Genomic DNA, 115,343 nt, shown 5'->3' with positions numbered 1-115,343 from the left:
CAGGATCTGGTAGCTGCCTGCCAGCAGGGTGAACCCCATGAAGGGGCGCTGGCGCACTATCTCCCCCCATTGGCGCAAGATGGCGCCACGGGGGCTCTGGTTGCTCACCGGGCGTTTGGGCAGCACCCGGTATTGCAGCACTCCGAGCAGGGCGAAGAGGCTCGCCGCCAGGATCCCCGTCAGCGTATAGCTCTGTTGGGTCAAGGTGAGGCCGACCAGGGGGCCGAGCAGCATGCCCGCCTCGCTGGCCAGATTGTGCAGGGCGAAGGCGCGCTGACGCTGGCTCGGGTTGTGGCATTCGCTGGCAAGGTAGGCCTGAGCGCAGGGGGTGAAAAGAGCCCCCGCAAAGCCGGTGAGGGCGGCGGCCAGCAGCAGGATGGGCAGGGACTCGGCCCAGCCCAGCAGCACGAAGCCCAAGGATCGTACCAGGCAGCCCCAGACGATGGCGGGATGGTAGCCGATGCGATCTCCAAGGGTACCGCCCAACAGGAAGAGCCCCTGCTGGCTGAAGACCCGCATCCCCATGACGAGGCCACAGGCCCAGCCGGCCAGGCCCAGCCCGCTGCCCATGTGCTGGGCGAGGAAGGGCATCATCATGTAGAAGCCGAGGTTGAAGGCGAGCCCATTGGTGATGAGCAGGCGGGCGGCCGGGCTCATGCCCTGCCAGTCCCGCCAGTAGGAGGCGCCGTTCATGGTCGCCTCCCGCCAGCGCGTGGGGAGGTGGTCGCCGGGGTGGCGCAGCACTGTGTCATGATGTCTTTCGCAGGGTTCTGAGGAAGGGGATGCCGTGCTGATCGTGGCTTATCTCCACCGGCACCTGGTAGAGGCGCTCGATGAGGGCCGCGTCGAGCACCCGGGCGGGGGGGCCGAAGGCCTGCAGATCTCCCCCTGCCAGCACGATCAGCTGATCGGCAAACTGGGCGGCCAGGTTGAGATCGTGCAGCACCACCAGGGTGATCCACTGCTGCTCCCGGGTCTGCTGGCACAGGTGCTCCATCAGTTGCATCTGGTGGTGCAGGTCCAGGGCGCTGACCGGCTCGTCCAGCATCATGATGCGGGGGTCGCGCAGCAGCACCTGGGCGAAGAGCACCATCTGACGCTGGCCGCCGCTCAGGGAGTAGAGGGGGCGATCCGCCAGATGGGCGATGCCGAGCGCCTGCAGGGCGCGGCCGGCAGCCAGGATGTCCTCGTCCGCGAGGCGCATGGAGAGGCTGTCGAGGCGCCCCAGCACCACCACTTCGATGACGCTGAGATCCAGCTCCAGCTGGATGTTCTGGGGCATGTAGCCAAACTGCTGGCGCCACCTGGCCTGCGACATCTGGCGGGCACTCTGGTCCCCGAGACGAATGTCGCCACTGTCCGGGGTCAGTTCACCAAAGAGGGTGCGCATCAAGGAGGTCTTGCCGGTCCCGTTCGGGCCGATGATCACATGGACCTGACCCGGATGCAGAGTGAGGCTGAGATCCCGCAGCAAGGTCTGCTGCCCGAGGGAGAGGGAGAGTCGGGATATTTCAAGCACGTTTACGCCCCCTGCCGAGGATCAACCAGATGAAGAAGGGCACGCCAATGAGCGCGGTGACGATGCCGATGGGGAACAGGGCCCCCGGAATGATGGACTTGGAGAGCACCGAGGCCGCCGAGAGCATGCAGGCGCCGCACAGGGCGGAGAGGGGGATCAAAAAGCGCTGATCTTCCCCCACCAGCATGCGGGCGATATGGGGGGCCACCAGGCCGACGAAGCCGATGACGCCGACGAAGCTGGTGGCGGTGGCGGTGAGCAGGGCGACCAGCACCAGGGTCTTCATGCGCAGTCTGTCGACGTTGACCCCGAGGCTGCGGGCGCGGGCTTCCCCGAGGCGCAGGCTGGTGAGGGCCCAGGCGTCACGGTAGATGAGCAGGGTGCAGATCAGGGTGACGACGGCGGTGATGATCAGGGAGTCCCAGGTGGTACGCATCAGGCTGCCAAACAGCCAGAACAGGATCTGCTGGTTGAGCTCGGGGGAGGAGAGGAACTGCAGCAGGGAGAGCAGGGACTGGAACAGGAACAGCAGGGCGATGCCCGCCAGGATCAGGGTCTGGCTGCTGACATGGCGCATCATGGCCAGACCAAACAGCAGGCAGGCGGCAAACATGCACACAATGAAGGCACCGGCAGGGATGGCCACCAGGGGAGGAAGCCCGAGGCCGCCGGTGTAGAGGGCCAGCGCCGCGCCCAGGCCCGCCGCCGCCGCGAGCCCGAGGGTATAGGGACTGGCGAGGGGGTTGTCCAGCAGGGTCTGCATCTGCACACCGCCAAGACCGAGGGAGGCACCGACCACCAGGGCCATGAGGGCGATGGGCAGGCGCATGTCGTGGACGATGGTGCGGGTCATGGGATCGGCCTGGGCGGGGGCGATCAAGGTATCGATCACGTCGTGCAGGGCCAGCAGGGAGGGGCCGGTGGCGATGTCGAGCACCAGGGTAATGCACAGGACCAGGGCGAGCAGCAGGAGCCAGTGCCAGCGACGGCGCTCCCGTTGCCGCTGCCGGGCGAGGGTCTGCTGCAGGGCAGCCAAATCATTCATGGTGACAATCCTGAAACGGGCGCCACAAGAGGCGCCCACGAAGGTTGAAGGTTAAAGAGCGATAGCGAAGGTGCCGTCTGCCTTGACCGGCAGATAGCGCCGATAGAAGTCGAGGTAGTTGGCAAGCGGATCCATCTCCTTGAACAGGCTCGGATAGAGCGCCTTGGCCATGAACTGGACCATGGTGTAATCGAGCAGCGTGCGGGAGGCGCCCTGGTAAATCCCATAGATGCGCTTTTCCTTCACCGCTGGCAGGTTCGCCCAACCTTTACGCTCGGTAAAGGCCTGGAGCCGTGCCCGAGCGAGCGCGGGATTGACTCCCTGGCCCAGCAGCACGGCGGTGGGGTTCTGGGTGGATTCAGTGCCGGTGAGGAAGATGACCTCGGGTTTGGAGACCAGAACCTGCTCGGGGTTCATGGGGCCGTACCATTCTACAAAGGGGGCGGCGATGTTGTCGCCGCCAGCCAGGTGGCCGAGCGGACCCCACATGCCCTTGCCGTAGCTGAAGCCATATTCGTCAGGCCCCTTGTTGCCAAACTCCACGTAGAAACGGGGCTTGGGCAGATTGGCGGCGGCGATCCGGCCATGTACTTCGTCGATGGCATGCTGGTACTCGTCTGCGAGCTGGCGAGCGCGAGGCTCGGTGCCCGCAATCTTGCCGAGCAGCAAGGTGCTGGCCTTGTGATTGGCGGGGAGTTCCATGTTGTAGTCCACGACCACCACGGGCAGACCGGCCTGTTCGAGACGGGCCACGTCCTGGCCAAGGCCTTTATATTGCCAGTCGGCCAGGACGACGACGTCGGGTTTGAGGGCGAGCACTTTTTCCACCGAGAAGGTCTGCACTTCTACCTCGCCTACGTCGGCTATCTCCTTGAGGGACGGGCGATGGGCGGTAAAGAGGGACCAGTTGGCAGGACGCCAGCCTTCCCAGGCCTCGCGGGAGATGCCGACGACCCGATCGAAGGCCTGTTCGCCACCGACGGCCATGTAGTCTTCAAAGTAAAATGCGAGCACTACCCGCTTGGCGGGGAGATCGACCTGGACTTCCCGTCCCAGCACATCTGTCAGGGTTTCAACTTTCGCCTGTGCGGTGCCAAACAAGCAGCAAAGGCTTGCCAGCACCAGGCTGGCATAGCGGGAGAAAAGTGTCATCTGCGTGTGAACTCCATCTTGTCTTGTGGTTTTTTATCGTTTTTGTCACCGGCAACCTGAGGTCGCCGGTGGGTTCTCCACCGAGTGGGGGAGGGAATGAGCCGGAGAGACCCCGGCCGACACTCAGTGCGCGTTGTGCTGATGAATGCCCAGCATGAAGGTGCCCTGGGGACGGATGGGCAGGTAGTGCTGGTAGAACGCCTGATAGGTGGCCAGGGGGTCGAGATCCTGGAAGAGGTCCGGATAGAGGGCCTTGGCCATGAACTCGATGAGGGCAGCATCCATGATGCTGCGGGTGGCGCCGTGATAGACCGCGTAGAGGCGACCCTGCTTCACCGCAGGCAGCTCGCTCCAGCCCGGACGGGCGGCAAAGCCTTGCAGACGCTGACGCACGGTCTCTGCCGACACATCCTGGCCCACCTGCATGGCGACGGCACTGCTCACGCTCTCGTAGCCCGCCATCAGGATCACCTCGGGCTTGCTCGCCAGCAGTTGTTCCGGGTGGATGGGGCCCCAGCGATCGACGAAGGGGGCGGCCACGTTGTTGCCACCGGCCAGCAGGGCCATGGCGCCCCACATGTCCTTGCCATAGGTGTAGCTGTACTCGGCCGGGCCCTTGTCACCCAGCTCGATGTAGACCCGGGGCTGCGTGCGCTTCGCGGCGGCGATGCGGGAGGTGATGGTGTCAATCTTGGCCTTGTACTCGTCGGCCATCTTCCGGGCACGGGCCTCCTGGCCGGTCAGCTTGCCAAGCAGCAGGGTGCTCGCCATGTGCTGTGCCAGGGTCTGGGCGTTGTAGTCGATGACCACCACCGGGATCCCCGCCTGCTCAAGGCGTGGCAGGTCGGCGCTCAGGGCCTCATATTGCCACTTCGCCAGGATCACCAGGTCGGGCTTGACCGCCAGGGTCTTCTCGATGGAGAAGCTCTGATCCTGCACGTTGCCAAGGTCCGGCACGTTGGCCAGTTGTGGCTGGCTGGCCACGTAGAGAGACCAGATGGCGGGACGAGACTTCATGAACCAGCCCAGGGACATGCCCACCAGGCGTTCGGCCCCGCCTTCACCGGCCACCGCCAGGTAATCTTCGGGATAGAAACCGAGCACGATGCGGCTTGCCGGAAGGCTGAGGGAGACCTTGCGGCCCATCACATCTTCCACTTCAACGGGGGGAGCGGCCTGCGCCATCCAGCTCACCAGGACGAGCTGGCCGAGCAGCAGCAACTTTGCCAGGGGGTGACGAAACATCTTGTAGCACCTCGAGAATAGAGACGGTCAAAAAAGAAAGTGAGAACTATTGCCATTCGCGAGCGCAAAAGCAACAAACGTTTGTGTCATCCCCTCTCTTGTTATTTCTGTCATTACTGGAACCGGTTCCACAAGAGCACCAGGGGAGCGTTCCACCCCCGGTTTTCTGCCTTCTCGGGCCACGAAGGGGGTGGCGTCCGGTATGGCGCCCATGGATTTGCCCATGATCCGGAGTCTGTGAGTGGGGTTGTTCACGAGATGGTAGCGGGCAGAGGGCCGCCGTTGTGCTCCCCCTGTCTGCCCCGGCGCCGATGTCGCTCCCTGACAGAGGCCGCCAGCAGGGGCAGGGGGCGACAACATCCTGCGCAGCGATGGCAGACACTGCCCATTCGGGTATTGCCCGTCACCTTGGCGCAACATTTTGTTGTCATTGTTAGCCAGCTCGCAGCAGCCCCGGCGCCGACGGGGCAGAGTGGGCGCGCAGTTTCGGCCGGGGGCTGACATGCCTCCCGTTGATGGCTGCATCCAAGGTGCTGCGGCCCGCCTTGTGCGGGGCGCCAATAACATGATCTGCAAATAAAAAAGGAAACTGACCATGTCAGGAAGACACTCTCTGGTGGCGCTGGCCGTCGGGCTGGCGCTCGCTGGACAGGCACAGGCGCAACTGCTTATCACCGAATACCTGGAAGGGTCCGGCAACAACAAGGCGGTGGAGCTGAGCAACCTCGGCTCGGACCCCGTCGATCTCTCCCAATACCGGCTGGCCCTCTACGCCAACGGCAAACCCATCAGCGAATCCCCCACCAACAACCTGGCGCTGCAAGGCACCCTCGCCCCTGGGGCCAGTCTGGTGCTAGCCAACCCCTCCGCCAGCAGCGAGATCCTGGCCAAGGCCAATCAGACCAGCGGCAACCTGGTGTTCAACGGTGACGACGCCCTGGTGCTCTATCGCGGCAGCGAGATAGTGGACAGCTTCGGCCAGGTGGGGGTGGATCCGGGCACGGCCTGGGTGTCGGGCAACGTCTCGACCCTGGACATGACCCTGCGCCGCAAGGCCACCGTCACCACCGGCCGGACTGATGCAACCGCCCCCTTCGATCCGGCGCTCGAATACGTGGCCGCCCCGAAAGATGACGCCAGTGGACTGGGTTGCAGCGGCGATGGCCCCTGCGATGGCACCCAGCCGCCCGCCTTCGTCTGCCCGATGGACAGCCTGGTACCGGTGCCCGCTATTCAGGGCCCGGGCAGCAGCAGCCCGCTGGTGCCGGCTGGCAAGTTCGAATCGGAACAGGCCTACGCCACCCGCGGCGTGGTGACCCAGGTAGTGAGCGGCCTCTACAAGGGCTTCTTCATTCAGGATGAGCAGGGGGACGGCGATCCGGCCACCTCCGACGGCCTCTTCGTTTACACCACCAAAGCCAACGCTGCCGTCGTGCCGGGGGCCGAGGTGTGCGTCTCGGGCAAGGTGAAGGAGTATTTCAACCAGACCCAGATCAACGCCGATGAGCTGGTGGTGACTCGGCCCGCTGGGGCAGTGCCGGCGGCAGTGGATCTGGTGCCGGTGGCGGGGGAGAGCCTGACCGAGCTGCTGGAGCGTCACGAGGGGATGCAGGTACGGCTAGTGCCGGGCTCCAGCCTGGTGGTGACCCGCAACTTCAGCTTCGATTACGACGGCAAGCGCAACAACCTGGTGCTCTCTTATGGTGCGCCGCTCATCAAGTCGACCCAGAAATTTGCCGCCATGAGCCAGGAGGCGAGCGACTGGGCCCTTCGCAACCAACAGAACCAGCTGGTGGTGGAGACCGACGCCAAGGCGCCGGACGGTGTGCTGCCCTGGTTCCCCGGCTTCAACGCCGAGGACGGTTACCTTCGCATCGGCGACAAGCTCAACGGGCTGGAGGGGGCGCTTGGTTACTCCTACAACCTGTTCAGGCTGGTGGCCAGCAACCGCATTGACGCTAGCCAGATTGATCACAGCGGCTGGGATCGGGTGGAAACCCCCGAACTTGCCGAGGCGGGGGATCTGCGGGTCGCGAGCTTCAACGTGCTCAACTTCTTCACCACGGTGGTGGGGGGCGATGCCAACCCCACCGGCAGCAACCGGGGCGCCTTGACGGTGGCGGAGTTCGAGTTGCAGCGCACCAAGATCGTCAGCGCCATCACCCGCCTCAATGCCGACGTGGTGGGGCTGATGGAGATAGAGAACAACGGCTACGGTGACAACTCCGCCATCGCCAACCTGGTGGCGGCCTTGAACGCAGCCCTGCCGGATGAGGCGGATCACTACCGCTGGATTGCCTCGCCGGACGGCAAGCCCATTGGCACCGACGCCATCACGGTGGGGCTCATCTACCGGCCCGCCAGCGTGACTCCGCAAGGGGCCGCCAGCCTTATCGCGCTGCCGGTGCAGCAGGCCGAGGCGGTGGATGCCAGCGGCAAGCCGGTGACCATCAATCAGGGGATGCGCGAGTCACTGGTGCAGCGCTTCAGCTCGCCCAAGGGGGATGCGCCCCTGACCCTGGTGGTCAACCACCTCAAGTCCAAGGGCTCCGCCTGCTTCGAGGATTACCCCGACTACGCCAGCGCCGATCCGCTGGATGGCCAGGGCCACTGCAACGCGCTGCGGGTCTCTGCCGCCAAGGTGCTGGGAGAACAGCTCAAAGATTTGGCTGGGGATCTGCTGCTTATCGGCGACATGAACGCCTACGGCATGGAGGATCCCATCCGGGTGCTGACCAACTATGATCCGGCCGCCCAATCGCGCCAGATCATGAGCGCCTCCTTCACCACCCTGGCGGGCCAGCCCTTCGAGGAGAGCGGCAGCGCCCTGGGCAAGGGGTATGGTCTGGTGAACCTCAACACCCGCTTCCACGGCACCGACACCTACTCCTACAGCTATGAAGGGGAGCTCGGCAACCTGGATCACGCCCTGGCAAACCCGAGTCTCGCGGCCAAGGTGATCGGCATCGAGGATTGGCACATCAACTCCGCCGAGAGCAACTTCTTCGAGTACGGCAGCAAGTACAGCGGCCAGCTGGCGAAATCCGAGGGCCCCTTCAGCGCCTCGGATCACGATCCCGTGCTGGTAGCCATCCAGTATCCGCTGCCACCCGCCGGGGTATTGAGCCTCGAGAGCGCCGCTGCGAACGTGGAGGAGGGCAACACTCTGGTCTTGAGCGTGGCGCGCCGCGATGGCAGCCATGGGGAGGCGAGCGTGAGTTATCGCATCGTCCATGGCAGCGCGGACGCAAGCGACGTGGCGCCCCTCACCGGCACCCTGCACTGGGCGGACGGGCAGAGCGAGCCCCAGACCATCAGCATTCCGGTGAAGAGCGACACCCTGCATGAGGGGGATGAGACCTTTACCCTGGAGCTGTTTGATGCGAGCGGCGCGACCCTGGGGGATCAGCACCAGACCCTGGTGACCATCAAGGACAAGCTGGCACCGTCCACCATCTCGCTGGCTCAGGCCAGTATCACGGTGAACGAGGGGCAGTGGTTTGCCGAGATCCCCCTGGTGCGCAGCGGCGATCTGAGCAAGCCGGCCCGTGCCCGGGTGGCCCTTGACGGGGTCACGGCGCGCTGGGGACTGGATTTCCTGCCCTGGTTCGGGCAGACCGTGAGCTGGGCTGCGGGCGAGGGGGGCAGCAAGTCGGTCAAGGTGCTGATCATCGATGACTGGTTTGTGGAGCCCACCGAGCAGTTCAGGGTGAGCCTCGATCGGGTGGAAGGGGGCCAGCCCGGCGCCCTGCAGCAGACCCGGGTCGACATCCAGGACAACGACAAGTCCTGGTGGCCCTTCGGTCGCCACTGAGGATGATTGAGCAACAAGTAAGGGGCCTGCGGGCCCCTTTGTGTTGGGAAGACGTGTTGTTGCAGACAGGTTGGGTTGCGAAGATGAAAAAGGCCCACCGTCGTGGTGGGCCTTCCTCATGGCAGGGCGCTCCTAACGGAGTATCAACCCTGCGCGTTGCTCAGTACCAGCTTGCCATCCTTGATTGGAATGGTGGGGCCGGGTTGCTTCTCCATGCGTACCACCCCTTCCTGGCCGGCGAGGCGGTAGGTGACGTCATAGCCGATGGTGCGGGTGCTGCTCTCCTGCACCGTCTTGCAGCGCTGCTCCGTGGTGGTGTAGGTATCACCCGCCTGCATGTTGCCCTGCACCTGATTCCCGGCATAACCCCCCGCCACGGCACCGGCGGCGGTGGCCACCTTCTTGCCGCTGCCACCGCCAAACTGGTGGCCGACCACGCCGCCCAGGGCTGCGCCAACCACGGTACCCAGGATCTTGTGCTCGTCCTGCACCGGCTTGCGGTGGGTCAGGGTGACGTTGCGGCACTCCTGACGTGGCGTCTTGATGGTCTCGGTCACCGGCTTGCTGGCCAGCACCTCGGCAAACTGGGGCTCTGATGAAAACAGGGATCCGCTGGCGACCGCCGACAATGCCAGCGCAGAGGCCACACCGATCCCGACACCTGCCAACATGGATTTGTTCATCACTCTTCTCCTCGTACTCATACCCGTTGAGGGCTTGGGATCATTCTTGGCATTTTGCGCCGCAGGCTCAAGGCAAGGGCCACGGGATCGCGACAGGGGCTGACTGCGCAAAAAGTGACCGCGCAAAAATAGCGTCGGCGATTGGCGACAGGGGGAGCAGGGCTGAGGGCCCCTAAGACGTTTCGCTAATACCTGGGATCTGGCCCCCTTGATACCCTTTCATCCGGTTCCAGCCGGCGTCCTGGTCTCGCATCAGGGCGCAATGCCGGTCGTGGTGAACCGCGAGAGCCACCCCGTTTTGTGCCCCTGTGAGGAAGGATCCGATGACAGAGCAGAACATGTACGACGCCGGCCTTGGCAAGACGCCCGCCAATTTCGAGGCGCTGACCCCCTTGAGCTTTCTGGGGCGGGCCGCCCGGGTCTATCCCGACTATCCGGCGCTGATCCACGGCCCCCTGCGCCAGAGCTGGGCCCAGACCGAGCGGCGCTGCCGCCAGCTCGCCTCGGCCCTGCGCCGTCGCGGCATTGGCGAGGGGGACACCGTCTCCATCGTCGCCCCCAATGTGCCGGCCATGTTCGAGGCGCACTTCGGGGTACCCATGAGCGGCGCTGTGCTCAACACCATCAACACCCGGCTCGATGCGGACGCCATGGCCTTCATCTTCCAGCACGCCCAGAGCAAGGTGGTGCTGGTGGACCGGGAGTTCGGCGCCCTGGTGCGAAAGGCGCTCTCTCTCATTGACAGCCAGCCCCTAGTGATCGCCATCGACGATCCCCTCTACCGGGAAGGGGAGCTGGTCGGCGAGCTCGACTACGAGGGGTTCATCGCCCTGGGGGACGGGGACGAACCCGGCTGGCTGCCGGCGGACGAGTGGCAGGCCATTTCCCTCAACTACACCTCCGGCACCACGGGGAACCCCAAGGGGGTGGTCTATCACCATCGCGGCGCCCACCTCAATGCGGTCAACAATGCCCTATCCTGGGAGCTGCCCAAGCACCCCGTCTACCTCTGGACCCTGCCGATGTTTCACTGCAACGGCTGGTGCTTCCCCTGGACCCTGGCGGCCACCGCCGGGGTGAGCGTCTGTCTGCGCCACGTGCAGGCGGCGGCCATCTACGGGGCGCTGCGCGAACACAAGGTGAGCCATTTCTGCGCCGCCCCCATCGTGCTCAATATGCTCAACAATGCCGATCCGGCCCTCAAGCAGGGGCTCGACCACCCCGTCAAGGCGATGACGGCGGGGGCAGCGCCACCCGCCACCGTGATCGCCGGCATGGAGGCGATGGGGATCGCCGTGACCCATGTCTATGGCCTCACCGAAACCTATGGCCCCTGCGTGGTGTGCGAGCCGCAAAGACGCTGGCAGGGGCAGGATGCCACCACCCTCTCCCGTCTCAAGGCGCGCCAGGGGGTAGCCTCCCCCCTGCAAGGGGAGATGCGGGTCATCAACCCCGTCAGCGGCGAGCCGGTCCCCATGGATGGCAAAACCCTAGGAGAGATAGTGCTGCGGGGCAACATCGTCATGAAGGGCTACCTCAAGAACTCGGCGGCGAGCGAAGAGGCGATGGCACAGGGATGGTTTAGAAGCGGGGATCTCGCGGTCTGGCACCCGGACGGCTATGTGGAGATCAAGGACAGATCCAAGGACATCATCATTTCCGGCGGGGAGAACATCTCCAGCCTGGAGGTGGAGGACGTGCTCTATCGCCACCCCGATGTGGAAGAAGCCGCGGTGATCGCCATGCCGGACGAGACCTGGGGGGAGGTGCCCTGCGCCTTCGTCAAGCTCAAGGAGGGGCGCGAGCTCACCCAGGCCGAGCTCATTGCGTTTTGCCGCGAGCAGATGGCCCACTTCAAGGCCCCCAAGCGCATCATCTTCACCCCGTTGCCCAAGACCTCCACCGGCAAGGTGCAAAAATTCATGCTGCGTAAGCAGTTGGCGTGACGACAAAGGCGCCGCGCCATCAACGGGCCTGCGGGCCCGTTTTGTGTTGCGTGATGCAAAGAAGCAGGGCCTCGCCGGTAGCGGTCGCCAGCCAACAAGACGTGCCTTTCGAGCCCGTCCCGGCTTACCATGGCCGCCATGTCCCGCCAGCCTGAGGATGCCTGTGAGAAAATCGGACCGACTGTTTCAACTGACCAACCTGCTGCGGGCGCATCAACCCCTGACCGCCCGGGAGCTGGCGACGCGCCTGTGCGTGTCGGAGCGCACCATCTACCGCTATATCGACGATCTCTCTTTGGCGGGCATTCCGGTTTACGGGGAAGCCGGGCTGGGCTATCGGCTGAGCGAGGGGTTCGAAATGGCCCCGTTGCAACTGAGTGCGGCCGAGCTGGAGGCCCTCATCACCGGGGTGAACCTGGTGGCGGTGCTGACGGGCAAGGGGATGGCTGATCCGGCCCACGCCCTGCTCGCCAAGATTGAGGCGGCCCTGCCCGCCAAGGAGGCTCGGGCACCTCGCGTCCCCGTGGTACGGGTACCGGACTATTCCACGGCGCAGCCTGCATACGCTCGCTGGGACAGGTTGCACGACGCCATCACGGCCGGTTACTGGCTGCACATTGGCTACCGGGATGCCAGCGCCAGCAGGACGGAACGCCAGCTCTTTCCCCTCGGGCTCTTCTACTGGGGCGGATGCTGGACGCTCGGCGCCTGGTGTGCGCTGCGCCGGGCCTACCGGGATTTCAGGGTGGATCGCATCGACACCCTGGCGCCGTGCCGACCGGGAGAAGGGGCACCACCTGGCGCGACCCTGGCCGATTACCTTGCCCTGCGCCAGTCGGACGCGTTCCCCCCTGGGCGCAGTGGCGCCGAAAAGGTCATTCAGGACTGACACAAGGCTGTCAGTAGCCCTTCGTTATGCTGGGTTCTCCAGACCATCCACAACGGAGAAAACGAGATGATCATCAAGGGTGACATGCAAGAGGCAGGGGGCGTCGAGTTTGCCACTTTCAGGCTCAGGGAAGGGGTGACGGAGGCTGATTTGCTCGCCCTGTCACGGCGGGTCGAGTCCGAGTTTCTTGTCCAGCAATCCGGGCTCATCATGCACTGCCTGCTGCGCGGCGCCGACGGCCTCTATGCGGACGTGGTTATGGCCCCCAGCCAGTCGCTGGTGGAAGCCTACTGCCAGCAGTGGCTGCACAACGACGTGGCAGGGGAGTACCTGACCCTGCTTGACCATCACTCGGTCAACATGAGCTTCTGGACCCGTATCGGCTGAGGGCGGAGCGGGGCCTGCCATCCCCCGGTGAGATGGCAATCATGAAATGAAACGGGCCCATAGGGCCCGTTTTGTTGAACAGAATTCAATAATTACTTCGTGTGGCGCTCATGCAGGCGCTGCACCACATCCTTCAAACCCAAGCCTTCGTTTTGCAGCAAGACGGTCAGGTGGTAGAGCAGGTCAGCGGATTCGTTGATGAGCTCTTCTCTGTCTTTCGCCATGGCGGCCAGGGCCACTTCCACCCCCTCTTCACCCACCTTCTGGGCGATGCGCTTGGTGCCTTTGCCATAGAGGCTGGCGGTGTAGCTGGTGGCGGGATCTGCCCCTTTGCGTGATGCCAGGATCTGTTCGAGCTCGGCCAGGAAGCCGAGCGGCGGCACGGGGTGGCCGTCGAAGCAGGAGGGGTTGCCCAGATGGCAGGTGGGGCCGACCGGATCGGCCGCAATGAGCAGGGAGTCCTGATCACAGTCGGTGGTGATGGCGACGAGCTTGAGCACATGGCCCGAGCTCTCGCCCTTGGTCCACAGGCGCTGCTTGCTGCGGCTGAAGAAGGTGACCTGGCCGGTGGTCTGGGTCTTTTCCAGCGCCTCGCGGGTCATGAAGCCCTGCATCAGCACTTCGCCGCTGAGGGAATGCTGGACGATGGCGGGGATCATGCCCTCACACTTGGCCCAGTCCAGGCGCTCGGCCAGCGGCAATGCATTGTCTACTGCTTGATTATTCACGGATGGCGACTCCTTCGTTTTTCAGCCAGCGTTTCAATTCGGGAATGGGAATGAGGCCCTTGTGGAACACGGAGGCGGCCAGCGCCCCGTCCACGTCGGCCAGGGTAAAGGCATCGCGAAAGTGCTCCATGGCCCCGGCGCCGCCGGAGGCGATGAGGGGCACCTTGCACACGGCGCGCACCAGCTTGAGCTGCTCAAGGTCGTATCCCTGACGCATACCGTCCTGGTTCATCACGTTGAGCACTATCTCCCCGGCGCCCCGGCGCTGCACTTCCTGTACCCACTCCAGGGTGGTCCAGGTGGTGGTGCGGGTGCGGCTCTCGTCGCCGGTAAACTGTTTGACCTGATATTGACCGAGGGCGGCATCGAAGTAGGAGTCGATACCCACCACCACGCACTGCACGCCGAAGCGCTCGGCGAGCCGGGTGATCAGGGTGGGATCGGCCAGGGCGGGGGAGTTGATGGAGACCTTGTCGGCACCGAATTCCAGGATCTGGCGGGCATCCTCCACGCTTTTGATGCCGCCGGCGACGCAGAAGGGGATGTCGATGACTTCCGCCACCCGGCTTACCCAGCTCTTGTCCACTACCCGTTCGTCGCTCGAGGCGGTGATGTCATAGAAGACCAGCTCATCGGCGCCCTCGGCGGCGTAGCGGCGGGCGAGGTCGACAATGCCGCCCATCACCTCGTGGTTGCGAAACTGCACGCCCTTGACCACCACGCCATCTTTGACGTCGAGACAGGGGATAATACGCTTTGACAACATGCTCATTGCTCCATGTAAAGCACAGTTAAAGAAACGTCGTTCTGCCGCCGGCGTTGGCCCGGGCGGCGGACGGGAACAGGATTGGCATGCCTTGAACGGGGGCCCATGAAGGGAGAAACGACAGGCCCGGCAGGCCGTCTCGTCGCCTCTGGGCACCCCACTATATGCATGACTTCATTCAGTGATTCAACCCTTTGTCGCCCTTCACCTGCCCCGGATGGCAGGCTGGCGCCTCGGGGAGGGGAGCCCGATCGTCCGGGTGGGTCTCGTCCGTTGCCATATGCTGGCGCAGGGTGAGCAGGGCGGCATCAAAATCAAACGCCTTCAGTTGCCTGGTCAGGGTGTCGCTGCGAGACCCCAGCATGAGGCGAAGGGGACCGGCATACTGCTCGTAGAGGGGGATCACGGCGGTGTCGCTTTGCACCAGCAGGGCTTCCATCTGGCCCAGCAGTTGCTGGCGCCACTGATCCCCCAGAGGCACCAGATCGGTGGTAGGGGCGGCGAGATCGTCCCCGAGCAGAGCGCAAAGGGTGGCAATCTCCTCATCGATGGATGACATGAGTCCGGTGGGCTCAGTGTCGCCGCCCGCGATGGCCTGCTCCAGGGCGAGGCAGTGGCGCGACAGCTCACGCGCCCCCAGGGTGCTCGCCACGCCGCGCAGGCTGTGGGCCATGCGGGTTGCATCGCTGTGCTCCCCGGCCTGCAAGTGGTGGTGCAGCCGCGCCATGTCCTGGCCATGCTCATGGATGAAGTAGCGAAGCAGGGCCTGGTATTTCTCCTGATTGCCGTTGAGGGTCGCCAGCCCCTGGTCGAGATCCAGGCCCGGGTGTGCCTGCAGGCGGGCAAGGGGGCCTGTCACGGGATGGCGAGTGCTGTCATCCGGGGCAAGCTCGGGGACCTTGCCCTGGGGCAACCAGCGCTGCAGGGCTTCAAACAGCTTGGCGGGGGTGACGGGCTTGGCAATGAAATCGTTCATGCCGGCCGATGCGCTCGCCTTTCTGTCCTCCTCGAAGGCGCTGGCGGTGAGCGCCAGGATGGGCAGCCTGTCCATGCCGGGCAGGGCCCGGATGGCGCGGGTGGCGCTGTAGCCATCCATCACCGGCATCTGTATGTCCATCAGGATGAGGTCGAAGGGGTGCTGGCTGACGAGGGCCAGGGCCTCCTGACCGTTGACGGCCGTCTCGATGACGAGGCCGCTGTGGCACAGGAGCTCGAGCACCACTTCCCGGTTGATGGCGTTGTCTTCCACCAGCAGGATCCGGGCGTGGCGAGGGAAGTTGAAGGCCTGTTGGTTCCCCTGCTCGGACGGGGGCCGGGAAGGGGCGTCCTCCTTTGCCTTGAACAGCCTGGCGGTAAACCAGAAGCAGCTTCCCTGGCCTGGCTCGCTGGTGACCCCGACTTCGCCCCCCATCAGGGCGGCGATCCGGCTGGTGATCGCAAGGCCAAGGCCAGTGCCGCCATATCTGCGGGTGGTGGAGACATCCGCCTGCTCGAACGCCTGGAACAGCTTCTCGCGCTGCGCAGGGGTGATGCCGATGCCGGTGTCTTCCACCTCGAAGCGCAGCAGGTAGCCGGTGGTGAGGGGGCGGGCCAGCCTGACGCGCAGGGTGACGGTTCCCTGCTCGGTGAACTTGATGGCGTTGGTCGCATAGTTGAGCAGGGCCTGGCGCAGGCGGGTGATGTCGCCGTGCACCCAGGCGGGGGTATCGCCGATGTCCGTCACTATGGTGAGCCCCTTGGCCCTGGCCTGGTCGCTCATCAGGGTGCGGACGTTGTCCAGCATGGCGGTGAGGGAGAAATCGGTCAGATCCAGCGTCATCTTGCCCGCATCGATCTTGGAGAGATCCAGGATGTCGTTGAGGATGCTGAGCAGGTGCTGGGCGGCAGTGTCTATCTTGGTCAGCCGTTCGAGGTCGGTGGGATCCCGGGTGTCGCGCTTGAGCAGATAGGTGAGCCCCAGGATGGCGTTCATGGGGGTGCGGATCTCGTGGCTCATGTTGGCAAGGAAGGCGCTCTTGGCGTGGTTGGCGCTTTCGGCCCGCTGGTGGGCCTGGGCCAGCTGCCGGGTGCGCTCGTTGACCATCTCCTCCAGGTGGTAGCGATACTGGTCCAGCTCCTCGCCGAGCTGTTTCTTCTCGGTGATGTCGGCCTGGACCGTGACGTAGTGGGTGATTTCGCCGCTCTCCTGGCGGATCGGCGACACCGTGGCCAGCACCTGGTAGTGGGAGCCATCCTTGCGCTGGTTGATGAATTCGCCATGCCAGCGCTGGCCGTGGTTGATGGCATCCCACAGGGCGACATAGCTGGCATCCGGGGTGAGGCCAGAGCGCAGCAGGGACGGGGTCCGGCCTATCACCTCGTGCTGCTGGTAACCGCTGGCGGCGAGGAAGGCGGGGTTGACGTATTCGATGCGCGCCCGGGTGTCGGTGATGAAGACGCCGTCAGGGCTCTGTTCGAGGGCCAGGGACAACTGGCGCAACTGCTGCTCGGCCAGCTTGCTCTGGGTGATGTCCAGATGGATGCCAAGGAGGCGCACGGGCCGCTGCTGGGCGTCCCGGTAGACGCTCCCTTTGCTCACCAGCCAGCGGATGCCGCCATCTGGCAGCAGGATCCTGAACTCCAGCTCGACGGGGGCGCCGCTGACTGCCCGCTCCGCCAGCAACTGCTCGATGCGGGGCCTGTCATCCGGATGCAGGCAGGCCTGCCAGGCTGCCAGCTCGCCGAGCACCTCGGCACTGCGGCCATAGAGGCGGGCGCATTCCGGCGAGAAGAAGAGACGGTTGCTGACCATGTCCCATTCCCAGATGCCGACATGGGCCCCTTCCTGGGCCATCAGCAGGCGCTGCTCGCTCTCGCGCAGGGCGCTGCTGACGGTTTCGGCGCGCACCCGTGCACTGATGGCGTCGTCCATCAGGTTCAGGGCTGCGAGGCGAGCACGACGCTGGGTATCGAGCGCCATCTGCTGATTGTGTTGCAGGCGCTGCTCCGCGAGCTTGCGCTCCGTGATGTCCTGCACGGTGCCGTAGAGCTCGAGTATGGTGCCATCCCTGTCCCTGAGCGCCGCCCCGCGGGCAATGACCCAGGCGGTCTCCCCCTGCTCCGTGATCACTTCGGCATCGCACTCGTAGGGCTGCCCGTCCAGCCTGCAGCGCTCGACGGCCTGGGCCACCGTGTGCCACCCCTCCTGGGTGAAGTATTTTCTGACCTCGGGATAGACGGCGGGGGGGAGGGCCGGATCCCGGCCATAGATGCGATAGATCTCCGGTGACCAGAAGTGGCTGTCATCGGCCACGCGCCAGCGCCAGTTCCCTATCTTGGCGAGACGCTGGGACTCACGCAGTATGGCTTCGTTGCGGCGCAGCGCCTCCTCGGTCTCCTTGTTCTGCCGGTTGTCCTCGATGATGGAGATGAAGTAGTCGGGATTGCCTTCGGCGTCGCGCACCAGGGCCACCGTCAGGGTGGTCCAGATAATCTCTCCCCCCTTGTGCAGGTAGCGCTTTTCCAGGGTGTAGTGGGGGATAGTTCCCGCCAGCACCCGGGCCACATGGGCCTCATCGAGGTAGAGATCGTCCGGGTGGGTCAACTGCTGGAACGTCATCCCGGTGAGCTCGTCGGCCCGGTAGCCCAGGATGTGGCACAGTCGCTGATTGACACGCAGCCAGTGTCCATCGGGGGAGACCAGGGCGATGCCGACCGCCGCCTGTTCGAAGGTGACCTGGAAGCGGTTCTCGCTCTGCTGCAACTGGTTCTGGGTGTTCATCAGCTCCTGCCAGCGCAGGACCTCTCTGGCCCGGGCGCGATGAAAAGCGGCGCTGAGCACGCTGATGAGCAGACCGTTGGCGATGAGCAGGCACCATTGCACCAGATCCTGGCCAGCCTCGACACTCAGTGAATAGATGGGGGGGAGCATGAAATAGCTGGTGACCAGGGCGGTGATCAGAGTGCAGAGCAGACCTGGCAACAAGCCCCCCAACAGGGCGCAAACGATGATGGGCAGCATGAAGAGAACCAGCAGCGGTCGCTCGCCAAAGGCGATGGGCAGCTGGACCCGGATTTGCAACATCAGAACGGGCAGCAGCACGGCCAGCAGGGAGATCCCCCAGCGCTGGGTGGAGGGGCGCACATGCCACAGGGGTGACCAGCTCATCATGGGAGATCCTCCGGTGGCATGGGGGCCTGGGGATAGGGGGGCGGCACTCCGAGCTGACGGGAGAGCCCGTTGATCTGGTGCTTGAGGGCCAGCATGGCGAGTTCCCTGTCCACCATCACCTTGTTGAACCGCTCCAGCTCATGGTTCTGCTGGCGCAGCTCGCTGGCCTGGCGGGTCAGGGCCTGTTCAACCTGCTCCCGTTCGGTGACATCGAGCAGAATGCCGATGATGGCGGGCTGACCGAGGTAGTCGACGCGCCGCCCGTACAGCTCGACCTCCAGGGATTCCCCGTGCTGATGCAGGGCACTGAAGCGGGTGTGGATATCGCGCGCGTCCTGCTCGCACGCGTGCACCAGCTCTGCGACCCTGGTGCTGTCCTTGGGAGCGGCAAGGGCGTGTAACTGGCCAACGGCGATCAGCGCCCCCGGGGTGTCATAGCCAAACAGTCGGGCAAAACAGGGGTTGATGTAGCAGAGCCGACCCTGCTGGATGATGTAGATCCCGGCAAGGGATTGCTCCACCAGTGCACGGAACAGTCCCTCCCGCTCTCGCAAGTCGGCCTCGGCCCGTTTGAAGTCCGTGATGTCCCGAGAGATGCCGAAGATCCCGATCACCTGCCCCTCGCTGTCTTGCAAGGGGCCTTTGGTTGCGAGAAACACATGCTCGCCATCGGGCAGGGTCAGGTACTCCTCCTCGGTCTGCACCCGATTGCGCTCTATGACCTGGCGCCCGGATGCCATCAGCATCTGCGCCTGCTGCGGCGGGAAGAGCGTCAGATCATCCTGGCCCAGCACCTCGTCAACCGGCTTGCCGACAAACTGGCTGGCGGCCCGGTTGAAGAGGATGTATCTGCCCTCCTTGTTCTTGGCGAAGATGGCGTCTTCCGAGCTGTCGGCGATGGCGGAGAGCAGTTGCAACGCCTCCAGCCGCTGGGACTGGGAGTGCTGAAGCTGCTCGGCCATCTGCAGCCGGGTGTGCTGGCGCAGCAGGATGATGCCGGCGTTGGTGACAAAGAGCACCAGCAGGCCGATGAGACCGATCCAGACGCTCTCCTTGAAGGTGGCCTGGTAGAGTTCCGCCTTGTCGATCTTGGCCAGCAGGTACCAGTCCGTGTTCATGACCGGATAGACAACCCCGAAGACCTCGCTGCCCCGGTAATCCTGGCCATAAAGCACCTGGGGCGTGCCGCGTTCGGCGAGCCGCAAATACTGGGCAGCCAGCAGGGTGGGGTGGGTGACGGGATAGTGCAGGGTGAGAGCCGGTTCCGGGCGATAGCGCAGGCTACTCAGATAGTGGACCTGATCCCCCTGCTGGCGAAACAGAATGGCTTCTCCGCTGCTGTCTGGGACGGGCCAGGACCCCAGGATCTGATCGAGCCAGCGATTTGCGCTTATCTGCATCACCAGCACGGGGGCAGGTCCTGCAGCGACCTCCAGATTGACCAGAAAGTCCAGCCTGGCGTGGCCGCGATCATCGAGATAGGGACCAAGACGCATGACGTTGCCCTGCTCGAGCCGTGTCAGGGCGTCACGCAACGTGGCATTCATGGTGTCGCCACCCGGGGTATGCCACAGGGGATGTCCGGCAGGATTGAACACGGCCGCACCGTGAAATCCGCGTACCGAGATGAATTCGAGCAGCCTTGCCAGTGGTGGCGTGATCGCTTCGGGTGAGGATGGTCCTTGTCCGGGACGATAGAAATCAGTACTGCCCAGACCCTTTATGAGCTGGTGAATATCCTCCTCGTGGGTACCGAGCCACTCGGTGACGCGCTGGCTCTTGAGATCGGCGATGGCTTCGAGACGAGCCACCTCCTTGTTGCGTGCCAGTTCGATGTTGCGGGCGATGGCCATGGCGGTCAGGGCCAGAATGAGCCCGTTGAGCAACAGGAAGGGGATCCATTGACGCCGTGTAAAGACAGGTGTGCTGCCGGTGGTGTCAATGCGACGACGCAGCATGGCATAGAGCATGAGGGCCGTGATGAGGATGAAGAGCCAGCCCTTGATGGTGCTTGCCATGGCGAACTGGGCAGGGGTGCTGAACAGCCACTCCACCGCCTTGTCGGAGAGCAGGATCCACAGGCTTGCCACGGCGGCATAGGTGAGCACGACGTTGAGCACATGTGCCCGGGTCAGGGGAGCCTCAGCCATCCACGGCCTCGCTGCCATCCTGGTAGCGTTCGGCAATGGTGACGAACGCGTCGAAATGGCGATCGAAGGCGGTCACGACATCGGGATCGAAATGGTGGCCACTGCCGGAGAGGATGAGGGCGCGCGCCTCGTCGTAGCTCATGGCCGGCTTGTAGACCCTGGCGCAGATGAGGGCGTCAAACACGTCTGCCAGCGCCATCAGGCGGGCCGAGAGGGGTATGGCGTCCCCTTGCAAGCCATCCGGGTAGCCGCTGCCATCCCACTTCTCGTGGTGCCAGTGGGCGATCTCCTTGGCCAGGGTGAGGAAGGCCAGGGGCTGCTCCATGTCCTGTTCGGCCTCCTCGATGGCATCGCTGCCGAGCTTGGCGTGGGTGCGCATGATCTGCCATTCCTCCGGGGTCAGCTTGCCCGGCTTGAGCAGGATGTGGTCGGGAATGCCCACCTTGCCGATATCATGAAGCGGTGCGGAGCGGCTCAGCAGATCGATGTAACCCGGGGTCAGGGTATCGGCGAAACGGGGGTGATCAGCCAGGGCGCTCGCCAGCAGACGCACATAGCCCTGGGTGCGCAGGATATGGTTGCCGGTTTCGGGGTCGCGGATCTCCGCCAGATGGGCGAGAGCTCGGATGGAGACCTGCTGGATCAGGTCGTTTTCCGCCATTCGCCGCGCGACCTCGGCTTCCAGCGCCGCATTCTGGTTTTGCAGACCGTCACGGGCCTGCTTGGCCTCCAGCTGGGTACGCACCCGGGCCTGAACGACCACCGGTTTGATGGGCTTGGTGATGTAATCAGCGGCGCCGAGGGAGAGGCCGAACTCCTCGCTCTGGGGGTCGGCGAGGGCGGTGAGCAGAACGACGGGAATACGGCTGCTGATCGGGGACTGACGCAATTGCCTGAGCACTTCATAACCATCCATGCCGGGCATCATCACATCCAGCAGGATGAGGTCAGGCTTTGGATCCGCGCTGACGATGCGCAGGCATTTTTCCCCGCTCTGCGCAGCCAGCACGCGGTAATGAGGCGAAAGCAATTCGGTCAGTACCATCAGATTTTCGGGTGAGTCGTCGACGATCAGGATGGTGGCGTTGTGAGGTGTCAACATATGTCTTCCATGACGCTATCCCTGTGAGGTCGAGTATAGAGCCAATTGCTGCCAAATCATAAGGTTCGCCCCCATCGGGGAGAAAGAGGCCTGCCCGGATGGGCAGGCTGTCTGATGCCGGAAAGGGGCGCGTCACGCAGTGCGGCCGTCACCCCAGCAGCGAATGGCTTCTGCCACGTCAAACTTGCCCTCCAGCAGGGCACGGCCGAGGATGATCCCCTTGACGCCAGTTCCCTTGAGCGCCTCGATATCCGCCAGACCGCCGATACCGCCGGAGGCCTGGAAGCCGACGCTCGGGTAGCGGGCACAGAGATCCCGGTAGAGTTCGACGTTGGTGCCCGCCAGGGTACCGTCCCGGCTGATGTCGGTGCAGAGCACGTGTCTGAGTCCGGCGGGGAGGAAGCGCTCGATCAGCGCCTCGATGGAGATGCCGCTGTTCTCCTGCCAGCCAGCCACTGCGATGTGGCGGTTGCCCTGTTCATCGATGTTGACATCCAGGGCCAGCACGATGCGCTCGGGGCCATATTTCTCCATCCAGCTGGCCACCAGATCCGGGGATTTGACGGCGGTGGAACCGATCACCACCCGGCTGGCGCCGGCCGCCAGCAAGTCGGCCACATCCTGTTCGCTGCGCACGCCACCGCCGACCTGCACCGGTGCCTCGGTGGCGGACAGCAGCTGGGCGATGAGGGCCAACTGGCGGGCCTTGGCATCCTTGGCGCCGTCCAGATCCACCAGGTGCAACTGAGCCGCCCCCTGGCTGACATAGTCATCGAAGCGGGCCTGCGGGTTGTCGCTGTAGGCGGTTTTCTGGCCGTAGTCGCCCTGGTAGAGGCGCACGACCTGACCGTTGATGAGGTCGATTGCGGGAATAATCATGCCTGTCATAGCTCCAGAAAGTTTTGCAGTAGGCGGGCACCGGCCGGGCCGGATCGCTCCGGGTGGAATTGGGCGCCAAAGAAGTTGTCCCGCCCGACGATGGCGGTAAAGGGCAGGCCGTAGTCGCAGGTCGCCAGGGTCGCGTCGGTCACCTCCAGCGCATAGGAGTGGACAAAGTAGAAGTAGCTGCCGCTGGGGATGCCTTTGAGTAGCGGGTGGGTCTCGTCGTGTTCAATCTGGTTCCAGCCCATGTGGGGCAGGCGCAGGTTGCCCACCTCCATCAGGCGGATCCTGCCAGGCACGATGCCGAGGCAGTCGATGAGCGCTCCTTCGCTGCCATCGGCGCTCATGTTCTCTTCCGAGGCCTGTGCCAGCATCTGCATGCCGAGGCAGAAACCGAGCAGCGGCTGCTTGGCGGCGCGAATGAGGGGCACCAGTTCCCGCTCATTGAGGTTCTTCATGGCGGCGATGGCGGTGCCGACGCCGGGCAGGATCAGTTTGTCCGCCTGCTCGATGTCGGTGGCCTTGCAGCTCACCCTGGGTTGCACGCCGAGGCGCTCGAACGCCATGCGCACCGAGGCGAGGTTGGCGCAGCCGGTGTCGATGATGACCAGGTTCTGTTTCCCCATCACAGCACCCCCTTGCTGGAGGGAAGCTCGCTCCCTTCCACGCGAATGGCCTGGCGCAGGGCGCGGCCAAAGCCTTTGAACAGCGCCTCCACCTGATGGTGGGTGTTGCCGCTGCCCACCTTCATCTGCAAGGTGATGGCCATGGCGTCAGAGAGGGAGCGGAAGAAGTGGGGCACCATCTCGGTGGCCATCTCTCCCACGCTGTCGCGACCAAAGCCGCTCGGGCAGTCGAACACGAAGTAGGGACGGCCGCTCAGATCCAGCGCCGTGGCCACGTCCAGCTCGGTCAGCGAGGTGCTGTCAGCCTCCTGGCGGGGACGCCCGTCGATCACCGCCTGCACCTCGTCCATCGCCAGCACGAAGCCGAAGCGGCCGATGCCGCGCTTGTTGCCAAGGGCCTGGCGCAGGGCTTGACCCAGCGCCAATCCCACATCTTCCACCGTGTGGTGATCGTCGATGTGCAGATCGCCGCTCACTTTGAGCTTGAGGCGAAAGCCCGCGTGGGTCGCTATCTGATCCAGCATGTGATCGAAGAAGCCGATGCCGGTGGCGATCTGGTTGCCACCGCTCTTGTCGAGATCCACCGCCACCTGGATGCGGGTCTCCTTGGTGTAGCGCTCCACCTCGGCCACGCGCCCCTTGGAGAGCAGCTGATCACGAATGGCATTCCAGCCGTGATCTTGCGGGTGGTAGCGTATGCCGCGGATGCCCATGTTCTCGGCAAGCTGGATGTCGGTCTGTCTGTCGCCAATCACGAAGGAGTTGGCAAAGTCGATGCGGCCCGAGGCGAGATACTCCTTCACCAGCCCAAGGTGAGGCTTGCGGCAGCTGCAACCGTCGGTGGGGAAGTGGGGACAGATCAGCACTTGCTCCCAGGTGACGCCCTGGGATTCGAAGAGGTGCATCATCAGGTCGTGAGGTGGCTGGAAGTTTTCAAGGGGCAGGCTGGCGGTGCCGAGCCCATCCTGGTTGGTCACCATCACCAGCACGTAGCCAGCGGCCTGGAGCTCACGCAGCACAGGTATCACCATGGGCTCGAAGCGCAGCTTCGCAAGGCTGTCCACCTGCTTGTCGGTGACCGGCTCCTCGATCAGGGTGCCGTCACGGTCGATAAACAAAAACGGGGTTTTCATCGCTACATCCTTGCTTGTCTTACAGAGAGGGTGGGGGCAGGTCACGCAATACCGCCAGCACGGCGTCCATTTCGCCCTGGTAGCCGATGGTGATGCGGATGCTGTTGTCAAGGCCAGGCTTGCTGGAGAAATCACGCAAGATGATGCCGGCGGCCTTCATGGCGGCGAACACGGCTGCGCCATCTTTGAAGCGCACCAGCACGAAGTTGCCCTTGTCCTCGAACACTTCCTTGACGCAGGACAGACGAAGCAGCTCCGCCTTGATGAGCGCCTTTTGCTTGTTGAGTTCTAGCACCCGCTCCTGCATCAGTTCCAGCCCCATGGGAGAGAGCGCCTGGGCGGCAATCTGGGCGATGGGGTCGGGAATGGGGTAGGGCGCGATCACCTTGGCCAGCATGGCAATCACCTCGGGATCCCCCAAAGTAAAGCCGCAGCGGATCCCCGCCAGGGCGAAGGCCTTGGAGAGGGTGCGGGTCACCACCAGGTTCGGGTATTGGGCGAGCAGGTCCACCACGGAGGCCTCCGGGCAGAACTCGATGTAGGCCTCGTCCACGACGATGATGGCGCGGTCCCGGGCCTTCTCCAGCAGGGCGACGAGTCCCTTGCGGCCCACCAGATCCCCGGTGGGATTGTTGGGGGAGCAGAGGAACACCAGCTTCACGTCAGAGAGGCGATCGGCGATGGCGGGCCAGTCCGGCTGACGGCTGGCGGTCAATGGCTGCTCGACAATCCCCACGCCACAGGTCTCGGCGCTGATGGCGTACATGCCGTAGGTGGGGGGACAGATGAGGATCTGATCTTCCCCCGCCTCACAGAAGGTGCGGATCAGCAGCTCGATGGCCTCGTCGGCGCCGCGGCTCACCAGCACCTGATCCGGATTGACCCCGGCGTAGGCGGCATAGCCATTCACCACCTCGGCCGGCTGGCACTCGGGATAGCGGTTGAGACGGCTCCCCTCGACGGTGAAGGGGTAGGCCAGGGGGGCCTCGTTGGCATTGAGCCAGACGTGGCCCTGGCCGCCGATGCGGCGCGCGGACTGGTAGGGAGTGAGAGCCCGCACGACGCGACGGGCCAGATTGACGATGCTCATGACAAATCCTTCTGCTGTGCTGTTTGTTGGGGCTCGGCGGCCAGGGCGTTCAACCTGAGGGTGACGGCATGCTTGTGGGCATCGAGTCCCTCGGCCTGGGCGATGCGCTGGACGATGGGGCCAAGGCCGCGAATGCCGTCTGCAGTGAGCTCTTGAACCGTGTAGCGGCGCTGATAGTCGGCAAGCCCCAAGCTCGAGCAGGTGCGGGCATAGCCGTAGGTGGGCAGGGTGTGGTTGGTGCCGCTGGCGTAATCACCGACCGACTCCGGTGTCCATGCCCCGAGGAAGATGGAGCCCGCGTTCTCGAGCTTGTCCAGCAGATCCCGGGGGACCCGGGTCTGCACGATGAGGTGTTCCGGTGCATAGGCGTTGGAGATGGCGCAGGCCTCCTCCAGGTTGTCGCAGAGGATCACCAGGCTTGCCTTCAGGGCTTGCTCGGCGATGTCGCGGCGGCTGAGGTCGGCGAGTTGCGCCTGGATCTCGCTGCCGATGGCATCGGCCAGGGAAGCGGAGGTGGTGACCAGCACCACCTGGCTGTCGGGGCCGTGCTCGGCCTGGGAGAGCAGATCCGATGCCACGAAGGCCGGGTTGGCGCTCTCGTCTGCGATCACCAGCACCTCGGAGGGGCCGGCTGGCATGTCGATGGCGGCGCCCCGCCAGTCACGGGAAACCTGGCCCTTGGCTTCGGTCACATAGGCGTTGCCCGGGCCGAAGATCTTGTCCACCTTGGGGATGGTTTGCGTGCCATAGGCCATGGCCGCGATGGCCTGGGCGCCGCCGATGGCGAACACCTGACGGACGCCACAGGCGCGGGCGGCAAACAGGATCTCGTCGCTTGCCGGAGACGGGGTACAGAGCACCACCTCACGGCAACCGGCCAGGCTTGCCGGAATGGCCAGCATCATCACGGTGGAGGGGAGCGGCGCGCTGCCTCCCGGGACATAGAGACCGACCCGGCTGATGGGTTGGGTGCGCAGCTCGCACAGTACCCCGGGCTGGGTCTCGACGCGCACGATGGGCTGCACCTGGGCGGCGTGGAAGGTACGGATATTGGCGATGGCGGCCTCGATGGCGCCCTTGATGTCATCACCGAGTCGAGCGCAGGCGGCATCCACTTCCGCGTCGCTCACCCGAAGCTGTTCCCGGGGCGCGCGTTCGAAACGCTGGCTCAGCTCGCGCAGGGCCTCATCGCCCCGGCTGCGTACCGCAGCAATGATGTCTCGCACCACGGTACCGATGTCGGCTTCGTCGCCAAGGGCGGGCCGGGTCAGGACCTCGGCTTGCCGGGCGGGGGAGAGGGTCTTCCAGATCAGGGTCTGCATGATGTGTCTTCCTTATTCCATCTCTCTCGGCTTATTCCATCATCTTTTCAATGGGCAGCACCAGGATGGAGCTGGCACCCAGGGCCTTGAGCTGTTCCATGGTCTCCCAGAACAGGGTTTCGCTGGAGACGACGTGCAGGGCCACCTGGTTGGTGTCACCGGCGAGCTGCATGATGGTGGGACGCTCCGCCCCCGGCAGCAGATCGGTGATGGCATCGAGCTTGTCTTTGGGGGCGTGCAGCATGATGTATTTGCTTTCGCGCGCCTGCTGCATCCCCTGGATGCGGGGCAGCAGCTTGTCGATGAGTTTCTGCTTGGCATCGTTCAGGGGGTTGGGGGCCTGCACCAGGACGGCCTTGGAACGGTAGATCACCTCGACCTCTTTCAGGCCGTTGGCTTCCAGGGTTGCGCCGGTGGAGACCAGATCGCAGATGGCATCGGCCAGACCCGCGCGGGGGGCCACTTCCACCGAGCCGCCCAGCATCACGCTCTTGAAGCCCAGGCCCTTCTCGTCGAAGAAGCGCTTGAGCAGACCGGGGTAGGAGGTGGCGATGCGCTTGCCAGCCAGGCTCTCGGGTCCTGTGTAGTTGACATCGTCCGGCACCGCCAGAGAGAGGCGGCAGCCGCCAAAGTCGAGCTGCTTGAGGGTCTTCACCGCAAAGGGCTGCCCCTGGGCTGCGCGGATGAGCTGCACCTCTTCGAGAACGTTCTCGCCGATGATGCCAAGATCGACCACCCCTTCCATCACCAGACCCGGGATGTCGTCATCACGCACCCGCAGAATGTCGATGGGCATGTTCTCGACATGGGCGATGAGGCGCTGTTCCCGCAGGTTGATCTTGAGGCCGCAGCTCTTGAAGAGGGCCTGGGAATCCTGGCTCAGACGACCGGATTTTTGCATGGCGATGCGCAGACGTTGTGTTTCCATTGCTCGGTTTCCTTCTAGTCAAAAACGAAAAAACCCTCGGAAGTATGTGCTTCCGAGGGTTCATGAATCTTGCGGTCCTTTTGGAAGTCACCAGTTAAGTGTCTTCCAGCAGTCAACCTCCTGAAAGACTATTCGGGATGATGATGGTGATGATGAGTCTTCAGGTTGGTGAACTTCATGATGTAATCAATCCTTTACAAATCAGATGCCGTTGTTGACGCCCGGTTTAAACTACCTGCCTTGACAGAAAATGCAACCGAAAAATGTGATCCGGACGATTAAAGTTGAGAAAACGGTTTTCTGGTCGATAACTAGACAATGAGATGCCAAAGGAGGCGACATCATGCCCAGCCAGGACCTGTTATTTCCCATCCTGCCCCGCGCACCCTCGACACCGAGCCCGGATGACATCAAGCGGGAGGTGACCCAGATCAGCCAGAAACATCAGCTGCGCAAGATAGGCACCGACAATGGCGGCGGTGGCCAGCATCACCAGCAGAGAGAGCAGCCGCCAAAGCCTGATCAACCAGCGGTGCAGGATGATGATCACAAACCGGATCCGGACCACCGGATTGATCTCTTCGTCTGAACGCATTATCAGTCCCGCTTTTTCCGCGCTTTTGGCATAATGCCCGCTTTTGCAGCGGGACATGCCTTTGACCATCATCCAGACCCTGTTCAAGCCAGACGGCCCCCTGGCCCGCCATATCGACGGCTTCAAGGCCCGTGCCCCGCAACTGGAGATGGCCGAGGCGGTGTCGCGCGCCATCAAGCAAGGTGGCCGCTTGCTGGTGGAGGCTGGAACGGGCACTGGCAAAACCTATGCCTATCTGGTGCCTGCGCTGGAATCCGGCAAGCGGGTGGTGATCAGCACCGGGTCCAAGAACCTGCAAGAGCAGCTCTTCTATCGGGATCTGCCCACCATCACGGGGGCGCTTCACTACACCCCGCCGGTGGCACTGCTCAAGGGGCGCAGCAATTACCTCTGCATCGAGCGGATGAACCGGCTATTGAGTGAATCCCATCTGCAAAAGCCCGAGATCCTGAGCGATCTCGTGAAGGTCAAATCCTGGTCGACCGCCACCGACAACGGCGATGTGGGGGATATCCCGGGGCTACAGGAGAACGCCGAGATCCTTGCCCACGTCACCAGCACCAACGACAACTGCCTGGGTCGCGACTGCCCCTATTACGATGATTGTCACCTGGTCATCGCCCGGCGCCGTGCCATGGACGCCCAGGTGGTGGTGATCAACCACCACCTCTTTTTCGCCGACATGGCGGTCAAAGACACCGGCTTTGGCGAGCTGGTGCCCGAGGCGCAGGTCTATGTATTCGACGAGGCGCACCAGCTGCCCGAGATCGCCAGCCACTACTTCGGCAAGTCCGTGGGCAGCCGCACCATCCAGGATTTGGCGCAGGATATCCAGCTCGCCTACCGGGCAGAGGCTCATGACATGGCCCAGCTTGGCAAGGCGGCGGACAGGCTCGCCATTGCCAGTCAGGATTTGCGCCTTGCCTTCGGCGTGGAGGGGGGGCGCGGCAACACCCGGGATCTGCTGAGACAATCCCTCTGGGCCCAGGCGCTGGCCCGCCTCAACGATGCCATCGGGCTCTGTTATGAAGTGCTGAAACTGGCGCTCGGGCGAGGGGAGCAGCTGGATCACTGTTTCGAGCGCATCAGTGAGCTGCGCACCCGCCTTGGGGAGGTGCTGGCGATCAACCAGACCGGTTTCTCCTACTGGTATGACTGTTCGCGTCTGCACTTTACCCTCAATCTGACGCCGCTGTCGGTCGCCGAGCGCTTCGGTGCCGAGGTGCAGCGCCCCGAGGTGGCCTGGGTCTTCACCTCGGCCACCTTGACGGTGGACAATCGCTTCGCCCACTTCGTCGCCGAGATGGGGCTGGCCGGCAGCGCCGAACTCATTCTCGACAGTCCGTTCGATTACGCCGAGCAAGCGCGCCTGTGCGTACCCCGTTTCTTGCCAGAGCCCAATGCCTTCGGGCGCGGGGAGCAGCTGGCGACCCTGATGATCCCCCTCATCAACAAGACGCCGGGGGGGTGTTTCTTCCTCTGCACCAGTCATCAGGTGATGCGCCAGGTGGCCGAGGTGCTGCGCCGGGAAATCGGCCGCACCGTCCTGCTGCAAGGGGAAGACAACAAGCAGCGGCTGCTCAAGACCTTCGTGGAGAACGGTCGGGCCGTGCTGGTGGCCACCAGCAGTTTCTGGGAGGGGATAGACGTGCGGGGGGCGGCATTGTCCTGTGTTATCATCGACAAGCTGCCTTTTGCGAGCCCGGACGATCCCCAGCTCAAGGCACGGGTGGAGGATTGCAAGCTCAAGGGGGGGGATCCCTTTGCCGAGCTGCAGTTGCCCAAGGCGGTGATTGCCCTCAAGCAGGGGGTGGGGCGGCTCATCCGTGATCGCAGTGATCACGGCGTACTGGTTATTTGTGATCCTCGGGTGGTCAACAAGCCCTATGGCGCCACCTTCATCAAGAGCCTGCCTGCCATTCCACGGACCCGGGAGCTGGCGACCCTGGGAGAATTTTTCGGACCACGGGAGTGAGTCCGCCGCGCCGGGGCTGATTGCACCCGGCCATGCATGACGGCAGGCCTTGGCCATGCTGACGATTTAACTGACTGATGTGAAGAGAATAAAAAGAATGGATGAGTTGAAGATCCTGGCCGTGGATACCGCCACCGAAGCCTGCTCCGCAGCCCTCATGGTGGGTGACACCCTCTACTCCCGCTGGGAAGAGGCGCCGCGTGACCATACCCGCAAGATCCTGCCCATGGTTCAGGCTCTGTTGGATGAAGCCGGTCTATCGTTGGATGAGCTCGACGCCATCGCCTTCGGTCGTGGGCCTGGCTCCTTCACCGGGGTACGGATCGGGATCAGCGTGGCCCAGGGGCTCGCCTTTGGTGCCGGCGTGCCGATGATCGGTGTCTCCACCCTGGCGGCCATGGCCCAGGGGGCCCATAAGCTGGAAGGGGCCGAGCAGGTGCTTGCCGCCATCGATGCGCGCATGGACGAGGTCTATTTCGGCCACTACGCCTTGGTGGACGGGGTGATGACGCTGGTGGGCGAGGAGGTGGTGAGCGAGCCAGCCGCACTGGTGCAGGCCCGTGACAAGCTGACTGGCGCGGTGAGCTGCGTTGGCACCGGTTTTGAAACCTATGGCGAGACCCTGTGCGGCCTGGCAGATGTGCTGATGCCAAGCCAGGTGCGTTTCCCGGCGGCCGCCGACATGCTGCCTCTGGCACGCCAGGCCTGGTTTGCGGGTGAGGCGGTGCCGGTTGAGCAAGCCACCCCTGTCTATCTGCGTGACAAGGTGACCTGGAAGAAACTGCCGGGTCGCGAATAGGCGGCAACGGCTGCCCCGGGCTGCTTTGTCGGACGATGAAGGAGAGACGAATGAGAAAATCCGTGATCATGCTGGGATTGGTGGGGCTGCTGCTGGGCGGTTGCAGCACGGTGCCCAAAGAGCTTGCCTATGAGCCTGCGGATCAGCTGGTGGCCTATCAACCCGCTCTGCAGGGGATGGAAGGCAAGCCGGCCCGCTGGAGCGGTGTCATCTCGGCGGTCCACAACAAGGCGGATCAGAGTGTCATCGAGGTGGTCTATCTGCCCCTCAAGTCTAACGGGGTGCCGGAGCAGACCGAGCAGAGCCCCGGTCGTTTTCTCGCCATCATGCAGGGGTTTGTCGACCCGACCCTCTATGCCAAGGGTCGCAGCCTGACGGTGCTCGGCACCCTCGACAAGCCTGTGGACAGCCAGATTGGCGAGCACAAGTATCGCTTCTCGGTACTCAAGGTGACGGGGAGCAAGCTGTGGCCACCGGTGAAGGAGGTGGAGATCCGCTACATGGATCCCTACTTTTACGATCCTTTCTATGATCCCTTCTGGCCCAGACGGCCCCTGCGCCGCTGAGGAGCCCGGATGACGGCGACATTGCAGGAGCGCAGGCTGCGCCTGGCGGACGGGCGGCACATCGCCCTGCTGGACAATGGTCAGGAGGGCAGACCGCTGCTGGTGGCCCTCCATGGCTGGCTCGACAACGGTGCCAGCTTTTTGCCTCTGGCCCCCTGGCTGGGGGCGTTTCATCTGGTCTGCGTCGATCTGCCGGGCCATGGTCACTCCGATCACAAGTCGACTCCCTATGTCTTCGTGGACTGGCTGGATGATCTCTACCAGATCACCCAGGCCGCGGGCTGGCAGCGTTTCATCCTGCTTGGTCACTCCCTGGGGGCGCTGATTGCCTCTGCCTATGCCGGCGTTTTTCCCGAACAAATCGAGCGGCTCATTCTGCTGGAGGGGCTCGGCCCCTTGAGCCAGCCCGACGAGGAGGTACCGGTGCAGCTGCGCCGCGCCATCCTCAATCGCACTCGTACCCGTGAGCGTGCAACCAGTGGATTTGCCACCCTCGAGGAGGCGGTGGCTGCCCGCTGCAAGGTGGCGGACATCCCCCCGAGTGCGGCACGCCTTATCTGCGAGCGACAACTGGAGGTGCGGGCAGGGCGCTGGTATTGGCGCAGTGATCCCCGTCTTCGCGATCTCTCGCCCCTGCGCATGAGCGAGGGGCAGGCCCAGGCCCTGATCCGGGCCATCGTCTGTCCGGTGCTCTTTATCCGGGGAGAGCAGGGCTTCCCCGGGCTCCTGGCACAGTGGCAGTTGCGGGAGGCGGCCTTTGGCCACATTGAACGGGTGACAGTGGCAGGAGGCCATCATTTTCATATGGAAAATTCATCAGAAACCGCCGTTTATATCGAAAACTTCGCTGAAATCCGGTAGGATCGGCGGCTTTGAATCATGTCAGGTTTGCTTTCTCCCTCACACTTCCCGTTGTTAATTCACTGTTAATTGATGTTGCCTTATGTAAATATGTGCGGCATTAGAGCATGAACTTAAAACAATTGATTGAAATGGATGTGACAGGGACGGAGGCAACACAGTGAGCGCACAGGTGCGAGTTATGCAGGAGAAGTTCGTGGAAAGAGTCTGGCTGAAGCGTTATCCAGAAGGGGTGCCCGCCGAGATCAATCCAGACCAATACGGCTCTCTGGTCGAGATGTTTGAAGAGTCGGTGAACCAGTTCGCCGATCAACCCGCCTTCGTCAACATGGGGCAGACCATTACCTACCGCCGGCTGGAGGAGCAGTCCCGAGCCTTCGCCGCCTACCTGCAAAACGAGCTGAAGCTCGGCAAGGGGGACAGGGTGGCCGTGATGATGCCGAACCTGCTGCAATACCCCATCGCGGTATTCGGCATCCTGCGGGCCGGCATGACGGTGGTGAACGTCAACCCCCTCTATACCCCGCGCGAGCTGGAGCATCAGTTGAAAGACTCCGGCGCCAAGGCCATCGTCATCGTCTCCAACTTTGCCCACACCCTGGAAAAAGTGGTGTATGACACCCCGGTCAAGCACGTGATCCTGACCCGGATGGGAGACAACCTGGGGCTGGCCAAGGGGACCCTGGTCAACTTCGTGGTCAAATACGTCAAGAAGCTGGTGCCCAAGTACAACCTGCCCCATGCCAGCACCATGCGCCAGGCCCTCGCCAAGGGGCGCTACCTGCAGTACATCAAACCCGAGATCAGCAACCAGGACATCGCCTTCCTGCAATACACCGGCGGGACCACCGGCCTCTCCAAGGGCGCCATGCTGACTCATCGCAACATGATCGCCAACGTCGAGCAGTGCCTCGGTGTCTATGGCCCCGTGCTGGAGCGCGGCAAGGAGTTCGTGGTCACGGCGCTGCCGCTCTATCACGTCTTCGCCTTGACGGTGAACTGCCTGCTGTTCATGCGTCTGGGGGGCTACAACCTGCTCATCAGCAACCCCCGCGACATCCCGGGTTTTGTCAAAGAGATCAAGAAATATCCTTTCACCTGCATCACCGGGGTGAACACCCTGTTCAACGCCCTGGTCAACAACGACGAGTTCAAGGGCATGGATTTTGCCAAGCTCAAGCTCACCATCGGTGGCGGCATGGCGGTGCAACGGGCGGTGGCCGAGCAGTGGAAGGGGCTGACCGGCACCCCGCTGCTGGAGGGCTATGGCCTGACCGAGTGCTCGCCCCTGGTGAGCGTCTGCCCCTATGATCTGGTGGATTACAACGGCTCCATCGGCCTGCCGGTCTGCTCCACCGAGATCCGTCTGGTGGATGACGAGGGGAACCAGGTCACCGAACGGGGCGCCCCCGGCGAGATGCAGGTGCGCGGTCCTCAGGTGATGACCGGCTACTGGCAGCGCCCGGAGGCGACCGCCGAGGTGATGCAGGATGGCTGGCTCTGCACCGGCGACATCGCGGTATGCGACGAGCAGGGTTTCTTCAAGATCGTCGATCGCAAGAAGGACATGATCCTGGTCTCCGGCTTCAACGTCTACCCGAACGAGATAGAAGACGTGGTGGCCCTGCATCCCAAGGTGCTGGAGGTGGCCGCCGTCGGCGTACCCAACCCGGTGTCCGGCGAGCAGGTGAAGATCTTCGTGGTCAAGAAAGATGCAAAGCTGGCGGAAGAGGAGATAATTGCCCACTGCCGCAAACATCTGACTGCCTATAAGGTGCCGAAACTGGTAGAATTTCGCGACGAACTTCCCAAGACCAACGTGGGCAAGATCCTGCGCCGCGTACTGCGCGACGAGGAGATTGCCAAGCAGTAACCGGCATGGACTGCTTTGCAGTCCAGCGCTGTCGTTATGCAAAACCGTGGGACATCCACGGTTTTTTCTTTCTGGATCCGACCAACGTGCAGGCAACGATGCAATATCAACTCATTTCACAGCAAGCCGAACTGGATCAGTATCTCGCTTCTCTGGCCGACGTTCCCCTGGCCATCGATACCGAATTCGTTCGCACCCGTACCTACTATCCCCAGCTCGGTCTGTTCCAGATCTACGATGGCAAGCAGCTTGCCCTGCTCGATCCCCTGACCCTGGATCTCTCCGGTTTGTGGCAGCGCCTCGGTCGGGCCGGACAGATTGCCATCCTGCACGCCTCCGGTGAGGATCTGGAACTCATCCAGCATCAGGCGGGTCACCTGCCCAACCAGATGCACGATACCCAGCTGGCGGCAGCCTTCCTGGGCCATGGCGTGTCGGTGGGGTTTGGCGCTCTGGTCAACGAATTCCTCGGGGTCGAGCTTGAGAAGGATCAGGCCCGTACCGACTGGCTGGCGCGCCCCCTTACCCCTCGTCAGCTGGAATATGCCGCGGCGGATGTCTTCTACCTCATGCCCCTCTACGAGAAGGTGATGGCCAGACTGCGCGAGAGCGGCAAGTTCCCCTGGTTCGAGCAGGAGTGCCAGAACCACTCCGCCCGCAAGACCCAGGGCAGCGATCCCCGTCAGGCCTACCTCGAGATAGTCAACGCCTGGCAACTGGGTTGCCGCGAGCTGGCCATCCTGCGCGAGCTGGCCGCCTGGCGCCAGCAGGAAGCGGTACGCCGGGATCTCGCCCTCAACTTCGTGGTCAAAGAGCTGCACCTGTTCAAGGTGGCGGAGCGTCGTCCCGCTTCCCTTCGGGATCTCAACGAACTGGGCCTCTCGCCCATCGAGATCAAGATCCACGGCAAGCGGATGCTGGACATCGTCGCCGCCGCCCAGCAGAGCGACCCTGCGAGCTGGCCCGATCCCATCCGCCGTCTGGTGGACTTCCCCCAGTACAAGGCCGAGCTCAAGCGCATCAAGGCCATGGTGGAGGAGAAGGCCAAGGCCAGCAACATTCCGCCGGAGCTGGTGGCGAGCAAGAAGATCATCCACCAGTACTTCACCTGGAGCTGGCGCATGAGTGCCGAGGAGCGGGCCAGGGCGGACAAGCCCATGCTGCTGCAAGGGTGGCGTCATGAGCTGGTAGGCCACCTGCTGGCCCAGTGACGAGTACGCAGTACGAGAAGGGGAGTCCATGACTCCCCTTTTTCATGCCTGTGCGGCTGCCCCCGGGGGTTGCCGGGATCGTCGCGCCAGGGGGTTGGTCATGATGGGAAGCGAGAAGGGGTGGAGGAGGAAAATGGCGGGCACAAAAGGTGCCCCCATCAGAGTTCGTGAGCGTGGAATCCCTTGCGGTAGCGGGCCTCGCAGCGCGGGCAGCGTTGCAGGGTCGGATCCTGTTCCAGCTGTTCAGGGAGCAGCGGCTCCTCACAATCGGAGCAGAAGCCATAGAGCCCCAGATCCATCTGGCAGAGCGCCGCGTCGAGCCGTTTGAGGCGTGCCACGCTGTGTTCCACCCCGGGCAGATCGAGACGGCTGGTCAGATCAACCAGTTGATCCCGCTCGCAGCGCTCCACCTTCTGTGCCCAGTCATCTTGTCGACAGGCCTTGAGCTGACGGATCAGCTCCTCTCTTGTTTGCGCCCAGTCGGTCAGAAGGCGCTGATGCCATTCGGCCAACCGGGCTTGCGTCACTTCACACACAGCAGCCCCCAAAAACGAGTGATAAAACTCGGCCAGTATAGGGAAACCCGCGGTTTATCAAGATGACATGAGTCAAGTTAACCGTGCTTTGACGGGTTTTTCCGGCAGGTGCTGCGGCTTGCCGGTGATGACGTAGAGCACCCCCGCCACCAGACAGACGACACCTACCAGGGTACTCATGGGGGGCATGATCCCGCGCAGCATAAAAGCGTACAAGAGCCCCGCCAGAGTCTCGAACACGATGAGCGGCCCGACCAGCACGGTCGGCAGGCGCTGGCTCGCCTCGTTCCAGCACAGGGTGCCGAGCCAGGAGCAGAAGAGCCCCACCGCCCCCATCAGCAGCACGAAGCGCAGGGGCGTCGGCCCGAAGGGCAGGGGAAAGTCCGGTGCGCTCAGGGCAAGATGGCCGAGGCTGCCGAGATAGGCAATGAGCGCCACCGGCAGGGTCACCAGCCCCTGGGCGGTGGCCCAGACGGCCGGACTGCGGCCCGGGTGCTCGCGCAGCCAGCGGGCGTTGCGCAGGGGATACCAAGTCCAGCACAGCACGGCGCCCATCGCCAGGGCGAGCCCAAGCAGTTGTTCGGCGCGCGCCTCGGTGTGCCAGGTCAGCTCGGCGCTGTTGACCAGATAGAGGCCGGCCCCCATCAGCACCAGGGACGGGTAGAGCCGGGTGCGGGAGAGGCGACCGTCCCGTGCGCCATAGAGGCGGTTGGCGGCCAGGGCCGTCACCACCGGCAGGGTGCCGATAAACATGGCCGCCAGGGGCGAGCCGATGCGCAAGATGGCTCCCGACAGGCAGAAGTAGTAAAGGAGGTTCCCCACCAGAGTGAGGGCGAGGGCCTCGCGCCAGTCGCTGGCCGAGAGGGCTGCCAGGTGTTTGCGGGCCTGCCAGGCGATCGGCAGTACGATGAGGCCGAAGGCGAGGTAGCGGCCGCTCGCGAGCAGGGCGGGGGGGTAGCCGTCTACCAAGAGGGGGGCGACGAAGATGAGCCCCCACATCAGGCCGGCCAGCAGGGCAAACAGGACTCCGATCAACATGTTTCATATCCGGTAAAGAAGAAGGAGGCCAGCCTAGCAGGGGGGAAGGGGGGCGTATTGAACCAGATTGCGCTTTAGCGGCCAGCCTGCACCTGTTTCTGGTAGCGGACCGGGGTGGTGCCATAGCGGCGCAGGAAGGCACGGTTGAGGTGGGATTGATCGGCCAGACCACAGGCGGCGGCCACCTCGGCAGCGGGCAGGCCGGCAGCCAGCCACCCCTTGGCGCGCTGCAGGCGGATGGCCATCAACATCTGCTGGGGGGTGACGTGAAAGCGGGCCTTGAAGCTGCGCTGGAAGTGGTAGGGGCTGAGGTTCACTGCACCGGCCAGCTCGGCCAGGGTAATGGGGCGAGCGAAACAGGCCTGCATATAGTCGATGGCGCGGCCCAGAGGGTGGGCCGCTTCGCGCGGGGCCGCCAGGGCCCGGGCATGGGGGCGCAAGGTCTCGCACACCCTCAGCAGCAGGCCGTCGGCGGCGAGCTCGCTGTCACAGTGCCAGAGGGCATCCAGGGCCGCCTGCAGGACGGGGGCAGTGCGCGGATCGCTTCGCACGGCATCGGTGAAATACCAGTCGCGCTCGCCGCTGATGGCCTCGAGCCGGTCGGCGGGCAGGTAGAGCATGCGATAGCGCCACCCCTGCTCGCAGGCTGACTCGCCCGTGTGCAGCTCATCGGGGTTCATCAGCACCAGGCTGCCGGGACCGGCCAGGAGCTGGCTGCCGCGATAGCGAAAGCGCTCGGCACCGCACTCGATGACACCGAGGCCAAACCCCTCGTGACTATGGGGATCGAAGATGTGGTGCTGGATGTGGGCGCGATAGAGCTCGGTCGCAGGCTGCCCCGGCAGGGCGCGAAAATCGGCCCTGTCGTGCTGATGGGTAAAGTTGACCGGCACTCCTTGCATCCTGACCTCCTGTCAATGAGCCTTCATCATAGGGCGCCGCGGGGCGGCGGCCAAGTCTAGGCCTGTGAGGCGCACTCGCGCTCGAGGGCGGCGCGGATCTCGTCTGCGGTCTTTAGGGCGCTGCGGGGCGGCGGCCAAGCCTAGACCCGTGCGGCGCACTCGCGCTCGAGGGCGGTACGGATCTCGTCCGCGGTCTTGATGGTGCGGATGCGACGAAACAGCTCGTCGGCCTGGGGGTATTCCCGCACTATGTAGGAGAACCACTGCTTGATGCGACTGGGGTAGTAGTCGGCCTTGTCGCTCGCCAGATCCTGCTCGGTGTAGGTCACCATCAGTTGCAGTACCTCGGCCCAGCTCATGTGGGCACACCCCGTCTTCATCACGTTGGCCAGGTTGGGCAGGGAGATGGCGCCCCGGCCCACCATGAGAGCATCGCAACCGGACACCCGGGCACAGGTCAGGGCATCGGCATGGTTCCAGATCTCGCCGTTGGCGGTGACGGGGATGGGCAGGGCGCGGCGGATGGCGTCCACGTACTCCCAGTGGGCCGGCGCCTTGTAGCCTTCGCGCTTGGTGCGGGCATGCACCGCCAGCTCGTTGGCCCCCCCCTGATAGACGGCCTGGGCGTTGTCCAGATAGAGATCCTTGTCATCGTATCCCAGGCGGATCTTGGCGCTCACCGGCAGGTGGGCAGGCACGGCCTCCCGCACCGCCTTGACGATGCGATAGACGGTCTCGGGCTCCTTGAGCAGCACGGCGCCCCCCTTGCTCTTGTTGACCGTGGGGGCAGGGCAGCCGAAGTTGAGGTCGACCCCGGGAGAGCCGAGCTCGATGGCCCGGATGGCATTTTCTGCCAGCCACTCCGGATGCTGTCCCAGCAGTTGCACCCGTACCGGGGTCCCTGCACGGGTCTTGCCATCCTGTTTCAGCTCGGGGCAGAGGCGATGGAAGACCTTGGCGGGCAGCAGTTGATCGACCACCCGGATGAATTCACTGACGCAGAGGTCGTAATCATTGACGGAGGTGAGGACCTCCCGCATCAGGTGATCCAGCACCCCCTGCATGGGGGCCAAAATAACGCGCATAGCTGCTTCCGAAGACAAGGGGAGAAAAAAGAGCGCAGATTGTAGTGGCAATGGCCGGGATTGTCAGCCGTCTGCCCACTCGATGGCCCCCATCGACGGCCACCGATTGGACCAGGCTGTCAGCTTTCGGGCCAACTCTGTTAGGCTAAAGGCAGAGATACATGCAGAGGAGTACCCATGAAACGCTGGTGTCTGATGGCCCTGGGCTGGCTTGCCTTCGCCACCGGGATAGTCGGGATAGTTCTGCCCCTGCTGCCGACCACCCCCTTCATGTTGCTGGCGGCGGCGCTGTTTGCGCGCTCCTCCCCCCGCTTTCATGGCTGGTTGCTGGCGCATCCCTGGTTTGGCCCCCCCATCCTCGACTGGCAGCAGTATCGCGGCATTCGCCGCCACGCCAGACGCCGCGCCATCATCTTCATCCTGATCTCGTTCTCGGTATCGCTGCTGGTGGTGCCGTTGCCCTGGGTGAGGTGGCTGCTGGTTGTCATAATGGTGATCCTGCTCACCTGGTTGATGCGTCTGCCGGTGCTGGAGCCGGTTGCAATGAAGAAGTGAAATCCCTAAGCTATCGCGGCAATAATGCTATGGAGTTGGCTCGTCATTTTTGCGTGACGGGCCTTTTTATTGCCCCCAGGCGGAGACCCCGTGCGCCGCCATGGCAGGGCTCAAAAAATAAGCGGTCAAATAATGAATCCGGAAACCCTGAAGTTTATCGAAGCGAGCATCAAGACCATTCCCGACTATCCGAAGCCGGGCATTCTGTTTCGCGACATCACCAGCCTGATCGAGAATGCCGAGGCTTTCAAGGCCACCATCGATCTGCTGGCCGATCATTACCGTGATCAAGGCATCACCAAGATTGTTGGCACCGAGGCCCGTGGCTTCATCTTCGGCGCCCCGGTTGCCTACGCCATGGGGCTGGGGTTCGTGCCGGTGCGCAAGCCGGGCAAGCTGCCCCGCGCCGTCATCGAGGAGTCCTACGCCCTGGAGTACGGCACCGACACCCTGCAACTGCACACCGATGCCATCGTGCCCGGTGACAAGGTGCTGGTGGTGGACGATCTGCTGGCCACCGGCGGCACCGTCGATGCCACCGTCAAGCTCATCCGCCGCGCCGGCGGTGAGGTAGCGGATGCCGCTTTCATCATCTCCCTGCCGTCCCTGGGCGGTGATGCCCGCCTGACCGCCGCCGGCGTCAAGGTGGTCTCACTGGTGGAACTCGCGGGGGCATAAATCGCCCCTTCGCGCGGCAGGCCTCGTCACCCTGCTTTCTGCCGCAAACCGGTGCCTGAACGGGCACCGGTTTGAAATTCAAGCGATCCCTCCCAAGGCGGCGCATCCCCCATACAGCCAGCCCTCCATTTGTGTTAGCATCCAGCCTCAATGCCTCGTTTCCCAGCATCGAGATCTATGAGCTATCAGGTTTTGGCGCGCAAATGGCGCCCCCATACGTTTGAACAAGTGGTCGGCCAGCAACATGTGCTGACTGCCCTGACCAATGCCCTGGATCAGGGACGGCTTCACCATGCCTACCTGCTGAGCGGGACCCGCGGGGTGGGCAAGACCACCATCGCCCGCATTCTGGCCAAGAGTCTCAACTGCGAGCAGGGGATCAGCAGCCATCCGTGCGGTGTGTGCGATACCTGCCGCGAGATCGATCAGGGCAATTTCGTCGATCTGCTGGAAATCGATGCGGCGTCCCGCACCAAGGTGGAAGACACCCGCGAACTGCTCGACAACGTGCAGTACCGTCCGGCCCGTGGTCGTTTCAAGGTGTACCTCATCGATGAAGTGCACATGCTGTCGCGCCACAGCTTCAATGCGCTGCTCAAAACCCTGGAAGAGCCGCCGCCCTATGTGAAATTCCTGCTGGCCACCACGGATCCGCAGAAGCTCCCCATCACCATCCTCTCGCGCTGCCTGCAGTTTCATCTCAAGAGTCTGGATCAGACCCAGATCGCCAGGCAGCTCGAATGGGTGCTGGACCAGGAGGGTCAACCCTTCGAGCCTCGCGCCCTGCTGGCCCTGGCCAAGGCGGCCGACGGCAGCATGCGCGATGCCCTGAGCCTCACCGATCAGGCGTTGGCCCACGGCAACGGCAGCGTGCGCCTGGAGAGCGTGCTCGCCATGCTGGGGACCCTCGATCATCACCACCTGCACCAGTTGCTGGAGGCAGTGCTGCGCCAGGATGCCCCGGCCACCATGGCCAAGATCACCGAGATTGCTACCCTGGGGCCGGATTTCGACCAGCTTCACGCCGAGCTGGAAGCCTTGCTCCATCGGGTGGCCATGGCGCAACTGCTGCCTGCGAGCGTGCAGGAGCAGGGGGCGGATGCCGATGCCTTGCTGCAGCTCGCCGGAGCCATGAGCCCGGAAGAGGTGCAGCTCTGCTATCAAATCGTGCTGGGGGGGCGCAAGGATCTGCCCTGGGCCCCTGACGGGCGCACCGCACTGGAGATGACCTGTCTGCGGATGCTGGCCTTCTCTCCCCGGCGCGAGGTGGTCCATCCCGCCAACCTGGCGGCCCAACCTCTCATGACAGGGCACTCCGGCGTGATGGCGGCAGCGAGGGAAAGCGCGTCGCTCCTGCCGGGAAAGCCCCAGGGGGCTGAGCCGGCCCCGGCTGCCAGCGCAGCACCACAGGCTCCCGCCGCGCCAGCATCGGTCCTTGAGGCCGAGCACGTCGCCCCCTCACCCAAGGCGGAGGAGGGCGCAGTGCTGGATCCGCTCTTTGCCGAGCAGGATGAGCTGCTGCGTGAGGCCGAACGGATGGGTTACGAGGCCGTGGTGCCTGCCAGTCCGCCTGCAGAGCCTGCCTCTGCGCCGTTGGCGGCTGATGACGCCGGGCAGACGCAGCAGGTTGAGGTCCAAGGGGAAGACGTCGCCATCTCTTCGACCTCCAGCATGCAGAGCCTGCTTGGCAAGCGTAATCTGCTGCGAAGCCGCCTGCGTGGCGAGCAGAGTGCAAACGCCGCGCCCGCCCGGGTCACCCCCGTCAAACCCGTGGCCGCGACCAAACCGGCCCCTGCGATGCCTGCCGTCGCGACTTCACCCCAGGCCGAGGTGCAACCAGCGGCGCGGCCCGAGATGCCGGGGCAGGGATCTGCCATGCAAACGGCGTATGACGACCTGCCCCCTCTGGAGGCCTATGAAGAGGGAGCCAGTGACTACGAAGAGTATCTGAGTCAGGGGTTTGACGAGGGGTTTGCCAGTGCCCCGTTGCCCACGCGGGCAGTGACTTCCGCCCAGCCAGCTCCCGCCACCATGGCATCTCCTTCGCAGGCGGATCTGCCGCCCTGGGATCTGGGCGCTGACGTCGGCAGCGCCGATGCGGCGGCACCTGCGGTTGTCGCTATGGTGTCTGCCGCGCCTCCAGTGGCCGCGAGCGAGCCTCAGCCCGCCATCGCGTTGATGGAGACCATCGACTGGGATGCGCTGGAGAGTGACGCCCAGCCCGAGGAGGAGGGGGAGGTCGCCCGTCTGATCCCCTCGTCCTTGCTGGTCAATTGCGGGGACGCCTGGGCCGAGCTCATCGCCCGCACCGGGGTGGGGGGGCGGCTGCGTCAACTGGCCATCAACGCGGTGATGACCCAGGAAGGCAATCGTGTCTCCCTGCTGCTCAAACCCGAGCAGCGCCATCTGGTGAGCGACAAGGCCCGCGCCGATCTGGCCGAGATAATCGGTCCCGAGCTGGGCGGCCCGGTTCACATCGATGTGACCCTGGGCTCGGATCCCGCGCGGGAGACGCCGCTCGAGATAGAGCACCGTCTCTATCTCGGGGTGCGTGAACAGGTGAGCCGGGATCTGGCGGCGGATCCCAACGTACAATTCTTGCAGCAGCGTTTCGGCGCCGTGCTCCATCCCGAGAGCATCGAACCCCTGAGTCGCTGAGTTGCGCTGAAAAAACCGTGCCGGGGTTTGTCCCCGGTTGAAAAGACCTTTGGCTGCCCCCATTTAGGGCAGATGAACCCACAGCCCGGCGCTGGATGCCGGATTTCAAGACGAGAGACGATCTATGTTTGGTAAAGGTGGAATGGGTAACCTGATGAAACAGGCCCAACAGATGCAAGAGCGCATGCAGAAGATGCAAGAGCAGCTGGCCCAGATGGAAGTGGTCGGCGAGGCGGGCGCAGGCATGGTCAAGGTGACCATGGCCGGCAGCCACAGCGTGCGTCGTATCGAGATCGATCCCAGCCTGATGGAAGATGACAAGGAGATGCTGGAAGATCTGGTCGCCGCCGCCGTCAATGACGCCGTGCGCCGCGTGGAAGAGCAGAACAAGGCCAAGATGGGCGAGCTGACCGGCGGCATGCAACTGCCCCCGGGCTTCAAAATGCCCTTCTGAGGATACTGCCCGTATCCGTTTCTCCTCCTCTGAGAAGGGAAAAAATGAAAAGGCCAGAGCCAAGCTCTGGCCTTTTGCATGTTGGCCCCCCCGGGAACGGCCATGCACAGATCATGGCGGGGGCGGCGCACTTGCCTGCCCCAGGGGGGAGAAGCCCTCGACCAGATGATCGATGAGGGCGCGGATGGCAGGCAGCAGACCGCGGCGTGAGGGGAAGACCGCGTGGATCACCTCCTGGCGCGGGGCCCAGTCGGGGAGCAGACGCACCAGCCGGCCATCGGCCAGGGGCTCATTCATCATCATGGTGGGCAGTTGCACGACCCCGAGCCCGTCGATCGCCCCCTGACGCAATGTCTGCATGTCGGTGGTGGCAAAGCGGGGGCTGTGGTGCTGTTTGACTCGGGCACCATCGGGGCCCAGCAGGGTCCAGTGATGGCCTTCCAGGCTGGCGCCGTGACCGAGGCTCGGCCATGACAGCAGATCTGCGGGGGCCCGGGGCATGCCGAGTGACGCGACAAGGGCCGGACTTGCCACCAGACACTGGGTCGCATAACCCAGCACCCGCATGGCGAGATCGCTGTCCTCCAGGGGCAGTGGTCGCACCCTGAGCGCCATGTCCAACCCCTCCGCGACCAGATCCACCGCCCGGTTGACCCCGACGAGCTGCACCTTGACGCTGGGATGGGCCAGGGCGAAGGAGACCAGCATCCTCCCTACGTGGGCGTGCAGCAGATCGATGGGGCAGGCGATGCGAACCAGACCGCAAGGCTCGCTCTGGGTCGCGGCGATGAGATCCTGCGCCGCATCGGCTTCCACCAGCATGGCCCGGCAACGGGTGTAATAAGCCTGCCCGAGTTCGGTGACGGTGAAGCTGCGGGTGGAACGCTGGATAAGACGCACACCGAGTCGCTCCTCCAGCATGGCGATGCGGCGGCTGAGCCTGGATTTGGGCATGCCGAGGGCCCTGCCGGCCTGGGCAAAGCCCCCGTGATCCACCACCTGGACATAGAAATAGAGGTCGTTGAGATCCTGTTGCATGGGGTTATCGTTCACAAAATAGGACGCTGATGGCAAATTTTACGTCTACCGGATGCAGCGTTCCAGACTCACAATGCGAGCCACGACACATCCCGTGACGATCACCCAGGAGAGCATCATGAAAAGAGTCATCGGTATTTACAGCGCCCCTCGACAACACTGGGTCGGCGACGGATTCCCGGTTCGCTCGCTGTTCTCGTATCAGACCCATGGCCGCGCCTTGAGCCCCTTCCTGCTGCTGGACAGGGCTGGCCCGGCACATTTCGAGCCCGCCGATCATGCCAGGGGCGTGGGGGAGCACCCGCACCGTGGCTTCGAGACGGTCACCATCGTCTATGAAGGGGAGGTCGCCCATCGAGACTCGACCGGCCAGGGGGGGATCATCGGTCCGGGAGACGTGCAGTGGATGACGGCCGCCGCCGGCATCATGCATGACGAATTCCACTCCCAGGGGTTTACCCGTCGTGGTGGTACCCTCGACATGGTGCAGCTGTGGGTCAACCTGCCCGCCAAACACAAGATGTCGACGCCCGGTTATCAGGGCATCACCAGCGACAGCATCCCGCAACTGAGACTCAAGGAGGGCGATGTGCGGGTGCGCATCATCGCCGGGAACGATGCCGGGTTGCAACAAGGCGAGGTAGAGGGGCCTGCCCGCACCTTCTCGCCCATGAACATCTGGGATCTGCGGCTCAAGGGCGGGGCCAGCGTGGTGCTGCCGGCGGTAGCGGGATGGAACAGCGCCTTGGTGGTGCTCAAGGGCTCTCTCATTATCAACGGTCAGGAGCGCGCGGGCGAAGCACAACTGGTGCTGCTCGATCCCAACGGTGAGGAGTTCATGTTGGAGGCGGAAGGCGAGGCCAGCTTGTTGCTGCTGAGTGGCGAGCCCATCGATGAACCCATCGTGGGTTATGGCCCCTTTGTCATGAACAGCGAGGCAGAGATCCATCAGGCGATAGATGATTTCAACAGCGGCCGGTTCGCCGTCATCGCCCCCTGAGACAATCCTGATAAAAACAAAGCGCCTGATGGCGCTTTGTTTTTTTATGAGCCTTGGTCAACCGAGCCAGCCGAGGGCCAGCGCCAGCCTGCCGCACAAGGCGGCCAGCAGGATGCCAAGCAGGGTGCGCAGCAGCCAGATCACCACCAGCTGTCCCACGCTCACCGGGATCCGGGTGGCCAGGATGCAGGGGATGGAGGCAGAGAAGAAGAGCACCGAGCTGACCGAAACCACGGCCGCGACATAGCGCACCAGCAGGTCGGCATCCTTGAGCAGGATGGCGGGCAGGAACATCTCGGCCAGACCGGCAGAGAGGGCCTTGGCGGTGGCGAGCGGCTCGCCGAGATCCAGCAGCCAGGTCAGTGGCCAGAGCAGCCAGCCCAGCAGATCGAACAGGGGGGTGTGCTTTGCCAGCAGCAGGCCCAGCAGACCGACGGACAGTATGGTGGGCACCACGGCAGCGGCCATGTGAAGACCGTCCCTGAGGTTGTCCTTCAATTGCCGCAGCAGGGGATCTGCCTGGTGGGACTGGGTCAGGCCGCAGGTGAGGGCCGCCTGCCAGCGGCTCATGCCAGCCGGTAGCGGCTCGTCGGTCTCCCCATGGTGAGCCAGGCGACTGATGGGAGGAACACGCGCCAGGATGGCGGTGATGACGAAAGTGATCACCAGGGTGGACCAGAAGTAGAAGTTCCAGTGTCCCATCAGGTTGAGGGTCTTGGCCACGATGATCATGAAGGCGGCCGAGACGGTGGAGAAGCCGGTGGCGATGATGACGGCTTCTCGCACCGTGTACTTGCCCGCGAGGAAGACCCGGTTGGTGATGAGCAGGCCCACCGAGTAGCTGCCGACGAAAGAGGCGACCGCATCAATGGCGGAGTGACCCGGCGTGCGCCACAGGGGGCGCATCACTGGTTGCATCAGCACCCCGATGAATTCCAGCAGGCCGAAACCGAGCAGGAAGGTCAGGGCCATGGCGCCGATAGGCACGATGAGGCCCACAGACATGGCCAGTTTGTCGAACAGGAAGGGGAGGCGATCCGGGATCATCAACCAGGCAGGGCCCCAGTCTGTGACATACAAAATGGCCAGGGCCAGTCCGAGCAGCTTGAACAGGCTCAATACCCTGTCGATGGGACGGGCGCGCCAGCGGCCATCCAGCAAGGGGGTGATGGCGCCATAGGCGATGAGCAAGAGAATGAGGGTCAGGGCAAGGGGGCGCTGGGCAATCAGAAAGCCGGCCAGGTGATCCACCACTATGGTGCTGCGCCCGCCAAGCTCGAAGGGAACAAAAAAGATGGCGATGCCAAGCAGACTGGCCAGCAGCAGCTTGATGCCGGCCCCTGATCCTGCCGGTACTGTGAGTGTGTGTTCAGGTTCCATTTTCTCTCCTTGTGGTCCGCATGGTTCAATTCCGTTGAGGGGATGATTTGTATATACAATATCGTCTGGCGCTCAAAATGGAAACACCAAAGCTACCAAAATGCAACATGTGAATCGGTGTGGATGCAGATGACCACAATGTTGAAAAGCGTGATCTTGGGGGGAGGAGGGGCCGGGATGGCGAGTGGGTGGTGAGACATCAAGAGGTAAAACAGGGAGGTAAGCGACCAGCGCCAGGAAAAACATGAGCGGCTATTTACCCTTTTTGGCCATATTCATTCATGAGCCTATATTCATGACTATTTATGAATAAATCATAAACCCTTTGTTCATTTGACTACTTTTCGACTATCCCATTGCAGAGTAAGATGCCTCTTCAATAAAAATAAGAATTAGGAGTTCGGGTGTGAAGGCATTAGAGAAAGAAAGGATATCGCCCTATATCAGCCAGTTATACGAGTGCGGTATTAATGATTCTGACATTAAGCTCGTCGTGGACCAATTTCGTGCCGACGTTTCCTGTAGTTCATCCCTGTTTTTATTGCGGGATGATGACAAGAGCGACGGAATAAAGCTTTTTTCCAGCGGTCTGACCGAGGCCCAGCAGCAGTTTTACCTGCAGCATCATCGTCAGGATGTGTGGTTCAACCACTACCTGGATAAAGGGTGCAAGGGGATCGTCAGCGCCAACAGCATTTCAAGCTCGGTGGGCCTGCTGGCAAGTTTCGGCGCCCAATTCGCCGCCGGCGGCGTCTGCCAGGTGAAAGGGAGGGGGCTGAGCAGCCTGTGCAGTTACCGTGGTGCAGCGCAAGATGATTTCAGCAGTCGCGACCTCACCTCGCTCTCGGAAATCTATTCCGGACTGGCGGCCTGGAGCCACCATTATTGGAACTTGCTGGCCCTGGAAACCCAGAACTATCAGTTGCAACAGCTGGTGAAAAACCATAATAAGCCCAGCGCCATCATAGACGACAAGGGGCATATTCATTATTCCAATGTGGCCTTCAACCGTATTGCCGATGAAAATGTGGAATTGCGGGCCATCAATGGCATTTTCTCTTTGCAGAATAAGGAGCAGCAACGCCAGCTCAAGGAGATCCTCAATGGCTTTGCCTATTTGCTGCCCGGCGCCAGCGCCTATATGTCCATTCCCCGTCAGCCTAACTTGCGTCCGCTGCTGGTCCAATGCACCCTGATGAGCGGACTCAGCCGCTTTGAACGCTATGTGGAAGTGGTGCTGCGTGACCCCGAGCACGCCTTCAACCCCGACATCGAAGCGCTGGCCAGCCTCTATCCCCTCACCATTGGCGAGAAGGAGCTGCTGGTGCTGATGAGCAAGGGTTACAGCAGCAACGACATCGCGGAGCTGCGCGGTGTCAAGGTGGAAACTGTGCGCTCCACCCTGAAAGGGGTGTTCAAGAAGACCGACTGCCACAGCCAGAACGAGCTCTTGCTCTTGCTGCAATCCATCTCCTGATCCATGCGGACTATGCTTGGAGTGAGCCGGACATAGTGCCCGGCTCTTGCCTCCCCTCGGGAGGCTCGTTGGGGGAAAGCGTCATGGAATCACTCAAGGCAAAGGACTACATGCAGACCAAGCCCATCACCTTCAGCGCAGAGATGATGGTACAGGCGGCGGTGGAAAAATTTCTCAACAGTCATCAGTTGGGCGGCCCCGTAGTGGACAGCCAGGGACATCTGATTGGCTGGGTTTCCGAGCAGGATTGCATCGCCGTCATGCTCAAGGAGGCCTACCACTGTGAACAGGTGGCCCAGGTCAGGGATGTGATGCGCAAGGAGGTGCTGGCAGTCGGCCCCGACACCAGCATCCTGGATCTGGCGGAGATGATGATGGGTCAAAAGCCCAAGATCTATCCTGTGGTGGAGGAGGGGCGCCTGCTCGGGGTCATCAACCGCCACAATGTGATGCAGGCCATCCACGCCCAGCTTGGCACCTGTTTCGTGCATCAGGCCAGAGTCTGAGCGGTGTTGTCTGGTTGTTTTCAAAGAGCAGGCACCGGCCTGCTCTTTTCATCCGTGACGGTCATGACGCCTCCGGCTTGATGTGCTGGCGCGGCGCTTTAAGGCTTGCACCGCACAGCCTCGCTCTTTAGGATCTCCCCCAGCTATCGATATGGCCCTTGATGGGCACTCTTTTAAGGAATTCGTACCTTGTCTCTCTCTATCGAGGCGCTGCGCCGCCGTCTTACCGCCTGCATGAATCTCGACGCCCGCCGTCTTTCCAGTCGACTGCACGGGGTCAAGAAGCTGCCGGAAGCCAAGCAGGCTGCCGTGCTCGAGACCATCGCCGCTGACCTGGATGTGGCACAGGCGCGCTACCAGTCCCGTCTGGCGGGCGTGCCCAAGGTCACCTATCCGGACAATCTGCCAGTCAGCCAGAAGCAGGGGGAGATCGCCAAAGCCATTGAAGAGCATCAAGTGGTGATCATCGCCGGCGAAACCGGCTCGGGCAAAACCACCCAGATCCCCAAGATCTGTCTGGCGCTCGGGCGCGGTGTGAAGGGCTTTATCGGCCACACCCAGCCGCGCCGTCTGGCGGCCCGCACCGTGGCGGCCCGTATCGCCGAGGAGATGGAGTCCGAACTCGGCCACTACGTGGGTTACAAGGTGCGCTTTACCGATCAGGTGAGCGAGCAGACCCACATCAAGCTGATGACCGACGGTATCCTGCTGGCCGAGATCCAGAACGACCGGATGCTGACCCAGTACGACACCATCATCATCGATGAGGCCCACGAGCGCAGCCTCAACATCGACTTCATCCTGGGCTATCTCAAGCAACTGTTGCCCAAACGCCCCGATCTCAAGGTGATCATCACCTCGGCCACTATCGACCCGCAACGTTTCTCCCGTCATTTCAACAAGGCGCCGGTGATCGAGGTCTCCGGTCGCACCTACCCGGTGGAGGTGCGTTACCGCCCACTGTTTGTTGATAAAAAAAGCAGTGACAAGAGCGAAGGGCTGGAGGAGCGCGACGAACTGCAGGGGATCTTCGATGCGGTGGAAGAGCTGGCACGCGAAGGGCTGGGTGACATCCTCATCTTCATGAACGGCGAGCGGGAGATCCGCGATACTGCCGATGCCCTGCGCAAGCTCAACCTGCGCGATACCGAGGTGCTGCCGCTCTACGCCCGCCTCTCCAACGCCGAGCAGAACAAGGTGTTTCAGCCCCACGCCGGTCGGCGTATCGTGCTGGCCACCAACGTGGCGGAGACCTCGCTGACGGTGCCGGGCATTCGTTACGTCATCGATCCGGGCACCGCCCGCATCAGCCGCTACTCCTGGCGTACCAAGGTGCAGCGCCTGCCCATCGAGCCGGTCTCCCAGGCCAGTGCCAACCAGCGTAAAGGGCGCTGCGGCCGGGTGGCGGACGGTATCTGTATCCGCCTCTACTCCGAGGAGGATTTCAACGGCCGTCCCGCCTTTACCGACCCCGAGATCCTGCGCACCAACCTGGCATCGGTCATCCTGCAGATGCTGGCGCTTGGCCTTGGCAATATGGAGGCTTTCCCGTTCGTCGAGCCACCCGAGTCACGCCATATCAAGGATGGCCTGACTCTCTTGAAAGAGCTGGAGGCGGTGCGCGAGCTGCCCGCCACCGGCGATCGCGAAGCGAAACTGCAGCTGACCGAGACCGGACGCCAGCTCTCGCGCATTCCTCTTGATCCGCGTCTGGCGAAGATGGTGATCAGCGCGGCGCAGACCGGCTGTCTGAGCGAGGTGATGGTGATCACTGCGGCTCTCAGTATTCAGGATCCTCGCGAGCGCCCCATGGAGAAGAAGCAGGCCGCCGACGAGCAGCACAGACGCTTTGAGGACAAGGATTCCGACTTCCTCGCCTTCGTCAATCTGTGGAATTACTTGAAAGAGCAGCAGGATGCCCTTGGCAGCAATCCGTTCCGCCGCATGTGCCAGAAGGAGTTTCTCTCCTACCTGCGGGTGCGCGAGTGGCAGGACATTCACTTCCAGCTGCGTCAGACGGTCAAAGAGCTGGGTTTTAAAGCCAACCAGGAACCGGCGGATTTCAAGACGGTGCACTGCGCCCTGCTGACCGGCCTCTTGAGCCACATCGGCAACAAGGATCTGGAGAAGCCCGAATTCCTCGGGGCCCGCAACGGCCGTTTCCACCTGTTCCCGGCCTCCGGTCTGTTCAAGAAGCCGCCCAAGTGGGTGATGGCCGCCGAGCTGGTGGAGACCTCGCGCCTCTATGCCCGCATCAACGCCAAGATTGAACCCGAGTGGGTGGAGCCGCTGGCAGGTCACCTCATCAAGCTGCACCACAGCGACCCTCACTGGTCGAAGAAAAACGGCGCCGTGATGGCCAAGGAGAAGGTGACGCTTTATGGCCTGACTCTGGTCAACGAGCGCATCATCAACTTCAGCCGCATCGATCCGGCCCTGTGCCGCGAGCTGTTTATCCGCCGTGCGCTGGTGGAGGGGGATTTCGAGACCCGCCACCGTTTCTTCAGCGATAACCGCAAGCTCCTGGCCGAGATAGAGGCGCTGGAGCACAAATCCCGTCGGCGCGATATTCTGGTGGATGATGAGGACTTGTTCCGCTTCTACGATGCCCGTTTGCCGGAAGATGTGATTTCCGCCCGCCACTTCGACAAGTGGTGGAAGGAGGCGCAAAAGCAGGATCCCGAGCTGCTCAACTTCGAAAAAGAGATGTTGATGAAGGGGGATGCCGCCCACATCAGCGATCTCGATTACCCCAACTTCTGGCAGCAGGGGCGCCTCAAGCTCAAGCTGACCTATCAGTTCGAGCCGGGGGAGGCGGCGGATGGCGTGACCCTGCATATCCCGCTGCCGCTCCTGAATCAGGTGGAGGTGAAGGGGTTCGAGTGGCTGATCCCGGGGCTGCGTCACGAGCTGTTGGTGGCCCTCATCAAGTCGATGCCAAAGCCGATGCGCAAGAACTTCGTGCCGGCCCCCAACTATGCCGATGCGCTGCTCGCCAGCATCAACCCCGAGCAGGGGCCGCTCTTGGACGAGATGGAGCGCCAGCTGCGCCGCATGACTGGCGTGACCGTGCCCCGTGAATCCTGGGATTGGGCTGCGGTGCCCGATCACCTGAAACTCACCTTCCGTGTGGTGGACGACAAGCACAAGAAGGTGGCGGAAGGCAAGGATCTGGAGGCATTGAAAGAGTCCCTGCGCGGCAAGGTGCAGGAGACCCTGTCGCAAGTGGCGGACGACGATATCGAGCAGTCTGGCCTCACCCTGTGGAGCTTTGGCGAGCTGCCCCAGGAGTACAGTCAGAAGCGGGGCGGTTTCGAGGTGAAAGCCTATCCGGCCCTGGTGGATCAGAAGGATTCGGTCGCCATCCAGCTGGTGGAGAGTCCGGTGGTGCAGCAGCAGCTGATGTGGGCTGGCCAGCGTCGGCTGGTGCTGCTCAACGTGCCATCTCCCATCAAGTACCTGCAGGAAAAGCTGCCCAACAAGGCCAAGCTCGGGCTCTATTTCAACCCGTTTGGCAAGGTGGCCGAGCTGATTGACGACTGCATCGCCTGTGGCTGTGACAAGCTGATTGAGCAGCACGGCGGCATGGCGTGGGACGAAGCCGGCTTTGAGGCGCTCAAGGAGTATGTCCGCGCCGAGCTCAACGATGCGGTGGTGGAGGTTGCCAAGCAGGTGGAAGCCGTGCTGACCCTTTCCCATGAGATCAAGAAGCGGCTCAAGGGCAAGATGCAGCTCGACACCGCCTTTGCCATGTCGGACATCCAGCAGCAGCTCGGCAACCTCATCCACAAGGGCTTTGTCACCGAGACTGGCTGGCAGCGGCTGCCGGATCTCTTGCGCTACCTGCGGGCCATCGAGCGGCGCCTGGAGAAGCTCGCCATCGATCCCAACCGGGATAGGGTCTACATGCTCAAGGTGCACAGCGTGGAGTCGGAATACAAGGCGCTGCTGGCCAAGATCCCGAAATCCCAGCTTATTCCCACCGAGGTGGCCAATATCCGCTGGATGATCGAGGAGCTGCGAGTCTCCTTCTTCGCCCAGCAACTGGGGACGCCATACCCTATCTCGGATAAACGGGTGCAGAGCGCCATTGCCCAGTGCTAAGCTGCTATCTATCTGTTTTCTGAGCCATAGTGTGAAAGCAACGGGACGCCAAAGGGAAGGGAGGCCGTCATATGCTGGGGATCTGGTTGGGGGTGGCACTGGTCAACATCAGCGGGTATCAACCCATTGCGGAACAAACCTGGGTGCAGCTCAACCCGGAGTACTATCCGGTGCAGCGCCCCGTGCCGCCCATTTTTGCGGCCTGGCGGGGCAATCAGTTTCCCCCTCTTGAACAGAGAAAGAAGAACGGCCGCTGGCAGATCCTCTTTCCTGCCCGGCTGGTGCCCCCCTTCGAGCTGTTCGAAGGGGAGGCCCAGCTCTCCAAGGCTTACCTGGCCAGGCTAAAGCGCATAGATGAGATGGCCTATGGCATGGCTCCCCACCAATCAGTACTGCAAGCCGCCTCCTCGGCCTCCTCGTTCGAAGTCCCGGGCGCTGTCGCCTTTGTCGCCGAGTTCTCCCTGCCTCGGGAGAAGAAGGCGCGGATGCCCCTGGGGGAGCCCTTGCTCGCACGGCTTGGGGGGCAGGTCCCTACACAGGCCTTGGCAAGGCAGGGAGATGCACAGCCCATGGCCACCGCAGATTCTGCCCCTGAGCAGGCGACCCTGACTCTTTCCGCCACGGCGGCAGGAGAGGCATCGCGGGTTTGTCATCAGGTGGCGGCGGGAGAAACCCTGTGGCGCATTGCAAGCCAGCTTCAGTCAAAGGAGGCCGGCGGCTCGGATACTTACAGTTATCTGCTGGCGCTGGTGCAGGAAAATCGTGACAGGATGGTCAAAGGGATCCGGGTGCAAGCCGGGCTGCGCCTCTATTGCCCCAAAGCGCAGACTCTGGCGCAATTCGATGCCCTGAGCCCGGCCCAGCGACAGCAGCAGTTTGCCCGTCTGGAGCAGGGGCGTTAGGGGATGGCGAGAGGCGTGGTGGAGTGCCTTTTTGCCTAGAGAGGAGTGACGCGGGTTCTTTCCTTGTATCCCCTCCGGGCCCGTGCTAGTATTCGCGCTCGTTTTGCGAGGTGCTGACCGGTCGCAGTCAACACCATACATTCATCTTAAAAGAGATAATCACTATGTCTTTCGTATTCCAAGCTGAAGTCCGTTCTGACCTGGGGAAAGGTGCGAGCCGCCGCCTGCGTCATGCTGACCTGGTTCCTGCCATCGTTTACGGTGCAGGCAAAGAAGCCGTGTCCGTTACCCTGGACCACAAAAAGCTGATCCTGGCCCAAGAGAAGCCGGAGTTCTACTCCTCCGAGCTGACCCTGGTCATCAACGGTGAAGAAGTCAAAGTGAACGTGAAAGCTATCCAGCGTCACCCGGTTCGCTACAAGCTGGTTCACCTGGATTTCGTTCGCGTCTAATCGACAACGAACTTTCCTGTGAAGAGGCCACCCAATCGGGTGGCCTCTTTGTTTTTACAGCATTTTTTCCGGGAAAATAAAATACTCAAACAGCACTATTGGTCTTTACTTGTAGGCATGATTGACAGCAGGACACGTGTTGTGGTGCTCTGATGTTCAAAAAGTACTCGGGCAAGTCCATTTTTCGGGGCGATGTTGACCGTTATGAAAGGAATCGTACGGACATATATCCTGCTGTTTTCACCTATTCTGCTGTTGGTCCTGGCGGGTGGCTATCTGCTGGGCAATGCACTGATCGAGCGCGAGCTCTATCGCGTTCGCAGCGATGAGAACACCTTCCTGGCGCTTGCCAGCGGCCGCCTTGACGGCGAGCTGGCGGTGCCACTGCGCCATGTGCGCAGCATGTCGGAAGAACCCATTCTGCTCGAAGCGGCGGGTCGCAATGACCGTGAGACCCTGGCCGTCCAGTTCACCATCCTGATGAACCGCAATCCCGACTATGCCCAGGTGCGTTGGCTTGCCCCGGATGGCATGGAGCTAGTGCGCATCGATCGTCAGGGTCAGCGTCTGTGGCGGGTAGCGGACGACCAGTTGCAGAACAAGGGGGATCGTTACTACTTTCGTGATGCCATGGCGCTGCCCTGGGAGCGGGTCTACGTCTCGCCGCTCGATCTCAACGTTGAACACGGGGTGATCGATCGCCCCTTCAACCCCATGATCCGCATTGCCAAGCGTCTGCGCCTTGGGGGGCGTGATCTTGGTTTGCTGCTTATCAACGTCCAGGCCGCCCGTATGCTCAAGGAGTTTGCCGACAGCAGCGGCAAGGCAGCCGATCACACCATGCTGTTCAACCAGGACGGATACTGGCTGCGCAGCCCGGACCCATCCCGGGAGTGGGGCTTCATGCTCGAGCGCCCGGATCTCACCCTGAAGCACACTTCCCCCCAGGCCTGGCAGGCGTTCTGGGACGCATCAAACGGCCAGATGGAGTCTGCCGACGGGCTCTGGAGCTGGACCACCCTGTACCCGGCACAGAATCATGATCAGCTGATCTGGAAAGCCGCGTCCCTGGTGCCGCGCAGCGAGCTGCAGGCCATTCGCACCCACATCTGGGGGATCATCTCGGCCACCAGCGCTATGCTGCTGCTGCTTTTTGGTGCCGGGGTGGCTGCACTGGTGCGCAGCAGGCACAGGGAGCAGATGGCTCAGCAGGAAGCGGCCAGGCTGGCACAGGTCAAAGGGGATTTCATCGCCAACATGAGCCACGAGATCCGCACCCCCATGAACGCCATCATGGGGCTGACCTACCTGCTCGAACAGGGAGGGCTCGACGATGGTCAACATGCCCTGGTGCGCAAAATCCACCAGGCCGGGCAGGCACTGCTCGGGATCATCAACGACATCCTTGATTTCTCCAAGATTGAGTCGGGTCGGCTCGAGCTTGAACGGGTGCCATTCAGTCTCGAAGAGGTGCTCGACCACGTGGCGGCCATCATGTCCACCTGCGTTGGCCAGAAGCACCTCGAACTGGTGGTGAGCAGTGCCCCCGAGCCGGTTTCCCATCTGATTGGGGACGCCCTGCGCCTCGAGCAGGTGCTGCTCAACCTGACCGGCAATGCCATCAAGTTTACCGAACGCGGCGAGGTGGAGGTCAAGGTTGTGCTGGAATCAGAGCAAGACGGCATGGCCACCTTGCTGTTTCGGGTGCGCGACACCGGGATCGGCATTCCCCCCGAGCAGCAGGCCAACATTTTCAATGCATTCTCCCAGGCAGACTCCTCCACCAGTCGCCGCTTCGGGGGCACCGGGCTTGGTCTGACCATCAGTCGCCGCCTGGTGAATCTGATGGGGGGGGATATCGGCGTCACCAGCGAGCTTGGCAAGGGGAGCGAATTCTGGTTCCGCGTCCGGCTGGAGCAGGTGGAGCGGCCCGAGGCCTTGAACGAGCGCCTGCAGCACATCTCGCTGCTTATCGCCGACGACAATCAGGTGACCCGCGACGCCCTGTCGATGACGGTGGGTTCCCTCGGATGGCAGTCGCGGGTGGTGGAGTCCGGTGAGCAGGCGCTGCACCATCTGCTGCGCCAGGGGGAGCGTTTCGACGTGATCCTGCTCGACTGGATCATGCCGGGCATGGACGGGCTCGAGACCTGCCTGGCCATTCGCCGCGCCTTCGAGCAGCAGGAGCGTTCACCCATCATCATCATGGCGACCGCCTATTCCCAGGATGAACTGATGCACCGCCCCGGCTCGGATCAGGTGGATCTGGTGCTGCACAAACCGGTCACCGGCTCCAGTCTCTACAACGCGGTGGCGCGTCTCATCCACGAGAAGCGCGAGCATGTGGAGCCCCTTGAGAGTGGCCAGCGCCGTCTGCGCCTGCCGGGCGTGCACATACTGCTGGTGGATGACAGCGACATCAACCTGGAGGTGGCGACCCGCTTGTTGCAACGGGAGGGGGCCGAGGTGATGACCGCCATCGATGGGGAGCGAGCCCTGGCCTGCCTGGCAGATCCGGCACGGCGCATCGATCTGGTGCTCATGGATGTGCAGATGCCAGTGATGGATGGCTACGAGGCGACCCGTCGCCTGCGTCTGCTGCCGGGGCGGGAGGAGACTCCCGTGCTGGCACTCACCGCAGGGGTATTCAAGGATCAGCGGGAGGCGGCGCTGGCCTCTGGCATGAACGACTTCATCGCCAAGCCGCTCGATGTGGAGCAGCTTATCGCGACCTTGCTGCGTTATCTGCCGGACTGCGTCCTGCCGCTCACCGTGAGCGACGAGCCACTCCCCCATGAGCCGGTGGCCGGCATCGATATCGATACCGGACTGCGCAACTGGGGTGAAGCCTCGGTCTATCTTAAATACCTGCGGCGTTTTCGCGATGACTACATGACGGTTGGTACCGTGTTGCCGGACTATATCGCCCAGCACGAGACCGATGCGGCCGCGAGCCTGACCCACAAGCTCAAGGGGGTGGCGGGGAGCCTGTCACTCACCGATGTGGCGCGTATCAGTGCCGAGTTGAACGAGGCCATCGAGCAGGGTGGCGACACCAGCCAGCTTATCGCACCCTTCCTCGAGGCCCTGGAGCGGGCACAACACTCCATCGATACCTATGCCGGGCGCGAGCCGGGCGCGGTCAGTTCCCCGCTGGCCCAGGGGGAAGCGCGGGAGGTCTGTCTGCACGCTCTGCATCAGGCCATGGTGAGCGAGGATCTGGATCTGATTGAGCCGGCGCTGAGCCAGGCAAGGAGTCACCTTCCTTGTGAACTAGTGAGCGAGATAAGCGCAGCCCTGGAGCTGTTCGATATCCCGTTCGCCACCCGCAAGCTGGAGGATTATCTGGAGGATCGGGAGGAACCTGCGCCATGAGTCGACCGCGCGTGCTGATCATCGACGACGAGCCGAGCAACCTCGGGTTGCTGCGGCAAATCCTCAAGGAGGAATACAACCTCTTCTTTGCCAAAGGGGGAGAGGAGGGGTTGGCCGCCGTGGGGCGTCACGAACCGGCACTTATCCTGCTGGACGTGCGCATGCCCGACATGGATGGTTACGAAGTGTGCCGCCGGCTCAAGGCCGATCCGGCTCACGCTGGGATCCCGGTGCTCTTTATCACCGCGAGCGACAACGCAGACAGCGAGAGCCAGGGGTTCGAGGCGGGCGGAGTGGATTATATCTACAAGCCGGTCTGTCCGAGCACGGTGCGTGCCCGGGTGCGCAATCATCTCTCCCTGGTGCGCCTCGATCAGCTCGAGTGCAGCTATCGCACCGCCATCGTCATGCTGAGCGAGGCGGGCCACTACAACGACACCGACACCGGGGTGCATATCTGGCGCATGGCCGCTTACGCCCGGGCCCTGGCTGATGCGGCGGGCTGGAGCCCGGAGCAGTCGGATCTGCTGGAGCTGGCAGCCCCCATGCACGACATGGGCAAGATTGGTATCCCTGACCACATCCTCAAGAAGCCCGGTCCCCTCACCGAGGAGGAGTGGGTCATCATGCGAAGTCACCCGCGCATCGGTTACGAGATCTTGAGGCGATCCGATGCCCCCATCTTTCGCATGGCGGCGGAGATTGCCCTGCACCACCACGAGAAATGGGACGGCTCCGGCTATCCCGCCGGCGAGAGCGGCGAGGGGATCCCCGAGGCGTCGCGGATCGTGGCCATCGCCGACGTCTTTGACGCCCTGAGCGTACGTCGTCCCTACAAGGAGCCCTGGCCCCTGAACCGGGTGTTGGCCACCATGCGCGATGGCTCCGGCCAGCACTTCGATCCCCGGCTGCTCTCCCGTTTTCTCGAGATCATGCCGGAGATCTTGCGCCTCAAGGCGCAATGGGATGCCCGCGAGGAGCGGGGGGATTACCAGATGGGCTGTGTCAGATAGGGATTGCTGGCCCGTTCGTGACCAAAGGTGGAGCTCGGGCCATGGCCCGGAATAAAGACGATCTCATCCCCGAGCGGCAGCAGGGTCTCGGTAATCGACTTGATCAGCGTCCCGTGATCCCCGCGCGGGAAATCGGTGCGGCCTATGCTGCCGGCAAAGAGCACATCCCCCACCCATGCGAGGCGTTCTGCCTGGCAGAGCAGCACGATGTGGCCCGGAGTGTGGCCCGGGCAGAAATAGACCTCCAGCTCGCATTTGCCAACCTGTACCTTGTCACCCTGTTCGAGCCAGCTATCCGGTGTAAAGGCCGGAGTATGGGCAAAGCCGAACATCTGGCTCTGCTGGGGCAGGATATCGAGCCAGAAGGCATCCTCCTTGTGGGGGCCGGTAATGGCGACACCGGTTCTCTCGCGCAGCTCGGCGGCGGCGCCCACGTGATCCAGATGGCCGTGGGTCAGCAGGATATGGGTGAGGGTCAGCCCCCGTTTGGCTATGGCGGCCAGCAGCTTGTCCGCCTCGCCGCCGGGATCGACGAGGGCAGCCTGGCGGGTCTCGTCACACCAGATAAGAGAACAATTCTGGGCGAACTGGGTGACCGGGATCACCTCGAACTTCAACATGTGGGACTCTCCTGAGGGGTCTGAAGGGGGGAGCGTTTGGCGAAGAAGGCGAGGCAGGCCTCCTTGTCACCACGAAACAGGATCCGCTCGCGCTTGTTGTCCAGCTGATAGCGGTACATGGGGTCATAGTAGCGAGTCAGCAGCAGTCTGATCCAGACCAGATGGGCGCGGGTGTCCCCGCTCTGGGCCTGTTCCCTGAGGGCGGCCTGCAACAGCCCATCGAGTTCGCGATAATCCTTGTCCCCGAGTCGGCGCTTAAGCCTGGCCATGGCGTCGGTGAGGTAGCCGGCAAAGAGGGGCCAGCCTGCATCTGGCCCATGGAACTCCAGATAGCGCAGCCAGAGATCCTGCACGTAATCGGTGCGGATCTGCTCGGCCCGTGCCTCCTGCGGCACCTCCACCACCACCAGAGGAGCCCGGCACATGGCCTCATAAAGGTTGAGTGGCAGGGCGCAGCGACCGATGAGACGGCTCTCGTCTTCCAGCACAAACTGTGATTCCCCCCGGTTGCGACGCTGAAGCAGCTCGATGGCAAGCCGGTTTTCGAAGTCGATGTTGCCGGGTTGCCCACCCGGCAGTTGGCCAAACGACGACCCCCTGTGACGGGCGTGCCCTTCCAGATCCACCGCCTGGGTGATGTGCGCCAGCATGTGGGTCTTGCCGGAGCCGGTCATGCCGGTCAGCACGGTCCAGTCGCACTCTGCACTGGCCTTCGCCTGGGTGTCGATGAGAAAGTGGCGCAGCGCCTTGTAGCCGCCCGCGACCCGGGGGCGGGTGATGCCGGCCTCGGCCAGCCACTGCTGCACTGTCTGGGAGCGCAGGCCGCCGCGAAAACAGTAGAGCAGGGCGTCGGGTTGCTGGCGCAACCTGGCCAGCCAGCCTTCCATGCGCGCGGCGCGCACCGCGCCTCCCACCAGTTGATGGCCCAGGGCGATGGCTGCGGCCTGACCCTCCTGCTTGTAACAGGTACCGACCCGGGCACGCTCCTCGTCCGTCATCAGCGGCAGGCTGACGGCGGTGGGAAAGGCCCCTTCCTTGAACTCGACGGGGGCGCGCAGATCGATGAGTGGAACCTCATCCAGAAAGATCCGGGCGTAATCCGTGGCCAGTGGCAGGGTACTCATTGGACAACCTCGATGAACTGGTTGCCGGTGCGGGCCTGCAACTGGCCGATGGGAGAGAGGGTCAGCCCTGCCTGTGCGGCAATGGCAAGGAGCTCGGCTTCACTTTCTTTACCGACGGCTACCAGCAGGCCGCCGCTGGTCTGCGGGTCGCACAGGATGTTGCGGGTGCGATCATCCATGGCGCCCAGCTTGTCACCATAGGAGTCGAAGTTGCGCAGGGTACCGCCCGGTACGCAGCCCTCACTCAGGTAGTAATCCACCTCGTCCAGCAGCGGCAGCGCCTTGAAGTCCAGACGGGCACTGACGCCGGAACCTTCGCACATCTCCAGCAGGTGGCCTGCCAGTCCAAAACCGGTCACGTCGGTCATGGCGTGCACGCCGGGTAAGGCGGCGAAGCGCTGGCCAATCTTGTTGAGGGTGCACATGGCATCCGGGGCCAGTTGCTCATGCTCGGGCTTGAGCTTGCCCTTCTTCTGGGCGGTGGTGAGGATGCCGATGCCAAGGGGTTTGGTCAGATAGAGGGTGTCGCCCACCTGGGCGGTGTCATTCTGCTTGATGGCGTCGAGTGGCACGATACCGGTCACTGCGAGGCCGAAGATGGGCTCGGGGGCGTCGATGCTGTGACCGCCTGCCAGAGAAATGCCCGCCTCGTGACACACCTGGCGACCCCCGTCGATCACCTGCTGGGCCACTTCAGGTGCGAGTATGTTGACGGGCCAGCCGAGGATGGCGATGGCGACGATGGGTTTGCCGCCCATGGCGTAGATGTCGCTGATGGCGTTGGTGGCGGCGATGCGACCGAAGGTGAAGGGATCGTCGACGATGGGCATGAAGAAGTCGGTGGTAGAGACGATGCCCTGGCCGTTGCCGATGTCGACCACGGCGGCGTCATCTTTGCTGCTGTTGCCGACCACCAGGGTGGGGTCGTCAAAGCCCGGGATCTGGCTCTTCAAGATGGTGTCGAGCACCTTGGGGGAGATTTTGCAACCGCAGCCAGCGCCGTGGCTGTATTGGGTCAGACGAATGGAAGACATGCTTTCCCCTTGTGTGGGCAGATTTGCGTGTGCAAATAAGTGCTGCGGCGCAGTGTGCCGTCAAATGTGCGCGCAAAAATAGGGTGGTCCTGGCGGCCTGTGAACACAGTGATGTCAGGCTGCCTGGCAGGACAGGAGGAGGGCAGGATGCGCTGGCGAAGTCCCGCCAAGGACCACAGGACGGGCCATTATGCCACAGACGGCCCTCTTGATTCGAACTGGAATTCACACAAAGCGCAGGGGATTGTCGGGTTCAAAAAGATCCGTTCCCTTCGCCTTGCTCAGGCTAGTCTCACTTTGAGCCGCCCCGACGGCGTGCCGGTCTTGCATCGGGGCAGCATGTGGCGACGGAAACTAGCCAGCTTGCTCCATCACTGGTTGGGGAGCCTTGCCTAGCCGGCGCAGTCGCCGTTGCAGCGGCCGCTCCAGCAGGATGTAGCTCAGCGCCGAGAGCCCGATCAGCACGGCGAGCATCAACAAGGTGGCCAACACCCCCAGCAAGGGGTTGGTCTGGGCATACCACCATGTTGTGAGCCCCGGCGCCAGAGAGTGGACAAGCTCGCAGCCGGTGAGCAACACCAGGGCGTGGAGCAGGTAGATGGAGTAGGAGAGATCCCCCAGCCAGTTGGTGAAGCGGTTGTCCAGGAGGCGCAGCAGCGGGCTCTGGCGATCGCCCTGGCAGGCGGCAATCCAGATCAGCAACACGTAGGCGCTGATCAGCAGCAGGGTCAGCTGCGGCGTCATGGTGAACTGCATCAGCGCGAAGGGGAGCAGAAAGGCGAACAGCAGCGGCAGATCCCGCTGCATCATGGGCCACTGGCGGTCAGCCTTCACCTTCGGCAGCAGCCAGAGGCCGAGCACGAATTCACTCACCCCGCGCCCGATGGCCAGCGCCCCGCTGGTGACATCCAGGGTACCGCGACTGTGCACGATAAAGGCCAGCACCGTCAGGGCCAGCAAGGGGGCGAGGTTGCTCCAGCGGCTGCGGGTGACGGCGAGGGGAATGAGCAGCGGAAACAGCAGATAGTTAATCCACTCCACGCTGAGCGACCAGGCGGCGAAGTTCCAGGTCAATCCGTGATCGGTCACCACCTGCAGCAGCAACAGGCTGCTTGGCAGCGCCTCGGCCGGGGTAAAGGGTGAGCCGAACGGAGGCATTCCTTCCCACTCCCACATCTTGAACAGGGGGCCGGCGTAGAAGCCAATCCCATGGTGGGCCTTGTAGAGCTCCCAGCCCACCAGCAGCAGCAGGGTCACCAGGTAGAGGGGATAAACCCGGGTCAGCCGCAGCCAGAGGAAGCGGCCATAACTTATGGTGCTGGGCGTGCGGGCGAAGGCCTCCCCGTAGACGTGGGCCAGCACCAGCCCGCTCAAAATAAAGAAGAGATCGACCCAGAGGTAGCCGTTCTCGATGAGTTGGGTGTGGCCGGCGATCGACTCCATCCACTGGGGAAAGAGCAGCAAGCGGGCATGGAACAGCACCACCATCAGGGCAGCGATGCCCCGCAGCGGCGTCAACAGTGGTAATGATTGATTCATGGCGGGATCCTTGATGATGTTCAGCTTGGCCTGACATCAATTTTTGTTGTGGTGCCGCTCATCAATCCTGATGAGTCGGCAGCCCCGGCTTGGCGGCCCAGGCGGGATCACCCTACTTAAAAGAGAGTCATACGAGTGTGATTGCCGTCATGAATGGGCGTTTATCATCCCAAAACCAGCATGGGATAGGGACGCATCGAAAATAGAGAGGGGATCTAGACTAGGGAAGTCATCCCTCTGAGCGTCAGGAATATCCCCATGAAACTCTATGCCCACCCCTTTTCGTCCTACAGCCAGAAAGTGCTGATCGCTCTCTACGAGAATGCCACCCCGTTCGAGTATCGGAATCTCGAAGAGCTGGCGGCGAACGCCGAACTTGCCGCCCTTTGGCCACTCAAGCGCTTCCCGGTGTTGCTGGATGATGGTCGCTGCATCCTCGAGAGCAGCACCATCGTCGCCCATCTGCAGGCGCACCATCCGGGCCCCGTCAGCCTGATCCCGCCCGGCGATGCGGGCCTGGAGGTGCATATGCTGGATCGCGTCTTCGACAACTATGTGATGACGCCGATGCAAAAAGTGGTGCTGGATGCGCTGCGCCCGGTCGCGGATCGCGACCGCTATGGCGTAGCGGAGGCCCGCGAGCTGCTCAATCAGATCTACCCCTGGCTTGATCAGCGACTGGAAGGACGCCACTGGATTGCCGGCGCAGACTTCACGCTGGCCGATTGCGCCGCCGCACCCTCGCTCTTCTACGCCGACTGGGCCCACGAGATCCCGGCTGGCTATGGTCGTCTGCGTGCCTATCGCGCCCGTCTGCTCAATCATCCCTCCATCGTGCGGGTGGTGGAGGAGGCGAGGCCATTTCGACACTACTTCCCGCTGGGCGCGCCGGCACGTGATTGAACGGGATGATTTGTGGCGGGCGGGGCACTGCCGCCCAGACAATGTACGAGGCGGACAGGGGCATGGCGTGATCCATTGCAGGGGAAAACAGCAATATTCATTCAAATGAGTGGGTATGCGTTTATGGCTGATATTTCCCCGAGGATTTTTGAATGTTGATGCGTAATATTTCATGCTTTTGCATAAAAAAATGCCGGGCATGTCTCTGCTGGTGGGTTGTGTAGTGAAAGAGAGATGAGAATCGGGTTAACGATGCGGCAACCTTTGATTGAGGATGGCAGTCGTCAGTTGAAGAGGAGGGATGGGGGCAGCAATCGCTGTTGGTGGCAAAGTCGGGGGGAGGTTATCTCTTTGGCGGCCGCATGAAAAAAGCCCGCTTTGATCGCGGGCTTTTTGATGGCTTGCCGGACCCGGATCTGGAACCGGGGGACAAGGGGGGCAGCGCTGGTCTGCTCGGCTTAGCGGGCGCGCACCACCAGCCCTTTGAGGTAGAAGCCTTCCGGATAGGCGGTACCGATGGGGTGATCGGATGCCTGGGACAGGAGTTCCAGGATCTGGGCATCGCGACCGGCATCGAGGGCCGCATCGGCGACGATTTTCTGGAACAGGCTCTGCTCCATCAGGCCGGAGCAGGAGTAGGTCAAGAGCACACCACCCGGTGCCAGCAGCTGGAAGGCCAGCATGTTGATGTCCTTGTAGCCGCGGCAGGCGCCCAGCAGCTGGGCCTTGCTCTCGGCAAACTTGGGCGGATCCAGCACGATGACATCGAACTTCTCGCCCTTCTCGCGATATTCGCGCAAGAGCTTGAAGACGTCGTGGCGGACGAACTGGGTGTTGCTGGTATCGAGACCGTTCAGTTCGGCGTTCTGGCGGGCGATGTCCAGCGCATTCTGGGAGAGATCGACGTTGACTACCTCCTTGGCACCGCCCTGGAGGGCATAGACCCCGAAACCGCCGGTGTAGCAGAAGCAGTTGAGCACCCGCTTGCCTTCAGTGTATTTCGCTGCGGCAAGGCGGTTGTCCCGCTGATCCAGATAGAAACCCGTCTTGTGACCGTTACGAATATCGACCAGGATCTTGACGCCGCCGTTCTCCTCGATCACCACGGGGTCGGTCGGGGTCTCGCCATGGATGACGCCGGTGCGCTCCTTCAGCCCTTCCTTCTTGCGCACGGCCACGTCGGAGCGCTCATAGATGCTGCACTCGGGGTAGAGGGTACGCAGCGCTTGCGTGATCAGCTCACGTTGGAACTCGGCACCGGCAGAGAGAATCTGGCACACCAGGAAGTCGGCGTAGCGGTCGATGGTCAGGCCCGGCAGACCGTCGGATTCGGCGGCGCAGAGGCGATAGCCGGTGAGGCCCTGACGCTTGATGAGCCCATCGCGGGACTCCTGCGCGTATTTTAGGCGACGGATGAAGAAGTCGAGATCGACGCTCTCATCCTTGTCGAAGGTCCAGACCCGGGCACGGATCTGGGAGCTGCCGGACCAGGCGCCACGGGCGAGCCATTTGCCGTCATGGGTGAAGATCTCGACGGTATCGCCGTCAACGGGGTTGCCCTGCACCCGCTCAATGCCCTTGGAGAAGATCCAGGGGTGGCGACGCAGCAGGGATTTTTCGCGGCCTTTGACGAGATAGATGGAAGCGCTCATGGGTAGTTGCCGATGGTAGAAAAGAAGGGGGCATATAGTAGGGGCTGTGAGGGTAGGCACGCAAGCCGCGTCTACCGGGATCCGTGGATCCACACGCGGTCAGGGTCGAACGGGCTGTTTCGCGCGTCCCCAGCGCCTGGCCCAGACATGGCAGGCCATCTGGACGATGGCCTGCCGGAGGGGGTCAGATCCGCAGGCCGGTGAGCGCCTGACCGAGTTCGCTGGCGGTTCCCTTGAGGCCGGTGGTGCCGGCAACCGCCGCGCTGGCGGACTCCTCCACCCGGCTCGCCTCGTGGCGCACCTTGTCGAGGTTGCGGGTGATCTCCTCTGCCACCGAACTCTGCTCTTCGCTGGAGGTGGCGATCTGGGTGCTCATCTCCAGCACCGCGTCGCTGTGGTTGCTGAGCCGCTCGATGTCCATGCCCACCTCGGTGATGAGCTGCTGGCTGTCGGCCGCGCGCCCCACCGTCTTCTCCATGATGTCGTTCAACGCCCCGGTCCCGGCCTGGAGCTCCTCGATCATCTGCTGGATTTCCACCGTGGCCTGCTGGGTGCGGCTGGCGAGGGTGCGCACCTCGTCGGCCACCACCGCAAAGCCGCGTCCCTGTTCACCAGCCCGGGCGGCCTCGATGGCAGCGTTGAGGGCCAGCAGGTTGGTTTGCTGGGAGATGGCGTTGATGACGTTGACCACTTCGTTGATGCGATTGGCGTTGTGAGTCAGCCGCTCGACCGCGCCCGAGGCATTGCCAATCTCGTCTGCCAGGGTGCGGATGGCGGTGATGGTACGTGCCACCCGCTGTGCCCCGTGAGTCGCCTCGTCGCTGGACTGGCGGGTTTGCAGCAGGGTGTCGTTGGCGTTGCGGGCCACTTCCCGGATGGCGGCGGACATCTGCTCCATGGCTGCGGCCAGGGAGTCCATGTGCTGGCGCTGGGCACGGGCAAGCTGCTCGCCGTCGCTGGCATGCTCGCGAAATTCGTCGGCGGCCAGGGTAAGGGCATCGGCGGACTCTTCCACCAGTTGCACTATCTTGTGCTGGCGGTCGGTGAAGGTGTCGATGCTGCCCGCCAGAATGGAGAACTCGTCCCGCACCGGGAAGAAGTTGAGCCGGAAGGTGAGATCGCCGTTCGCTACCGTCTGCAATGCCTTGTTGGTGGAGTAGAGCGCCCCCGAGACAAAGGTCATCAGATAGTGGGTGATGAGGGCCAGCAGGGCGGCCAGCACCGCGATGATGGTGAGCGTGGTGCCCTGACCATCCCAGAGGGCGTAGTGACTCGTATCCAGGGTGCCGGAGACGACGCCCGCCTGACCTGCGCTGGCGCCATAGCGATAGATGTCTCCCTGCTGGCTAAGGCCGGTGGCGGCGCCAGGCGTGAGTACGAGATCCGCGGGCAGGGTAAGGGTCGGCTGCTGGCTCACCAGCTGGGCCGTGGTCTCGACCCGCCCTTTTAGCTGATCCACTCTGAGCTGCATCGCCTGATCATGGCCGTCGGCCAGCAGATACCAGGTGAGGAAGGCGATGAACACCAGGGGGCACCAGAAGGTGATGAGAAATTTCTCGCTGATCGTGAGGTGAATGAGATAACGGTCAACCCACCGAAACTTTACTTCTTTCATAATGGTATTGCGTCCTGCAAGGGGAAGAGAGTGTCGCGCTCATTATCGCCCCGGGGAAAAATTACTTAAGGGAAAGGTGTGATAAATGGGAGAGCAATCGTTTGTCGTGCGGGTGTGGGGTCAGGTTCAGGGGGTGGGGTTTCGCTACTTCACCCGGGAGCGGGCGCTGCAACTGGGGCTGCGGGGGCATGCCTACAACCTGGAAGATGGTTCGGTGGAGATCCTGATTGCCGGTCCCGAACAGAAGGTTCAGATGATGCTGGGCTGGCTTGAGCACGGGCCCCGAACCGCCACCGTCACCCGAATGGAGTGCACCCAGGCGTTGCCACCCACCGGAACCGGTTTTCATACCAACTAGCCGGGAGGGTTCATGGGGGAGAGCGGGATTGCGCAGGCCAACCGGCTCGTTGGGCAATATCGGGGGGCGACCTTGGCACTGCGCCAGCACAAGGGGATGGAAGAGGTGCATGCCTACCGGATAGCGGCCCGTCGCCTGCTGGCGCTGCTCGCCCTGTGGCGACCCCTCATTCATGAGCCCGAGCTGGAGCGGCGATTGACCCGTGCCGTCGGCACGCTCTCCGCCCTGCGCGATGCCCAGGTCTATGCGCAGCATCATGGTGGCTCGCTTCGGCAGAGCCACTTGCCACGGGTCCCCCTGTTGACCGGCCCGCTGGCCCGTTGGCTGGACCGACTGGAAGAGGTGCCCGTCGGGGTCGATCTCTTGCCGCTGTTTCGGCTGCATCTGGCGCTGTCACTGTCGGATGCACTGGCGAAGACCACCTCCCTTCCTGTGGGCATCAGGGCGAAACTTCGGTGCTGGCACCGGCTGCGTCTGGTGCTGAAACAGGCGCGCTACGGGATGGAGCTGCTGACGGCACAGGGGGGAGGGGATCCGGCCTGGTTGTCCATGCTGGTGAGCTGGCAGGAGCGACTTGGGCAATTGCAGGACAGGCGCCAATGGCTCAGACGCCTTGGGGGCAAAACCGGGCGAGGCCAGCAACGGCGAGCCCTGAAAACAGAGATCCGCTGCCAACTACTGCAACTGGATTGCCATCAGGCGGAGCTGGTCGCCCTTCGCATGGCATTGCTGCAGAGCGGGCAGTAAGCACCCCACAAGGTAAAAAAAAGAGAGGCCATTGGCCTCTCTTTTTATTGGGACTGTCCGGGAAGGGGCGTATTACTTCACGCGCATGCCCGGCTGGGCACCTTCCTGGGGCTCGAGGATCCAGAGATCCTTGCCGCCCGGACCTGCCGCCAGCACCATGCCTTCGGACATGCCAAAGCGCATCTTGCGCGGGGCCAGGTTGGCCACCATCACGGTCAGCTTGCCTTCCAGATCTTCCGGGTTGTAGGCGGACTTGATACCGGCAAACACCTGACGGGTTTCGCCGCCGATGTCCAGTTGCAACTTCAGCAGCTTCTCGGCTTCCGGCACCGCTTCGGCTTTCTTGATCAGCGCCACCCGCAGGTCAATCTTGGCAAAGTCGTCGTAGGTGATGGTCTCGCTGATGGGATCGTCCACCAGGGGGCCTGCCGGTTTCTTGCTCTGCTCCTTGGCGAGATCTTCCTTGGACGCTTCCACCATGGCATCCACCTTGGCGGACTCGATGCGGGAGAAGAGCGCCTTGAAGGGAGAGACGCCGTGGTCGACCAGAGGGGCGGCGATGCCGTCCCAGGTCAGGGTCTCGCCGAGGAAGGCTTCGGCGCGCTCGGCCAGTTGCGGCATGACGGGCTTCAAGTAGGCCATCAGCACGCGGAACAGGTTGATGCCGACGGAGCAGACGGCTTGCAGCTCGGCATCCGCCCCTTCCTGCTTGGCGATGACCCAGGGAGCCTTGTCGTCCACATAGCGGTTGGCCTTGTCGGCCAGGGCCATGATCTCGCGGATGGCTCGGCTGAATTCGCGCGCTTCATAGGCTTCGGCGATGCTGGCGCTGGCGTTGGCAAACTCGGCGTAGAGTGCGGGCTCGGCGCAGGTGGCGGCCAGCTTGCCGTCAAAACGCTTGGCGATAAAGCCGGCGTTGCGAGAGGCCAGGTTGACCAGCTTGTTGACCACATCGGCGTTGACGCGGGAGACGAAGTCTTCGAGGTTCAAGTCCAGATCGTCGATGCGGCTGTTGAGCTTGGCGGCGTAGTAGTAACGCAGGCACTCCGGATCCAGGTGCTTGAGATAGGTGGACGCCTTGATGAAGGTGCCCTTGGACTTGGACATCTTGGCGCCGTTGACGGTCACATAGCCGTGCACGTTGACCTTGGTCGGCTTGCGGAAGTTCGCGCCTTCCAGCATGGCCGGCCAGAAGAGGCAGTGGAAGTAGGCGATGTCCTTGCCGATGAAGTGATAGAGCTCGGCGTCGGAGTCCGCTTTCCAGTAGCTGTCGAAGTCGATGTCGCCGCGCTTGTTGCACAGGTTCTTGAACGACGCCATGTAGCCGATGGGGGCGTCCAGCCAGACATAGAAGTACTTGCCGGGGGCACCGGGAATTTCGAAGCCGAAGTAGGGGGCGTCACGGGTGATGTCCCACTGCTGCAGGCCGCTTTCGAACCACTCTTGCATCTTGTTGGCCATCTCTTCCTGGATGGCGCCGGAGCCGCGTACCCAGTCGGCGAGCCAGGCTTCGAACTGGGGCAGGTCGAAGAAGTAGTGCTCGGAGTCCTTCATCACCGGGGTCGCACCGGAGACGGCGGATTTCGGATCAATCAGCTCGGTCGGGCTGTAGGTGGCGCCGCAAGCGTCGCAGTTGTCACCGTACTGATCGGGGGACTTGCACTTGGGGCAGGTGCCCTTGACGAAGCGATCCGGCAGGAACATGGATTTTTCCGGATCGAACAGTTGGGAGATAGTGCGGATCTTGATTTTGCCTGACTCTTTGAGGCGGCCATAGATCACGCCCGCCAGCTCGCGGTTCTCGTCACTGTGGGTGGAGTGGTAGTTGTCGAAGCTGATGTTGAAACCGGCAAAATCCCCCTGGTGCTCCTGGGAGACGGCGGCAATCATCTCTTCCGGCGAGATCCCCATCTGCTGAGCCTTGAGCATGATGGGCGTACCGTGGGCATCGTCGGCACAGACGAAATGCACCTGATGGCCACGCATTCGCTGATAACGAACCCAGATATCGGCCTGGATGTGTTCCAGCATGTGGCCGAGATGGATGGAGCCGTTGGCATAGGGGAGGGCGCAGGTTACCAGCATTCTACGAGGATCAGTTGCCATAATACGTTCTTTATGTGCCTGTTGGGATGATACAGTGCCGTGCATGTTACCCGAATTGGGGGCGGCCTGCCTAGGGTTGTGGCCCCCGGTGCCCTGACTGGCGGCATCACGATGACGTCGGCAAGCCACTGATTTATGTGCGGTAACCGTTCACCTCAGCATAACGACAACATAATGGGGAGTTAATGGTGATTGATTCAGTAAAACAGATCCTGGCCGAATTTAAGCCTGCAGGATGGGGCAAGGATCTGGTCGCGGCCGGTTTTGTGCGTACCGTCGAGCGGCACGAACAGACCCTGGCCATCACGCTAGTGCTGCCCTTTGCCGGCCAGTCCCTGTTTGAACAGATCAAAGAGGAGTTCGATGCGCGGCTGCGCAGCGCAACCGGTGCGACCCGCATCGACTGGACGGGGGAGATAGACGTGGCCAGCATGCCTCGCGCGCAGCAACTGGCGGCGGTGCAGGGGATCCGCAATATCCTGGTGGTTGCCTCCGGCAAGGGAGGGGTGGGCAAGTCCACTACCGCGGTCAACCTGGCGTTGGCGCTGCAAAAAGAGGGGGCGCGGGTCGCCCTGCTGGATGCGGACATCTATGGCCCCTCCATCCCGACCATGACGGGGACCCTCAAGGAGCGCCCTGTCAGCTTTGATGGCAAGTTGATGGAGCCGGTGATGGCCTGCGGCATCAAGAGCAACAGCATCGGTTATCTGGTGGCCGAGCAGGATGCCACCATCTGGCGCGGTCCCATGGCGAGCAAGGCTCTCGGGCAGATCCTGCACGAGACCCGCTGGGGCGAGGTGGATTACCTGGTGGTGGACATGCCCCCGGGCACTGGCGATATCCAGCTGACGCTGGCCCAGCAGGTGCCCACCACGGCGGCGGTGATCGTCACGACGCCCCAGGATGTGGCGCTGGCAGATGCCCGCAAAGGGATTGCCATGTTCAACAAGGTCAATGTGCCTGTGCTTGGCATCGTCGAGAACATGAGTTACCACGTCTGCAGTGCCTGCGGGCATCACGAGCCGTTGTTCGGTACCGGCGGTGGCCAGAAGATGGCGGAGCAGTATCACGTGGCGCTGCTTGGTCAGTTGCCGCTGCATATCGACATTCGCCAGCACATGGATGACGGCTGCCCCACCGTGCTCGGTGCGCCGGATGGCGAGCTGTCACAGACTTACCTGAAATTGGCTCGTCGGGTAGGGGTCGAGCTCTATTTCAGCGCAAAACCGATTGCGACCCCGCTCTACACGGTGGCGCTGGACGAATAATCGGCGTTCGGCCAAGGGGGACGGATTTGGGGTGGGCATGGCCACCCCTTTTTCATATAATGGATCGGTTTAAACAATCCCCAGTGCTCTTCTCTTTAGGTATTTTCAATGTCTGATACTCAACATTCCTGCGTGATCATCGGTATTGCTGGTGCATCCGCGTCCGGCAAGAGTCTTATCGCCCAAACCATCTATGAAGAGCTGGTGGCCGAGCTGGGAGCGGGTCAGATTGGTGTGATCACCGAGGATTGCTACTACCGTGATCAGACCCACCTGACCATGGAAGAGCGGGTCAAGACCAACTATGACCACCCCAATGCCCTGGATCACGATCTGCTGGTGCAGCATCTGACCCAGCTGACGCAAGGGGCGGCGGTCAACATCCCCCAGTACTCCTATACCGAGCACACGCGCATGACCGAGGTCACCACCTTTGCACCGCGCCGTGTCATCATCCTCGAAGGGATACTGCTGTTGACCGACAGCCGCCTGCGCGAACTGATGGACGCCTCCATCTTCATGGATACCCCGCTCGACATCTGTTTGCTGCGCCGTCTGGTGCGCGATGTGCAGGAGCGCGGTCGTACCATGGACTCCGTGCTCAAGCAGTATCAGAAGACTGTGCGTCCCATGTTCATGCAGTTCATCGACCCGTCCAAGCAGTATGCCGACGTGATCGTGCCCCGTGGCGGCAAGAACCGCATCGCCATCGACATGCTCAAGGCGCGTATCCGCCATATGTTGATTGGTTGAGAGAAAACAAGCCGGGTGATGCCCGGCTTTTTTTAATGAATCTTTTGTCAGGAGAGTCGCAGAATGCGTCTTTGTGATACCGATATCGAAAGGCACCTGGATGAAGGCAAGATCGTCATCGAGCCGCGGCCCGGTGTTGAGCGGATCAGCGGCGTCAGCGTCGATGTGCTGCTGGGCAACGAGTTTCGGGTGTTTCGCGATCATACCGCGCCTTATATCGACCTTGGCGGGACCAGTGCCGAGATGGCCGATGCCATCGAGCGGGTGATGAGCGAGGAGATCCACGTGCCGGACGGCGAAGCCTTCTATCTGCACCCGGGTCAGCTGGCGCTGGCGGTGACCTATGAATCGGTTACCTTGCCCGCCGATATCGTCGGCTGGCTGGATGGTCGCTCCTCCCTGGCGCGCCTGGGCCTCATGGTGCACGTCACCGCCCACCGCATCGATCCGGGCTGGTCCGGTCGCATCGTGCTGGAGTTTTACAACGGCGGCAAGTTGCCTCTGGCCCTGCGTCCCAAGATGAAGATCGGTGCCCTGAACTTCGAGATGCTGTCAGGTACCGCGGCTCGCCCGTACAACAAACGGGAAAATGCCAAATACAAGAGTCAGCAAGGGGCTGTGGCCAGCCGGATCAACCAGGATTGATCTCCGCACCGTGCGGCTTGTCTATCGAGGAGGGTGCCAAGGCACCCTCTTTTATATCTGACAAAAGGAAACGGGCGTGCCGAGCGGGTTGAAAAGCGGCCTTTTTCGGGACATTGAGCCATGCTCAGGCTTTGATTGGCGCCTATCCACAGCAATGGAATGGACTTAAATTAATCCTCGACAAGCCCCGTTCCTACAGGCCCTAAGACATTTTCTGACGGAATGCCCTTTTTTTTTTTTGCTGAAATATTTCAACAACGGGTATGGCGCATCGAGCCTTCTGGCATAATCCGCCGCAACTCATAAACAGGTTCGTTTTTATGTTTGAAATGTTTAGTGGTTTGGGTTTGTGGTGGTCAATCGGTTTGGTATTGGCCGTTTTTTTTGTGCTGGCCTATGAATTCATCAACGGCTTTCACGATACCGCCAACGCGGTAGCAACGGTTATCTATACCAAGGCGATGCCGGCTCATATGGCGGTGGTGGCTTCCGGTCTGTTCAATTTCGCCGGTGTCATGCTGGGTGGATTGGGGGTGGCCTACGCCATCGTTCATCTGCTGCCCATCGATCTGCTGCTTGGCATGGACTCCACCCAGGGTCTGATCATGGTGTTCTCCCTGCTGTTCTCGGCCATCGTCTGGAACCTGGGAACCTGGTACTTCGGCATTCCGGCATCCAGCTCCCACACCCTGATCGGTTCCATCCTGGGGGTAGGCGGTGCCTATGCCCTGATCAGCCATCAACCCCTGAAAGAGGGTATCAACGTCGGCAAAGCCATCGACATCATGCTCTCTCTCATCATCTCTCCCACCGTGGGCTTCATCATTGCCGCCTTGCTGCTGTTCGCCATGAAGCGCGTATGGCTTGGCAGCAAGATCCACAAGACCCCGGAAGAGCGCCTGCTGGTGGACGGCAAGAAGCATCCACCGTTCTGGGCCCGTGTCACACTGATTTGTTCCGCAATGGGGGTGAGCTTCGTGCACGGCTCCAACGATGGTCAGAAAGGCATCGGTCTGGTGATGCTGGTGCTGATCTGCATGGCGCCTGCCTATTTTGCGCTGGACATGAACAGCCGCTCCTATGATCTGGACAGAACTCAGGATGCCAACCAGCGCATCATGGAGATCTACCAGCGTAACCAGGATCAGGTTTCCCATCTGGTGAACTTCAGTGTGCCTGCCAAAGCCCAGGAGGAGCTGATGAGCCACTGTGCGGCAGGGGAGGCCCTGCAGGCCATGGCGACCCTCGACAAGCGTCTGGGCCAGGTGCGCACCTACGAGGAGATGAACCTGGTGGATCGCCGCGAGGTGCGTCGTCTGCTGCTGTGCATCGACGACACTGCCCGCAAGGTCTCCAAATTGCCGCTGCCGGCCAAGGAGCTGACCGATCTCGCCAAATGGCGCAAGGATCTGACCGCCACGGCCGAATATGCGCCGACCTGGGTCATCGTGTCCATCGCCCTGGCGCTCGGTTGCGGCACCATGGTGGGCTGGCGTCGTATCGTCTACACGGTAGGGGAGAAGATCGGTTCCACCGGGATGACCTACAGTCAGGGCATTGCAGCCCAGATCACGGCCGCCGCGTCCATCGGGATTGCGAGTCTGACCGGGATGCCGGTGTCCACCACCCACATTCTCTCCTCTGCGGTGGCGGGGACCATGGTGGCCAACAAGTCCGGCCTGCAGAGCCAGACCATCAAGACCATTCTGCTGGCCTGGGTGCTGACGTTGCCGCTCACCATGCTGCTCTCCGGCGGCCTGTTCCTGCTGAACAACCATCTCTTTGGCGGGTAAGACGACAGTCATTGGAAATGAAACAAGGGCCTTCGGGCCCTTTTTTGTTGCCTGGTGAATGTCACGTCATACGGCAATAGTTCAATGAGTGATAGTTGTATGCCATCAGACAAGAAGTTAAACAGCAATATCTATCACCTCGTTTGTTTCTCTACATCCCTGAACCACCCTGTTGTACACAATGAGGGCAGCATACGCGGGAGCTACCTTGTTACGAGCTGACGCTTGCACGTGAAGCTGAAGGGAGGGTGTGCAACGGGTCTATGTTCCTCACCAGAAATGATGAGAGTGAAGAGCGCCACAGGTTGCCCTATGTCTGGCATTCCCGTTCAACCTGGGTTGTCTCAGCCACCACTGAACACACCGACTGTGCTACCAAAGGGGAACGCTGCCAGACTGTTTGCCAATGGCTTCATATGCTGTCAATGCACGGACCTTATCGACAAACCAGAGCATGTCGTGATGCTTTGACAGAGATGAATTCTCTGTCTGGTGTGTTATTCACGTCTTGTTTGGACTGTGTGTGGTCGCTGAACATCGGGAAAGCGGCGGATATTGAAGAATGGGCAGGGGGGAGAGCAAGGCGATGTCAGCCCAAAAAAAGAGATAAAAAAAGAGCCACACAATGTGTGGCTCTTTATTCAGACTAACGAGTCTGCTCAGGGGCGACCGGCCGGGCTGGTTGCAACGTTGCTGGCAGCGGTGCTGCCACCGTGGCGACCGGAGGTCACGACTTCACTGCGTACCAGGGGAGCGTACTCCACGGGTTCACGGGGTGTCGGGGCAGGAGCTGCAGCCGGCGTTGCCATGGGGGCATAAGCCTTGCGGGCACGGGCCAATACACCGGCACCCTTGCTGACCTTCACTTCGGGGCTGGTTGCTGGCTCGGTTTGCACCACGGCAGCCGGCATCTCGACGACCTCCGCCTCGGCGGTGGCCGTCTCCTCAGCGATCACGACAGGTGCCGCTTCAGCAACCGGTGCAACCTCTTCTGGAATGGCCTCAACTTGTTGGGTCTGCTCGACAGCGTCGATCACGGCGACAGGTTTGTCATGAGAGGCGGTGTCGACGATAGGTTCGACCATCTCGGGTTCGACAACTGCCACTTCGGCGACGGGTTCAGCGTCTGCTTGCGCAACCTGCTCAACTTCGTCAGTGGAGGGCGCGTCCACAGCCTGGGCTGCCAGTGCTTGCTCTGCCGCTTCCTCAGCAACGGCTTCAGCCACCACGTGTTCGGTTAGTGCGGCGGAGGCCTGCAGGGCGGCAGCAACCGCTTCTGCGCTCGGAATGGTGATGACAGGCACAACCGGTTCTTCCACCTTTACCTGAGCCGCATCGGCCTGGGCCGCGGTAGTCAGCTGCACTTCGCCTTGTGCTTCGTCTTCACGCTGGCCACGAGCCTCTTCGTTGATGCGCTTGCGACGTTGCCCTTCGATGCGCTGATTGCGCGGGGTACGGCGGGAACGACGCTGACCTTCGCCTTGCTCTTCTTGTTGCTCAGCAGCGGCGGCTTGCACGTCGGCGACATCGGTGATTTGCTCGTCAGTCGGCAGGGCAGGGGTGTCGGTCGCGGCGACATCGACACGGATCTGCTTGCGCAGTTGGCGACGTTCGCGGCGCTCGGCCACTTTTTGCTCTTTTTCCTGACGCGGTTCAGCGCTGGCGACCGCAGTATCAACGGTATCAACCGCTTCGACGCTCACCTCGGCACGGGGTTCGCGGGGGGCGCGAGGTTCACGAGCCGGACGCGGGGCACGAGGTTCGCGCTCCTGGCGGGGTTCGCGAGGCTCACGCTCCATGCGCTGTTCGGTGCGCACTTCGCCACGGGGTTCCCGTTCCTGGCGCGGTTCCCGCTCTTGACGAGGCTCACGCTCTTTGCGCGGGCGACGATTGCGATCACTGCTCTCGCGGCTGGCTGCGCCTTCACGCTTCTCGCCGGCCTCGGCATTGCGACTGCCGCGGTTGTCATCGCGACGGCCACGTTGACCACGGCTGCGGGATTCATCGCGCTGGTGACGGTGCCCGTCATCCTTGCGAGCTTCGCGCTGGGCGGCCGGTTTGTCGGCAGGCGCCTTCACCTCGGCCGGAGCCGCATCGGAGGAGGCACCGAACAGGCCGGAGAAGGCCTTGGCCAGCTTGCCAAAGAAGCCGACTTGTTCTGCAACCGGAGCGGGAGTCGCAACAGGAGCCGGGGCGGTGGGCGCAACCGGCTGGGGAGCCGGGGCAAACCCTTGCAGCAGCGGCTGTTCGCGCTCGACTACCTGAGCCTGGCGCGGCTGATAGACCGGCTTGGCAATCTCGGTTTTGAGCTCGTAGCTGGCCGCTTCCGGGATCTCGTTCTGACGGATGCGGGTCACTTCGTAGTGCGGGGTTTCCAGATGCTGGTTCGGAATGATGTAGACACGCACATCATTGCGCTGTTCCAGATTGGCGATGGAGGTACGCTTCTCGTTGAGCAGATAGGCGGCCACATCGACCGGCACCTGGGCATGAACCTGCTCGGTGTTGTCCTTCATGGCCTCTTCTTCGATGAGACGCAGGATGGACAGGGCGAGGGATTCGTTGTCACGGATGACCCCCTGACCCTGGCAACGGGGGCAGATATGGCTGCTGGACTCGTTGAGGGAGGGACGCAGACGCTGGCGAGACATCTCCAGCAGACCGAAACGGGAGATACGGCCCAGCTGGATACGGGCACGATCCTGATGCACCGCTTCACGCAGACGGTTTTCCACTTCGCGCTGATGGCGAACCGGGGTCATGTCGATGAAGTCGATGACAATCAGGCCACCCAGGTCACGCAGGCGCAATTGACGGGCAATCTCGTCGGCCGCTTCCAGGTTGGTCTGCAGGGCGGTCTCTTCGATATCGCCGCCCTTGGTGGCGCGGGAGGAGTTGATATCGATGGAGGTCAGTGCTTCGGTCGGGTCGATGACGATGCTGCCGCCGGAGGGCAGGCGCACTTCGCGCTGGAAGGCCGATTCGATCTGGCTCTCGATCTGGAAGTGGTTGAACAGGGCGACATCACCCTTGTACAGCTTCACGCGATTGAGGAAATCGGGGCGGACCAGCTCGATATGTGACTTGGCGCGCTCGAAGATGACCGGATTATCGATCAGGATCTCGCCCACATCGCGACGCAGATAGTCACGGATGGCGCGCACGATGACGTTGCTCTCCTGGTGAATGAGCACCGGAGCGGAACGTTGTTGTGACGCCTTGTGGATGGAGTCCCAGTGATTGAGCAGAACGTTCAGATCCCACTCCAGCTCTTCCGGGGACTTGCCCACACCGGCGGTGCGCACGATGAGGCCCATGCCGTCCGGTACGGTCAGTCCGCTCAGCGCTTCCTTCAGCTCGGTCCGCTCGTCACCCTCGATGCGACGGGAGATGCCGCCGGCACGGGGGTTGTTCGGCATCAGCACCAGGTAGCTGCCAGCCAGACTGATGAAGGTGGTGAGGGCGGCACCCTTGGTACCACGCTCTTCCTTGTCGATCTGGACAATCACTTCCTGGCCTTCGCGGACCACTTCTTTGATGTTGGGACGACCCTGATAGGAGTAACCGGAGGGGAAGTAATTGCGGGCGATTTCCTTTAACGGCAGGAAACCGTGGCGTTCGGCGCCATAGTCAACAAAAGCAGCTTCGAGACTGGGTTCTACTCGGGTGATTTTGCCCTTGTAAATGTTCGCTTTTTTCTGCTCGTGTCCCGGACTTTCAATATCCAAATCGTAGAGCTGTTGTCCGTCAACCAGCGCTACGCGCAACTCCTCTTCCTGAGTCGCGTTGATTAGCATTCTTTTCATTGAGTTCTCATTATTTTGTCATTTTGATTCCTCCACTGGGTCCTGCCGGCGCCGGCCTCGGGTCTTCAGCATGCTGGGGCAACCTCCCGGTTGGGGTATGCATGAGGCGCAAACTAAGGGCACTCTGGTTCAGCCTTCTCGAGAGGGCGTGAATTAAGGATACCGATGTGGAGACAATTTACGTCGGCTCTGTTTGTGTTCTCCATGCGTTGTACCTCGCACCCGGGAACCGTCATGTTCTTGTATACACGGTGTTTCGGGATTGGGTGGCATACATTTTGGCCACTTAGTACAAGGCTTGAACACAATGACAAAACCTTGTTTATTATCCCATTTAAACCACTTTTATAGCAAGACGCCATTTTTTAACAAAGCATGGAGCCAAGGGCTGTCAGCGGTGTTAAAATCCGCGCCATGACACAGATACATCAACAAGTGCAGCTGCTCACCATCGAAGCTGAGCATGACGGGCAGCGCATCGACAATTTTCTCAAGACTCAGTTAAAGGGCGTCCCCAAGAGCCTGATTTATCGCATCCTTCGAAAAGGGGAGGTGCGGGTCAACAAGAAGCGCATCAAACCGGAATACAAGCTTTGTGCCGGTGACGAGGTGCGGGTGCCCCCCGTGCGTGTGGCCGAGAAGAATGAGTTGCCTTCTGCCAACCTCGGCAGCATCCAGCGTCTGGAGAGCCAGATCCTGTTTGAAGACGACGCCATGATAGTGCTCAACAAGCCGTCCGGCATGGCAGTGCACGGTGGCAGCGGCCTCAGTTTTGGTGTCATCGAAGGGCTGCGTGCCCTGCGCCCCGAAGCCCGTTTCCTCGAACTGGTGCACCGGCTGGATCGCGACACCTCCGGCGTACTGCTGGTTGCCAAGAAGCGCAGTGCTCTGCGCAGCCTGCACGAGCAGCTGCGGGTCAAGACCATGCGCAAGCAGTATCTGGCGCTGGTGCGCGGCCAGTGGCAACCCCACGTCAAGGTGGTCAATGCGCCACTTCGCAAAAATGATCTGCAATCCGGCGAGCGGGTGGTGCGGGTCAGCAGCGATGGCAAACCCTCCGAGACCCGGTTCCGGATTGCCCGTCAGTTTGCCGAGGCCACCCTGGTCGAGTGCAGCCCCATCACTGGCCGTACTCACCAGATCCGTGTCCACACCCAGCACGCCGGCCATCCCATCGCCTGCGATGACAAATATGGTGAGGCCGGTTTTGATGAAAAGATGCGAGGGCAGGGGCTAAAGCGTCTGTTCCTGCACGCCTGGAAGCTCACCTTTACTCATCCGGTGGATGATCGGGAGATGCAGGTGGAAGCGCCATTGTCACCGGAACTTGAGGCGTTTCTCGCCAAGCTGCCACGCTGACAGCCATGAAAAACGGGAGCCTTGGCTCCCGTTTTTCATGGCAGAGTTCTTGTTATGGCAGAGCCAAGCCGTGGCGACCCAGGAGATCAACCAAGCCTATCAGGGGAAGACCGACAAGGGCGTTGGGATCGCGCCCCTCCAGCGCCTTGAACAAGACGATGCCCATTCCCTCGCATTTGAAGCTGCCGGCACAATCCAGAGGACGTTCGGCCTCCACATAGCGACGGATGGCGGCTTCGTCGAGCGAGCGAAAATGCACGATGAAAGGCTCGACGAGCTGCTCGGCATGGCCATTCGCAGCATTGATCACACAGAGCCCGGTGTAAAAGATGACGCGCTTGCCTTGTGCCTGCAGCAACTGCTCGACCGCCTTCTCCACCGTGCCGGGCTTGCCGAGGATCTGCCCGTCACAGACGCACACCTGATCTGAACCGATGATCAATCCTTGATCACGGTCAGCGGCAACGGCATTCGCCTTGGCAAACGCCAATCTGCTGACCAGGGCTTCTGCGGTCTCCCCGTGTCGCGCCGTCTCATCGACTTGAGGCGCAGCACAGTGAAATGGCTGACCGAGTTTTTCCAGCAAGGTTTTGCGGTAGGACGAGGTGGACGCGAGAATCAAGGAAGGCTGCATGTTTTGATGATATCCATTTATAAATCAATTGGTTGATTCTATCTGCGCAGATGGGGCCACGCAAACAGGAGATGTCTAGAGCGGGACTCGCCTAATTAGCGGGAAGCATGCATGCTGAGGGAACCACAGCGCAAACACAAGAGATCGGAATTGAGCGTGATGACACGATATGCGGCCTTGGTCATGGCACTGATCTCCTTCGCCAGCTGGGCAGGGACATGGCAACTTCGCCAGGGGGATGAGGGGGTGATGCTTTGGACTCAGCCACATCCTCCGACCTCTTTTCAGGCCTTACGTCTGGAGATGCGGGTGAATGCCGATCCTGGCGCGCTGATCACGGTGCTGCGCAACACGGCGCGCCATGAAGAGTGGTTGCCCCAGAGTCGTGAAGTCAGGGTGCTGGCCAGATCGGGTCCCGACGATGATCTGGTCTATACCCGCCTGGCATCTCCCTGGCCGGTGCAAGACAGGGAGCTCATCACCCGCTCCCATCTGAGTCGACGTATTGATTGCGGCCTGACTCTCGAGGTGTGGGCAGAGCCGAATGCCCTGCCATTGCATGCAGGGCTGTTCCGGATCCAGGAAAGCGCCGGACGGTGGGAGGCGCTACCCCAACGGGATGGCAGCACACTCGTTCGGCTCGAAACCTATACCAATCCGGGCAACAACTTGCCGGGCTGGCTGGTCAATCCCATTGCCATCAAGGCTGCCGTGGGCAGTTTCAAAGCCATACGCCGACTGATGGAAGCCGAGCCCAGAGTGGCTGCGACACCAGGCCTGCTGGGGAGCGACCCGCGCTGTTCTGCCACCTGATGAGACATCAAGGAGCACATCCGGTGGACAGACAGGGGTGGGGAACAGGATCCTGTGCCAGATCCTGCACGATATGGCATAATCGGCCACCGATGAGCACAAGTTCCTCTTGCAGGAGCCTGTGAAGGTAAAATCATCGGCGGTAAGGACTTTTTCCTTTGACTATCCCTTGTTGGACCTATAATATTCGCGCCCTATGCAAAAGGTGAAGTTGCCCGTTAAGGTTGATCCAGTCCGTAATGCCTTGAAGCTACTCGATTATGTCGGGATAGTGGAAAAGTCGCAGATGCCCAGGCTGGAGGAATCAACCGAAGGCTTGCGAAGTGATGTGGATGTCACACTGCACTTTGGCAAAGATGTCCAGAAGTTGACCGTTATGAAAGGCACTGCCCATGCCAAGGTCGACCTGGTTTGCCAGCGTTGTGGTGAGACGTTTGAACACCTTTGTGAAGCTAGTTTTATTTACACTCCGCTGTTCGAAAGAACAAACGAGGAAGAACTGCCGGAAGCTTATGAGCCCATTGAGTTGGACGAAAACGGCGAGATAGATCTTCATCAAATCCTGGAGGATGAACTCATCCTCTCGTTGCCTCAAGTAGCCATGCATCCGGTGGATGTGTGTCCCAGAGGAAACATGGAGATGACCTGGGGTGAAATCGAACCTGCTGATGAGCGGCCGAATCCCTTTGCAGTTCTTGAAGCGCTCAAACGTAAGTGAATTTTAGGAGTTAGCCTACCATGGCCGTACAACAGAACCGTAAAACCCGCGCCAAGCGTGGCATGCGTCGTTCCCACGATGCGCTGACCACCGCTGCCCTGACTGTTGATCAGACCAGTGGCGAAATTCATCGTCGTCACCACGTGACTGCCGATGGTTTCTACCGCGGTAAAAAGGTAATCGCTTAAGGATTGCCTTTGTCTACGCAAACTGTCGCGCTAGACATAATGGGGGGAGATATCGGCCCCTCGGAAACAGTGCCTGCCGCCGTGCAGGCACTGTCTCTTCTACCCCAGCTAAAACTTGTTCTGGTCGGTGATCAACACCAGACCGCCCCTCTTCTGCAGCAACATGGCTTGCTCAACCACCCTCGCGTTCGTCTCGTGCATGCCTCTCAGGTCGTGGGCATGGGCGAAAAGCCTATCGTGGCGCTGCGTACCCTGAAAGACTCCTCCATGCGCGTGACCCTGGACCTGGTCAAGAGCGGCGCTGCCGATGCCTGTGTCAGTGCAGGCAACACCGGTGCCTTGATGGCCATGGCCAAGTGCGTGCTCAAATCCTTGCCCGGTGTTGACCGGCCAGCCCTCATCAAGGCGCTGCCCACATTGAGTGGAAAGCGGACCGTGATGCTGGATCTGGGTGCGAACGTGAGCTGCGATGCCGACACCCTGCTGCAATTTGCCGTGATGGGCGCCGTAGTCGCAGAGAAGGTCGAGGGGATACCTTCACCCAGAGTGGCACTGCTCAACGTGGGGGAGGAGGAGATCAAGGGCAACGACCTGGTGCGCCACAGCGCCGAGTTGCTGCGCCAATGCTCCGCCCTGAATTTTGTCGGTTTCATTGAGGGGGACAGGATCTTCAGCGGCGAGTGCGACGTGATCGTCTGCGACGGTTTCGTGGGCAACGTGGCGCTCAAGACCGCGGAGGGGGTGGTGCGGATGATGGCCGAACTGGCCGGATATCCGCGCAAAAAACGCAGTTTTCTTGGTCGACTCGCCGGATTTATGTTCAAACGGCGTTTCTCTTACCTGAACCCCGACCAGTATAATGGCGCGAGTCTGTTAGGATTGCGCGGCATTGTGGTAAAAAGCCATGGGCGGGCCGAGCGCCGCGCTCTGTGTCATGCGATTCTGCTGGCCGCACAAGAAGCCAGACATCAACTTCCATTGCAAATTGCAGATCGCCTTGAATCTGTCTTTTCCGACAGGGATTTATAAAACTCTATGCATAGCAAAATTCTGGGTACTGGCAGTTATCTGCCGAGTTCGGTTCGTACCAACGCCGATCTTGAACAGATGGTTGAAACCAGTGACGAATGGATCGTGGAACGCACCGGGATCCGTGAACGCCGTATCGCCGGAGCCGACGAAACCGTCGCGACCCTTTCTCATCAGGCGGCCTTGCGTGCGCTTGATGCGGCAGGTCTGACTGCCGCCGATCTGGACATGATAGTGCTGGCCACCACCAGCGCAGAGAATGCCTTCCCAGCTGCTGCCTGTGAACTGCAGGGGCTGCTTGACGTACCGGGGATCCCGGCGTTTGACGTAGCCGCCGCCTGTGCCGGCTTTACATATGCTCTCGCCATCGCCGATCAGTTCGTCAAATCCGGCGCTGCTCGCCACGTGCTGGTTGTCGGTGCGGACGTGCTGTCACGTATGTGCGATCCCGAGGATCGCGGCACCATCATCCTGTTCGGGGATGGGGCAGGGGCCGTGGTCATCGGTGCCAGCGACACTCCTGGGATCCTCTCCACCCATCTGCATGCCGATGGCCGTTATGGCGAGCTGCTCAAACTGCCGCAGCCCCGTCGCGGCATGCCGGGTGCTGAGCTCGAAGCCTACATGTACATGAAGGGCAACGATGTCTTCAAGGTGGCGGTGACACGCCTTAGCGAGATCGTGACCGAAACCCTGGCTGCGGCCAACGTCGAGCCGAGCGAGCTGGACTGGCTGGTGCCCCATCAAGCCAACTTCCGCATCATCAATGCCACCGCCAAGAAACTCGGCATGGGGCTCGACAAGGTGATCCTGACCCTGGATCGTCATGGCAATACCTCTGCGGCCTCCGTGCCCATCGCCTTCGATGAAGGGGTGCGCGATGGTCGCATCAAACCCGGCCAGCTGGTCCTGCTGGAAGCCTTCGGCGGCGGTTTTGCCTGGGGCTCTGCGCTGGTTCGCCTCTGATACCGAGCGGTGCCCGGTCCTCGGGCGCCCGCTTACCGAATTCGTCTTACCTTAAAGGAATCAATGATGACCCGATTTGCCATTGCCTTCCCGGGACAAGGCTCCCAGAGCGTCGGCATGCTGGCCGAGCTGGCCGAGCAACACGCTGTGATTAAAGAGACCTTCGCCGAGGCGAGCCAGGTGCTGGGTTATGACCTGTTTGCCCTGGTGATGGCAGGCCCGGCCGAGGATCTGAACAAGACTTGGCGTACCCAGCCCGCGCTGTTGACCGCCTCGGTCGCGCTGTGGCGCCTGTGGCAACAGCAAGGCGGGGCAACCCCTGCCGTGATGGCCGGGCACAGCCTGGGGGAATACTCCGCCCTGGTGTGCAGCGGCGCGCTGGCGTTTGCTGATGCAGTCAAACTGGTCGAGCTGCGTGGTCTGGCCATGCAGGAAGCCGTACCGGAAGGCACTGGCGCCATGGCTGCCATCATCGGTCTGGACAACGAAAGCATCGCTGCCAACTGTGAGAAAGCGGCCCAGGGGCAGGTGGTCTCTCCGGTCAACTTCAACTCTCCGGGCCAGGTGGTCATCGCCGGCCACAAAGAGGCGGTCGAGCGTGCCAACGTGCTGATGAAAGAGTCAGGCGCCAAGCGTGCCCTGCCGCTGCCGGTCTCCGTGCCCTCCCACTGCGCCCTGATGAAACCGGCCGCAGAAAAGCTGGCCGCCGCCCTGGATGGGATCGAGATCAAGGTTCCTGCCATCGCCGTCATCAATAATGTCGACGTCTCTTGTGAGCAGGATCCTGCCGCCATCAAGCAAGCCCTGGTGCGTCAGCTGTTCAGCCCGGTTCGCTGGACTGAAACGGTAGAGCGCATGGCAAACGACGGTGTAACCCTCGAAATCGAGATGGGCCCGGGCAAGGTGTTGACCGGCTTGGCCAAGCGTATCGATGCGCGAGTGGAAGGTATTCACGCCAACGACGCCGCCTCGTTCGAGCAGGCGCTGGCCCAGATCAAGTAAACAGGAGCAAGTCATGAGTTTTACCGATAAGGTTGTGTTGGTCACTGGCGCCAGCCGTGGCATTGGTCGTGCGATTGCGGAGACGTTTGCTGCTCGTGGCGCCAAAGTCGTGGGTACCGCGACCAGCGAGAGCGGTGCCGAAGCGATCAGTGCTTACCTGGGTGAGCAAGGCTTCGGCATGGCACTGAACGTGACCAGTCAGGAATCCATCGAAACCGTCTTCGCAGCCATCAAGGCGCGTTTTGGCGACATCGACATCCTGATCAACAACGCCGGCATCACCCGCGACAACCTGCTGATGCGGATGAAGGATGACGAGTGGAACGAGATCATCGACACCAATCTCACCTCCCTGTACCGTCTGAGCAAGCCGGTATTGCGTGCCATGATGAAGAAGCGTAACGGTCGCATCATCAGCATCGGTTCCGTGGTCGGCACCATGGGCAACGCCGGTCAGGTCAACTATGCTGCTGCCAAGGCTGGTCTGGTTGGCTTTACCAAGTCGCTGGCCCGTGAAGTGGCATCCCGTGGCATCACGGTGAATGCGGTTGCTCCCGGTTTCATCGAGACCGACATGACCAAGGCGCTCAATGAAGAGCAGCGCGCCGGCATCATGAATCAGGTGCCTGCTGCCCGTTTGGGCGATCCGAAAGAAATTGCTGCCGCTGTGGTATTCTTGGCATCGGATGATGCCGCCTATATTACCGGCGAAACCCTGCATGTTAATGGCGGGATGTACATGGTGTAATCAATTTGTCGTGAGTTCTGTTCAAATTTGCGATAATACGCCGAAGTTTGGCACATTTCGTGGTTTGACCAGCGGCAAGTCACTTGCAAACTCACGTCAATTGAATACACTACCCCAACCAGACGCAATAGCGTATTTTTAAAGGAAAATTCAGGTCATGAGCAACATCGAAGAACGCGTAAAGAAAATCATCATCGAACAACTGGGTGTTAAAGAAGAAGACGTGAAGAACGCTGCCTCCTTCGTCGACGACCTGGGCGCTGACTCTTTGGATACCGTTGAACTGGTAATGGCGCTGGAAGAAGAATTCGATACCGAAATTCCTGATGAAGAAGCCGAGAAGATCACCACTGTTCAAGCGGCTATCGACTACATCACCGCTAATCAGGAATAAGTTCCTGTTCTGAAAGAAGCGGCCCAAGGGCCGCTTCTTTTATGTTTACCCCTTTCAAAACACCTCTCGGAGACTACCTCAGTGTCAAAACGCAGAGTCGTGGTGACCGGCTTGGGGATGCTTTCCCCGGTAGGCAACACTGCCGAATCCAGCTGGCAAGCCCTGCTCAACGGGCAGAGCGGCATTTCCCTCATCGACCACTTTGATGCAAGCGAGTTCGCAACCCGTTTCGCAGGCTTGGTCAAGGATTTCGACCCCGAAGAGTTCGGCATCAACCGCAAAGAAGCCCGCAAGATGGATCTCTTCATCCAGTATGGCGTGGCGGCGGGTGTTCAGGCCCTGGAAGATTCCGGCCTGATCATCAACGAAGAGAACGCGGAGCGGGTAGGCGTTGCCATCGGCTCCGGTATCGGCGGTCTGGGTCTGATTGAGCAGAACCACAGCAGCCTCATCAATGGCGGCCCCCGCAAGCTGAGCCCTTTCTTCGTTCCGTCCACCATCATCAATATGGTGTCCGGTCATCTTTCCATCATGAAAGGCATGCAGGGCCCGAACATCGCCGTGACTACCGCCTGTACCACGGGTACCCATGCCATCGGCATGGCTGGCCGGATGATCGCCTATGGCGATGCGGACGTGATGGTTGCCGGTGGTGCCGAGAAAGCCTCCACCCCCATGGGCATGGGCGGCTTTGCCGCTGCCAAGGCGCTCTCCACCCGTAATGACGAACCGCAGAAGGCGAGCCGTCCCTGGGACAAGGATCGCGACGGTTTCGTGCTGGGCGACGGTGCCGGCGTGTTGGTGCTGGAAGAGTATGAACATGCCAAGGCCCGCGGTGCCAAGATCTATGCCGAGCTGGTCGGCTTTGGCATGAGCGGGGATGCCTATCACATGACGGCCCCTCCCTCGGACGGCGATGGTGGCGCACGCGCCATGAAGAACGCCATCAAGGATGCTGGCATCGCACCCGAGCAGATCGGTTACATCAATGCCCACGGTACCTCCACGCCCCTTGGGGATGTGGCAGAGCTGCGCGGCATGAAGAAGGTGTTTGGTGACCATGCCAGCGCCCTGATGGTCAGTTCCACCAAGTCCATGACAGGCCACCTGTTGGGTGCGGCTGGCGCCATCGAGGCGATCATCACTGTGCTCTCTCTGCGTGACCAGATGGTGCCTCCCACCATCAACCTGGACAATCCGGATGATGAGTGCGACCTGGATCTGGTGCCGCACGTTGCCAAGGCCGGCAGCTTCGAATATGCCCTCTCCAATTCCTTCGGTTTTGGCGGCACCAATGGCTCCCTGATCTTCAAACGCGTATAATTCGCTCTGGGCGAATGATAAGGCCCGATACGGCAGTATCGGGCCTTTTTTATCGGAGGGATCCCCTTGCTGATTAATGGAATACCCACAGAAACACTGTCAGCCAGGGATCGTGGACTGGCATACGGTGATGGTCATTTCACCACCATGCTGGTGAGGGAAGGGAAGGTACTCTGGTGGCAGGACCATCTGGCCCGGCTGCAACATGCCAACGCCCGGCTTGGTTTTGGCGAGCACTCCTGGGACCTGCTTGCCGACGAGGCGGCGCAGCTGGCTTCTGGGCAGACACAGGCTGTCGTCAAGATAATGCTGACCCGGGGCGCCGGTGGGCGGGGATATGACGGCGCAGGCTGTGACACGCCCACTCGCATCGTCTCTTTGGCACCTTATCCTGAGCATTATCATGATTGGCAGCAAACCGGCATTAATGCCCTGGTATGCCAGCAGCAGCTTGGGGACAGTCCCATGCTCGCCGGTCTCAAGACGCTGGGGCGCCTCGAACAAGTGATGCTGAAGCGCGAACTTGCTGCGCGTGGCGGGGTCGAAGGTATAGTCTTGAACAGCCGGGGATTTCTGGTAGAAGGGGTCAGCGCGAATCTGTTTTGGCGTCGTGGCAGGACGGTGTTCACACCGGATCTCACCCGCGCCGGGATCGATGGCATCATGCGCAAGCGCGTGATGACGATGCTTAAACAGATGGGCATTGAACTGCGTGTCGTAGAGGCTCCATTGGAGTCACTCTGGCAGGCGGAAGAGGTCTGGCTGACCAATACCCTGATGGGGATTGTCCCGGTCACCCGCATCGGGGATATGCACTATCCCAGTCCGGTATTGATTCGCCGTTTACAGGAGCGCTTGGTCATTGAAGTTTAATCGGCTTTACACCCTGCTCGCGGGGGCGGCACTCTCTGTCGCCGTTGCCGGAGGGTACGTGTATCACAAGTGGCAACAGGTGGAGACGCTCACCAACAAGGGGCCAACCCGCCTCTTTACCGTCGAAAAAGGCGCCCATGCGGCGCGCCTGATTGCCGAACTGGGGGAGGGGGAAACCAGCCCCTGGGCGGTGCGTCTCTGGTTGCGCGGTCATCCCGAACTGGTGGCCATCAAGTCCGGCACCTATGAAATCAAGGAAGGGGCGCCGCTCAAGGAGACTCTCTCTCTCTTTGCTTCCGGCAAGGAGTTTCACTTCAGCCTGACCTTTGTCGAAGGGTCCCGTTTTGAGGATTGGCTGAAGCAACTTTCCAGCGCTCCCTATCTGGAGCGCCTGACTCTGGAGCAGAGCGAAACCGAACTGGCTCAGGAACTCGGCATCGAAAATGGCAAGCTGGAGGGGTGGTTCCTGCCGGAAACCTACGCCTATACCACTCATGCCAGCGATCTTTCCATCCTGCGCCGCGCCTATCAGGACATGAAAACGTTCCTGGAGGCTTCCTGGGAGAAGCGTCAGGCCAATCTGCCCTACAAGACACCCTATGAGGCGCTCATCATGGCCTCCATCATCGAAAAAGAGACGGGCCAACCGGATGAACGGGCCCAGATTGCCTCTGTGTTCGTCAATCGTCTACGCCTTGGCATGAAGTTGCAGACCGACCCTACCGTCATCTACGGGGTGAAGGACAGGTACGATGGCAACATTCGCCGCAGCGATCTGACCGATGTTAACCCTTACAACACCTATGTGATCGACGGTCTGCCTCCGACGCCCATCGCCATGCCGGGCAAGGCCTCCATCGAGGCGGCGCTCAACCCCAAATCGACCGACTATCTCTACTTCGTTGCCAAGGGGGGCGGTGCCCACTACTTCTCCAAGTCCCTCGATGAACACAATCGGGCGGTGCGTGAATACATATTGAAGAAACCCTAATGTCTAAATTTATCGTGATTGAAGGATTGGAAGGGGCAGGGAAGAGCTCTGCGATGCGCTATGTCACCGACTATCTGCAAGCCCACGGAGTGGCGCGGATCGAGTGCACCCGGGAGCCGGGCGGCACGCCGCTGGCGGAACGCATGCGGGCCATCGTCAAGGAAGTACACGACGAGCGCCTGACCGTCGAGGCCGAGCTGCTGTTGATGTACGCCTCCCGGGTACAACTGGTGGAGACCCTGATCAAGCCGGCCCTGGCAGACGGCATCTGGGTAGTGGGGGACAGGCACGATCTTTCCTCTCAGGCCTATCAGGGGGGTGGCCGCGGCATCGATGCGAACCTCATCGGCGCCATCAAACGGGCGGTCCTCGGGGATTTCAAGCCGGATCTGACGCTCTATCTCGACATTGATCCTGCCATCGGCCTGCAGCGGGCCCGCCATCGCGGCGAGTTGGACAGGATTGAGCTGGAGCAGATCGGCTTCTTTGAACGTACCCGCCAGCGTTACCTCGAGTTGGCGGCCGCCGATGATTCCATCCAGGTCATCGATGCCGGATTGCCCCCGGAGCAAGTCAAAGCCGCCATCGAGGCAGCTCTTGAGCATTATCTGGCAAGCGAGGGACTATGTATCCCTGGCTGATCCCGGATTGGCATGCCTTGAGCGAGACGGCCCGGGCCGGACGGCTCGGGCACGCCTGGTTGCTGCTAGGAGATCCTGGTCTTGGCAAGGAGCAGCTTGCAGAGCGACTGGCGCGACTGCACCTGTGTCAGCATCCACAACGAGGTGAGCCCTGCGGTCAGTGCCACTCCTGCCAGCTTTTTGAGAAGGGGCATCACCCGGATCTTGGCACCCTGGGGCCCGAGGGCAAGACCATTGGTGTCGAAGCCATCCGGGAGATTTGCAGCCGTCTCCAGAGCACGTCCCAGCTCGGTCGCGGAAAGGTGGTGATCATTCAGGAGGCGGAGCGCATGACGGAGTCTGCCGCCAATGCTTTGCTGAAGACGCTGGAAGAGCCGGCTGGCGACAGTCTGTTGCTGCTCATCGCATCTCGGGTATCTCGCCTGCTCCCCACCATCTTGAGCCGTTGTCACAAGCATGTCTGCCAGCTCCCCTCTGAGGGGGAGACCCTTGCCTGGCTCGCCGAGCAGGGCCATCAGGCCACCCAGGCCCAGGTGCGGATCTGCCAGGGTGCGCCGCTGCGGGTGCTGATCTATATCGAAGCACAGCAAGATGATGCCAGACGGGCATTGCTCGACGGATTTGTCTCGCTGGCATCGGCCCCCACCCGTGCGGCGAATGTCTGTGCCCAGTTGGCCGAGGATAATCAGGTCCGGCTGCACTGGTTGCAGCTCTTCTTGTGCGATGCCCTCAAGCTTCAGGCTGGCTGCGGCCATCATCAACTGGCGATGCCGGATCTTGCATCACTCAGCCAGCAACTGGCTGAGAGACACTCCAGCGAACGGCTCCTGGAAGCTGAACAGCAGCTGGTTGTGCTGAAAGAGGCTTGTCAGCCAGGACAGCTTTCCAATCCCACCATCCATTTGATGAACTGGCTCAATCGCTGGTTATAAACAAGGTTGTCTATGTTACTCGTTGATTCCCATTGCCATCTCGATCGCTTGAGTTATGGCTCCAAGCAGACCGACATGGCCGATGTACTGGCCAAGGCGGCGCAGCAGAGCGTGGGATATTTTCTCTGCGTGAGTGTGACCCAGGCCCAGTTCCCGACCATGATGGAGGCCATCGCTCCCTATCCCCAGGTGTTTGCCTCCTGCGGTGTTCACCCGCTCAATCAGGATCCCGGGGTGGATGCTGCCTTGCTGCTGACTCAGGCGGCCGATGAGAGAGTGGTGGCCATCGGCGAAACCGGGCTCGACTACTTCTATTCACCGGAAAACAAGGATGTACAGCAAGCCTCTTTCCGCGAACATATCCGGGTAGCCCGGGCACTGAACAAACCGCTCATCATCCACACCCGGGATGCCCAGGAAGACACGCTGCGGATCATGCGAGAGGAGGGGGCCGAACAGGTGGGCGGAGTGCTGCACTGCTTCACCGAGTCCCTCGAAATGGCCGAGGCCGCGATGGCCATGGGGTTCTATATTTCCATCTCGGGAATAGCCACTTTCAAGAACGCCTCAGCCCTGCAGGCAGTGGTCAAGGCGTTGCCACTGGAACGACTGCTGGTTGAAACCGACTCTCCCTATTTGGCACCGGTTCCCCACCGGGGGAGGGAGAACGAGCCTGCCTTTGTTCGCGACGTTGCCCAATTTATCGCTGATCTTCGCCAGATATCGCTCGCCGAATTGGCGGGGGCCACCAGCCACAATTTCTTCGAATTGTTCAAGTTGGCAAAGCGATAACAGACAACGCCCCGCATAGCGGGGCGTTTTACTATGACAATCAGCACTATCATTACCCATCCAAAAACAATCATGCCAAGTTGTTATCTCTCACTTTTTTTTGCGGTGGATACTGATGAGATTAAAGCCACAATCCTGATAAAACGGAGCAGGGATGACAGGGTACTTGAGAAATAAATGAGGGAGCTGAAATGGGTTAAAGCACTCTCCCTAAGTATCGATAATATTCATTATCAATACTTGATAGATCTGGATGATCCTGTAAGATCCACCGAAACTCCGCTTTAAATCATAGAGTTAAGTGAACTACCCACGCCTTCAAAACCCAGTTCAGCAATCCTTGCAAAGCGTCTTCGATCCTCAGCTGAACAGCCGGGCAAGACGCTTCCTGCGCAGCGCTAAAGCCGACTCCACCCTCAATGCCTATCAGGCAGATACCCGTATCTTTGTCTCCTGGTGCCAGCTCCACGGGCTGGATCCCTTGCAGACGACACACCACGACATCATGAATTTTCTGGCGGATCAGGCCGACGGCATCCTGGCCAACTGGGTCTGGCTGGACAAAGAAGAAGGGAAGGGGGAGCTTCGCAACGGGGAACCTCGCAAACCGGCCACCCTGGTAAGACGGCTTGCCGGCATTCGCTATGCCTTCAAGCAGAAGGGGATCCACCCCATGCCGACCGAGCATGCGGAGATAAAGGAGATGATGCGTGGCATAGTACGGCTCGGTGATAACCGCAAACGCAAAACGGGGGCGCTGACCCTGAAACCATTGGCCTGCGTGCTGGACGAGATAGATACCAGCAACCTGGCGGGACTTCGGGATTACACCCTGTTGCTGCTGATGTTCAGTGGCGCCTTGCGCCGATCGGAAGCGGCCAGGATCGAGGTGGATGACGTGCAGTTTGTGGGGCAGGGGATACGCCTTCGTCTCAAACCAAGCAAACATCAGCTCCATGAATCGGAGATAGCACTCATTCCGGGCACCCGGTATTGCCCAGTGTCTGCACTGCAACAATGGCTGAAAAGAAGCCGGATTGCTGAGGGCCCCCTGTTTCGCCGGATGAATCGCTGGGGACAGCTGATGGCAGACCCCCTGGGGCCGCAAGGTATCAACCTGATGATCAAGCGGCGAACCGGTCAGGCCATCGACGATCTCCACGTCAGTGGCCACAGTTTGCGGCGGGGGTTCATCACCTCGGCGGTGACGGCGGGCAAACCGATGAACAAGATCATCGAGGTGACCCGACACAAGGACATGCGCACCTTGCAGGAATATTTCGATGATGCACACAAGTTCTCGGATCACGCCCTGGATGGGTTGTTATAGAAAACCGCGCCTCTCAATTTTTTATGTTAAATGATATCCTGTTGATCTGGTGATATATTCATGTCGTCCTCCACAGACATCATGACGGTGGGGGAGTCGTAATCCGATTTACTTTCGTAGAAGATGCCAACGAAAAATGAGAGATAACATTCACGATATAGACATGTCGGAAGGTCACGATAGCCAGGAATTGAAGAAAAGCGCTGCGCAAGAGAATGCCGAACGGCAGCGCCAGCACGTGAAGCGCAAGCAGGAAACCCACAGCCGGTTGCAATGCTGGATAAGCAATCGTCATGCAGAGAGGTTGGCCATGCTGGGGCAACAACTGGAAGACAGTCAGGCCTCCATCATCGAGCAGGCGATCGATCTGCTCTATCAGCACGAACTGCAACAAACGACCAACGCGCAGCAGAGCGATATTCCCGAGTCGGCAGACATGCTCGAATAGACGATGGTATCGTGCCAACATGGTTGAAAAAGGAAGACAAAAAAAGCCAGGTACGAATTCCTTGTACCTGGCATAGGGGAATTGGCTCCTTGCAGAGCCGTGCGCTAACTGGTATGCGGATAGCCTTAAGCTTAGACAAGGCTCTAGGCATTTCAAGAACCGGATAAAAGTTCAACCAGAGTGGGGGTTTTTCAGACTCGAACAGGCGCTGTTTTTGCTCGAGCGACCCCACTCTCACGCATTGAACAGGTTGTTGTCCCGTACCAGCTCCCGGGGCAGGGCATTCTTGATGCGACTCCCCACCCATTTCCCCATGCCGAGCGGGTGCCCCTGGTAACGAACGATCACTTCCCCAGTCCCGGCATCCTGCTCTGGCCAGACATCTCGTCCCATCATGAATTCACGGGCATTGGCGGCATCCAGCTCGACGCATCCCTTGCTCGCCTCATGGCCGTAAGCCAGAGCCCATTCATGGGTCAATCGATATCCCTTCTTGAAGGTCTCAGCCAGCTTGATGCCGATGCGATCGAAACGCAGCTTCCCCTGTACCTGCTCGAAGGCGTAAGGGAAGAGCCAGATCTCGTCATTGCGGCCAAACAGTTGGCCATGGGGCACGATGCCAAAATTCCCTTCAATCTCCCGCAGCATGGGGCCGGCCTCTTTCTCTGGCAGCGGCGAGAAGGGGAACTTGCCGAGCTTGCCCGGTTTGAACATGGTGTTGGGCACGGAGTGATGCTTGTGCAACCGGGCAACGAAAAAGCCCTCACTGTCGAAGATCTGGGGCCACACATGCAGGTATCCCTCCGGCGTACAGGCTTTCTCCGCCCCCGGAAAGAGATCGGCCAACGAGTCAAAGCTGAAGGCATCGCCGAACTTCTCTTGCAGTGACTGACAGACGGCCTGATTCTCTTGCAGGCTCAGGGTGCAGGTGGAGTAGACCAGTACGCCGCCGGGTTTGAGGGCGTGAAAAGCGCTCTCCAGCAGGCCACGCTGCACCGCGGCAATCTCGTCGATGCTCTCGAGACTCCAGTTGCGCAGCGCGTCTTCATCTTTTCGCACCGTCCCCTCGCCGGAGCAGGGGGCGTCGAGCAGGATGGCGTCGAAGGTTTCAGGCAGCCATTGGCCAAAGACCTTGGCATCGAAATGGGTCATGCCGACGTTGGTCACACCGCAGCGCTGGATATTGGCGCTCAGCACTTTCAACCTGCTGCTGGAAAACTCGTTGGCGATCAGCATGCCGCGGTTTTCCATCAGCGCCGCGATCTGGGTAGTCTTGGAGCCAGGGGCGGCGGCCGCGTCCAGCAACATGCCATCCCGTCTGGTTTGCTCACTGGCAAAGAGCGCCGTCACCGGCAACATGGAGCTCGCTTCCTGGATATAGAAGAGGCCGCACAAATGCTCGGCCGTGTTGCCAAGGGGAACGCTCTCATCGCTGCGGGTGAGCCAGAAGCCGGCTGCACACCAGGGCACGGGATCCAGCTGCCAACCAAGCGGCGCCATACGGGCGACAAACTCGGATACCGTGATCTTGAGGGTGTTGACCCTGATGCTGCGCCGCAGCGGCTGCCGGCAACTCGCCACGAATGCCTCCATGGAGAGATGGGATGGCATGAACTCCGCAATGTGACGCAGGAAGTGATCGGGGAGGTAGGTGTTGTCGTGCACGGCGCAATCTCGCTGACCCAAAATGAGGGGCGACATCTTACCACAGTGCGCGGCCCTTCTTGATGGGGGAGTCCATGAGGCCATAAAAAAACCGGCACAAGGCCGGTTTTTGACGAACAGGGGAATAACTCAGGGCAAGATGCGGGGGCTCCACTCCAGCCACTCTTTCTCTGCCTTGGCATGAAGCGGATAACGATGGCCCGCCTTGACGGTCGCGCCCATTTCCCGCTCCGGCGTATTGAAGGCAATCCCGCCTGCCAGCAGGCTTTGCACCGTTTCGACCTCGATGGTGCCACCGGTCAGCCCGATATCGGCCTTGACCCCGGAGACATTCCAGAAGCGGCTATTGGCGCGTATCAGATGGGCGTACTGTCCATCCACATTCACATCGATCAGTACCTCACTGCCATCCCGGGCCAGGGTCACGCCGGTGACGCTGCCCACGACCATCTTGCGAAACAGCAGGGGGCTGCCCACGCTGATGCCATCGACGGAGGGGCTCTTGAGGGTCAGGGCAAGACCGGCGGGGCCACTCTGGCTCAAGGGGAAGGTCTCCTTGCCAGCCCCCCGGCCCGGTGTCGCCTCCACAAAGGCCCCCTTGATCAGGGTATCGAGGTGGGCAACCCCCCCCAGCCCGACCTTGGCCTGCACCAGGGCATAGCGTGCCCCGGATTGCAGGAAACGCGCGGCATATTGCTCATTCAGCTCGGCCTTGAAGCTTACCTGGCCCAGGGTCGGGTCCAGTTCCACCTGCTCTACTTTGCCGATGTCCACTCCGCGATAGCGGATGGGGCTGCCAACCCCGAGACCCGGGTTGTGATCCGCCGTGAGCGTGAGGGTACGCACCTGGGAGCTTGCCTGCTCCTTGCTGTCAAAGAGCTGATGACTGCTGCGACCTGTCCCCAGCTTGTCGAATTCGATGGCACCACGCAGCAGGGTGGCGAGGTTCCCCATCTTGACCTGCACGCCATCGAGCCGGATCTTGCCGTCGATGGCGGCCTTCTTCCAGAACTGGGGTTGCTGCTTGAGCAAAGGAGCATAGATGGCATCGATCTCCAGGGTGATGGCCACACCGCGATCATCGGCATCCAGCGCCTTGACCTTGCCCGCTTCCAGTCCCAGGTAGAGGACGGGGGAGCCCACACCGATACCATCAGCCTGAGCGGCACGCAGCGTCCAGCTGACCGCTTTGGCATGGCGGCTCCCAAGCAGGGCTAGCTCCTGGCTGGGGTAGAGGCGGTCAATCCTGTCACCCTTCGCAGCCTGTACCAGCTTGATGCCCCCCGCCAACCAGGCACTGGCCGGGCTGGTCTCCACCTTGATACCGCTGAGATCCGCCTCCACCTGCAAGGGGGCGGCGCGATAGAAGCGAGCCCGTTGCAGCAGATGGCGATAACGCTCGTTCACCAGCAACTCGACACTGGCATTGCCGCCGGCATCCAGGGTCAGTGCCCCGAGCTGACCTATCTGCAACCCCTTGAACCAGAGCGGAGCCCCTTCGCTCAAACCGGCGAGATCCTCTGCCTGCAGGGTCAGCTTGATGCCGCCGCGCTGTGCCTGGCTCTCCAGGGTCATGGTGTTAACCCGTTTACCGGGTTCATAGTCCAGACGAATGGCGGGCCCGGCCAGCAGGCGATCCGCATGCTTGATCCCGGCAGGGGAGAGAGAGACCGTCTCCCACACCAGACGACTCTTGCCGGTCACCCGGAACGCCTGTTCGGGGTTGATGAGGGCCGTCACGCTCCGTCCCTGTTCGGTGAGGCGAATAGGGTCGACTCGTCCAATCTCGATGCCCTCATAGAGGATGGGCATCCCTTCCTTGATGGGCAGAGTCCCCGCCTGGATGGTGATGCGCTCACCCCGGGCGGCCTCGGCCAACCCCTTGTAGAGGATGAAGTTGACCCCCTTTTGCGCCACGGGAGAATCCTTGGGGGAGTCAAACGCAATGCCGCCGCTCAGAATGGAGGTGAGACTGCCCGCCTCCACGCTGACGCCAGCCAGGCTGAAGGAGCCTTTGATGCCGCTGATGTTCCAGAATCGGGTATCCGCCTTGACGAGGTGCTCGAAGCGCGGCTCGATCACCAGATCCAGGATCACGTTCTGGTTCTCTTCCCCAAGACGGGTGTTGATGACACTGCCCACCTCCAGCCCGCGGAAATAGATCTTGGCGCCGATGCCCACCGACCCCAGAGAATCGGCTGTCAGGTGCAGGGTTCGCCCCTGGGCCTGATAACCGGGGGGAGGGCCATCCAGGGCATCGAACTCATCCTCCAGCGGGTTGTTCTCCCGTCCGGGTTGCAGGTTGATGTAGTTGCCTGACACCAGGGTGTCCAGGCCGGAGATCTCGGTCAGTGACGCCTTGGGACTCACCAGCCAGAAGTCGGAGCCCTTGCGTATGAGGGAGCGGGCACGGCTGTCCACCTTGGCCAGCACCGCAATCTTGCGACCATCCTGTGCCAGTTCCAGCTCCTGGACCACGCCGATGGCGACCCCCTGATAGCGCAACTGGGTCTTGCCCGGCAAGATACCGTTGCCTTGGGCAAAGTTGATGCGAATGAGTTGACCACTGCTCGTCCACTGCTGGTAGAGAAAGCCTCCCGCCAGCAAGAGGGCGATGAAGGGCAGCAACCAGACCGGTGATAACCAGCGGTGCTTCTCAATGACGGGCTCAGCCCCGACCATACCGACTCCTTACATTGGCTGTGATGCACAGCGCGTTCGACACAAAAAACATTAACGGGCCGCCTTGTCCCACAACAGGCGGGTATCGAGCATCCTGGCCGACATCATGGTGAGCACCACCACGCCGGCGAATGCCGTCGCCCCGGGGCCGGCACGCACGTTGAGCAGCACGCCGCGATCCACCAGGGCCACCATCAGCGAGATGACGAAGAGGTCCAGCATGGACCAGCGTCCGATGAAATCGATGATGCGGTACATGACGAGCTGGCGTTTGCGGCGCACCGGCTTGCTGCGCTGCAACTGCCAGCAGATCCAGCCAAGACCCAGGATCTTGCCGATGGGCACGATGATGCTAGCCGTCAGTACTATGGTGGCGATGCCGGACATCTTGCTGCGATAGAGCGCCATGATACCGCTGAAAATGGTATCGGACTGCAATAATCCCTTGTTGTAGAAGTGGGTGATGGGCAGCAGGTTTGCAGGCAACAACATGAAGGTGGCCAGCGCCAACAGGCCCCATGACCAGGCGAGGGAATGGGGAATGCGCATCTGCAAGGGGGTGTGACAACGAGGGCAGCTCATGCCGTGTTGATGGCGCACCAGCAACCCGCAGGTATGGCAGCGGCAAAGCCCCAGTTCACGGGCGCTGATCGGGGACATGGTCCGGCTCCCGGGAGGCATGTTGCAGCGGAATCCGCTCCCAGTAAGGGGCAGGATCAAAGAGGATCAGCAGCGTCATGTTGAGCAGCATCAGACAACCCAGGCTCAGCAGACCGCCTCCCAGGCGCACGTCGGCGATGTCGATAAGCTTGAACAGGGCGACCAGCAGGCTGACGATGTACACCTCCAGCATGGCCCAGTGGCGAAATACCTCGACCGCTTTGAGGGTCCACGCCAGCAGATGCCAGCGCTTGGCCAGGCCGGAGGCGAGGGCAAAGATCCCGAGCAGCAGCCCCGTCGGCGCCAGCACGGCGCACCAGAGCACCAGTGTTGCCACCCAGAGCTCGCTCTCGGCATACAGCATCATAATTCCCTTGATCAGGTTGGCGTCCGAGTTCACGCCCGCCAGACGAAGATAGATCAAAGGCTCAAAAAACGCGGAAGGCAGCAACAGGAATCCGGTGATGGTCAGCGCCATCAACTGGGAAGGGCGAAAGGCATAGCGCCCATAGAGATGCTGATGACAGCGGGGGCAATGGGCGTGACGGCGCAGCGGCAGCAACTTGCGTTCGATCAGCAAGTCACAGGCCGGACAGACAATCACCGAGTGCGGATCCGACATACGATTCAACCTGTTGAAGGAATTGATGAAATTTACCTTAAAACGCCTGCTCTGTCTTGCCGCGCTGCACACCCCCCTTTGAAAAGACGTGTTTTCCGCTGTGAACTGGCCGCCGCCAGCCAAGCAGGGGCTGGCGATGCAAGCCGACATGCTGAGGGTATTTGCAATACTGTATATACGTACATATACTTGCAATCACTATCATCAGGAGGGCGCCGCGATGGCCGTTGAGATCAAGTATGTTGTGGTACGTGGGGGAGTGGAGAAGATGACCTTTGCCAGCAAGAAAGAGGCGGATGCCTATGACAAACTGCTGGACACCGCCGATGAGCTGATGACACTGCTGGCGGGTGCGCCGGTCGCGCTTGCACCGGAGCAGCAGGAGAGTCTGGCCTTTTATCTGGCCGAGCAGCGGGATCAGTTGCAGCAGGTATTGCGCGGTGGAAAAGGGCAGGGGAATCCACTCAAAGAAGACAAGCTGGATACTGAACTGCCAAAGGGGAAGCCCCTGAAGAGCGTGGCTTGAGACGAAAGGGCGGGAAGGGGATGTGAGGCAGAAGCCGCTCTCTCATTCATGAAAAGTGCAACTTAAGTCATTGTCACGACTATTTTCCCCGATAATTTTCCAACCACACTGCATATTCATTGAATATGCCGATTGCTCGTGATCATGGGGTATCACAGCAAGATGCCTCAGGTCGTTGCCCCCAAGGCGCACTGCAAGCCCTGATGCCGATAACCCCATTTATCGGCATCAGGGGGTTGCGGCCCCGTTCAAAACATTCAACCGACATCACACACCATCATGATTCATCCAGCACTTCCACCCGCCATGCCACTGTTCGATAGCGTGGACCACCTTGAAGCGGGCAATCCCCAGGTCAACCAGTACCTCGCCACCCTGAGTCTTGGCAAGGTCCCCGACGCGGGGATCGTCTATGAGCTGGCCGTCGACTGGCTGCTGGAGCAGCGCCACAGCGAAAACAACTACAAGACCTATCGCAGTGAGCTGACCACTTTTTTGCACTGGTGTTTTTGCGAGGTGGCCATCAGCCCCAGGGATCTCACTAGGCGCATCATGATGCGCTATCTCGACTATTGCCAGGCGCCACCGTCCGGACTGATTGCCTATCGCAACGTCGCCCAGTTCGTGCTCGACAAGGAGTGGGGGGAACGGTTGCCAAACCCCCTGTGGCGTCCGTTTCTTGGCAAGCGGGAACTGGGCCGGGAGCTGCCGTATCGACTGAGTGAGCAGGCGATGAAGACAAAACTCGCCATTTTGTCCGCCTTCTTCCAGTTTCTCATCCAGGAGGAGTACATGGATCGCAATCCGGCTCTCCTGCTGCAGCGGGTTAAACGTGCGGGCCCCCAGGAGGCTGGTGAAGACGCGCAATCCTTCACTGAGCTGCAATGGTCCTATGTGATGCAAGCCGCCGAACAGCTCGCTGCCGTATGCCCGGCACAACATGAGCGCAGCCGCTTTCTCATCTGTCTGATGTATGCCTGTTATCTGCGGATTTCCGAGGTGGCGGCCAGGCCGGGTTTCAGCCCCGTCATGGGTCAGTTTCGACGTGACCCCAAAACGGGCGTCTGGGGTTATGACATTCCCCGCAGCAAAGGCGGTAAACGGCGCACCGTGGCCGTCTCTCAGGCTCTGCTCGAAGCCCTGGCTCGCTATCGAACCTTTCTTGGCCTTTCGCCACTGCCGGCCCCCGGAGAGCAGACCCCGCTGTTCGTACGCCACAAGGCGGCGGCCCATGGCCGCGAACAAGGCGAACTCAATGCCAATCTGGGTATCCGCCAGCTACGAGACCTGGTGATGGCGGTATTTGAACAGGCCGCAAGCCTTGCCGAACAAGACGGTTTTGCTCAGGATGCCGCTGAAATGCGAACCCTGACGCCGCACTCCATTCGCCATACCGGTATCACCCATGACATCAATCTGCACGGCCGGCCTTTATCCCACGTTCAAGCCGATGCGGGACACGACAGCATCGACACCACCTCCAAGTACCTGCACACCGGCAACCGGGAACGTCACGAGAGTGCCAGCCGCAAGCCGCTGGACCACTTGCTCGACCAGAACCGTACATATGATTGATAACCAGTGGTGAACAATAAAACTGCACTCATAGCCAAGACGCGGGACCTAAAGGCAATTCTTGATTGACCATGCCCTGGGACTCGTAAAATACGACACTGCGCATAATGTCGCGTTTGGTTAAATGCCCATGTGAAGCCCGCCGATAAGCCAGCCCACGCAATTTTGCTGGTTTATCAGGTATTTACTTGGATGGAACGAGAGTTGACCAAAAACTTCATTTTTCGTTGGTTTGAATGCGGTTTATCGGAAGAGGAGACGGCAAATCTATGTTTCGTTTCTGTGAGGCAGGTCACAAATTGGGATAAGGGTAAAGAGATCCCACCTGTCTATAAACGGCTTATGCGTATGGCATCTGGGCGGGAGCTGCCCACGATTTTCAAGGAATGGCAGGGATGGCGGATGAAGAATGACTGCCTGATCGCACCGAATGGCGTCATGTTCGACAGGAGGAGGATCGAGGCGCTGGCCATCATCCAGGCCGAGCTGTCAGAGAAGCAGAGGGAAGCCTTCCACTGGCGGAAGAAGCTAGGCATCAAGTAGACAGGGGAGGGGGCGCAAGCCCCCTTTTTCCTGACCTGCACAGGCTTGCAAACGTTTTCAGTTGAGTGCAAGATAATTCAACACACACATAAAAACATGGGAATAAGTTCGGATGGGGCCCGTTATTGCTCATGGCAAACATATCTCCAGCATTTCTGAACAAGTGATCCAAAGCCAACTGATAGGGGCGTTCAACTCGGAGGGGTGCAGGATTTGGGTTGACAGCATCAAGACCCTCATCGCCAGCCTTGACGGTCGTCCGTTCTGCTTCCTTGTCGATACAAGAAGCTACGAAGGCGGCACCGATGAGGCTCTCAGTACAGCTAATGACTTCAATGGTTGGCTCAACGGCCAGAAGATGGTCGCTAAAGCTCATGTCATCAGATCCCAGGTACTACACGACATAGCGATTGAGCGAGTACCCAACATAAAGCAGCAGAATGTCAGAACCTTCAAGAACCAGGAGGACGCCATGACTTGGTTGATGGAAGAGCTGAGGCTATCCGCAGTCGACCAAGCATGAATACCGCATCCACCTGGGGAACTGCCCAGGAAGGATGGCGGAAGAAGCTAGACAGGGTAGGGCAGGGGGCGCAAGCCCCCTTTTTCATGGGCGCAGCATGATATGTCGTTAAAGCCTGACCAGGTACGCTGCAGCGCAGCACAAACCACTAAAGATGTGATCCGTGGTGTCATCAGGCTCTGTGCAACGAATTCCCCCCGTATTACTATACGGGGGGATCAATCACGGACAGTCGTAAATGCGTAAACTATATAAATATTTTAGTAACTTAGACGTTGGATACTTTTCAAATCCATCATTTAAATTATCCTCAGCCAGTACATTAAATGACCCTTTTGAAACAATTTTAGCCAAGGAATTACTTGCTACTATGGATGGGGTCATAGATAAAGAAAGTAGATCCTATAGTATGTTTAAGCGAATATTAGGACCGAGCGCGCAATTAAAAGATAGTTATGACACACTGTTTAAAATGAGTGGTATTGTATCACTTTCAGAAACACAGCATAATTTACTTATGTGGTCACATTATGCAGACCAACATCGAGGGTTATGTGTTGGATATAATTCAAACGTGTTAAGTGACATTAAATTCCCTAAATATGCTAAGTTACCACTTACAAAAGACCCTGTTAAAATAAATTATGACAATAAAAAAACTTTTGATTATGAATTTGACTTTGTCTACGACAATGATAATGAATTGTTTAAATCTGTACTTCATAAGGTATTGACAACTAAGGGTGATGATTGGATATACGAAAAAGAACATCGCTTCATTCTTCCTGTAAACATAGCCGACCGATTGCAAATATATAAAGGAGGGAAGCTTGAAAGCGAGATAAAATATTATAAAAATGAAAGCGAGCGATATTTATCAAAAAATAAAATAATGAACTTTGTTGTTGAGAATGCAATAAAAACAGGTTACAACTATTTATTGGACATTGATCCTGAAAATATAACGGATGTATATTTAGGATGCAAAATGAATATGCGGAAGGCTAGAGGGATAAAAAAATACATCAGTGAAAATAAACTAACAAAGCATATTAAAGTGTATAAGTTTGTTGAAAGTAATGAACGTTTTGAAATTGAAGTGGACAATAACTTCTAACATAAAAACAAAAAACGGTTTAGCAGGGAAGAGGGTTCACAGCCTCACAGGAACATTCCAAACAAGTTTCGGCGAGCCTACCACCTTCCCAACAATGAGCCTCAGAGAATCGCCTTATAGGGGCTCACGCCCCTGGGGTTCAGTGGCCAGCCTTGAGACGTGCGGCAGCAGAGCGAGCGCGGCGTTTTGCCCGGCAGTGGTGCTGCCACTTCACCTCCAGCTCGATAAGGTAGCCCCCAAAGAGCCAGAGCAGGGGAGGCAGCGAGAACAACGCTACCAGGGCAACACAGGCCCAACGAGCCTCGGTGGAATAGCTAGGATTGCTCCCTATGGCTATCAGGATGGCAATATCAATGCAGACAGCAATGATGCCAACCACAGTAACTCCCGAGCTGTATTTATGTCCGGTCATCGTTAGGCGCCCCGTCACTCTTGGCACCAGCAAAGAGCGCACCATTAACCCGCTTACGCAGCGCATCGCCGTCAGGGTCGCAATAGACGTCCACTGGCTGCCCCTGGTATTGGATAACTGCATGGCACGCCGTCATGGGCTTCAAATCGACGAAGAATTGCGGCCACTCTTCGGCATAGATGGCTTGCTCGTCGTCACCTTTGCGCAGGGCGAAGCAATATTCGACGTTGTAGACGTCTCGATCACTTTTGGTCAGCACATGGCAGTTGATGATCATCCGGTATCCGGCGAACGGCCCTACAGCAAAGACGCCAGCAGCATCCGCAGCAGGAGCGCCACTAGGACGTACATTAGCAGTGGTCGCAGCACCCACTTGCCCAGGAACCGAAGAAGCGGCATCAACGGGCGCAGAAGCCACCACAGAGGTTTCAGGACGCGAGTCAATATATTGAGGCTTGATGAAACCAAAGAAAACACAGAGTCCCCAAACGACCAGAACAAACAGAATTTTAGGATCTCGCAGCATCGAGCTGCCCGCGATTGTATCCGAGACTTTACCGGTTGTAGTCGAGTCATAAAGCTTGAAAACATACTTGGGCACCTTATTAAATGGCTTGGCTTGCAGCACATCAGACATGGATGTGCCGGAATTATCTGAAAGGTGAAGAACGGTCTTATAACGGCCACCAATCCCCAATATCGCCATATTGGTATGCCGAATTGCAGTCTCAGCCGCCGACCGAATAACTTGGTGAACCTTTTTGATGTTCGGGGTTGTTAATACAAAATCCCAGTTGTGATGGCGGTGCATATCAAAGGCCACGTCGATAGTTTCCGGTCGGCCATCCTCTTTTGCCTTATCCGGCCCACCTGGATAATTGAGTTTATCCAGGTCACTCTGGCGCCATGCTGGCGGAAATACCCGCTGCACCTCATCGACCAGGAAGAACGCCCCTTTGGGAGCCCAGTGGTAAAACCTCGCCAGATGATCACGCCCTTCCTGGGATTCCGTCTCGACATAGAGCACCTCAAACCCCTCTGGCACATCATTCCCCAGCACCTCACGGCAGCGCTCAACAGAGAAGCCGCGCACGTTGGTGATGATATAGCGCCCCTCTTTGATGGCGGGAATCACATCGGTGTGAATAGCACCGCTAGATTTATATGACCCTGGTGCACCATGATGGATTTTAATCGACATAGATCACCACCCGAAAATATTAAGTAAAAAGCGCGTCACAAACGCCTGAGTGATAACAGACATACCCTTATCAAATTGCAGATAGAGCAATATATCGCGCACAGATGCAGGAAGGCTGTTAAACGAAGTCGATATCAAATCACTGAATTGCAGGTTTATCAGGATTTCCCTGGCAACATCCCATGAAAACACCAACATGAACAATTTAAACTGGATCCACTGAATAGCAAATTTCACCGAAATCCATGCCGTTACCTGGACCGCAAGATTGTATATGTCCTGAAACAACCCACTGAATAAATCACCTAGCCATTCCATCGCTCACCTCTTCGCAACAATCATGAACGCAATAAAGTAGAAAATAAACAACATCAGCGCGAGCAATATTTCCCAATAGCCGCCAACATTGGGGCACACTTGGTAATCATTGCCAAACAAGGAAAACATGTCGAAGCACTTAGGAACAGATGCCGAACCATAGAAATCAAACCTGAATATGTCGGCCATTTCGCCTTTAATAGCGAGATATTGACTTTTTAAAGCCTCTTTCTCTTCATCATATTTCTTTGTTATCTGTTCCAGGTCAAAGGCGCAACTAGCGTCACCCGAACAAAGCGTTGAATTATAATCAGCGCCTGCAACATGCAAAGGATTGGATCCCGAACCAGGCATTTGAGAATAATCAATGTTAAAGTCGCCAGACCCACCTTGACCACCACCAGAATTTCCCCAGCCATTCTTTAAACCATCTTGGAGCATGTATTTAATGCCGTAAAGATTGTCATTCATCTGGCTTAAATAGCCTGACTGACTAGAAATATTGGAGTTAACCGAATTAACCGAACCTTGAAGACTCCCAATAGCACCAAGCATACTCCCCATATTGGATGACATGGAGCTTGTATTGCCGCTAATAGAGCCAAGGGTTGACATGGCCGATTGTTGCATTGCTTTCAGCGAAGCTACATCACCTTTGATTGCAGATAAATCAACAGTAGAAACGGCACCACTTGTACCACCAGAAGAACCCATACTATCAGCAATTTTCTTTAACTGAGCATTAGCCAAATCAAAATCAGCCTCCATGCGAGACAAAGAAAGATTAGTCCCCTCTATTCGACCAGGAGTTTCCCGTATATAAGTTAGCGCCTGATCAAGCTTGTCATTAACGTCAGACAATTCGAGCTGGGTCTTAAATGTATTACCAGCAATCTGATTGGAATAATCCTTCAAACCAGAAAGCCTAGAATTAACCCCCGCAAACTGCTTACCTAAATTAGTATTAATCTTTGAGAGGGTATAACCCACGGTCTGATAACCGTAATGATTAAAATACTGCCAACCAGCAATATTATCGGTATCACCAGGAAGGCTACCATCCCCGCCAGGACTGCCCCCAGTATCACCACCACCGTCGCCACCAGTACCAGTGCCCACAGTACATTCCACACCGTTAGACTGTATGGGGCCCATGGTGCCCGTAGATGGCGTCTCAACACAGACTCCAGGGCAAACGACCTGACACCCGCCCAGAGTGGAGGACTCCCATTTAACGCAATAGGGCATTGCTGTACCTATAGGCACATTTTGCAGATTGAGCCCTGCCGGACAGCTCGCAAACGCCCCCAGCGGCACCAGGAACAGCAGATAAAGCACTCTCACGCGACCCCCAATAAAAAAGGCGACCGAAGCCGCCTTGTGTCATATGGAAAACGTTGCCCTGTAACCTTCAACAAAGAACAGGAACCATAGCGTCCCAATGAGCAAAGACACGATTAGGCTTTGCGCATCAGGCCGATCAGGATGACGACGCCGACAACAGTCGCCACCACCAACATGACTTTCGGCGCGGTCGCATCCACATCGGATTTAGCGGTATCGAGAGCCGCAGCAGCAGCGGCCGCAGCAGCACTGCCACCTTCTGCATTTGCAGCCATGGCCGCCATAGAACAGCTCAAAGCGATACAGCCATTACGGAAATAGTTTTGCATACTCGTTCATCCTCTTTTTGCACCTACAATAACACGGGCAATTGCGCCCACTTTTAAACCCAAAGCCCACATAACAATCCCAGAGCTAAAGGCAATTCCCACATCCGCTATATCAAATTGAAACCAATTAGATATATCGGTGAGCTTGGTATGCTCCTGGACAGTCAGGAGCACGTAATTACAAGAATCCCCCTCTGAAAGGCGGGTGTATCCTTCGGAGGTAATATCCAGGCAAATCATTATTGCGCCCTCGTCGTCGGTCGCTGCGCGCCCTCGCTCCTCCTCCTCGTTGCGCGCCTATTAAAGCGGCTTTTTAGAGGCTTGGTAGCCAACAACAACGTTGCGGGTCGGATTCTGGGGATCGGCTTCCAGAATAAGGTCAATCGCCACCAACTTGGGGCAATCAGCCATTTCCTTGATAGTCGGCGCATCATTGCGCAGGGACAACTGGCGAACCTCATAGCCCCAGGAGTTGATATTGCACTCCGGCTTGTTGACGTTGTTTGCAGGAGCCAGATATTCCACTTGGGCAAAGTCGTAAGGCACCGGAGCGCCAGACTTGCGAGAAACACCGTAGCCATGAGTCACGCGAGTGACCAGCACACTGGACAAAATAGACATAGTTATTACCTCGTTGAAGAACCTTGGTTAGGTCGAAAATACAGGCAGCTCGTCCAAGTCAGGAGGGAGCGGCATTCTTAATCGCGCCGGAATATCACTTTCTTCCAGGTGCGCAGTTAATTGGTTAACAATCTTCTCAGGTGATAATCCCTCGATGTTCGCTAACCAATTAACAAGGCGACCCGCCATGCGGGACATATTAAATACGGCATTGTCCCTGGACGTTTTGAACTTATTTTTAAAGGTGGTCAGTCTGACGGGCTTTATTTCCGCTTCCTGGATAGCAGCCAGCCATTTATCAAATTGCGGATACATCCCCGCAAAATAGGGGTCTGGGTTTACCAGGACGTCCAGCGGGATAATGCGGTCCTTATTGTGCAGCTCGCCTTCGGCGCGTACCCAATTCGGATACTCTGCCGACTGCATCTGCTTGCCCTTTTCGTATACCCGGGCGCACTTTCCGTTGATGCGGCTGCCCACGTAGAACGAGCAGCCCTTGGTCGGCACCATGCCAAAACGCTTGGCGATGCCCTTGGCAACCTCGGTGATCACGAACTCACCCGATTCAATCTTCATCCAGGACGGAGCGCGGCCCCGCTGGGGATGGAACTCGCCGGCTTCCGCGCCGGCAATGGCACCCTGGTAGGTGATGTGCTCGCCGCTGTAGTCATCCAGGGCGAGATCCACCCGTGTGATGCGCACGCCTGGAATGTGAGAGATAACGTCATGCAAAGCCTGGAAATCCAGGGCGGCACAACCCACACCGGAAAAACTCACCATGCAACCATGGTTTGCCGCACCCCAGCCAATTAGGCCGCAGGGGATGCCGTCACACAGCAGGTCAGCCGAATTGGCGTAACCGTGCAGGCCAGAGCGGCGAGGGCGCATCGTGAAGCGCGGCTCGGGGATGGGGACACCAATGCGGGTATTCAGCTCCTCTAACCACAGCTCCAGCTCGTTGCAGCAGAGGGCATCCAGGAACTGGACGCCGTAGCAGTCGATCAAGTCGTTGTAGGCTTCCCAATACTTGGCACCCTCGACAACCTCGAACTCGGAGAACTTGAGCAGGGCAGTGCAGACCGCCTTCAACTCCTTACGAATGTCGGCACGGGCCTTGTAACCGGAATGCAAAGCACGCTCCATCATTTCGGTCATGGATAGCGTCACGACAGGGGCAGGGGACTTAGGCACCCCATGGAGGCTTAACCGCTCAGTGGTCTTGTCATATTCAACCGCTGGGGTAGGGGAGACCCCCAGCCGTTCGGCCTTGCTGCACAGGCGTTCTGTCACCTTGTCAAAACGGGTGAGGGGAGCGAAGCCAACCGGACGCTTCCAGAGATAACGCAGCCCCTCGACAGGGGGTTCAGAAATGGCCGCTTGCAGGGCCTTCACCTTGGTATCGAAGCGCGGGACAGCCTTCAAGAGCGCACCTTGCTTGGCAAGCTCCTTCATCTGGATCAACTCGGTCGGTGCCCAGGTGAAGGACAGATAGTCGATCAGGGTTTTGTTGCCGATAACCCCATTTATCGGCATCACGGAGCTATGACCAGTCATCAGAAGAAATCCTCCGGTGCGTCATAACCTCCGTGGAGCTGCTCGTTAAAACATTGAGGGCAGATAAGAAGGACTACGCCAGGGTTATCCTCTGAGGCCAAGCGGCTAAGGGTATCGGACTCACAACCGCAGAAGTAGCAGACCCCAGCCAATGGCATATCCGGAGTAACAGGGTTATGACCAGTCATCGAAAAACACTCCCTGGTCATAGAAGCCGCGCCACGTGTCCTCGGTGACTTCCACCAGTTCGAACACGGTATCGGGGTACGTCATCGACAGATAGACCCGCAGCTCATGCAGGTCGCGGAACATCTCGACCTGACCCGCGATGCAGGCGGAGTAATCGCCAGTCGGCTCTGCCTGCCAATAGACCTTGCGCTCGATGAGCGCGGGCAGATCCTGGTTTTGTGGGCTAGAGTGGGTCATATGTCACGTAATCAAATGGTTGGTTGACTCATTCAACCATGTGGCGAGTTGAATGGAAACAAGCTGTTTTTCGCCAAAATCGGTATGATGGGACGGATTGTCTAACCACTCAGGAGACAAAAACATGGACTCTAAAACGCTGCTTCTGGCCTACATGAGGGCCAAAAAGTACAGCCAATTCCAGGAAGTCGCCGCAGACCTGGGATTTACCACCTCGTATATCTCAGCCGTGAACAAAGGAAAGTCGCAACTCACTGATGCCACTGCAAAAAGAATGGCTGAGGAAGCTGGCTTGGACGTCAGCGAAGTGCTGTTAAGCATGGCGGCAGTCAGGGCCACGGATCCCGAGCTTAAACAGGCTTGGTACGATATCCTGGCGAAGTATTCAAAAGGAGCTGGCACGGCGGTAGCCCTTGCGGCGGCTGTGTTTCTGTCTCCACTGAGCGGGCCTGACCATACCGCGCATAATGTATATTATGTTAAATTAAGTATCTTGGTATTCTGTCACCCTCAACCGAACTGTGTATAATGGTGGCAATTGATCCTATCCCCGACCGGATGTCTTAAGTGGCTGAATTAACATCAGAACAATTAAAACCCGCTTTCTCGATTGAGCAGTTCCCCACACTGGGCGAACTCGACCCCATTCCGTTTGCCGCCCTCCAACCCAGAGCGATTTCGGGTATCAAACGGCTGGCCAGTTTTGATGGTGACTGCCCGGTCATGATCCTCAATGGTTTCCCCGGTGCAGATTACGAGAATGTCTGCCAGACCCTGATTGCCTCTTCGAATGGCAAGGATGGCGACCTGTTCGATCTCTGTTATACCGAGAATCTCAACAACCCTTTCAAACCCATCTGGCTGCGCCTGCAACCGGGCTCGGGTTTCGAGTTCTGCGAAATGGTCGGCGAGCTGCTCAAGCTGATGAGCCACCATCTCGACGCCGAGCGGCTGGTCACCCGGATCATCCGCAAACAGAACAACGACCCCAAGATCGTGGATTTCCTCTCCGATCTGGCCGCCCATGTCGCCCAGGGCCTCGAGTTCCAGCACCCAGTGCTCATCAACCTGCTGATCCATCATGAGGATCAGCAAGCCCCTGTCATCTACGGCCGCGACCTGAACTGGGATACCTTGTTCGGTTCCATCAACTATCAGACGGAACAAGGCTCCGTCTACGCCAACCAGCACCTTTTGGAACCTGGTCTGCTGCGGGAAGCCAACGGTGGTTACCTGATACTTCAGCTTGATGAGCTGCTGGATCAGCCTCATCTCTGGTTCAAGCTCAAGAACGCCATGCAAAAAGGCGAGCTGGACTGGAATGCCTATCAGGAAGGCAAGACGCTGACGCCCTTCTTCACCCCGGAGGCGACCCCGATCCGGTTCAAGTTGATCCTGGTCGGTGACAGGCTGGACGTGGCGGAATTCCAGATGCTGGACAGGGACATGGCGGAGCGCATCTTCCTGCGTGCCGATCTGGTCTCAGAAGTGAACATCGAGGAAGATCTCCCCGCCTTCCTGCAATATCTCGCCTGGCTGCGAGCGCGCTGGGCGCTGCTGGATTTCACCCCAAGTGCCCTCCTCGCCCTCTGTCGCCATGCCAGCCGCCTGTGTGACCACCAGGAGTGGCTATCCCTCTCCGAGGTACAGCTCGGCGCCATCATGCGCATGGCCGACAGCCTGGCCCGCGAGCTGGAAGCGACCTGCGTCACTGACGAACATATCCTGCTCGCCCTGGAAGAGCAGGATTACCGCCTCAACTATCTGGTGGAGCAATCGGATCAGGGTGTCATCGACGGCCAGATCCTGCTGCAGACCGACGGTGAAGAGGTTGGCCAGATCAACGGCCTTTCCGTCATCCAGGTCGCCGGCCATCCCTATGACTTCGGGGAGCCGGTACGCCTCACCGCGACCGTCCATCTCGGGGATGGCGATGTGGCTGACATCGAGCGCAAGGCGGAGCTCGCCGGGCACATTCACGCCAAAGCCATGATGATCATCCACGGCTACCTCTCCAACAAGTTCGGCGCAGAGAACCCCTCGCCGCTCTCGGCCAACCTGGTGTTCGAGCAGTCATACCACGAGATCGATGGTGACAGCGCCTCCCTGACCGGCCTGTGTGCCCTGCTCTCCGCCCTCGCCCGCCAGCCCATCTATCAGCACTTCGCCGTGACCGGTGCGGTCGACCAGTTCGGCAATGTGCAGGCCGTTGGTGGCGTGAACGAGAAGATCGAAGGCTTTTTCCGGGTGTGCAAGATCCACGGTCTCACCGGCAAGCAAGGCATTCTGCTGCCAGGCACCAACGCCCAGCAGCTCAACCTCTCTGATGAAGTGATCGCGGCAGTAGAGGCCGGCCAGTTCCACATCCACCCGGTGGATCACGTGGAAGAGGCAATCGAGCTGCTCACCGGCTGCGTCGCTGGCGAACCGGACATGCCGGATACCCTGTTTGGTCGCATCCAGGAGAGACTGGACGAACTCAATGGCACGGCAACCAAGAGTGGCGGCCTGCTGCGCAGCCTGCTGGACCGGCTGCTTGGCCGTTAAATGAAGTGATCGGAGTTGTTTAGCGAACATCTGTAAGCTAAATTGGCCCGGCTTTGACCCATATGAAGGATAAACAGCGTGACCCTAGATAACGACACCACTGATCCCCGCCTCTCCCTGTGCGAACAAGGCAAAGAGTCCTTTACCCGTGAAGAGCTGCTTGCCTGCAGCCGTGGCGAATTATTTGGTGAAGGTAACAGCCAGCTGCCCGCCCCCAACATGCTGATGATGGATCGCATCGTCAAGATTAACGACCATGGCGGCGAGCACGGCAAGGGTGAAATCCTGGCTGAACTCGATATCACGCCGGATCTCTGGTTCTTCGACTGCCACTTCCCCGGCGATCCCGTCATGCCTGGCTGCCTGGGCCTGGATGCCATGTGGCAACTGGTCGGCTTCTTCCTGGGCTGGAAAGGGGGTCCTGGCAAGGGACGTGCGCTGGGTGTCGGTGAAGTCAAGTTCACCGGCCAGATCCTGCCGACGGCCAAGAAGGTCACCTACAAAATCACCTTCAAGCGCGTCATCAACCGCAAACTGGTCATGGGCATTGCCGATGGCGTCGTGGAAGTGGATGGTCGCCCCATCTACAGCGCCACCGATCTGAAAGTGGGCCTGTTCAAAGACACCACCGCATTCTGATCCTGCTCCTGGGTGAGCAGAACAACGTAAAGGGGCCACAATGGCCCCTTTCCTTTTGTAATGAGTGATGAAGTATCGGTTACTTCATGAAGAGGCCTGAGCCTCGCCCTTCCATGGCATCGCGCCAACCACCAAGCCAATGGCCCCTGGCATCCAGGCACTGGTACGGACACGCTTCTTTCTGTTTGCCGACTACGCCAGCCTGATAACCACGAGCGCGAGCTCTCTCCAGACGGTCCCGTTTCTGTCTCTTCATCATCTACGACCCTCTTCGTGGAACAAAAAAAGCGACCAGTTTTTCACCGGTCGCCTTCATCTTTACCCCAGGGGGGAGGCAGGGTCAAACAAAAAATTCCATGCTATTCAGGGGTTGTGACACAAGATACTGAACTGCATTAATTTTTGATGACACTTATTTATCGCTGATAGCGACGCAGCCAGGCAAAGGGCAGCGCCAGCAGAGTCAACCAGAACAGGCTGCCGCCACCGCCCTCGCCACCATCCTGACCGGTCTGGTTGTTGACCGGCGCATTGCTGACCACATAGCTGGCCGGGGCATTGCCCTGATAATCCGCCACGGCCGGCGTCAGTTTGACGGCGACCACGGTGGCGTTGGCGCGTTTGTTGAGGTCGCTCTCGCTGTCATAGCGATACGCCGTCGCGGCAATGGTGCCGTCGCTGCTGATGCCGCTGGCGTAAGCGATGTGATAGTACTTGCCGTTCTGGGCACACTGCTTGTTGCCGGCGTCATCCTTGCCACAGATGAGATCGTTCAGATACCAGCTGTTGGCCGGGGCGGCCGCGTTCAGCAGGAAGGCTTCCTGCATGCGGTTGGTACCATTGACCACTGGTTGGGTCTGATGGCGGGAGTCGCGCCAGCCGACCACCATGTTGTGCTCGTTGATGGCGGCCGCTTCCGAGCCTGCCCCCGAGACCGGCTTGTCCTGGAGAGGAAGGCTGGCCGCCGTACCCGGCTTGCTCAGGTTGAACAGGAACATCTCCACCGGGCGGTTCTGTCCCTTGTTGATGCGATAGCGCTGGTTGCCGATCACGTAGCCGTTGTCGTTGACGGCCACGGCCCAGCTGTGTTGCAGCTTGGCATCGTCCTTGCCAGGCTCGCCATCCGGCAGCGGGATGATCTTGGTGGTGCCCACGGTGCCGGCAGCCGTATCCAGGGTCCAGTAGCTGGCGAGGTTGCGACCATCCAGATCACCGGTGCCCACCTCGCCGGTGGAGCTGTAGCCCACGCCGTAGAGGGTGCCGTTGTACTTGGCCACGCCCAGTGCAGAGGCGGTTTGCAGCACCTCGTCACGCTGATGGCCATAGGTGCCGGCCTGCATCAACTTGTTGAACCCGCCCGAGCTGTTGAGCAGCCAGAAGCTCGCCTGGGTATCGACCCCGGGGCAGTAGCGGAAGTCACCGTACTGGCTGTCATTGCCCGTCTCGAAACACCACTTGTAGAAGTCACCGCCCACCTTGTGGCGATACTTGTCGCTGGCCGCGGTACCGGTCACCAGATACTGACCGTTGTCCAGCTTCTTGATGGAGGTGGGTACGCTCAGGCCGTGGGTGCTGGCCGCATCCTTGAGCTCGACCGGGTTGCCATCATTGACCACGGCAAAGGCGGTGCGCAGCTTGCCATTCATCTTGTAACCGACCCGATCCTCCGGGACATCCCCGAGGGCCGTCACCAGGCCATCGACCTCGGAGCTGGTCACGTAGCCCAGGTTGCTGCGTTGATCCACCTTGTCCAGGAAGTCGCGACGCCACTGGTAGGCAAAGCCCGAGTTGTCGCTCCAGAAGGAGTTGCAGACCGAGTTGGAGAGCATGCAACCCTGCTCGAAACGGAAACGATCCACCAGGAAGTCGGCAAACCGCACGGTGGAGAAGTATTCCGCCATGTTGTTCTTGGTGTTGAGCCCGATGAGGCCGTTGGCATCGCCGCTGATCCCGCTGGCATAGCCTTTGACTTCGTCATCGACGATGGTGAAAAAGGAGCTTTGTGCCGCCTGCGCGTTGAGGCTGGCGCCGACCAGGATGGCCAGCATGGATAATTGCTTTTTCATCTACTTCCTTAGTCTTGATGTTTCAACGCTTCCAACTCCTCCCAACGGGAGAAGGCGTGTTCCAATGCGGCCTCTGCCGCATTCAATGCATCCAGTTTGGGCTGGGTCTGCTCTGCTGGCAGAGAGAAGAAACCGGGGTGGTTAATCTCGGCCTGCAGGGCATCGAGTTCCATTTCCAACTGTTCCAGCCGGGCTGGCAGATTATCCAGCTCCAGTTGCAACTTGTAAGAGAGTTTTCG

At 60.6% G+C, this 115,343-nt stretch carries 101 protein-coding genes and 1 other annotated feature (2 of these 102 cut by a window edge); of the genes, 55 read left to right on the top strand and 46 right to left on the bottom strand.

Annotated features, from left to right (window positions below):
- The 5 genes from AB5Y93_RS12255 to AB5Y93_RS12235 all read right to left on the bottom strand — a co-directional run.
- On the bottom strand, positions 1-693 hold the 5' portion of the coding sequence (locus tag AB5Y93_RS12255; protein WP_319905261.1) for an MFS transporter. 537 nt of this gene lie to the left of the window's left edge; only the first 693 of its 1,230 coding nucleotides appear in the window; the start codon lies at positions 691-693; its stop codon lies off the left edge, out of view.
- A gap of 55 nt (positions 694-748) precedes the next feature.
- On the bottom strand, positions 749-1,519 hold the full coding sequence (locus AB5Y93_RS12250) for an ABC transporter ATP-binding protein (protein ID WP_124245025.1): 771 nt from the start codon (positions 1,517-1,519) through the stop codon (positions 749-751).
- Positions 1,512-2,564, bottom strand: coding sequence for an iron ABC transporter permease (locus tag AB5Y93_RS12245; RefSeq protein ID WP_323935393.1), 1,053 nt, complete (start codon positions 2,562-2,564; stop codon positions 1,512-1,514). Before AB5Y93_RS12245 ends, AB5Y93_RS12250 begins: the two co-directional genes overlap by 8 nt.
- Positions 2,565-2,615: 51 nt before the next feature.
- Positions 2,616-3,716, bottom strand: coding sequence for an ABC transporter substrate-binding protein (locus AB5Y93_RS12240; RefSeq protein ID WP_103243162.1), 1,101 nt, complete (start codon positions 3,714-3,716; stop codon positions 2,616-2,618).
- A gap of 123 nt (positions 3,717-3,839) precedes the next feature.
- On the bottom strand, positions 3,840-4,961 hold the full coding sequence (locus AB5Y93_RS12235; protein WP_368229457.1) for an ABC transporter substrate-binding protein: 1,122 nt from the start codon (positions 4,959-4,961) through the stop codon (positions 3,840-3,842).
- A 595-nt stretch (positions 4,962-5,556) separates the two neighbouring features.
- Between AB5Y93_RS12235 and AB5Y93_RS12230 the strand changes: the two genes are divergently transcribed.
- Complete coding sequence (locus AB5Y93_RS12230) at positions 5,557-8,775, top strand: ExeM/NucH family extracellular endonuclease (RefSeq protein WP_368229455.1); 3,219 nt, start codon at positions 5,557-5,559, stop codon at positions 8,773-8,775.
- A 143-nt stretch (positions 8,776-8,918) separates the two neighbouring features.
- Here the strand turns inward: AB5Y93_RS12230 and AB5Y93_RS12225 are convergent, their stop codons facing one another.
- Entirely contained in the window at positions 8,919-9,458 is a 540-nt protein-coding gene (locus AB5Y93_RS12225; RefSeq protein WP_368229454.1) for a glycine zipper 2TM domain-containing protein, read from the bottom strand.
- 323 nt (positions 9,459-9,781) lie between these two features.
- Here AB5Y93_RS12225 and AB5Y93_RS12220 point away from each other — a divergent pair, with 323 nt between their 5' ends.
- From AB5Y93_RS12220 to AB5Y93_RS12210, 3 genes are all read left to right on the top strand, one after another.
- Positions 9,782-11,404 carry an acyl-CoA synthetase gene (locus AB5Y93_RS12220; protein WP_336583194.1) on the top strand — a complete coding sequence of 541 codons (1,623 nt, stop codon included), beginning with the start codon at positions 9,782-9,784 and terminating at the stop codon, positions 11,402-11,404.
- Positions 11,405-11,594: 190 nt separating this feature from the next.
- Positions 11,595-12,293 (top strand): helix-turn-helix transcriptional regulator, encoded by a 699-nt coding sequence (locus tag AB5Y93_RS12215; RefSeq protein ID WP_368229608.1) that lies wholly within the window; start codon positions 11,595-11,597, stop codon positions 12,291-12,293.
- Positions 12,294-12,359: 66 nt separating this feature from the next.
- A complete protein-coding gene (locus AB5Y93_RS12210) occupies positions 12,360-12,680 on the top strand; it encodes a hypothetical protein (RefSeq protein ID WP_042881380.1) in 321 nt (106 codons plus the stop codon).
- 92 nt (positions 12,681-12,772) lie between these two features.
- Here the strand turns inward: AB5Y93_RS12210 and hisIE are convergent, their stop codons facing one another.
- The 11 genes from hisIE to hisG all read right to left on the bottom strand — a co-directional run bounded on the left by hisIE (position 12,773) and on the right by hisG (position 27,557).
- On the bottom strand, positions 12,773-13,408 hold the full coding sequence (gene hisIE, locus AB5Y93_RS12205; protein WP_029314506.1) for a bifunctional phosphoribosyl-AMP cyclohydrolase/phosphoribosyl-ATP diphosphatase HisIE: 636 nt from the start codon (positions 13,406-13,408) through the stop codon (positions 12,773-12,775).
- Complete coding sequence (gene hisF, locus AB5Y93_RS12200; RefSeq protein ID WP_042881382.1) at positions 13,401-14,174, bottom strand: imidazole glycerol phosphate synthase subunit HisF; 774 nt, start codon at positions 14,172-14,174, stop codon at positions 13,401-13,403. Before hisF ends, hisIE begins: the two co-directional genes overlap by 8 nt.
- Before the next feature lie 178 nt (positions 14,175-14,352).
- The gene (locus AB5Y93_RS12195) at positions 14,353-18,324 is read right to left on the bottom strand and encodes a PAS domain S-box protein (RefSeq protein ID WP_368229452.1); all 3,972 of its coding nucleotides are present in this window, start codon (positions 18,322-18,324) and stop codon (positions 14,353-14,355) included.
- Positions 18,321-20,474 (bottom strand): PAS domain S-box protein, encoded by a 2,154-nt coding sequence (locus AB5Y93_RS12190; protein ID WP_368229450.1) that lies wholly within the window; start codon positions 20,472-20,474, stop codon positions 18,321-18,323. The genes AB5Y93_RS12195 and AB5Y93_RS12190 overlap by 4 nt, the downstream gene beginning before the upstream one ends.
- Complete coding sequence (locus AB5Y93_RS12185; protein WP_010674688.1) at positions 20,467-21,576, bottom strand: two-component system response regulator; 1,110 nt, start codon at positions 21,574-21,576, stop codon at positions 20,467-20,469. Before AB5Y93_RS12185 ends, AB5Y93_RS12190 begins: the two co-directional genes overlap by 8 nt.
- Positions 21,577-21,708: 132 nt before the next feature.
- Positions 21,709-22,455: a 1-(5-phosphoribosyl)-5-[(5-phosphoribosylamino)methylideneamino]imidazole-4-carboxamide isomerase gene (hisA, locus tag AB5Y93_RS12180; RefSeq protein WP_368229448.1), complete on the bottom strand. Its 747-nt coding sequence runs from the start codon at positions 22,453-22,455 to the stop codon at positions 21,709-21,711.
- 5 nt (positions 22,456-22,460) lie between these two features.
- Complete coding sequence (hisH, locus tag AB5Y93_RS12175; protein WP_221366529.1) at positions 22,461-23,084, bottom strand: imidazole glycerol phosphate synthase subunit HisH; 624 nt, start codon at positions 23,082-23,084, stop codon at positions 22,461-22,463.
- Positions 23,084-24,217, bottom strand: a complete 1,134-nt coding sequence (hisB, locus tag AB5Y93_RS12170; protein WP_104452913.1) for a bifunctional histidinol-phosphatase/imidazoleglycerol-phosphate dehydratase HisB — start codon at positions 24,215-24,217, stop codon at positions 23,084-23,086. The genes hisH and hisB overlap by 1 nt, the downstream gene beginning before the upstream one ends.
- A 19-nt stretch (positions 24,218-24,236) precedes the next feature.
- Positions 24,237-25,307: a histidinol-phosphate transaminase gene (gene hisC / locus AB5Y93_RS12165; protein WP_104455914.1), complete on the bottom strand. Its 1,071-nt coding sequence runs from the start codon at positions 25,305-25,307 to the stop codon at positions 24,237-24,239.
- Positions 25,304-26,629: a histidinol dehydrogenase gene (hisD, locus tag AB5Y93_RS12160; protein WP_368229446.1), complete on the bottom strand. Its 1,326-nt coding sequence runs from the start codon at positions 26,627-26,629 to the stop codon at positions 25,304-25,306. Before hisD ends, hisC begins: the two co-directional genes overlap by 4 nt.
- A 31-nt stretch (positions 26,630-26,660) precedes the next feature.
- Entirely contained in the window at positions 26,661-27,557 is an 897-nt protein-coding gene (gene hisG, locus AB5Y93_RS12155) for an ATP phosphoribosyltransferase (RefSeq protein WP_010674694.1), read from the bottom strand.
- Between the two features lie 28 nt (positions 27,558-27,585).
- Positions 27,586-27,710 (bottom strand) — a sequence feature (His leader region).
- A gap of 190 nt (positions 27,711-27,900) precedes the next feature.
- Between hisG and AB5Y93_RS12150 the strand changes: the two genes are divergently transcribed.
- The 7 genes from AB5Y93_RS12150 (at position 27,901) to rnd (ending at position 35,437) form a co-directional block, all read left to right on the top strand.
- Positions 27,901-28,146 carry a hypothetical protein gene (locus tag AB5Y93_RS12150; protein WP_010674695.1) on the top strand — a complete coding sequence of 82 codons (246 nt, stop codon included), beginning with the start codon at positions 27,901-27,903 and terminating at the stop codon, positions 28,144-28,146.
- A gap of 61 nt (positions 28,147-28,207) precedes the next feature.
- On the top strand, positions 28,208-30,127 hold the full coding sequence (locus AB5Y93_RS12145) for an ATP-dependent DNA helicase (RefSeq protein ID WP_202043688.1): 1,920 nt from the start codon (positions 28,208-28,210) through the stop codon (positions 30,125-30,127).
- Between the two features lie 97 nt (positions 30,128-30,224).
- Entirely contained in the window at positions 30,225-30,926 is a 702-nt protein-coding gene (gene tsaB / locus AB5Y93_RS12140) for a tRNA (adenosine(37)-N6)-threonylcarbamoyltransferase complex dimerization subunit type 1 TsaB (RefSeq protein WP_239053608.1), read from the top strand.
- A gap of 50 nt (positions 30,927-30,976) precedes the next feature.
- Positions 30,977-31,492: a Slp family lipoprotein gene (locus AB5Y93_RS12135; protein WP_039039136.1), complete on the top strand. Its 516-nt coding sequence runs from the start codon at positions 30,977-30,979 to the stop codon at positions 31,490-31,492.
- A gap of 9 nt (positions 31,493-31,501) precedes the next feature.
- Positions 31,502-32,353 (top strand): alpha/beta fold hydrolase, encoded by an 852-nt coding sequence (locus AB5Y93_RS12130; RefSeq protein WP_368229444.1) that lies wholly within the window; start codon positions 31,502-31,504, stop codon positions 32,351-32,353.
- A gap of 196 nt (positions 32,354-32,549) precedes the next feature.
- Complete coding sequence (gene fadD / locus AB5Y93_RS12125) at positions 32,550-34,226, top strand: long-chain-fatty-acid--CoA ligase FadD (protein WP_010674700.1); 1,677 nt, start codon at positions 32,550-32,552, stop codon at positions 34,224-34,226.
- Positions 34,227-34,324: 98 nt separating this feature from the next.
- A complete protein-coding gene (gene rnd, locus AB5Y93_RS12120; RefSeq protein ID WP_368229443.1) occupies positions 34,325-35,437 on the top strand; it encodes a ribonuclease D in 1,113 nt (370 codons plus the stop codon).
- A 158-nt stretch (positions 35,438-35,595) separates the two neighbouring features.
- On the opposite strand, the gene AB5Y93_RS12115 is transcribed toward rnd, so the two are convergent.
- The 4 genes from AB5Y93_RS12115 to dusC form a co-directional block, all read right to left on the bottom strand.
- The gene (locus AB5Y93_RS12115; protein WP_039039175.1) at positions 35,596-35,964 is read right to left on the bottom strand and encodes a TraR/DksA C4-type zinc finger protein; all 369 of its coding nucleotides are present in this window, start codon (positions 35,962-35,964) and stop codon (positions 35,596-35,598) included.
- 81 nt (positions 35,965-36,045) lie between these two features.
- Positions 36,046-37,011 carry a DMT family transporter gene (locus AB5Y93_RS12110; RefSeq protein WP_368229441.1) on the bottom strand — a complete coding sequence of 322 codons (966 nt, stop codon included), beginning with the start codon at positions 37,009-37,011 and terminating at the stop codon, positions 36,046-36,048.
- 74 nt (positions 37,012-37,085) lie between these two features.
- Positions 37,086-37,913 carry an AraC family transcriptional regulator gene (locus AB5Y93_RS12105; RefSeq protein ID WP_180911676.1) on the bottom strand — a complete coding sequence of 276 codons (828 nt, stop codon included), beginning with the start codon at positions 37,911-37,913 and terminating at the stop codon, positions 37,086-37,088.
- Positions 37,914-38,053: 140 nt separating this feature from the next.
- Positions 38,054-38,998 (bottom strand): tRNA dihydrouridine(16) synthase DusC, encoded by a 945-nt coding sequence (gene dusC, locus AB5Y93_RS12100; RefSeq protein WP_180911677.1) that lies wholly within the window; start codon positions 38,996-38,998, stop codon positions 38,054-38,056.
- Positions 38,999-39,175: 177 nt separating this feature from the next.
- Between dusC and AB5Y93_RS12095 the strand changes: the two genes are divergently transcribed.
- The 4 genes from AB5Y93_RS12095 (at position 39,176) to AB5Y93_RS12080 (ending at position 43,343) form a co-directional block, all read left to right on the top strand.
- Positions 39,176-39,553, top strand: a complete 378-nt coding sequence (locus AB5Y93_RS12095; protein WP_039039141.1) for a YbaN family protein — start codon at positions 39,176-39,178, stop codon at positions 39,551-39,553.
- 132 nt (positions 39,554-39,685) lie between these two features.
- The gene (gene apt, locus AB5Y93_RS12090; protein ID WP_010674707.1) at positions 39,686-40,231 is read left to right on the top strand and encodes an adenine phosphoribosyltransferase; all 546 of its coding nucleotides are present in this window, start codon (positions 39,686-39,688) and stop codon (positions 40,229-40,231) included.
- A gap of 177 nt (positions 40,232-40,408) precedes the next feature.
- Positions 40,409-42,889 (top strand): DNA polymerase III subunit gamma/tau, encoded by a 2,481-nt coding sequence (dnaX, locus tag AB5Y93_RS12085; RefSeq protein WP_368229438.1) that lies wholly within the window; start codon positions 40,409-40,411, stop codon positions 42,887-42,889.
- Positions 42,890-43,013: 124 nt separating this feature from the next.
- Positions 43,014-43,343 (top strand): YbaB/EbfC family nucleoid-associated protein, encoded by a 330-nt coding sequence (locus AB5Y93_RS12080; RefSeq protein WP_005301028.1) that lies wholly within the window; start codon positions 43,014-43,016, stop codon positions 43,341-43,343.
- Between the two features lie 111 nt (positions 43,344-43,454).
- Here the strand turns inward: AB5Y93_RS12080 and AB5Y93_RS12075 are convergent, their stop codons facing one another.
- On the bottom strand, positions 43,455-44,381 hold the full coding sequence (locus tag AB5Y93_RS12075) for a LysR family transcriptional regulator (protein WP_042863849.1): 927 nt from the start codon (positions 44,379-44,381) through the stop codon (positions 43,455-43,457).
- 118 nt (positions 44,382-44,499) lie between these two features.
- Between AB5Y93_RS12075 and AB5Y93_RS12070 the strand changes: the two genes are divergently transcribed.
- Entirely contained in the window at positions 44,500-45,381 is an 882-nt protein-coding gene (locus AB5Y93_RS12070; protein ID WP_253584887.1) for a pirin family protein, read from the top strand.
- A gap of 57 nt (positions 45,382-45,438) precedes the next feature.
- On the opposite strand, the gene AB5Y93_RS12065 is transcribed toward AB5Y93_RS12070, so the two are convergent.
- Positions 45,439-46,761: a YjiH family protein gene (locus AB5Y93_RS12065; RefSeq protein ID WP_368229437.1), complete on the bottom strand. Its 1,323-nt coding sequence runs from the start codon at positions 46,759-46,761 to the stop codon at positions 45,439-45,441.
- A gap of 406 nt (positions 46,762-47,167) precedes the next feature.
- Between AB5Y93_RS12065 and AB5Y93_RS12060 the strand changes: the two genes are divergently transcribed.
- The 7 genes from AB5Y93_RS12060 to AB5Y93_RS12030 all read left to right on the top strand — a co-directional run bounded on the left by AB5Y93_RS12060 (position 47,168) and on the right by AB5Y93_RS12030 (position 58,590).
- Entirely contained in the window at positions 47,168-48,238 is a 1,071-nt protein-coding gene (locus tag AB5Y93_RS12060; protein ID WP_041215183.1) for a transcriptional regulator, read from the top strand.
- 83 nt (positions 48,239-48,321) lie between these two features.
- Positions 48,322-48,744 carry a CBS domain-containing protein gene (locus AB5Y93_RS12055; protein ID WP_010674714.1) on the top strand — a complete coding sequence of 141 codons (423 nt, stop codon included), beginning with the start codon at positions 48,322-48,324 and terminating at the stop codon, positions 48,742-48,744.
- Positions 48,745-48,933: 189 nt separating this feature from the next.
- A complete protein-coding gene (gene hrpA / locus AB5Y93_RS12050; RefSeq protein ID WP_368229436.1) occupies positions 48,934-52,848 on the top strand; it encodes an ATP-dependent RNA helicase HrpA in 3,915 nt (1,304 codons plus the stop codon).
- Between the two features lie 71 nt (positions 52,849-52,919).
- The gene (locus AB5Y93_RS12045; RefSeq protein WP_368229435.1) at positions 52,920-53,750 is read left to right on the top strand and encodes a hypothetical protein; all 831 of its coding nucleotides are present in this window, start codon (positions 52,920-52,922) and stop codon (positions 53,748-53,750) included.
- Positions 53,751-53,914: 164 nt separating this feature from the next.
- Complete coding sequence (gene rplY / locus AB5Y93_RS12040) at positions 53,915-54,202, top strand: 50S ribosomal protein L25 (protein WP_010674717.1); 288 nt, start codon at positions 53,915-53,917, stop codon at positions 54,200-54,202.
- 204 nt (positions 54,203-54,406) lie between these two features.
- On the top strand, positions 54,407-57,577 hold the full coding sequence (locus AB5Y93_RS12035) for a response regulator (RefSeq protein WP_368229434.1): 3,171 nt from the start codon (positions 54,407-54,409) through the stop codon (positions 57,575-57,577).
- Positions 57,574-58,590: an HD domain-containing phosphohydrolase gene (locus tag AB5Y93_RS12030; protein ID WP_069651254.1), complete on the top strand. Its 1,017-nt coding sequence runs from the start codon at positions 57,574-57,576 to the stop codon at positions 58,588-58,590. Before AB5Y93_RS12035 ends, AB5Y93_RS12030 begins: the two co-directional genes overlap by 4 nt.
- Here AB5Y93_RS12030 and AB5Y93_RS12025 read toward each other — a convergent pair.
- The 4 genes from AB5Y93_RS12025 to AB5Y93_RS12010 all read right to left on the bottom strand — a co-directional run bounded on the left by AB5Y93_RS12025 (position 58,566) and on the right by AB5Y93_RS12010 (position 62,907).
- The gene (locus tag AB5Y93_RS12025) at positions 58,566-59,210 is read right to left on the bottom strand and encodes an MBL fold metallo-hydrolase (protein WP_042017624.1); all 645 of its coding nucleotides are present in this window, start codon (positions 59,208-59,210) and stop codon (positions 58,566-58,568) included. The genes AB5Y93_RS12030 and AB5Y93_RS12025 overlap by 25 nt on opposite strands.
- Positions 59,204-60,334: a tRNA 2-selenouridine(34) synthase MnmH gene (gene mnmH / locus AB5Y93_RS12020; RefSeq protein WP_323928532.1), complete on the bottom strand. Its 1,131-nt coding sequence runs from the start codon at positions 60,332-60,334 to the stop codon at positions 59,204-59,206. Before mnmH ends, AB5Y93_RS12025 begins: the two co-directional genes overlap by 7 nt.
- Complete coding sequence (gene selD / locus AB5Y93_RS12015; protein WP_053288201.1) at positions 60,331-61,368, bottom strand: selenide, water dikinase SelD; 1,038 nt, start codon at positions 61,366-61,368, stop codon at positions 60,331-60,333. Before selD ends, mnmH begins: the two co-directional genes overlap by 4 nt.
- Before the next feature lie 354 nt (positions 61,369-61,722).
- Complete coding sequence (locus tag AB5Y93_RS12010) at positions 61,723-62,907, bottom strand: acyltransferase family protein (RefSeq protein ID WP_368229432.1); 1,185 nt, start codon at positions 62,905-62,907, stop codon at positions 61,723-61,725.
- Between the two features lie 258 nt (positions 62,908-63,165).
- Between AB5Y93_RS12010 and AB5Y93_RS12005 the strand changes: the two genes are divergently transcribed.
- On the top strand, positions 63,166-63,810 hold the full coding sequence (locus tag AB5Y93_RS12005) for a glutathione S-transferase family protein (RefSeq protein ID WP_368229431.1): 645 nt from the start codon (positions 63,166-63,168) through the stop codon (positions 63,808-63,810).
- A gap of 458 nt (positions 63,811-64,268) precedes the next feature.
- Here the strand turns inward: AB5Y93_RS12005 and AB5Y93_RS12000 are convergent, their stop codons facing one another.
- Both AB5Y93_RS12000 and AB5Y93_RS11995 read right to left on the bottom strand, forming a co-directional pair.
- Positions 64,269-65,462 (bottom strand): class I SAM-dependent methyltransferase, encoded by a 1,194-nt coding sequence (locus AB5Y93_RS12000; protein ID WP_039039155.1) that lies wholly within the window; start codon positions 65,460-65,462, stop codon positions 64,269-64,271.
- Between the two features lie 184 nt (positions 65,463-65,646).
- Positions 65,647-67,077, bottom strand: a complete 1,431-nt coding sequence (locus AB5Y93_RS11995; protein ID WP_010674726.1) for a methyl-accepting chemotaxis protein — start codon at positions 67,075-67,077, stop codon at positions 65,647-65,649.
- Positions 67,078-67,162: 85 nt separating this feature from the next.
- Between AB5Y93_RS11995 and AB5Y93_RS11990 the strand changes: the two genes are divergently transcribed.
- Positions 67,163-67,435, top strand: coding sequence for an acylphosphatase (locus tag AB5Y93_RS11990; RefSeq protein WP_010674727.1), 273 nt, complete (start codon positions 67,163-67,165; stop codon positions 67,433-67,435).
- A gap of 12 nt (positions 67,436-67,447) precedes the next feature.
- Entirely contained in the window at positions 67,448-68,182 is a 735-nt protein-coding gene (locus AB5Y93_RS11985) for a CHAD domain-containing protein (RefSeq protein ID WP_368229430.1), read from the top strand.
- A gap of 72 nt (positions 68,183-68,254) precedes the next feature.
- On the opposite strand, the gene metG is transcribed toward AB5Y93_RS11985, so the two are convergent.
- Positions 68,255-70,288, bottom strand: a complete 2,034-nt coding sequence (gene metG / locus AB5Y93_RS11980) for a methionine--tRNA ligase (protein ID WP_368229429.1) — start codon at positions 70,286-70,288, stop codon at positions 68,255-68,257.
- A 185-nt stretch (positions 70,289-70,473) separates the two neighbouring features.
- Between metG and apbC the strand changes: the two genes are divergently transcribed.
- From apbC to AB5Y93_RS11960, 4 genes are all read left to right on the top strand, one after another.
- Positions 70,474-71,556: an iron-sulfur cluster carrier protein ApbC gene (gene apbC, locus AB5Y93_RS11975; RefSeq protein WP_368229428.1), complete on the top strand. Its 1,083-nt coding sequence runs from the start codon at positions 70,474-70,476 to the stop codon at positions 71,554-71,556.
- 108 nt (positions 71,557-71,664) lie between these two features.
- On the top strand, positions 71,665-72,309 hold the full coding sequence (gene udk / locus AB5Y93_RS11970; protein ID WP_368229427.1) for a uridine kinase: 645 nt from the start codon (positions 71,665-71,667) through the stop codon (positions 72,307-72,309).
- A 63-nt stretch (positions 72,310-72,372) separates the two neighbouring features.
- The gene (gene dcd, locus AB5Y93_RS11965) at positions 72,373-72,954 is read left to right on the top strand and encodes a dCTP deaminase (protein ID WP_010674732.1); all 582 of its coding nucleotides are present in this window, start codon (positions 72,373-72,375) and stop codon (positions 72,952-72,954) included.
- Between the two features lie 320 nt (positions 72,955-73,274).
- Entirely contained in the window at positions 73,275-74,747 is a 1,473-nt protein-coding gene (locus tag AB5Y93_RS11960) for an inorganic phosphate transporter (protein ID WP_045524860.1), read from the top strand.
- Positions 74,748-75,406: 659 nt separating this feature from the next.
- Here the strand turns inward: AB5Y93_RS11960 and rne are convergent.
- A complete protein-coding gene (gene rne, locus AB5Y93_RS11955; RefSeq protein WP_368229426.1) occupies positions 75,407-78,553 on the bottom strand; it encodes a ribonuclease E in 3,147 nt (1,048 codons plus the stop codon).
- Between the two features lie 414 nt (positions 78,554-78,967).
- Here rne and rluC point away from each other — a divergent pair, with 414 nt between their 5' ends.
- A complete protein-coding gene (rluC, locus tag AB5Y93_RS11950; protein WP_201893979.1) occupies positions 78,968-79,912 on the top strand; it encodes a 23S rRNA pseudouridine(955/2504/2580) synthase RluC in 945 nt (314 codons plus the stop codon).
- A gap of 52 nt (positions 79,913-79,964) precedes the next feature.
- On the opposite strand, the gene AB5Y93_RS11945 is transcribed toward rluC, so the two are convergent.
- The gene (locus AB5Y93_RS11945; RefSeq protein ID WP_330143586.1) at positions 79,965-80,546 is read right to left on the bottom strand and encodes a nucleoside triphosphate pyrophosphatase; all 582 of its coding nucleotides are present in this window, start codon (positions 80,544-80,546) and stop codon (positions 79,965-79,967) included.
- Between the two features lie 159 nt (positions 80,547-80,705).
- On the opposite strand from AB5Y93_RS11945, the gene AB5Y93_RS11940 reads away from it, so the two are divergent.
- The 16 genes from AB5Y93_RS11940 to AB5Y93_RS11865 all read left to right on the top strand — a co-directional run bounded on the left by AB5Y93_RS11940 (position 80,706) and on the right by AB5Y93_RS11865 (position 93,734).
- Positions 80,706-81,359 (top strand): START domain-containing protein, encoded by a 654-nt coding sequence (locus AB5Y93_RS11940; protein WP_039041175.1) that lies wholly within the window; start codon positions 80,706-80,708, stop codon positions 81,357-81,359.
- Positions 81,360-81,555: 196 nt separating this feature from the next.
- On the top strand, positions 81,556-82,077 hold the full coding sequence (yceD, locus tag AB5Y93_RS11935; RefSeq protein WP_029314532.1) for a 23S rRNA accumulation protein YceD: 522 nt from the start codon (positions 81,556-81,558) through the stop codon (positions 82,075-82,077).
- A gap of 20 nt (positions 82,078-82,097) precedes the next feature.
- On the top strand, positions 82,098-82,265 hold the full coding sequence (gene rpmF, locus AB5Y93_RS11930) for a 50S ribosomal protein L32 (RefSeq protein WP_005300935.1): 168 nt from the start codon (positions 82,098-82,100) through the stop codon (positions 82,263-82,265).
- 9 nt (positions 82,266-82,274) lie between these two features.
- Entirely contained in the window at positions 82,275-83,294 is a 1,020-nt protein-coding gene (gene plsX, locus AB5Y93_RS11925) for a phosphate acyltransferase PlsX (protein ID WP_045524864.1), read from the top strand.
- Positions 83,295-83,300: 6 nt separating this feature from the next.
- Entirely contained in the window at positions 83,301-84,260 is a 960-nt protein-coding gene (locus tag AB5Y93_RS11920) for a beta-ketoacyl-ACP synthase III (protein WP_010674740.1), read from the top strand.
- A 66-nt stretch (positions 84,261-84,326) separates the two neighbouring features.
- Positions 84,327-85,262, top strand: coding sequence for an ACP S-malonyltransferase (gene fabD, locus AB5Y93_RS11915; RefSeq protein WP_042017641.1), 936 nt, complete (start codon positions 84,327-84,329; stop codon positions 85,260-85,262).
- A gap of 13 nt (positions 85,263-85,275) precedes the next feature.
- Positions 85,276-86,010, top strand: a complete 735-nt coding sequence (gene fabG / locus AB5Y93_RS11910) for a 3-oxoacyl-ACP reductase FabG (RefSeq protein WP_279989360.1) — start codon at positions 85,276-85,278, stop codon at positions 86,008-86,010.
- Between the two features lie 157 nt (positions 86,011-86,167).
- The gene (gene acpP / locus AB5Y93_RS11905) at positions 86,168-86,404 is read left to right on the top strand and encodes an acyl carrier protein (RefSeq protein ID WP_005300909.1); all 237 of its coding nucleotides are present in this window, start codon (positions 86,168-86,170) and stop codon (positions 86,402-86,404) included.
- A gap of 81 nt (positions 86,405-86,485) precedes the next feature.
- Positions 86,486-87,727: a beta-ketoacyl-ACP synthase II gene (gene fabF, locus AB5Y93_RS11900; protein WP_151027385.1), complete on the top strand. Its 1,242-nt coding sequence runs from the start codon at positions 86,486-86,488 to the stop codon at positions 87,725-87,727.
- A gap of 66 nt (positions 87,728-87,793) precedes the next feature.
- On the top strand, positions 87,794-88,600 hold the full coding sequence (gene pabC, locus AB5Y93_RS11895; RefSeq protein WP_045524866.1) for an aminodeoxychorismate lyase: 807 nt from the start codon (positions 87,794-87,796) through the stop codon (positions 88,598-88,600).
- Complete coding sequence (gene mltG, locus AB5Y93_RS11890) at positions 88,590-89,591, top strand: endolytic transglycosylase MltG (RefSeq protein WP_323933764.1); 1,002 nt, start codon at positions 88,590-88,592, stop codon at positions 89,589-89,591. The genes pabC and mltG overlap by 11 nt, the downstream gene beginning before the upstream one ends.
- Complete coding sequence (tmk, locus tag AB5Y93_RS11885) at positions 89,591-90,232, top strand: dTMP kinase (RefSeq protein WP_368229424.1); 642 nt, start codon at positions 89,591-89,593, stop codon at positions 90,230-90,232. The genes mltG and tmk overlap by 1 nt, the downstream gene beginning before the upstream one ends.
- The gene (gene holB / locus AB5Y93_RS11880) at positions 90,217-91,164 is read left to right on the top strand and encodes a DNA polymerase III subunit delta' (RefSeq protein ID WP_368229423.1); all 948 of its coding nucleotides are present in this window, start codon (positions 90,217-90,219) and stop codon (positions 91,162-91,164) included. Before tmk ends, holB begins: the two co-directional genes overlap by 16 nt.
- Before the next feature lie 12 nt (positions 91,165-91,176).
- A complete protein-coding gene (locus AB5Y93_RS11875) occupies positions 91,177-91,956 on the top strand; it encodes a TatD family hydrolase (RefSeq protein ID WP_368229422.1) in 780 nt (259 codons plus the stop codon).
- A gap of 301 nt (positions 91,957-92,257) precedes the next feature.
- Positions 92,258-93,286: a site-specific integrase gene (locus AB5Y93_RS11870; protein WP_336582085.1), complete on the top strand. Its 1,029-nt coding sequence runs from the start codon at positions 92,258-92,260 to the stop codon at positions 93,284-93,286.
- A 163-nt stretch (positions 93,287-93,449) separates the two neighbouring features.
- Positions 93,450-93,734, top strand: coding sequence for a RepB family protein (locus AB5Y93_RS11865; RefSeq protein ID WP_183148419.1), 285 nt, complete (start codon positions 93,450-93,452; stop codon positions 93,732-93,734).
- Positions 93,735-93,968: 234 nt separating this feature from the next.
- Here AB5Y93_RS11865 and rsmF read toward each other — a convergent pair whose 3' ends face one another.
- The 4 genes from rsmF to AB5Y93_RS11845 all read right to left on the bottom strand — a co-directional run bounded on the left by rsmF (position 93,969) and on the right by AB5Y93_RS11845 (position 99,363).
- A complete protein-coding gene (gene rsmF / locus AB5Y93_RS11860; RefSeq protein ID WP_368229607.1) occupies positions 93,969-95,399 on the bottom strand; it encodes a 16S rRNA (cytosine(1407)-C(5))-methyltransferase RsmF in 1,431 nt (476 codons plus the stop codon).
- Between the two features lie 129 nt (positions 95,400-95,528).
- Complete coding sequence (locus AB5Y93_RS11855; RefSeq protein WP_041205787.1) at positions 95,529-98,081, bottom strand: MlaD family protein; 2,553 nt, start codon at positions 98,079-98,081, stop codon at positions 95,529-95,531.
- 51 nt (positions 98,082-98,132) lie between these two features.
- Positions 98,133-98,741 carry a paraquat-inducible protein A gene (locus AB5Y93_RS11850; protein WP_010674753.1) on the bottom strand — a complete coding sequence of 203 codons (609 nt, stop codon included), beginning with the start codon at positions 98,739-98,741 and terminating at the stop codon, positions 98,133-98,135.
- Positions 98,719-99,363, bottom strand: coding sequence for a paraquat-inducible protein A (locus AB5Y93_RS11845; RefSeq protein WP_010674754.1), 645 nt, complete (start codon positions 99,361-99,363; stop codon positions 98,719-98,721). The genes AB5Y93_RS11850 and AB5Y93_RS11845 overlap by 23 nt, the downstream gene beginning before the upstream one ends.
- A 220-nt stretch (positions 99,364-99,583) precedes the next feature.
- Between AB5Y93_RS11845 and AB5Y93_RS11840 the strand changes: the two genes are divergently transcribed.
- The 5 genes from AB5Y93_RS11840 to AB5Y93_RS11820 all read left to right on the top strand — a co-directional run bounded on the left by AB5Y93_RS11840 (position 99,584) and on the right by AB5Y93_RS11820 (position 103,647).
- Positions 99,584-99,889, top strand: a complete 306-nt coding sequence (locus tag AB5Y93_RS11840) for a YebG family protein (protein ID WP_368229420.1) — start codon at positions 99,584-99,586, stop codon at positions 99,887-99,889.
- A 306-nt stretch (positions 99,890-100,195) separates the two neighbouring features.
- On the top strand, positions 100,196-101,464 hold the full coding sequence (locus AB5Y93_RS11835) for a tyrosine-type recombinase/integrase (RefSeq protein ID WP_368229419.1): 1,269 nt from the start codon (positions 100,196-100,198) through the stop codon (positions 101,462-101,464).
- A gap of 192 nt (positions 101,465-101,656) precedes the next feature.
- Positions 101,657-102,007: a DUF3653 domain-containing protein gene (locus AB5Y93_RS11830; protein WP_201901071.1), complete on the top strand. Its 351-nt coding sequence runs from the start codon at positions 101,657-101,659 to the stop codon at positions 102,005-102,007.
- Positions 102,008-102,119: 112 nt separating this feature from the next.
- Positions 102,120-102,530, top strand: coding sequence for a hypothetical protein (locus AB5Y93_RS11825; RefSeq protein ID WP_201893946.1), 411 nt, complete (start codon positions 102,120-102,122; stop codon positions 102,528-102,530).
- Positions 102,531-102,768: 238 nt separating this feature from the next.
- Complete coding sequence (locus tag AB5Y93_RS11820; RefSeq protein WP_368229418.1) at positions 102,769-103,647, top strand: DUF2971 domain-containing protein; 879 nt, start codon at positions 102,769-102,771, stop codon at positions 103,645-103,647.
- 398 nt (positions 103,648-104,045) lie between these two features.
- Here AB5Y93_RS11820 and AB5Y93_RS11815 read toward each other — a convergent pair whose 3' ends face one another.
- From AB5Y93_RS11815 to AB5Y93_RS11785, 7 genes are all read right to left on the bottom strand, one after another.
- Positions 104,046-105,260, bottom strand: a complete 1,215-nt coding sequence (locus tag AB5Y93_RS11815) for a zonular occludens toxin family protein (protein ID WP_368229416.1) — start codon at positions 105,258-105,260, stop codon at positions 104,046-104,048.
- Between the two features lie 3 nt (positions 105,261-105,263).
- Positions 105,264-105,578, bottom strand: coding sequence for a DUF2523 family protein (locus tag AB5Y93_RS11810; RefSeq protein WP_151027397.1), 315 nt, complete (start codon positions 105,576-105,578; stop codon positions 105,264-105,266).
- Positions 105,579-105,581: 3 nt separating this feature from the next.
- Positions 105,582-106,697, bottom strand: coding sequence for a hypothetical protein (locus AB5Y93_RS11805; protein WP_368229415.1), 1,116 nt, complete (start codon positions 106,695-106,697; stop codon positions 105,582-105,584).
- 338 nt (positions 106,698-107,035) lie between these two features.
- Positions 107,036-107,251: a Flexible pilin gene (locus tag AB5Y93_RS11800; RefSeq protein WP_151027399.1), complete on the bottom strand. Its 216-nt coding sequence runs from the start codon at positions 107,249-107,251 to the stop codon at positions 107,036-107,038.
- Positions 107,252-107,551: 300 nt separating this feature from the next.
- Entirely contained in the window at positions 107,552-107,872 is a 321-nt protein-coding gene (locus AB5Y93_RS11795; protein ID WP_039040801.1) for a hypothetical protein, read from the bottom strand.
- Positions 107,873-107,899: 27 nt separating this feature from the next.
- Positions 107,900-109,426 (bottom strand): replication initiation factor domain-containing protein, encoded by a 1,527-nt coding sequence (locus tag AB5Y93_RS11790; protein WP_368229414.1) that lies wholly within the window; start codon positions 109,424-109,426, stop codon positions 107,900-107,902.
- Between the two features lie 174 nt (positions 109,427-109,600).
- Positions 109,601-109,852, bottom strand: a complete 252-nt coding sequence (locus tag AB5Y93_RS11785; RefSeq protein WP_039040799.1) for a hypothetical protein — start codon at positions 109,850-109,852, stop codon at positions 109,601-109,603.
- 124 nt (positions 109,853-109,976) lie between these two features.
- Between AB5Y93_RS11785 and AB5Y93_RS11780 the strand changes: the two genes are divergently transcribed.
- From AB5Y93_RS11780 to fabA, 3 genes are all read left to right on the top strand, one after another.
- Entirely contained in the window at positions 109,977-110,381 is a 405-nt protein-coding gene (locus AB5Y93_RS11780; protein ID WP_368207200.1) for a helix-turn-helix domain-containing protein, read from the top strand.
- A 38-nt stretch (positions 110,382-110,419) separates the two neighbouring features.
- Positions 110,420-112,399 carry a Lon protease family protein gene (locus AB5Y93_RS11775; protein ID WP_368229413.1) on the top strand — a complete coding sequence of 660 codons (1,980 nt, stop codon included), beginning with the start codon at positions 110,420-110,422 and terminating at the stop codon, positions 112,397-112,399.
- 78 nt (positions 112,400-112,477) lie between these two features.
- Positions 112,478-113,038: a 3-hydroxyacyl-[acyl-carrier-protein] dehydratase FabA gene (gene fabA / locus AB5Y93_RS11770; protein WP_010674758.1), complete on the top strand. Its 561-nt coding sequence runs from the start codon at positions 112,478-112,480 to the stop codon at positions 113,036-113,038.
- Between the two features lie 79 nt (positions 113,039-113,117).
- Here the strand turns inward: fabA and rmf are convergent, their stop codons facing one another.
- The 3 genes from rmf to AB5Y93_RS11755 all read right to left on the bottom strand — a co-directional run.
- Positions 113,118-113,294, bottom strand: coding sequence for a ribosome modulation factor (gene rmf, locus AB5Y93_RS11765; RefSeq protein WP_010674759.1), 177 nt, complete (start codon positions 113,292-113,294; stop codon positions 113,118-113,120).
- Between the two features lie 160 nt (positions 113,295-113,454).
- Positions 113,455-115,104: a DUF3466 family protein gene (locus tag AB5Y93_RS11760; RefSeq protein WP_010674760.1), complete on the bottom strand. Its 1,650-nt coding sequence runs from the start codon at positions 115,102-115,104 to the stop codon at positions 113,455-113,457.
- Between the two features lie 8 nt (positions 115,105-115,112).
- Positions 115,113-115,343, bottom strand: partial view of an ABC transporter ATP-binding protein gene (locus AB5Y93_RS11755; RefSeq protein ID WP_368229412.1) — the 3' portion only. The gene runs 1,680 nt beyond the window's last position; the window shows 231 of its 1,911 coding nt (coding positions 1,681-1,911); the start codon falls outside the window, past its right edge; it ends in the stop codon at positions 115,113-115,115.

Origin of the sequence: Aeromonas sp. R10-1, from assembly GCF_040908465.1 — a bacterium.
In the GTDB taxonomy this organism is placed as follows: domain Bacteria; phylum Pseudomonadota; class Gammaproteobacteria; order Enterobacterales; family Aeromonadaceae; genus Aeromonas; species Aeromonas caviae.
The sequence above is the reverse complement of the archived record's forward strand: the minus strand, read 5'-3'. Positions and strand labels throughout refer to the sequence as shown.

Bases quoted from the DNA above. Each gene is read 5' to 3' on its own strand.
- rmf (WP_010674759.1), bottom strand. From the start codon at position 113,294: ATGAAGAGACAGAAACGGGACCGTCTGGAGAGAGCTCGCGCTCGTGGT.
- AB5Y93_RS12110 (WP_368229441.1), bottom strand. From the start codon at position 37,011: ATGTTGATCGGAGTCCTGTTTGCCCTGCTGGCCGGCCTGATGTGGGGG.
- tmk (WP_368229424.1), top strand. From the start codon at position 89,591: ATGTCTAAATTTATCGTGATTGAAGGATTGGAAGGGGCAGGGAAGAGC.
- hisH (WP_221366529.1), bottom strand. From the start codon at position 23,084: ATGGGGAAACAGAACCTGGTCATCATCGACACCGGCTGCGCCAACCTC.
- udk (WP_368229427.1), top strand. From the start codon at position 71,665: ATGTCTGATACTCAACATTCCTGCGTGATCATCGGTATTGCTGGTGCA.
- AB5Y93_RS11815 (WP_368229416.1), bottom strand. From the start codon at position 105,260: ATGTCGATTAAAATCCATCATGGTGCACCAGGGTCATATAAATCTAGC.
- AB5Y93_RS11835 (WP_368229419.1), top strand. From the start codon at position 100,196: ATGCCACTGTTCGATAGCGTGGACCACCTTGAAGCGGGCAATCCCCAG.
- AB5Y93_RS12235 (WP_368229457.1), bottom strand. From the start codon at position 4,961: ATGTTTCGTCACCCCCTGGCAAAGTTGCTGCTGCTCGGCCAGCTCGTC.
- AB5Y93_RS11830 (WP_201901071.1), top strand. From the start codon at position 101,657: ATGGAACGAGAGTTGACCAAAAACTTCATTTTTCGTTGGTTTGAATGC.
- AB5Y93_RS12030 (WP_069651254.1), top strand. From the start codon at position 57,574: ATGAGTCGACCGCGCGTGCTGATCATCGACGACGAGCCGAGCAACCTC.
- hisA (WP_368229448.1), bottom strand. From the start codon at position 22,455: ATGATTATTCCCGCAATCGACCTCATCAACGGTCAGGTCGTGCGCCTC.
- AB5Y93_RS12070 (WP_253584887.1), top strand. From the start codon at position 44,500: ATGAAAAGAGTCATCGGTATTTACAGCGCCCCTCGACAACACTGGGTC.
- AB5Y93_RS12230 (WP_368229455.1), top strand. From the start codon at position 5,557: ATGTCAGGAAGACACTCTCTGGTGGCGCTGGCCGTCGGGCTGGCGCTC.
- AB5Y93_RS11855 (WP_041205787.1), bottom strand. From the start codon at position 98,081: ATGGTCGGGGCTGAGCCCGTCATTGAGAAGCACCGCTGGTTATCACCG.
- AB5Y93_RS12080 (WP_005301028.1), top strand. From the start codon at position 43,014: ATGTTTGGTAAAGGTGGAATGGGTAACCTGATGAAACAGGCCCAACAG.
- AB5Y93_RS12055 (WP_010674714.1), top strand. From the start codon at position 48,322: ATGGAATCACTCAAGGCAAAGGACTACATGCAGACCAAGCCCATCACC.
- fabD (WP_042017641.1), top strand. From the start codon at position 84,327: ATGACCCGATTTGCCATTGCCTTCCCGGGACAAGGCTCCCAGAGCGTC.
- AB5Y93_RS12225 (WP_368229454.1), bottom strand. From the start codon at position 9,458: ATGAACAAATCCATGTTGGCAGGTGTCGGGATCGGTGTGGCCTCTGCG.
- AB5Y93_RS12195 (WP_368229452.1), bottom strand. From the start codon at position 18,324: ATGATGAGCTGGTCACCCCTGTGGCATGTGCGCCCCTCCACCCAGCGC.
- AB5Y93_RS11840 (WP_368229420.1), top strand. From the start codon at position 99,584: ATGGCCGTTGAGATCAAGTATGTTGTGGTACGTGGGGGAGTGGAGAAG.
- acpP (WP_005300909.1), top strand. From the start codon at position 86,168: ATGAGCAACATCGAAGAACGCGTAAAGAAAATCATCATCGAACAACTG.
- AB5Y93_RS12035 (WP_368229434.1), top strand. From the start codon at position 54,407: ATGAAAGGAATCGTACGGACATATATCCTGCTGTTTTCACCTATTCTG.
- AB5Y93_RS12065 (WP_368229437.1), bottom strand. From the start codon at position 46,761: ATGGAACCTGAACACACACTCACAGTACCGGCAGGATCAGGGGCCGGC.
- AB5Y93_RS12095 (WP_039039141.1), top strand. From the start codon at position 39,176: ATGAAACGCTGGTGTCTGATGGCCCTGGGCTGGCTTGCCTTCGCCACC.
- AB5Y93_RS11760 (WP_010674760.1), bottom strand. From the start codon at position 115,104: ATGAAAAAGCAATTATCCATGCTGGCCATCCTGGTCGGCGCCAGCCTC.
- AB5Y93_RS12190 (WP_368229450.1), bottom strand. From the start codon at position 20,474: ATGGCTGAGGCTCCCCTGACCCGGGCACATGTGCTCAACGTCGTGCTC.
- selD (WP_053288201.1), bottom strand. From the start codon at position 61,368: ATGTCTTCCATTCGTCTGACCCAATACAGCCACGGCGCTGGCTGCGGT.
- AB5Y93_RS11825 (WP_201893946.1), top strand. From the start codon at position 102,120: ATGGGGCCCGTTATTGCTCATGGCAAACATATCTCCAGCATTTCTGAA.
- AB5Y93_RS11850 (WP_010674753.1), bottom strand. From the start codon at position 98,741: ATGTCCCCGATCAGCGCCCGTGAACTGGGGCTTTGCCGCTGCCATACC.
- AB5Y93_RS11995 (WP_010674726.1), bottom strand. From the start codon at position 67,077: ATGAAAGAAGTAAAGTTTCGGTGGGTTGACCGTTATCTCATTCACCTC.
- hisF (WP_042881382.1), bottom strand. From the start codon at position 14,174: ATGTTGTCAAAGCGTATTATCCCCTGTCTCGACGTCAAAGATGGCGTG.
- AB5Y93_RS12245 (WP_323935393.1), bottom strand. From the start codon at position 2,564: ATGAATGATTTGGCTGCCCTGCAGCAGACCCTCGCCCGGCAGCGGCAA.
- AB5Y93_RS12005 (WP_368229431.1), top strand. From the start codon at position 63,166: ATGAAACTCTATGCCCACCCCTTTTCGTCCTACAGCCAGAAAGTGCTG.
- AB5Y93_RS11960 (WP_045524860.1), top strand. From the start codon at position 73,275: ATGTTTGAAATGTTTAGTGGTTTGGGTTTGTGGTGGTCAATCGGTTTG.
- AB5Y93_RS12240 (WP_103243162.1), bottom strand. From the start codon at position 3,716: ATGACACTTTTCTCCCGCTATGCCAGCCTGGTGCTGGCAAGCCTTTGC.
- tsaB (WP_239053608.1), top strand. From the start codon at position 30,225: ATGGATGAGTTGAAGATCCTGGCCGTGGATACCGCCACCGAAGCCTGC.
- hisG (WP_010674694.1), bottom strand. From the start codon at position 27,557: ATGGAAACACAACGTCTGCGCATCGCCATGCAAAAATCCGGTCGTCTG.
- metG (WP_368229429.1), bottom strand. From the start codon at position 70,288: ATGGCAACTGATCCTCGTAGAATGCTGGTAACCTGCGCCCTCCCCTAT.
- AB5Y93_RS11810 (WP_151027397.1), bottom strand. From the start codon at position 105,578: ATGGAATGGCTAGGTGATTTATTCAGTGGGTTGTTTCAGGACATATAC.
- holB (WP_368229423.1), top strand. From the start codon at position 90,217: ATGTATCCCTGGCTGATCCCGGATTGGCATGCCTTGAGCGAGACGGCC.
- AB5Y93_RS11865 (WP_183148419.1), top strand. From the start codon at position 93,450: ATGTCGGAAGGTCACGATAGCCAGGAATTGAAGAAAAGCGCTGCGCAA.
- AB5Y93_RS11945 (WP_330143586.1), bottom strand. From the start codon at position 80,546: ATGCAGCCTTCCTTGATTCTCGCGTCCACCTCGTCCTACCGCAAAACC.
- AB5Y93_RS12025 (WP_042017624.1), bottom strand. From the start codon at position 59,210: ATGTTGAAGTTCGAGGTGATCCCGGTCACCCAGTTCGCCCAGAATTGT.
- AB5Y93_RS11795 (WP_039040801.1), bottom strand. From the start codon at position 107,872: ATGTCTATTTTGTCCAGTGTGCTGGTCACTCGCGTGACTCATGGCTAC.
- rnd (WP_368229443.1), top strand. From the start codon at position 34,325: ATGCAATATCAACTCATTTCACAGCAAGCCGAACTGGATCAGTATCTC.
- mnmH (WP_323928532.1), bottom strand. From the start codon at position 60,334: ATGAGTACCCTGCCACTGGCCACGGATTACGCCCGGATCTTTCTGGAT.
- rplY (WP_010674717.1), top strand. From the start codon at position 53,915: ATGTCTTTCGTATTCCAAGCTGAAGTCCGTTCTGACCTGGGGAAAGGT.
- AB5Y93_RS11920 (WP_010674740.1), top strand. From the start codon at position 83,301: ATGCATAGCAAAATTCTGGGTACTGGCAGTTATCTGCCGAGTTCGGTT.
- AB5Y93_RS12135 (WP_039039136.1), top strand. From the start codon at position 30,977: ATGAGAAAATCCGTGATCATGCTGGGATTGGTGGGGCTGCTGCTGGGC.
- hisB (WP_104452913.1), bottom strand. From the start codon at position 24,217: ATGAAAACCCCGTTTTTGTTTATCGACCGTGACGGCACCCTGATCGAG.
- AB5Y93_RS12220 (WP_336583194.1), top strand. From the start codon at position 9,782: ATGACAGAGCAGAACATGTACGACGCCGGCCTTGGCAAGACGCCCGCC.
- dcd (WP_010674732.1), top strand. From the start codon at position 72,373: ATGCGTCTTTGTGATACCGATATCGAAAGGCACCTGGATGAAGGCAAG.
- fabG (WP_279989360.1), top strand. From the start codon at position 85,276: ATGAGTTTTACCGATAAGGTTGTGTTGGTCACTGGCGCCAGCCGTGGC.
- hisD (WP_368229446.1), bottom strand. From the start codon at position 26,629: ATGCAGACCCTGATCTGGAAGACCCTCTCCCCCGCCCGGCAAGCCGAG.
- AB5Y93_RS11790 (WP_368229414.1), bottom strand. From the start codon at position 109,426: ATGACTGGTCATAGCTCCGTGATGCCGATAAATGGGGTTATCGGCAAC.
- dusC (WP_180911677.1), bottom strand. From the start codon at position 38,998: ATGCGCGTTATTTTGGCCCCCATGCAGGGGGTGCTGGATCACCTGATG.
- dnaX (WP_368229438.1), top strand. From the start codon at position 40,409: ATGAGCTATCAGGTTTTGGCGCGCAAATGGCGCCCCCATACGTTTGAA.
- AB5Y93_RS12010 (WP_368229432.1), bottom strand. From the start codon at position 62,907: ATGAATCAATCATTACCACTGTTGACGCCGCTGCGGGGCATCGCTGCC.
- AB5Y93_RS12000 (WP_039039155.1), bottom strand. From the start codon at position 65,462: ATGAGCGCTTCCATCTATCTCGTCAAAGGCCGCGAAAAATCCCTGCTG.
- AB5Y93_RS11780 (WP_368207200.1), top strand. From the start codon at position 109,977: ATGGACTCTAAAACGCTGCTTCTGGCCTACATGAGGGCCAAAAAGTAC.
- apt (WP_010674707.1), top strand. From the start codon at position 39,686: ATGAATCCGGAAACCCTGAAGTTTATCGAAGCGAGCATCAAGACCATT.
- rne (WP_368229426.1), bottom strand. From the start codon at position 78,553: ATGAAAAGAATGCTAATCAACGCGACTCAGGAAGAGGAGTTGCGCGTA.
- AB5Y93_RS12045 (WP_368229435.1), top strand. From the start codon at position 52,920: ATGCTGGGGATCTGGTTGGGGGTGGCACTGGTCAACATCAGCGGGTAT.
- AB5Y93_RS11985 (WP_368229430.1), top strand. From the start codon at position 67,448: ATGGGGGAGAGCGGGATTGCGCAGGCCAACCGGCTCGTTGGGCAATAT.
- yceD (WP_029314532.1), top strand. From the start codon at position 81,556: ATGCAAAAGGTGAAGTTGCCCGTTAAGGTTGATCCAGTCCGTAATGCC.
- AB5Y93_RS11990 (WP_010674727.1), top strand. From the start codon at position 67,163: ATGGGAGAGCAATCGTTTGTCGTGCGGGTGTGGGGTCAGGTTCAGGGG.
- AB5Y93_RS12075 (WP_042863849.1), bottom strand. From the start codon at position 44,381: ATGCAACAGGATCTCAACGACCTCTATTTCTATGTCCAGGTGGTGGAT.
- AB5Y93_RS12150 (WP_010674695.1), top strand. From the start codon at position 27,901: ATGCCCAGCCAGGACCTGTTATTTCCCATCCTGCCCCGCGCACCCTCG.
- AB5Y93_RS11800 (WP_151027399.1), bottom strand. From the start codon at position 107,251: ATGCAAAACTATTTCCGTAATGGCTGTATCGCTTTGAGCTGTTCTATG.
- rpmF (WP_005300935.1), top strand. From the start codon at position 82,098: ATGGCCGTACAACAGAACCGTAAAACCCGCGCCAAGCGTGGCATGCGT.
- AB5Y93_RS11785 (WP_039040799.1), bottom strand. From the start codon at position 109,852: ATGACCCACTCTAGCCCACAAAACCAGGATCTGCCCGCGCTCATCGAG.
- AB5Y93_RS12105 (WP_180911676.1), bottom strand. From the start codon at position 37,913: ATGCAAGGAGTGCCGGTCAACTTTACCCATCAGCACGACAGGGCCGAT.
- AB5Y93_RS11940 (WP_039041175.1), top strand. From the start codon at position 80,706: ATGACACGATATGCGGCCTTGGTCATGGCACTGATCTCCTTCGCCAGC.
- AB5Y93_RS12145 (WP_202043688.1), top strand. From the start codon at position 28,208: ATGCCTTTGACCATCATCCAGACCCTGTTCAAGCCAGACGGCCCCCTG.
- AB5Y93_RS12210 (WP_042881380.1), top strand. From the start codon at position 12,360: ATGATCATCAAGGGTGACATGCAAGAGGCAGGGGGCGTCGAGTTTGCC.
- AB5Y93_RS11875 (WP_368229422.1), top strand. From the start codon at position 91,177: ATGTTACTCGTTGATTCCCATTGCCATCTCGATCGCTTGAGTTATGGC.
- rluC (WP_201893979.1), top strand. From the start codon at position 78,968: ATGACACAGATACATCAACAAGTGCAGCTGCTCACCATCGAAGCTGAG.
- hisC (WP_104455914.1), bottom strand. From the start codon at position 25,307: ATGAGCATCGTCAATCTGGCCCGTCGCGTCGTGCGGGCTCTCACTCCC.
- apbC (WP_368229428.1), top strand. From the start codon at position 70,474: ATGGTGATTGATTCAGTAAAACAGATCCTGGCCGAATTTAAGCCTGCA.
- AB5Y93_RS12185 (WP_010674688.1), bottom strand. From the start codon at position 21,576: ATGTTGACACCTCACAACGCCACCATCCTGATCGTCGACGACTCACCC.
- AB5Y93_RS12130 (WP_368229444.1), top strand. From the start codon at position 31,502: ATGACGGCGACATTGCAGGAGCGCAGGCTGCGCCTGGCGGACGGGCGG.
- AB5Y93_RS11820 (WP_368229418.1), top strand. From the start codon at position 102,769: ATGCGTAAACTATATAAATATTTTAGTAACTTAGACGTTGGATACTTT.
- AB5Y93_RS11845 (WP_010674754.1), bottom strand. From the start codon at position 99,363: ATGTCGGATCCGCACTCGGTGATTGTCTGTCCGGCCTGTGACTTGCTG.